The sequence below is a fragment of the Bradyrhizobium sp. CCBAU 53421 genome (assembly GCF_015291625.1).
Lineage (GTDB): Bacteria > Pseudomonadota > Alphaproteobacteria > Rhizobiales > Xanthobacteraceae > Bradyrhizobium.
Map to the genome: position 1 here is coordinate 2836077 of NZ_CP030047.1, position 114593 is coordinate 2950669.

Sequence of the window (114593 nt, forward strand, 5' to 3'; positions counted from 1 at the left end):
CGTCGCGGGCCGGATCGAAGTTGAAGGCGACCTTGCCCTGCTCGAGCTTCTCCTCTTCGACGATCGCCGCGAACAGCCCGGCCTTGTCGGGGAAATACACGTACAGGGTGCCCTTCGATACCCCGGCCGCGCGGGCGATCTCGCCCATGCTGGCGCCGTCAAAGCCGAGGTCCATGAATACCTTGCGGGCGCCGTCCAGGATCTGGCGGCGCTTCGAGGATTCCTCGTCGCTGGCGACGAGGTGAAGGGGCTTTGGGGGCGCTGCAACCATTGATTTAGCTTCTCGGGAAAGAACTCAACCCAGAATCAGTACGGGAAGAATCGAAGCCTTATAACTCTCTGGGCGGGAATATAGATTGACCGAACCGTTCGGTCAATGGTATTGGTGGGAGTGACGATGCGCCGCACGGCCCTTTTTCCGCCATTGCGGGCATTGAGATTTTTTCTGGGGAGCCTTGGTTATGGCCGCAGCACGGGATCAGGCTGCACGCATTGTTCGTTCCGAGCCTGAGATGGCCGAGGACGCGATGGCGCGCGAGGCATCCGCCGATCTCGGCGAGCACGGCCGTGGCGATGAAGCCAAAGGTCCTGGTGACAAGCGTCCCGCCGAGGCGCCGCCCGCTTCTGCGCCGGAGCAGCCGGCAGCGTCGCCCGCCGCGGCTGCGCCGAAATCCGGCAAGCGCAGGTTCGTGTTGATGGGCATCGTCAGCCTGCTCGCGCTCGCCGCCGCGAGCTATGCCGCCTATTACCTGATGGTCGGCCGCTTCTACGTCTCGACCGATGACGCCTATGTCCGTGCCAACAACACCATGCTCGGCGCGCGCGTCGCGGGCCATATCGCGGCGATCCTGCCCGGCGACAACGCGCTGGTGCGCGCCGGCGATGTGATCTTCCGGATCGATGACGGCGACTATCGCATCGCAATCGACGCCGCCCGCACGCGGATCGGCACCCAGCAGGCAACGATCGAACGCATCGGCCGCCAGGTCGCGGCCGCCCAAAGCGCGGTCGAGCAGGCGCAGGCGCAGCTCGTCTCCGCCGAAGCCGGCCTGAAGCGCGCCGATCTCGATTTCGATCGCCAGCAGGCGCTGAGCACCAAGGGCTTTGCCTCGCGTGCCACCTTCGAAGTCTCCGAAGCCGGCCGCGATCAGGGCGCGGCCGCCGTGCGCTCGGCGCAGGCGGCCTACGACGCCGCAAAGAGCAACGTCGATGTCACCAAGGCGCAGCAGGCCGAGGCCCGCGCCCAGCTCGCCGAGTTGCAAACCCAGCTCGCCAGGGCCGAGCGCGATCTCGATTTCACCCAGGTGCGCGCGCCGGTCGACGGCACCTTCTCCAATCGCCTGGTCAACACCGGCGATTACATCAATGTCGGCCAGCGGCTCGGCAATGTGGTCCCGCTCGCCGGCGTCTTCATCGACGCCAATTACAAAGAGACCCAGCTCAAGCGCATTCGCACCGGTCAGCGGGTGACGATCAAGGTCGACGCCTACGGTTTCCGCAAGTTCACCGGCATCGTAGACAGCATTTCGCCGGCGGCAGGCTCGGTGTTCACGCTGCTGCCGCCCGACAACGCCACCGGCAACTTCACCAAGATCGTGCAGCGCCTGCCGGTCCGCATCCGCGTGCCTGATAGCGTCGCCAAGCAGGGCCTGCTGCGCGCCGGCATGTCGGTCTATACCACTGTCGACACAAGCGAGGGTGCGGCCGATGCCGACGCGGATACCGATCTCGACTCGCCGATGATGATCCATCCGCAGTGATGTCTTGATGCTTCGGACGCAGTCCGAAGCTCGGAGCCTGATGAGCCCATGGCCGACGCGACCACTGCTTCGCCCTCGATGATGACCGGCGCTTCGGAGTCCGAAACGCTCCAGCCCAAGCGGGTGGTCGCCTTCATCATCATGGTGTTCGGCATGTTCATGTCGATCCTGGACATCCAGATCGTGTCGGCTTCGCTCACCGAGATCCAGGCCGGCTTGTCGGCGTCGTCGACCGAAGTGTCGTGGGTGCAGACCGCCTATCTGATCGCCGAGGTGATTGCGATTCCCTTGTCGGGGTTCTTGTCGCGAGCGCTCGGCACCCGCCTGTTGTTTGCGATCTCGGCGTTCGGCTTCACGGCGTCCAGTCTGCTGTGCGGCTTCGCCTCCTCGATCGAGCAGATGATCGTGTGGCGCGCGCTCCAGGGCTTCCTCGGCGCCGGCATGATCCCGACGGTGTTCGCCTCGGCCTACACCATCTTCCCGCGCTCCAAGTTCCACATCGTGGCGCCGATCATCGGGCTGGTCGCGACGCTGGCGCCGACGGTCGGGCCCACGGTCGGCGGCTACATCACCGATCTGATGTCATGGCACTGGCTGTTCTTCATCAACATCGTGCCCGGAATCATCATCACCGTCGGCGTGCTGGCGCTGATCGATTTCGACCAGCCGAACTTCGCGCTGCTCGATCGCTTCGACTGGTGGGGCCTGATCTTCATGGGCGGCTTCCTCGGCTCGCTCGAATATGTGCTCGAGGAAGGTCCCCAATATGAATGGCTGCAGGACACTTCGGTGGCGATCTGCGCCGCGATCTGCTTCGTCTCGGCGATCGCCTTCTTCTGGCGGGTGCTGACCGCGGAGGAGCCGATCGTCGATCTCTATGCCTTTTCCAACCGCAACTTCGCGGTGGGCTGCGTGCTGCAGTTCTGCATCGGCATCGGGCTCTATGGCCTGACTTACGTCTACCCGCGCTATCTCGCCGAGATCCGCGGCTACAGCGCGCTGATGATCGGCGAGACCATGTTCATCTCCGGCATGACGATGTTCTTCATGGCGCCGGTGGTCGGCCGGCTGATGCAGAAGGTCGATCTGCGCTACATCATCGCCTTCGGCCTCGTCACTTTCGCGCTCGGCTCCTGGCAGATGACCTGGATCACGCGCGAGTACGATTTCTACGAGCTCCTGGTGCCGCAGATCCTGCGCGGCATCGGCATGATGTGCGCGATGGTGCCGACCAACAACATCGCACTGGCGACTCTGCCGCAGGACCGGGTCAAGAACGCCTCCGGCCTGTTCAACCTGATGCGCAATCTCGGCGGCGCGGTCGGGCTCGCCTTGATCAACGAGGCGCTCAACGACCGCACCGACCTGCACATCTCGCGGCTGCAGGATCGCATGACCTGGGGCAACGCGACTGCGGTCGAGACCCTCAACAATTTCGCCCAGCGCCTGCAGGGCATGGGCGATGCCACCACCATGGCGATGAAGCAGCTCTCCCAGATCGTGCACCGCCAGGCCCAGGTGATGAGCTACGGCGACGCCTTCTTCATGCTGTCGCTGTTCTATGTCGGCCTCAGCCTTCTCGTGCTGTTCGTCAACAAGCCGCCGTCGATGACCGCCGGCGGTGGCGACGCGCATTGAGCGCATCGGCTTCGCGTGCGCCGTGCGCCTGTTGGCGTGAATAGCTGGCATCATCGACACATTGCCGCACTCACGCGCTTGTCATCTTGCCAATCGCGCGTGATGCATTTATAAGCAGCGCATTGTTTGCTCGAACCGGGGAGATGCGCATGAAGACGTTTATTTCGCAGATCGCGCGCCCGCGTTCGATGGGGCTCGACGCAGTTTCGCGTTAGCTCCTGGCGCTGATCGGGCCTGATCCCCGATCACCCAAACTTCCCAACACCTTATCTACAATTTCCAGTGACAATGGCAGTCGAATTCCGTCTGCTTGTCGCTTCAGATGGAGCCGGCCTGCGCTGCAAGAGCGTGGCCGGAATGTGCCATGACCACTCAAACGACCAAACGACCGGCCGCGATCCGGATCGTGCTGCCCTTCGTGTTTCGCCACTGGCTGGAACAGCCGTTGCGTGCCTCCGTCGTGACGGCAGGCTTCCTCGGCGCAACCGCGGCCGACCTGTTCATGCCGGTGTTCTCCGGCCATCTGGTCGACGCGCTGACCGCGGGCGCCACCGATGCCGCCGCGCGCCACGCGGCGATGCTGGCATTCGGGGCCATCGTCGGCCTCGGTGCGCTGTCGCTGCTGCTGCGGCTGATCGGTATCGAGACCATCGTGCCGTTCACGCTGAAGATGATGTCCGATATCGGGCAGCAGGCCTTCATGCGCGTGCAGCGCTTCTCGACCGACTGGCACGCCAATTCGTTCGCCGGCTCCACCGTGCGCAAGATCACGCGCGGCATGTGGGCGCTCGACCTGTTGAACGACACCATCCTGATGGCGCTGTTGCCGTCGCTCGTCGTGCTGGTCGGCTCGATGATCCTGCTCGGGCTGCACTGGCCGCAGCTCGGCGCGGTGATCTTCATCGGCTCGGTGATCTATGTCGCGATGACCATGGTGTTCCAGGTGCGTTACGTCGCGCCTGCTGCGCGCGTCTCCAACGCGTGGGACACCAAGGTCGGCGGTACGCTGGCCGACGCCTTGACCTGCAACGCGGTGGTGAAGTCGTTCGGTGCCGAAACGCGCGAGGAGATGCGGCTGGACGGCGTCATCAGCCGTTGGGGCCGGCGGGTGCAGCGGACCTGGTTCCGCTACAACCGCACCTCGACGGCGCAACTGCTGGTGCTGCTGTGCTTCCGCGCTTCGGTGGTCGGCGGCGCGATCCTGCTGTGGGCGCAGGGCGCCGCCACGCCGGGCGACGTCACCTATGTGCTGACCAGCTACTATATCATCCACGCCTACCTGCGGGATGTCGGCATGCACATCAACAACCTGCAGCGCTCGGTGAACGACATGGAGGAGCTGGTGCAGATCCATGGCGAGCCGCTCGGCATTGTCGATGCGGTCGATGCCAAGCCGATTGACATCCAGGGCGGCCGCATCGTGTTCGACGATGTCACGTTCCACTATGGCGGTCATCGCCGGCCGCTCTATGACGGGTTGTCGGTCGACATCGATGCCGGTGAGCGCGTTGGCCTGGTCGGGCGCTCCGGCTCCGGCAAGACGACCTTCGTCAAGCTGGTGCAGCGGCTCTACGACGTCTCCGGCGGCAAAATCCTGATCGACGGTCAGGACATCGCCAAGGCGACGCAGCAATCGCTGCGCAGCCAGATCGCGATCGTGCAGCAGGAGCCGATCCTGTTTCACCGTACGCTGGCGGAGAACATCGCCTACGGCCGGCCGGGCGCCAGCATGGAGGCGATCGAGCAGGCGGCGCGGCTTGCCAATGCGCACGACTTCATCATGCGGCTGCCGAAGGATTACGGCACGCTGGTGGGCGAGCGCGGCGTCAAGCTGTCGGGCGGCGAGCGGCAGCGCGTGGCGCTGGCGCGCGCCTTCCTGGCTGATGCGCCGATCCTGATCCTGGACGAGGCGACCTCGAGCCTCGATTCGGAATCCGAGGCGCTGATCCAGCAGGCGATGGAACGGCTGATGAAGGGCCGCACCTCGATCGTGATCGCGCACCGGCTGTCGACCGTGCGCAGCATGGATCGCATCCTGGTGTTCGATCGCGGCGAGATCGTCGAGCAGGGCACGCATGAGGTGCTTGCCGTACGAGCGGGCGGTATCTACCGCGGCCTGTTCGAGCGTCAGGCGACCGAGTTCGGTCAGGCTGCGGCGGAGTAAGCGATGGCGCGTGGCTGATGGGCGTTCCCGTCAGCTACGCGCCGTCGACCTATTTCGGCGCCAGCCCGTTCCACACCAGCGCCACGCCGGACAGGAACAGCAGCACCAGCACGACGTCGGAAAAATTGCGGTCGCTCAGAGCATGATAAAGCCGCGCGCCGAGCCACGCGCCGAGCAGGGTTCCCGGAAACGCGCAGGCCACGAGCCAGATCAGCTCGGGTTTCACCAGGCCGCTTGCGATCTGGACCAGAAGCGCGGCCGCCAGAATCGTGAAGTTGAAGATCTGGAACACGCCGCGGCGCTGCTGCTTGCCCCAGCCGCGCACGCTCGCCCACAGGATCGGGAGCGGGCCGGACAATCCGGCAAGCCCGCCGAGGATGCCGCCGGCAAATCCGATCGCGCCGTCGGCCCATTTGCCGCCGAAGGCGATCGACATCGGCTTGCGTTGCAGGAACAGCAGGGTCGGAAACACCAGGAGGAAGACGCCGATCGTCAGCTTGAAGACCTCGGGGTCGGCCCGCGCGATCAGCAAGATGCCGATCGGCACGCCGGCGAGGCCGCAGATCACGAACGGCCAGACCAGGCGGAAATCGATCGTCTTCCAGATCGACGGCAGCGTCGAAACCTGCGCGATCACCGAGCACACCAGCACCAGCGGCACCGCAAGCGTCGGCGGTAGCACATAAAGCCAGATGCCGAGCGCCATCAGCGCTGTGCCGAAGCCGGCGAGGCCGGAGACGAAACCACCGGCAAGCGCGCCGAAGAACAGGATGGCGTAGCTCGCCGGGTTCAGTTGCTTTCTCCCTCGTCGTCATTCCGGGGCGGTGCGAAGCATCGAACCCGGAATCTCGAGATTCCGGGTCTGGTCCTTCGGACCATCCCGGAATGACGATCATGTTTTGCCGCGACGTTTACACGACGCAGGCGACGGGTACACTTCAAAATCACGGTTCATCAACGACAATCGGAATGGAAGCTTCCCCATGACTGCGAACTCGTCGAAAACCTTTCTGGTCTGTCACGGCGCCTGGTCGGCGGGCTGGGCGTGGAAGAAGATGCATCCCTTGATGCAGGCGGCCGGGCACCGGCTGATCACGCCGAGCTACACCGGGCTCGGCGAGCGCGCGCATCTTGCACATCAGGGGCTCGACCTGGAGGCGCACATCCACGACATGCTCAACGTCATCTCATATGAGGACCTGCGCGACATCGTGCTGATCGGCCATTCCTACGGCGGCATGGTCGCGACCGGCGTCGCCGACCGGGCGCGCGAGCGCATCGCGCAGATGATCTATATCGATGCGTTCGTGCCGCGCGACGGCCAGTCGCTGTTCGATCTCAACGAAGGGGCCATCGAGACCCTGCGCGAGCTCGCGTGCGACGGCGACGGCTGGCGCATCCCGCCGATGCCGACGCCGCCGGATACGTCTCCCGCAGATGTCGAATGGCTCACCGCGCGCCGCGTCGACATGCCGATCAAATGCTTCGAGCAGAAGCTGAAGCTGCAGCACGGCGAGACGAATTTGCCGCGCAGCTACGTCTACGCCACCCGCACCACCCAAGCCGACACGTTTGGCCAGTTCGCCAGGCGCATCAAGAATGAAGCCGGCTGGCGCTATTTCGAGATCGACGCCAGCCACTCGCCGAACGTCACCGCGCCGGAGGCGCTGATGGCGATGCTGCAGGGGATCGTTTCCTGACGAGCCGTCATTCCGGTGCGATGCGGAGCGTCGCACCAGATCAATTAGAGGCGTTGGTTTGCCCGGGGTTATTCACCGCGCGTCGCGTATGGCCTGAGCGACTTTCGTTGCCTGCGACACTCGTCCGATCTTCGCGCCAGCAATGATCTTTTTTCGGCGTTCGCTTGGCTTCGACGCCATGCCTTCGCCCGCGGTGGCTCCGGCCGACGGACGGGTCGTGAAGTTCGCGGCCCGGTGCAGCGCGAGGGCCTTTCGAGCTGCTTCGACATGTGCCGTCCGGGCTGCCAAATTGTGCTGACGGCTGAGCTCGGTATTCACCCGCTTCAGCGCCGCCGCGAACACCTGCTTTCGCTCTGAGGCATGCGTGGCGGTTCCCGGAAAGCTTGCCCCGCGAGCCTCGGCCTTGCCGCGGCTCTCTCGCTGCTTCTGTCGGCCGACCGATCTTTCCTTGTCGCGCATCTTGCGCAAGCGGGGGCGCATGGCCTCAAGCTCAGCCACCTCGACGTCATAGATGGCGGGATGATGCGTCAGGTGGATTGCTTCATATTCTTCGTGGCTGAGGATGCTGCGCTCGAACTTGCAGGCGACCGACATGACCCATTCCTCCGTTTGATTGCTTGAATCTCGGGCAGAAGGAGACGTTCAGCTCCGGCGGATCATAGCGCCGACGCCGCTGGATTGCCAATCCGCAACTGTGCAATCTCGGATGGTGCCTCGATCGCTTTGCCATAGCGGCAAAGCACAGTGGTGCCTACTTGTCTGCGTCGTCGTCCTTGAGGCGAATTCCCTCGGCCCGCAGAGCGGTAAAGAGCGCCGCGATATCTTCCGACTCCATGCTATTGGGACATAAGCCGCTGAGCTGTTCCGTCGTGATCGTGCCGGTGCTTTTGGCGATATCTCGCGCCTTCGCCATGATCTTCTGAAGGTCCATCTGCGATCCTCCGCAAGGGGCACTCTAGCAAATGGGATGGATTCGTGGCGTCGGATATGGCGAGGGGCCCGGCGTGTTGCGCCGAGCCCCTCATACTCCAAGATATCAGCCGGCCTGTAAGCCGGGTTCTGTAGGGCACCATTCTTGCGAATGGTACGCGACGGCCATTCCTCTGGGACAAGGTTCGCACCTTGCCTCGAGCAACCTACCCGGACAGCGGGCCTGACATCGCCCTGCGGTGTTATCGCGCATGCGCGAACTAACCGCGTTGCCGTCCCTATTCGGTTTTGCTCCCGGTGTGGTTTGCCATGCCGTCTCCGTTGCCGGAAACGCGGTGCGCTCTTACCGCACCTTTTCACCCTTGCTTCCTCCGAGGAGGGAGCGGTTCGTTCTCTGTGGCACTTTCCCTGGGGTCACCCCCGCCGGATGTTATCCGGCACCGCATGTCGATGGAGCCCGGACTTTCCTCTCCCGCGGCCTTTCGGCACCAGCGGGAGCGGCCGTCCGGCCGACTGACGGCCTGTGCATGCGGGCTTTGCCCGCCCGCGTCAAGCGGTTGCGATGGTTAACCGGCCGCAGGCCCTCGATTTTGACATCCGCGAAGCAGGAGCCTTTGATATCGATTTAGTCGAACCAAGGTTGAGGCCACCATGGACACCGAACTGGCCCGGACGTTCCTGATGGTGGTGAGCACCGGCAACTTCATCACCGCGGCGGAACGGCTTCACGTCAGCCAGTCGACGGTCAGCACCCGCATTCACACCCTCGAGCAGCAACTCGGCTGCGTGCTGTTCGTGCGCAACAAGGCCGGCACCACGTTGACGCCGGCCGGGAAGCAGTTTCAGCGCCACGCCTCGGTGCTGGTCCGCACCGTCGAGCAGGCGCGCCACGATGTCGGGATCCCCAAGGGGTTTTCCGCGGCGCTGGTGGTCGGCGGACGCATCGGGCTTTGGGAAGAGTATCTGCTGCGCTGGTTGCCGCTGATGACGCGGGCGCATCCCGATATCTCGATCCGCGCCGAGAGCGCGCTCGAGCCCGAACTAATGCAGGGCCTGGTCGAGGGACGCATCGATATCGGCGTGATGTACACGCCGCAGAGCCGCCCCGGCCTCAAGGTCGAGCAGCTGTTCGAGGAGCAGCTCATCCTGGTGTCGACCGATCCGAAGAGCGCACCGGAGCCGGGGCAGGGCTATGTCTATGTCGATTGGGGACCGGAATTCTATGCGCGTCACGCGACGCTGTTTCCGAACTTCTCAGGCCCTGCGCTGACGGTGAACATCGGCTGGCTCGGATTGCAGCATATGTTGGAGAATGGCGGCTCCGGCTTCTTCGCGCGCCGGATCGTCGAGCCGCTGCTGAAGGCGCGGCGGCTGCACGCCGTCGCCGGCGCTCCCGCCTTTGCGATGCCGGCCTATGTCGCCTATCCGGCCGATCGCCAGGACGACCATCTGGCGCAGGCGATCGCGATCATGCATCGCCTCGCCGCAAACCAGATCCACGCCGCGACCGAGATCCCGCCGGCCAGGTCCGGCACGCGGCGTCGGCGCTGAACGCGGGTTGATATCGGCATCGCCGATCGGTTGCATCGGCATTCTTCGCTTGTCAGCGCGGACATCAGAGTCCAGAGCAGGATCGGGATCAGCAGGAGATCAGTCGATGGACATTGCGGCAGCCGTGGGAGATGCATTGCTCAACGGCGCGTCCGACGCGATCGTTGCGACCGACGCCGAAGGCCGCATTACCCTGTGGAATCCCGGCGCGGTGAGGGTGTTCGGTTTCACGTCCGAGGAAGCCGTCGGGCAATCGCTCGACCTGATCATTCCGGAAGCCTTGCGCGCGCGTCACTGGGCCGGGTTCCGGCACACGATGGCGACCGGGACCAGCCGTTACGGTCGGGGGAATTTGTTGTCGGTGCCCGCGCTGACAAGGAATGGCACGCGCATCTCCGTCGAATTCACCATCGTGATGCTGCATGACGCCGAGCATAAGGTCGCCGGCACCGTGGCGGTGATGCGCGACGTGACCAAGCGTTTCGAGGAGCTCAAGGACTTGCGGCGCCGCGCCGCGCAGCAGGGCGGAGCGTCCTCGTAAGGCTGCTCGTGGCAACGCCAGCTATTTTCCCGATCGCAGGCGGGTTTCCGCCAGTGCCGTCGCAAGACCGATGATCAGCATCGAGGCCACGATGTCGGCTTCCGCACCGAAGCCAAACGCTATTCCAGTCGCCGAGGCGACCGCCGCCAGTATCGCGAGGGTCAGCCCTTCATCGGCGATCAGCTGACGCAGCGCCTTCATGGCCAGTCCTCCTGATGTCCGATGTAAGCCTACGCGCTGCCATGAATTTAACAAACGAATAACATTGGCCGTTGATATCGAATTATCAGATATGAGCACCTGGCGGCTCCGCCCGCCTCCGGGCTGGAGATGCACTCACGCCGGCCAAAAATAATTTATCCTGACCCTGTCGTCCTGCATGCCGCCCGTTCGACTGGGTGTCGGCGATCCAGCCGATCAATAGGAGAGACGAGATGCAATATTTGCTGCTGATCTACCGGAGCGACGCACAATACGCCCACATGACCGCTGACGAGCGCAAGGCAGTGACGGCGGAGTACGGCGCCTACACCCAGTCGATCATCCAGAGCGGGCACTTCAAGGCCGGCGACGGGCTGCAGCCGGTGTCGACCGCAACCACGGTGCGGGTCCGTGACGGCAAGACGCTGACGACCGATGGACCGTTCGCGGAGACCCGCGAACAGCTCGGCGGCTATTATCTGGTCGAGGCCAAGGATCTCGACACCGCGCTCGGCCTCGCGGCGCGGATTCCCGGCGCCAAGACCGGCTCGATCGAAGTCAGGCCGGTGATGATCTACGACAACCCGTGATGACGCCATTGTCGCATCATGAATGCAGCGGCCGCGTCCTCTGGCGCGGCCGCTGAGCAACGATCGATGGCCATGACCCCGAGCCAGATCGAAAAAGTGTTTCGCGACGAGGCGGGCCGGGCGCTCGCCACGCTGATCCGGCTCGTCGGCGATTTCGATCTGGCCGAGGATGGGCTTCAGGATGCCTTTGCGGTCGCGCTGCAGCGCTGGCCGATCGGCGAGTTCCCCGCCAATCCGCGCGCCTGGCTGGTCAATGTCGGCCGCAACAAGGCGATCGACCGCGTCCGCCGCGCGGTTTCGTTTCGCGGCAAGCAGCAGGAATTGACGCATCAATTATTGTTGGACGCGGAGCCATCGCCCGAGCCGGCCGATGCGACGCTCGACGACGACATGCTGCGGCTGATCTTCACGTGCTGCCATCCGTCGTTTGCCGCCGAGGTCCAGGTTGCGCTGACCCTGCGCACGGTGTGCGGGCTGACGACGGCGCAGGTCGCGCGCGCGTTCCTGGCGACCGAGGACGCGATGGCGCAGCGCCTGTTGCGCGCCAAGCAGAAGATAAAGCTCGCCGGCATTCCCTATGAGGTGCCGGAGCGCGAGGCGCTGGAGCCACGCCTCACCGGCGTGCTCGCGGTGATCTATCTCGTCTTCACCGAAGGCTATGCCGCGACCGCCGGCGAGGATCTGATGCGGCCCGATCTTGCCCGCGAGGCGATCCGGCTGGCGCGGCTGCTCGATGGATTGATTCCGGCGCGCGGCGAGATCAAGGGCCTGCTGGCATTGATGCTGCTGCACGACGCGCGCCGTGCCGGCCGCCAGACCGCAGGCGGCGACATCGTGCTGCTCGAGGAGCAGGACCGTTCGCTGTGGGATATCAAGCAGATCGCCGAAGGCGTGAGGCTGGTCGAAGAGGCGCTGCAGATGCCCGGCCGGCCACAATCCTACGCGGTGCAGGCCGCGATCGCCGCGTTGCACGCCCGGGCGCCGAGCTACAAGGATACCGACTGGCCGCAGATCGCCGGTCTCTATGAAGTGCTGCTCCGCATCAGCCCGTCGCCGGTGATCGAACTCAATCACGCCGCCGCGGTATCGATGGTCGACGGCCCAGCGCGCGCGCTCGATCTGATCGACGCGCTGGACGCGCGCGGCAGCCTCAAGGGATACGACCAGCTGCCCGCGGTGCGGGCCGACCTGCTGCGCCGCCTCGGCCGCAAGGACGAAGCGCGTCAGGCCTACCTAGCCGCCACCGCCGCGACCCAACTCGAGCCGCTGCGGCGGCTTTACGCGCGCCGCATCGCCGAGATGGGGTGACATCACCTCATCTCGTGCGTGGCTCGTGAAGGCACGCCGTTGATATCAACGCTTGTCAGCGTGCCCTGCGGCGCCGAACGCGCTCAGTATCCCGTCTTGGCCTTGGCGCCGGTCGATTGCCCGGTCGTTGTTCCGCTCGACATGCCGGTCGTCGTGCCGGGCGCCATCGTCTTCTTCTGCGCGTGATGGACCTTGTGGGTCTTGTGGTGCGTCGACATGGACTTGTCTTGGGTCGACATCGCACCTGCGGCTACGGGAGCTGCGACGAGGCCAATGGCGACAGCTCCGGAGATGAGTGCTTTGAACATGGACGAATCTCCACTCAGACCGCCCCAAGTAAAAAGGCGGCTCACGACGAAAAGTTCCATTTTGCGCGCGCGCATTTGGCGCGCAATGACGGTGGAAAGACGGAGCCTTATTTCGCTTTCGCAGCGACTTGCGCTGCGGCGTCCGGCGGCAGGCTCTCGAGCAGCGCATGCAGCGTCGCCATGGTGGAGCGATCGGCGATCCCGTCGACGCGTTCGGGGCGGAAGTGACGCTGGAAAGCGGTGACGACCTCCATGGTCGGGCCGTCGAACTTGCCGTTGGTCGGGATGTTGTAGCCGTAGCGCCGGAACGCGGCCTGCATGCTGGAGACGGCATCGCTGATCGCACCGAGCTGCAGCGCGTCGCCGCGCACGATCGGCGCCGGCTGCACCCAGTGCCCGACGCCGGAATTGGCCAGCGAGTGCCAGGGGAATTTCTCGCCGGGATCCTTCTTGCGCCCCGGCGCCACGTCGGAATGGCCGAGCACGCGATGCGAGACCACCCTGCGGCGAAGCATGATGCCGCGGCACAGCGCGATGACCGCCGCGATCTGGCGCAGCGGGAAGTCGGGATAGCCCCAATCGTGGCCGCGATTGACGATCTCGACGCCGATCGAGCAGGAATTGATGTCGTCCTCGCCGGCCCAGGCGGAGACGCCGGCGTGCCAGGCGCGCTTGCTCTCGGGCACGCATTGCACGATGCGGCCGTCCTCGAGCACGATGTAATGCGCCGAGACTTCGGTGCCGGCGGTGCAGAGCTGGGTGATCGCGCCCTCGACATCGGGCATGCCGGTGTAGTGCAGCACGATCATGTCGGGCTGCCGGTTGCTGGCGCGGTCGCCGAAATTCATCGACGGGATCACGTCGGAGGCGATCGAGGAATCCGGCGTAAACGTCTTCACGTCGGCCACGCCCTTCGGAACAGGAAGGACGCGCTGACGCTTCGAATCAGCGTTGCCGGACGAGGACGAACCAGAAGCCATACGAATCACTCAATCCCAACCAGGAGAACGCATTTTGACATATGGATAAACAAATAGGCGTTTACTATTCCTTTACCGTGAGGGTCGCGCAATCGGCCTGCGGGTTCCATGATCTGCGCTTCGAGCCATGCAACGATATCCGGCGCGGGGGCCGAGGGTATCACTCGAATGCGGATCAAAGTCGCGCGATTCCGCTAACCGATCATCAACGTTTTCTTAACGTTAAGTGCCGTTACTGAGAGGTGAAGTGCCGAACCGGTTTCGGGGGACGGCCCAAGGACGCTGAGCCCCGCTGTTTGCGCGAAATCCCATGGAAACCCTCCCAATTCCGGTCGGATATCAGGATTTGCGGCCGAGGACGGGAGTTGGCGCTGGCATCACGCAGCGGCGTTGTCACCGGAATGGCCAGGCGAAGCGCGAGGATTCGAGACGCAATGGGTCGGCGCGCAGCCAGCTTGCATGCCAGTTACGCGACCCCTTCCGGGGGCGGCGCATGAGCGAGCGTGCCCCCCGTCACATTTCCGTGCTGGGCCGTGAGGCGGTCGCGTATCTCGATCCGCGCGCCGGCGGCATCTATGTCGACGCGACCTTCGGCGCCGGCGGCTACAGCCGCATGATTCTCGATGTCGCCGGTACGCGCGTCATCGGCATCGACCGCGACCGCACCGCGATCACAGGCGGCTTCGATCTGGTCGATGGCGCCGGCGGCCGGCTGACGCTGGTCGAGAGCCGCTTCTCCGATCTTGCCGAGGTCTGCGCATCGCAGGGCGTCGACAAGGTCGACGGCGTCGTGATGGATGTCGGCGTCTCCTCGATGCAGCTCGACCAGGCCGAGCGCGGCTTCTCGTTCCGCCTCGGTGGTCCGCTCGACATGCGGATGGCCCAGAGCGGCCCGACTGCGGCCGATGTGGTCGCAACGGCGTCCGAGAAGCAACTCGCCGACATCATCTATATCTTCGGCGAGGAGCGCCATTCGCGCGGCGTCGCCCGCGCCATCGTGGCCGCGCGCAAGGAGGCGCCGATCACGACGACCGAGGCGCTCGCCGACATCGTCGGCAAGGTCGTGCGCGCCAAGCCGAACGAGATCCATCCGGCGACCCGGACCTTTCAGGCACTGCGCATCTTCGTCAATGAAGAGCTCGATGAGCTGCATCGCGCGCTCGCGGCGGCCGAGCGCGTGCTGAAGCCGGGCGGCCGGCTCGCCGTGGTCTCGTTCCATTCGCTGGAAGACCGCATCGTCAAGAATTTCCTGAGCGAGCGCGGCAAGGTTTCCGGCGGCTCGCGGCATCTGCCTGAAGTTGCGCAATCCGCACCGAGTTTTCAGATCCTGACCAAGCGCCCGGTGACACCTGGCGAGGCCGAGATATCGGCGAATCCGCGCGCGCGGTCAGCCAAGCTGCGCGCGGCCGAACGCACTGCGGCGCCGGCGCATGCGGACGACGACCTGCCGTCCTGGCCGCGGCTCGCCGACCTGAAGCGGGGAGGCTGACGATGCGCCTCCTCCATCTCCTCGTCATCGGCATGCTGATCTTCGCTGCATCCTATGTCTACCGCATCAAGATGGAATCGACCGCGCGTGTCGAGCGCGTGTTGCAGCTCAACGCCGAGATCCGCGAGCAGCGCAATGCGATCGCCGCCTTGCGCGCCGAATGGGCCAAGCTCGATGCGCCGCTGCGGCTGCAGGGGCTTGCCGAACGTCATCTGCCGCTGAAGCCGATCAATGCCAACCAGTACGATGCCCTGAAGAACCTGCCGGAGCGGCCGCCGAGCTTCACGCGGCCCGGTTCGCGCGATCCGATCGGCGCGATGATCGACACCATCGAGGCTGCCGCCGCGCCCGACAGTACGACCGGATCGATTGACAAGCCGGCGACCGACCAGCCGGCCACCGACCAGCCCGCGCCCGAACCGTCCGAGCAGGGCGGGGGAGATCAGCAATGACGGGACCCGCCATGACCGATCCGGCACCCGCCAGCAAGCCGGCCGCGAAATCCGCCGAACCCTGGCGCACGCGCCTGATCCGCACGCTGCTGTACGGCAGCAATGTCGACCGTGCCGCGAAGGCGCGCGCGCGCGTCGGTCTTGCGATCCTCGCCTTCGCCGCGGTCTACTGCGTGCTGGCCGGACGCCTCGTGCTGTTCGCGGTCGGCGCCGACAGCCATGGCGCGCGGCGCACCGCCTCGCAGGACGCGATCGCAACCGCCAGGCCCGACATCACCGACCGTAACGGCGAGATTCTCGCGACCGACGTTAAGGCGCCGAGCCTGTTCGCCGAGCCGCGCCGGCTGATCGACAAGGACGAGGCGATCGAGCTTCTGACCGGGGCCTTGCCCGATCTCGACACCAGCGAGGTGCGTGACCGCCTGTCGTCGCGCAAGGGCTTCGTCTGGCTGAAGCGCGAGATCTCGCCGAAGCAGCAGAACGACATCCATCGCCTCGGCCTTCCCGGCGTCGGCTTCCTGCGCGAGAACAAGCGCGTCTATCCGACCGGCAACGAGGTCGCTCACCTGATCGGTCTCGTCAACATCGACAACCAGGGCATCGCCGGCATGGAGAAGTGGCTGGACAATAACGGTCTGGCCGATCTGCATCGCGCGGGCTTCGCCACCGACCGGCTGCAGAAGCCGGTGGAGCTGTCGATCGACCTGCGCGTCGAGCACGCGCTGCGCGACGAACTGATCAAGGCGAAGGAGAAGTTCAAGGCGAAGGCCGCCTCCGGCCTCGTGTCGAACGTGCGCACCGGCGAGATCGTGGCGATGGTGTCGCTGCCGGATTTCGACCCGAACAATCCGAAGGAGGCGCACGATCCCGATCGCATCAACCGCCTGACCACCGGCGTCTACGAGATGGGCTCGACCTTCAAGGCGTTCACGCTGGCGATGGCGCTGGACAGCGGCCGGTTCGATCTCAACTCGATGTGGGATGCGCGCGGCCCGCTGCACTACGGCAAGTTCGCGATCCATGACGATCACAACATGGGCCGCATGATCAACATGAAGGAGGTGTTCTACTATTCCTCCAACATCGGCGCCGGGCGCATTGCGCTCGCAATGGGTGTGGACGCGCACAAGGCCTTCCTGCGCAAGATGGGCCAGCTCGAGCGGCTGCGTACCGAACTGCCGGAGAGCGCCTCGCCGATCGTGCCGAAGAAGTGGGGCGAATTGAACACCGTCACCATCTCGTTCGGTCACGGCATCGCGGTGGCGCCGCTGCAGGCGGTGATGGGCATCGACGCGCTGGTCAATGGCGGCTACCTGATCCCGCCGACCTTCCTCAAGCGCACCGAGCAGGAAGCGATGGCGCTGGCCAAGCGCGTTATCAAGCCCGAGACCTCGGACAAGATGCGCTATCTGATGCGGCTCAACGCCGAGATCGGCACCGCCAAGAAGGCCGACGTCAAGGGCTATTATATCGGCGGCAAGACCGGCACCGCGGAGAAGGTGATCAACGGCCGCTACGCCAAGAAGCGCGTGCTGAACGCCTTCACCGCGATCCTGCCCGCCGACAATCCGAAATATCAGCTCTTGATCATGCTCGACGAGCCGCAGCCCCTGAAGGAGACCTATGGTTTCATCACCTCGGGCTGGAATGCGGTGCCGACCGGCGGCAACGTGATCGCCCGAATTGCGCCGCTTTTGGGCGTCGAGCCGCGATTCGACCTGCCGCCGTCCGACCGCCTTATTCTTGCGGCATCCAGAACAACCCAGTAAGGCGTATATTCACAGCATGATCCGGAAAGGTGTGAAGCGGCTTTCCGGCTAGATCATGCTCAAGCGAAGGCGCCAGAACGGCGCCGGCCAGACTGGAAGATCATGAGACTTCGCGACCTCTTCAGCGCCGATGCCACGATCGATCCAAGGATCGATCCGAGTGCCGATGAGATCGTCGTCGGCGGGCTTGCGGTCGACAGCCGCGCGGTGAAGCCGGGCGACCTGTTCTTTGCGCTGGCCGGCAGCAGGACCGACGGCGCGCGCTTCGTCGATGCGGCGATTGCCGCGGGCGCGGTGGCGGTCGCCAGCGACCATCTGCCGCAAGGTCACGCCCGCGTACCGTTCGTCATCACGCCGAATCCGCGCCGCGCGCTGGCGCTCGCCGCGGCTAAATTCTATCCGCGCCAGCCCGCAACGATCGCGGCGGTGACCGGCACCAGCGGCAAGACCTCGGTCGCGGCGTTCGCGCGCCAGATCTGGCAGCGGCTCGGTCACTCCTCGGCGAGCATCGGCACCATCGGTCTCGTCTCGGACAAGCGCACCGTCTACGGCTCGCTGACCACGCCCGATCCGATCGCGCTGCATCGCCAGCTCGACGAGATCGCGCGCGACGGCGTCACGCATCTGGCGTTCGAGGCGTCGTCGCATGGCCTCGACCAGTATCGGCTCGACGGCGTGCGCATCGAAGCCGGCGGCTTCACCAATCTGTCGCGCGACCACATGGATTATCATCCCGATGTCGCGCACTACCTCAATGCAAAACTCCGGCTGTTCCGCGATCTCATAGCAAACGGCGGCGCTGCCGTGATCTCGGCCGATCACGACTGCTCGACTGAAGTGATCGCCGCGGCGCGGGCGAAGGGCCTGCGCATCATCGCGGTTGGCCGCAACGCCGACGCTAGCGAGGGCATCAAGCTCTTGAACGCTGCGATCGAAGGTTTTGCCCAGAAGCTCATGATCGAACACCGCGGGCGCAAGCACGCGATCCGGCTGCCGCTGGTCGGCGAATTCCAGATCGAGAACGCGCTGGTCGCGGCGGGCCTTGCGATCGGCACCGGCAGCGCGGCCGATGACGTGTTCGGCACGCTCGAACATCTCGAGGGTGCCAAGGGCCGGCTCGAATTCGTCGGCGAGCACAATGGCGCGCCGATCTTCGTCGACTACGCCCACAAGCCCGATGCGCTCGCCAAGGCGCTGCAGGCGCTGCGGCCCTATGCGAAGCGCAGGCTGGTCGTGATCTTCGGCGCCGGCGGCGACCGCGACGCCGGCAAGCGTCCGATCATGGGCGCGATCGCCGCCGAGAATGCCGATCAAATCATCGTCACCGACGACAATCCGCGCAGCGAGAAGCCCGAGGCGATCCGCGCCGCGATCATGGCGACCGCAAAGGGCGCGCGCGAGATCGGCGACCGCGCCGCGGCGATCCGCGCCGGAATTGCCGGCCTCGAGCCGGGCGATGCGCTGGTCGTGGCCGGCAAGGGCCACGAGGTCGGGCAGATCGTCGGCGGCACGACGCTACCGTTCAGCGATCATGAAGCGGTCGCGAATGCATTGGCCGAGGAGGGCGCATGAGCACGGTGTTGTGGACCTCGGATGCGATGGCGACGGCAATGCGCGCCGCCACGCAAGGCGCATTGCCGAACGGGATCACTGGTCTCTCGATCGACAGCCGCACCATCGCGCCAGGCGATGCGTATTTTGCGATCAAGGGCGACGTCCATGACGGCCACGCCTTCGTCGAGGCGGCGCTGAAAGCCGGCGCCGGGCTCGCCGTGGTCGAGACAGCGCAGCGCGAAAAGTTTCCCGCCGATGCACCGCTGCTCGTGGTCGACGACGTGCTCGCCGGCCTCGTCGAGCTCGCGCATGCCTCGCGCGCGCGGCTTAACGCGCAGATCATCGCGGTGACGGGTTCGGTCGGCAAGACCTCGACCAAAGAGGCGCTGCGCCGCGTGCTGTCGGCGCAGGGCGAGACCCACGCCTCGGTCGCCTCGTTCAACAATCACTGGGGCGTGCCGCTCTCGCTGGCGCGCTGCCCGGCGAGCGCGCGCTTTGCGGTGTTCGAGATCGGCATGAACCATGCCGGCGAGATCACGCCGCTGGTCAAGATGGTGCGGCCGCACGTCGCAATCGTCACCACGATCGAGCCGGTGCATCTGGAATTCTTTGCTGGGCTCCAGGCGATCGCCGACGCCAAGGCGGAGATCTTTTCAGGCGTCGAGCCCGGCGGCGCGGTCGTGCTCAACCGCGACAACGGGCAATTCGCGCGGCTGCAAAAGCAGGCGAAGAAGGCCGGCATCTCGCGCATCGTCTCGTTCGGCATCGACAAGCGCGCCGAGGCGCGGCTGATCGACCTCTCGCTGCACGCGACCTGCTCGGCGGTGCATGCCGATATTCTCGACCACGACATCACCTACAAGATCGGCATGCCGGGCCAGCACATGGCGATGAACTCGCTCGCGGTGCTCGCGGGCGCCTCGCTGCTCGGCGCCGATATCGCGCGCGCGGCGCTGTCGCTGTCGCAGCTCGAGGCGCCGACCGGCCGCGGTCTTCGCCGCACGCTCGAGGTCGGCCATGGCGAGGCGACGCTGATCGACGAGAGCTACAACGCCAACCCGGCTTCGATGGGTGCCGCGCTCAACGTGCTCGGCCAGGCCCAGACCGGCCCGCATGGCCGCCGCATTGCGGTGCTCGGCGACATGCTCGAACTCGGGCCGACCGGGCCCGATCTGCACCGCGGCCTCAACGAGGCCGTGACCGCCAACCGCATCGACCTCGTATATTGTTGTGGTCCGCTGATGCGGAATCTGTGGGACGCCCTTTCCACCGGCAAGCGGGGAGGCTATGCCGAGAGCTCGGCGGCGCTCGAAGCGCAGGCGGTCGCCGTGGTCCGTGCCGGTGACGTGATCATGGTGAAGGGCTCGCTGGGATCGAAGATGAAGCTCATTGTCAGCGCGCTGGAAAAACGCTTCCCCGACAAGGCCGCGCACGAAGAAGCGGTATAGGACCCTTTGAATGTTCTACTGGTTGATCGAACTGTCCAACACCGTTCCGGGGTTTGGGGCATTCCGCAGCGCCCTGAACGTGTTCCGCTACATCACCTTCCGCACCGGCGGCGCGATGGTGACCGGCGCGCTGTTCGTGTTCCTGTTCGGGCCCTGGATCATCGATCACTTGAGGCTGCGGCAGGGCAAGGGCCAGCCGATCCGCGCCGATGGTCCGCAGTCGCATCTGATCTCCAAGAAGGGCACGCCCACCATGGGCGGGTTGATGATCCTGTCCGGACTCGTGGTGTCGACGCTGCTCTGGGCCAACCCGCTCAATCCCTATGTCTGGATCGTGCTGGCGGTGACGCTCGGCTTCGGCTTCGTCGGCTTCTATGACGATTATTTGAAGGTGACGAAGCAGTCGCACAGCGGCTTCGCCGGCAAGCTGCGGCTGCTGATCGAGGCGGTGATCGGGCTTGCCGCCTGCTACGCGCTGGTCCGGCTCGGGCGCGACGTATCCTCGACCTCGCTCGTGATTCCGTTCTTCAAGGACCTCGTGATCAACTTCGGCTGGTTCTTCGTGATCTTCGGCGCCTTCGTGATGGTCGGCGCCGGCAACGCGGTCAACCTGACCGACGGCCTCGACGGTCTTGCCATCGTGCCGGTGATGATCGCCGCCGCGAGCTTCGGCATGATCTCGTATCTGACCGGCAACGCGGTGTTCTCGGATTATCTGCAGATCAATTACGTCGCCGGCACCGGCGAACTGGCGGTGCTGTGCGGCGCGGTGCTTGGCGCGGGCCTGGGCTTTCTCTGGTTCAACGCGCCGCCTGCCTCGATCTTCATGGGTGATACCGGCTCGCTCGCGCTCGGCGGCATGCTCGGGGCCACCGCGGTTGCGGTGAAGCACGAGATCGTGCTGGCCGTGATCGGCGGCCTGTTCGTGCTGGAGGCGGTCTCGGTCATCGTCCAGGTCACCTCGTTCAAGCTCACCGGCAAGCGCGTGTTCCGGATGGCGCCGCTGCACCATCATTTCGAGCAGAAAGGCTGGACCGAGCCGCAGATCGTGATCCGGTTCTGGATCATCTCGGTGATGCTGGCGCTCGCCGGCCTCTCCACCCTCAAGCTGCGCTGAGCGCCGCCATGATCCCGGTCACCTCCTTCTCGGGCAAGACGGTCGCAGTGTTCGGGCTCGGCGGCTCCGGGCTCGCGAGCTGCCATGCGCTGAAAGCCGGCGGTGCGGAGGTGATCGCGGCCGACGACAACGCCGACAACGTCGCCAAGGCGGCGCAGGCGGGCTTCACCACTGCTGATCTCCGCACCGTGTCGTGGGCGAATTTCGCCGCACTGATCCTGACCCCCGGCGCGCCGCTGACCCATCCGGCGCCGCACTGGAGCGTGCTGAAGGCGCGCGAGGCGGGCTGCGAGGTGATCGGCGACGTCGAATTGTTCTGTCGCGAGCGGCGCCGTCACGCGCCGAACGCGCCATTCGTCGCCATCACCGGCACCAACGGCAAGTCGACCACCACGGCGCTGATCGCGCATCTGATGAAGGTTGCCGGTTACGACACCCAGATGGGCGGCAATATCGGCACCGCGATCCTGTCGCTCGAGCCGCCGCGCATGGGTCGTGTCCATGTGATCGAGATGTCGTCCTACCAGATCGACCTCGCACCGTCGCTCGATCCGTCGGTCGGCATCCTGATCAACATCAGCGAGGACCACATCGATCGCCACGGCACGCTGGCGCATTACGCTGCGGTCAAGGAGCGGCTGGTCGCCGGCGTCCAGGCCGGCGGCACCGCGATCGTGGGTGTCGATGACGGCTGGTGCCGCGACATCGCCGACCGGCTGGATCGCGCCGGCAAGCGCGTGGTGCGCATCTCCGTGAAGAACCCGCTGCCCGACGGCCTCTATGTCGAGCACGAGACCATCGTGCGCGCCCAGGGCGCGGCGCGCAGCGAGGTCGCGCGTCTCGGCGGCATCGGCTCGCTGCGCGGCCTGCACAATGCGCAGAACGCCGCCTGCGCCTCGGCCTGTACGCTCGCGATGGGGATCGCGACCGACGTGCTGCAGAACGGGCTGCGCAGCTTCCCGGGTCTGGCGCATCGCATGGAGCAGGTCGGCCGCCGCGGCAATGTGCTGTTCGTCAACGACTCCAAGGGCACCAACGCCGATGCCGCCGCGCATGCGCTGTCGTCGTTCGCCGACATCTACTGGATCGCCGGCGGCAAGCCGAAGGCCGGCGGCATCACCAGCCTGACTGGCTATTTCCCGCGCATCCGCAAGGCCTATCTGATCGGCGAGGCGGCGGCCGAGTTCTCCGGCACGCTCGGCGACCGCGTTCCGCACGAGACGTCCGGCACGCTCGACGTCGCGATCGCCAGCGCCGCGCGCGATGCGGAGGCGTCGGGTTTGGCCGAGGCCGTCGTGCTGCTGTCGCCGGCCTGCGCCTCGTTCGACCAGTACCGCAATTTCGAAATCCGCGGCACCGCCTTCCGCGACATCGTCCAGGCACTGCCCGGCGTCAAGCCGGTGGTGTGAGGTCTGTAGGGCGGATTAGCGTGAGCGTAATCCGCCATTGGTGCCGCAAGCTGAGTGGCGGATTACGCCTTCGGCTAATCCGCCCTACGAACTGCCGCGGCGCTCCGAATTGCCGTATGCCGCGCCGGGACGTAAGTTGCGGGTCATGAATGACATCCCGCAGCACCAGATTCGTGCCGTCTACGACGAGCACACGATCCGTATCTATCAGGCTTACAACAATGAGATCGCCGACGCTGCCTTGGCCGCCGGCGCGTTCGTCTCGCCGCCCTTCAGCATGACGCGAATGACATGGATCAAGCCGTCATTTCTATGGATGATGTATCGCGCCGGATGGGGCTTCAAGGACGCCGGGCAAAACCGGATTCTTGCGATCGACATCACGCGCGAGGGCTTTGAGTGGGCGTTGGCGCATAGCTGTCCAAGTCATCCCGATCCAGCGATGAGCAAGGATGATTGGGAAAAGCTAAAGGCCAATTCGCCTGTGCGAATTCAATGGGACCCGGAACGCGATCTGCATCTTCAGCCGCTGCCGCATCGTGCTATCCAGATTGGGATCGGCGGCGAAGCGGTGCAGCGCTATGTCGGCCAGTGGATTCGAAAGATTACAGACGTGACCGAACTCGCGCACACAATTCACGACCTGGTCGAGCGCGGCCGGCTCGATCAGGCACAGGCCGCGCTGCCCATCGAGCATGCCTACGTTAAGTAGGACGGGTTAGCGCACACCGAACAAGCTGTTTGACAGCTTGAATCGAGAATCATCGTCATCGTCGTCCCGGCGAAGGCCGAGACCCATAGCCACCGCTGCAAATGGTTGCGTGACGCTGGAACGACGAGTCCCGTTCACAACGTCCGCCGCGGCGTATGGGTCCCAACCTTCGCCGGGACGACTTGGGGATACAGGCTGCGCCGCGCAATCGGTGTCGTCCTGGCGAAGGTCGGGACCCATTACCCCGAATCTCAATTGTTGTGCCACGCTGGGGTCGCGATCCCGTTCACAACCAAAGGCGGTGGTTATGGGCCCTGGCTTTCGCCAGGACGACGGTTGTGTGTGACGACACCGAACGTGTCGCGAGCCATCAAATGACCTCCCTCAAAAGTTACCCATCCCGTTAACCCCTTGGAAACCATCCTGCGCCACGAATGGACGTTATCTCTGCCATCTGGGGACGCCCATGCTCGCCCGTGACCAACGCACCCCGTTCTCGGACTGGTGGTGGACCGTCGACAAGTTACTGCTTGTCGCGATCGCCGCGTTGATGCTGGCCGGCGTTATCCTGTCGCTGGCGGCGAGCCCGCCGGTCGCGACCCGGATCGGGCTCGACCCGTTCCACTTCTTCAACCGCCACGTCATGTTCCTGGTGCCGTCGCTGATCGTGCTGATCGGGGTGTCTTTCATGACGCCGCGGCAGATCCGGCGCACCGCGCTGATCGTGTTCGCGGTGGCGATCGCGCTGATCGTGCTCACGCTCTTGATCGGGCCCGAGGTCAAGGGCTCGCGGCGCTGGATCACGCTGCTCGGCGTCAACATCCAGGCTTCCGAGGCCGCCAAGCCCGCCTTCGTGATCGTCGCGGCCTGGCTGTTTGCGGAATCGACCAAGCGGCCGGAGATGCCGGCGACCTCGATGGCGCTGGTGCTGCTGATGACGTTGGTCACGCTGCTGGTGATGGAGCCCGACTTCGGCCAGACCATGCTGATCCTCACCGTGTGGGGCGCGCTGTTCTTCATCGCCGGCATGCGGATGATCTGGGTGTTCGGGCTGGCCGGCGCGGCGGGCGCGGGCCTGTTCGGCGCCTATCTGCTGGTGCCGCACGTCGCCGGCCGCATCAAGCGCTTCATGAACCCGGCCTCCGGCGACACCTTCCAGGTCGACACCGCGATGGAGGCGTTCTGGAACGGCGGCTGGTTCGGTCTCGGACCCGGTGAGGGAATTGCAAAACGCAGCCTGCCGGACAGCCACACCGATTTCGTGTTCGCAGTCGCCGCGGAAGAATTCGGCATCATCCTCTGCCTGATGCTGGTCGCGCTGTTCGGCTTCATCGTGATCCGCACGCTGACGCGAGCCTATGCCACCGAGGACATGTTCTCGCGCTTTGCTGCCTCGGGGCTTGCGATCCTGTTCGGCGTGCAGGCGACCATCAACATGGCGGTCAATCTGCAACTGATCCCGGCCAAGGGCATGACGCTGCCGTTCATCTCCTATGGCGGCTCCTCGTTCGTGTCACTCGCTTATGGCGTCGGCATGATGCTGGCGCTGACGCGGCAGCGGCCGCGTACCGAGATCGAATCGATGGAAGGCGCCAGCGCTCAGCGCGCCTACGCGTAGGTGACTGTAAAGGCCGTGTCGGTTATCTGAAAGTCATGGACAACGCGCCCCTGATTCTGCTGGCGGCCGGTGGCACCGGCGGCCATCTTTTCCCGGCCGAAGCGCTTGCCGTGGAACTGATCAGGCGTGGCCTGCGGGTACGGCTTGCGACCGACGGCCGCGCGCTGCGCTACTCCGGCCTGTTCGGCCGGGAGAGCATCGAGCTCGTGCCGAGCGCGACCGTGCGTAGTCGCAACCCGATCTCGCTGGCACGCACCGTGCTGATGCTCGGCTATGGCACGCTGGTCGCCGCCAATGTGGTGCGCCGGCTGAAGCCGTCGGCGGTCGTCGGCTTCGGCGGTTACCCGACCTTGCCGCCGCTGATGGCGGCGCGGATGCTCGGCGTCCCCGGCATCATCCACGACGCCAATGCGGTGCTCGGCCGCGCCAACCGCTTCCTCTCCAGCCGCGTCAACGCGATCGCGACCTCGCTGCCCGGGGTGCTCGATCGCGATCCCGCGCTCGCCGGCAAGGCAACCACCGTCGGCACGCCGATGCGCCCGGCCATCCTTGCGGCCGCCGCGGTGAAATACACGCCGCCCGAGGTGGACGGGCCGCTCCGACTGCTTGTCGTCGGTGGCAGCCAGGGCGCGCGGGTGATGAGCGACATCGTGCCGCCGGCGATCGAAAAGCTCGCGCCCGAGCTGTGGAGCCGGCTGATCGTCACCCAGCAGGTGCGCGAAGAGGACATGAATCGGGTGCGTGCGGTCTATGACCGGCTCAAGATCAATGCCGAACTCGCGCCGTTCTTTGCCGACCTGCCGGCGCGCCTGGCCTCGAGCCAGCTCGTGATCTCGCGCTCCGGCGCCGGCACGGTGGCCGAGCTCGCCGCGATCGGCCGGCCCTCGATCCTGGTGCCGCTGCCGGGCGCGATCGACCAGGACCAGTTCGCCAATGCCGGCGTGCTGTCGCAGGCGAACGGCGCGCTGCGCATCACGCAGAGCGATTTCACGCCGGAACGGCTCGCCGCCGAAATCTCGGCCTTCGCCGCCGAGCCCTCGAGGTTGACCGCGATGGCTGCGGCCGCGCGCAGTGTCGGCCGGCTCGATGCCGCCGAGCGGCTGGCCGATCTGGTGGCAAAAGTGGCAGGAATTTAGGCGTTCGCGAGGAATTTTCGGCCATGGGGCGTTATGGCCGGGCTTGTCTCGGCTACCCGCGTCTTTCATAAGTCGATCGGACACAATGAGGCTAGCACCATCATGAGACTGCCGCGCGAGATCGGACCCATTCACTTCGTCGGGATCGGCGGCATCGGCATGAGCGGCATCGCCGAGGTGTTGATCAATCTCGGTTACACCGTGCAGGGCTCCGACGCGTCCGACAATTACAACCTCGACCGGCTGCGCAAGAAGGGCGCCAAGATCTCGGTCGGCCACACCGCCGAGAATGTCGATGGCGCCGATGTCGTCGTGGTCTCGACCGCGATCAAGCGCGACAATCCCGAGCTGATGGCGGCGCGCGCACGGCGCATTCCCGTGGTGCGGCGCGCCGAGATGCTGGCGGAATTGATGCGGCTGAAAAGCTGCGTCGCGATCGCCGGCACCCATGGCAAGACCACCACGACCACGATGGTGGCGACCTTGCTCGACGCCGGCGGGCTCGATCCGACCGTGATCAACGGCGGCATCATCAATGCCTATGGCTCCAACGCGCGGCTCGGGGCCGGCGACTGGATGGTGGTCGAGGCCGACGAGAGCGACGGCACCTTCCTGAAGCTGCCGTCCGATGTCGTCATCGTCACCAATATCGACCCTGAACATCTCGATCACTTCAAGACCTTCGAGGCGATCCAGGACGCGTTCCGCAATTTCGTCGAGAACGTGCCGTTCTACGGCTTTGCCGTGATGTGCACCGATCATCCTGTGGTGCAAAGCCTGGTCGGCAAGATCGAGGATCGCCGCATCACCACGTACGGCCAGAACCCGCAGGCCGATGCGCAGCTGCTGAATCTGACGCCGATGGGCGGCGGCTCGAAATTCACCGTCGCGATCCGCGATCGCAAGACCGGTACGACGCACGAGATCGCTGACATCACGCTGCCGATGCCGGGGCGCCACAACGCATCCAATGCGACGGCGGCGATCGCAGTTGCGCATCAGCTCGGCGTGTCCGACGACGTGATCCGCCAGGCCATGGCCGGCTTCGGCGGCGTGAAGCGGCGTTTCACCAAGACCGGCGAGACCAACGGCATCACCGTGATCGACGATTACGGTCATCACCCGGTCGAGATCGCGGCGGTGCTGAAGGCGGCGCGGGAATCGACCAACGGCAAGATCATCGCCGTGGTGCAGCCGCATCGCTACACGCGCTTGCAATCCTTGTTCGAGGAATTCTGCACCTGCTTCAACGATGCCGACGCGGTCGTGGTTGCCGAAGTGTATCCGGCCGGCGAGACGCCGATCGCAGGCATCGACCGCGACCATTTCGCCGCCGGCCTGCGCGCCCACGGCCATCGCAACGTCGTCCCGCTGCCGAACGCGGGCGAGCTCGCCAAGATCGTTCACGGCCTTGCCAAGTCCGGCGACCTCGTCGTCTGCCTCGGTGCCGGCAACATCACGCAATGGGCGTACGCGCTGCCCGGTGAATTGAAGGCGCTGGGGTGATGATGTTCGTTGCTCGTCACGAATACCGCCCGTGCGGCTCACCCCTCTCCCTAACCCTCCCCCGCAAGGGGGGAGGGAACCCGTCCGCCCGTGCCTCCCTGACTTCTGCGATGAGGCAGAACGCGATTGTGACGCGCTGTGAGGTGAGCACGCTCGTCAGGCTCCCTCCCCCCTTGCGGGGGAGGGTTGGGGAGAGGGGTAAGCCCCGGGCGCTGACGACAGCTGCAACGCGGCATCATCTCAATCCAGCTCGTGAGTCGATTGCCGCAGCATGACCTTCCCCGACATCACGCCCGACCTGAAAGCCGCGATGCCGGAGCTGCGCGGGCGGCTGCTGGCGAACCAGCGGCTTGCCGAGCTGACCTGGTTTCGCGTCGGCGGTCCGGCGCAGGTGCTGTTCACGCCGGCCGATGAGGATGATCTCGCCTACTTCCTGAAGCGCCTGCCGCAAGAGCTGCCGGTCTATGTCGTTGGCGTCGGCTCCAACCTGATCGTGCGCGACGGCGGCATGCCTGGCGTGGTGATCCGGCTCGCGCCGCGTGCGTTCGGCGAGACCAGCGCGGTCGGTGATGTCGTCACCGCCGGCGCCGCGGCGCTCGACAAGCGCGTCGCCGAGACGGCGGCGGCGGCTGATATCGGCGGCATGGAATTTTTCTTCGGCATTCCCGGCACCGTCGGCGGCGCGCTGCGCATGAACGCCGGCGCCAATGGCGGCGAGACCAAGGACGTGCTGATCGAGGCGACCGGCATCGGCCGCGACGGCACAAAACACACGTTCGGCAATGCCGACATGAAGTTCGTCTATCGCAACAGCGGTATCGATCCGTCCATCGTATTCACCTCGGCGCGCTTCCGCGGCAGGATCACCAATGCGGATGCGATCCGCGCTCGCATGAACGAGGTGCAGACCCATCGCGAGACCGCGCAGCCGATCCGCGAAAAGACCGGGGGTTCGACCTTCAAGAATCCACCCGGCAACAGCGCCTGGAAATTGATCGACGCAGCCGGCTGCCGCGGCCTCAAGGTCGGCGGCGCGCAGGTCTCGGAGATGCACTGCAATTTCCTGATCAACACTGGCAACGCCACCGGGCATGACATCGAAACCCTCGGCGAGACGGTGCGTGAACGGGTCAGGCAGACCAGCGGAATTGAGCTGCACTGGGAAATCAAGCGGATCGGGAAAAGCTGATGCAGGTGACCATTCTGTTCGGCGGCACCAACAAGGAGCGGCTGGTCTCGGTGGCGAGCGCGCAGGCGCTGCACCGTGCGCTGCCCGACGCGGAGCTGTGGTTCTGGGACGTCGACGACACCGTGCATCCGGTAACGTCTGAACAGCTGCTCGGCCACACGCGGCCCTTCGAGGTTGATTTCAAGCCCGATGGTCGCGGCGTCGCGCTCGATCAGGCACTCGACAAAGCAGGCTCCGAGCAGCGCGTGCTGGTGCTCGGCCTGCACGGTGGCCGCGCCGAGAACGGTGAGTTGCAGGCGATGTGCGAGATGCGCGGCGTCGCGTTCACCGGCTCCGGTTCGGCGTCGTCGCATCTGGCGTTCGACAAGCCGTCGGCGAAGCGCTTCGCCGCGATCGCAGGCCTCAACGCGCCGCAGGGCATCACCGTCGACGAGATCGACGATGCGTTCGCGAAACACGGCAGGCTGATCGCAAAGCCTGCCAAGGATGGATCGAGCTACGGGCTGATCTTCGTCAACGCCAAGCAGGACCTCGTCGCGGTCCGCAATGCCGCCAGGCACGAAGACTATCTGATCGAGCCGTTCGTATCCGGCGTGGAGGCGACCTGCGGCGTGCTCGAGCAATCCGACGGCAAGGTGTTCGCGCTGCCGCCGATCGAGATCGTGCCGGCGGAGGGGGGCTTCGACTACACAGCCAAATACCTTTTGAAGTCGACCCAGGAGATTTGCCCCGGCCGCTTTGTGCCCGAGGTCAGCGCCGCGATCATGGATCATGCGTTGCGGGCGCACCGCGCATTGTCCTGCGCCGGCTACTCGCGCAGCGATTTCATCGTCTCGCCGAACGGGCCGGTCTACCTCGAGACCAACACGCTGCCCGGCCTCACCGCGGCATCACTTTACCCTAAGGCCTTGAAAGCACAGGGTATCGGCTTTGCCGACTTCCTCAACGACCAGATCGAGCTCGGCCGCCGCCGCGTCAGGAGTTAAGGCCGAACGGGTGGGGAACCCGCGCGACTCGGCCGGATGGAACCCGGCGCTGTTGCTAAAATGCTAACGGGTTCGCGGCAAAGTACTCAAAGCGTTGATCAAAATACACTCCAGGCCGAACTCATTTACCGTTTGTTTACCAGGAAGCCCGAAGGTTAACGCTGGCGGCGCATGTAGCGCTTGGCTGCCGGGGCGTGAGCTGTCGCGGATTACCGCTTCGAGGATCGCAACCAGGGAACAGGGGGCCACTCTAATCCCACCGGTCTTGCCGAGACGTGACTTGTGCCGGGACCCGCGGGGTTTGCGGGCACAACATGTGACGAGCTCGTGCAATGGATGGTGCAGGACGCCTCACCCGATCGCTGCGATCGCTGGGGCCTCAAGCTGACCTGAGAGCAGCCGCTATTGGAGCGGCGGTGCTGCTGCGCGAGTATATCGGCGCCCATATCGCTCGCCGCCGGCAGCGTCCCGCCAGGCGCCCGCAAGTCATCATCGATCGCGAGCCGCCGAACCGCTACATCCTGATGGTCGAACGCTATCTGCCGCGCCGCATCGGCCTGGTCGCGACGCTCGCGATCCTGTTCGGCAGCCTGGGCTTCGGCATCGTCAGGGGCGGCCATCTCGAGGAATTCACCACCGCGCTCAGCGACACCCGCAACGCGCTGGCCAATTCCGCGGGCTTCCGCATCACCACCGTCGGCATCAACGGCCGCAAGCAGCTGAGCCAGGACGAGGTGCTTGCGATCGGCGGCGTCAATGGCCGCTCCTCGCTGCTGTTCCTCGACGCCGACACCGTGCGCGCCAAGCTGAAGGCCAATCCCTGGATTGCCGACGCCACGATCCTGAAACTCTATCCGGGCCGGCTGCAGATCGACATCGTCGAGCGCACCGCCTTCGCGCTGTGGCAGCAGAACGGCCGCCTGTCGGTGATCGCCTCCGACGGCGCCGTGCTCGAGCCCTATGTCACGCGCCGCTTCCTCAATCTGCCGCTGGTGGTGGGCAAGGGTGCCGACACCCGCGCGCAGGACTTCCTGGCGCTGCTCGACCGTTATCCGCAGGTGCGTTCGGTGACCAAGGCCGCGATCTTCGTCGGCGAGCGGCGCTGGAACCTGCGCCTCAAGGACGGCCTCGACGTCCGCCTGCCGGAGAACGACGTCGGCAACGCGCTGGCCGCGCTCTCCAGGCTCGACAAGGACGAGAAGCTGTTCTCGCGCGACATCGTCGCCGTCGACATGCGCCTGCCCGATCGGCTGATCGTGCAACTGTCCGAGGAAGCCGGCAAGGCGCGCGACGAATTGTTCAAGGACAAGAAGTCCAAGAAGAAGCCGGGTGACTCCGCATGACCGGCCTCGATCGCAATCTGACCCCGAAGACCCGCCCGATGCAGAAGCGCACCGCGATGGTGGCTTCGCTCGACGTCGGCTCCAGCAAGATCGCCTGCATGATCGCGCGGCTCAAGCCGTCGCCGCCGAACGAGGCGCTGCGCGGCCGTACCCATGCGGTTGAATTGATCGGCTACAGCCAGATCCAGTCGCGCGGCGTCAAGGCCGGCTCCGTGGTCGATCTCGCCGAATGCGAGAAGGCGGTGCGCCATGCCGTGGCGTTGGCCGAGCGCATGGCCAAGGTCCGCGTCGAGTCCGTGCTGCTGTCGGTCTCCGGCGGCAGGCTGCATGGCCAGCTGGTCGAAGCCGCGGCCGATATCCGCGGCGGCTCGGTGACCTCGGATGATATCAGCCGCGTCACCTCGGCCGGCATGCGCCACGCCGCCGGCGCCGGCCGCACCGTGCTGCACGCGCTGCCGGTCGGCTACGCGCTCGACGGCGTCAAGGGCATCCGCGATCCCAGAGGCATGGTGGCGCGCCAGTTCGGCGTCGACATGAACGTGGTGACGTCGGACGCGACGGTCGCCAAGAACCTGATGCTGGTGGTCGAGCGCTGCCATCTCAACGTCGAAGCCATGGCGTCGAGCCCCTATGTCGCGGGCCTGTCGGTGCTGACCGATGACGAAGCCGATCTCGGCGCTGCCGTCGTCGAGATGGGCGCGGGCTCGACCACGATCGCGACCTACTCCGGCGGCCGCCTCGTGCACGCATCCGGATTTGCGCTCGGCGGGCAACACATCACGATGGATCTTGCGCGCGGCATCGGCGCGTGCATTGCGGATGCCGAGCGAATCAAGACTTTATACGGCACGGTGCTGACCGGCGGTTCGGACTCGCGCGAGCTGATGTCCGTTCCCACTGCAGGCGATGATCGGGAGACTCCGCAAATCGTGTCCCGCGCCACGATCGCGAACATTGTCCGGCATCGCGCCGAGGAGATTTTCGAAATGGTCCGTGACCGGCTCGCGGATTCCCCCTTTGCGGCAGAGCCGAGGGCGCGCGTCGTATTGAGCGGCGGCGCGTCGCAGCTCACCGGCACCGTCGAGCTCGCCACCCGCATCCTGAACCGCCAGGTCCGGATCGGCCGCCCGCTCGGCTTCGGCCGGCTGCCGAACGAGGCGAAGGGCGCCTCGTTCTCGGTGCCGACGGGGCTCTTGGTCTATCCGCAATACGCACATCTTGAACATGTCGAACCGCGGCGCACGCGGCAGCTCAGGACAGGGACAGACGGTTACTTCGGAAAGGTCGGACGATGGCTTCGCGAGGGCTTCTGATGACCGCACCCCGGCTCATTGCATTTTCACCAGCTCCTGCGGCCAGCGGCCGGGGCGAACCAACGCGCGCATAATCGAGAGAGGCAACCATGGCACTCAATCTGACACCCCCTGACATCAGCGAGCTGAAACCGCGGATCACCGTCTTCGGCGTCGGCGGCGCGGGTGGTAATGCCGTCAACAACATGATCACCGCCGGGTTGCAGGGCGTCGATTTCGTCGTCGCCAACACCGACGCGCAGGCGCTGACCATGTCGAAGGCGCAGCGCATCATCCAGATGGGCACCCAGGTCACCCAGGGCCTCGGCGCCGGTTCGCAGCCCGATGTCGGCGCTGCGGCCGCGCAGGAAGTCATGGACGAGCTGCGCGATCACCTCACCGGCGCCAACATGGTGTTCGTCACCGCCGGCATGGGCGGCGGCACCGGCACGGGGGCTGCGCCCGTGATCGCCAAGGCTGCCCGCGAGATGGGAATCCTCACCGTCGGCGTGGTGACCAAGCCGTTCCACTTCGAAGGCCAGCGCCGGATGCGCACCGCCGAGCACGGCATCTCCGAGCTCCACAAGGTGGTCGACACGCTGCTGATCATTCCGAACCAGAACCTGTTCCGGGTCGCCAACGAGAAGACGACCTTCGCCGACGCGTTCGCGATGGCCGACCAGGTGCTCTACTCGGGCGTCGCCTGCATCACCGATCTGATGGTCAAGGAAGGCCTGATCAACCTCGACTTCGCCGACGTCCGCGCCGTGATGCGGGAAATGGGCAAGGCGATGATGGGCACCGGCGAGGCCACCGGCGAGAAGCGCGCGCTGACCGCCGCGGAAGCTGCGATCGCCAACCCGCTGATCGACGACAGCTCGATGAAGGGCGCCCGCGGCTTGCTGATCTCGATCACGGGCGGCAAGGACCTCACGCTGTTCGAGGTCGACGAAGCCGCAACCCGCATCCGCGAAGAAGTCGATGCCGACGCCAACATCATCGTCGGCGCCACCTTCGACGAATCGCTCGACGGCGTCATTCGCGTCTCGGTGGTCGCAACCGGTATCGAGCAGGCCGCGATCGCTTCCCGTGCCCAGGCTCCCGCCCAGCAGTCGGGGGGCTCGCCCGAGAGCCGGCTGGCCGATCTGACCGCCCGCCTGCGTGCCGACAACCAGCGCATGGCCGAGCGCGCCCAGAAGGTGGAACCGCCGACCGGCGTGACGGTTGCGCCGATTGCAGCTCCCGCAGCCCAGCAGCGTCCGGCCGTCGAGCGTGCCGCGCTCGCGGCAATCGCTGCCGCGGTTGCTCCGGACAGCGGACAGGGTCAGGCGCCGATGCAGCCGGCCTCTTACGGTGACGTCACCGTGCGCCCGATCGCCCAGAAGCCCTCGTTGTTCCCGGACCATGAGGCGGCCAAGGCCGAGCAGCACGAGCCGATGCCGCCCGAGACCTTCATCCCGCAGGCGGCCGAGCGGTCGCCGGTCCGTGCCCCGCGGATGCCGAAGTTCGAGGACCTGCCGATGCCGGCACAGGCGGAAATCCGCCAGGCCAGCGGTGATGGCGAGGCGGAACACCCGCAGAAGACCCGGCTGTCGCTGTTGCAGCGGTTGGCCAATGTCGGCCTCGGCCGCCGTGACGAGGAGACCGAGCCGCCGATCGCGGCCCGTGCTTCGGGTCCTGCGATGCCGACGATGCCGCCGCTGCCCGAGCGCAAGCCGGCCCGCAGCGTCGCCCAGCAGATTTCGGCGAACGAATCGCCGGTATCCGAATATGCGAAGCGTCCGGCCCCGCAGGGATTGGACGCCCACGGCCGCCAGGCCCCTGTTGCCCCGGCGCCACAGGGTGACGACCATCTTGATATCCCGGCCTTCCTGCGCCGGCAGGCAAACTGAAGTTTGTTACAACATTGGCGACGAACGAGGCCTCGGCGGGGAACCGCCGGGGCCTTTTCCTTTTCGCCGGCGGGTGATTGCCCCTCGCAAACAAGCAACTGATTTTAAATGATTAATTATTCTTTCGGTGGTCAGATAGCCGCTCGCCGAGGGCCGTTTTCGCTGCCGCAATTTGGTTAACCTTGGGCGTGAATGCGGCGGAGATGGGGTAACAATCGGTAAAGAAGCGTGAGTTGGCGCGGTTTAGGAAATCACTATGGTCTGCCGTGACTTGGGGAGCTCAAGCGAGTCGGCCTTGGGGAAGTTTGGCCACTTGATATTGAGCGAAGTCGGGTAGTGGGCATTATCGAATGAAGTTCAGCCGTCAGACAACGCTTCGGTCGCAAGCCACCGTGACTGGCGTAGGCGTTCATTCCGGTCTTCCTGTCAGTCTCACGCTGGGACCTGCACCTGTCGATGCGGGTTTTATTTTTGTCCGCACCGGTCTCGACGGTGCCGACCGCGAGGTCACCGCCACCGCCGACGCCGTGATCGCGACCGAGTTCGCGACGGTGCTGGGTGACCTCGAAGGGCCGCTGGTTTCGACCGCGGAACATGTTCTCGCCGCGCTGCGCGGCATGGGTGTCGACAACGCCACCATCGAAGTCGATGGGGCGGAAGTTCCGATCATGGACGGCAGCGCCGCGGCGTTCGTCGCAGCCATCGATCAGGCCGGCATCGTGACCCAGCCCGCCGTCCGCCGCTTCATCCAGGTGCTGAAGCCGGTGCAGGTCAAGATCGGCGATGCAATGGGCGAGCTGCGCCCGTTCGCCGGCGGCTTCCGCACCGAAGTCGAGATCGATTTCGCCAACCAGGTGATCGGCCGCCAGACCTTCTCCTTCGATCTGTCGCCGGAAGGCTTCCGCCGCGAGGTCGCGCGCGCCCGCACCTTCGGCTGCATGAGCGACGTGGCCCGGCTGTGGGGCGCAGGCTTCGCGCTCGGCGCCTCCTTCGACAACACCGTGGTGTTCGACGAGGCCCGCCTGCTCAACGTCGAGGGCCTGCGCTACGCCGACGAATGCGCCCGCCACAAGGTGCTCGACGTGATCGGCGATCTCGCGTTGGCCGGCCTGCCGCTGCTCGGCAGCTATCGTTCGGTCCGGGGCGGCCACAAGCTCAACAATGCGGTGCTGAAGGCGCTGCTCGCCGACCGCAGCGCCTGGCGCGTGGTCGAATCGGAAACCGCCCGGCGGCCGGTCCGCGGCCATGTCGAAGCCGGTGCAGGCACCGTTGGCGGCCTCGTCGCCCCGGCCTACGGCCCGGACGTGTCCTGATCGCCCAAATCTCCTGATTGCCAAGTCCTGATCGTCTAGGCGGTCGGGCCCAATTTCCGTAATAACCACAGCAGGCTGTGAGCTTCGCCGGGTCGCCTTATTCCCGGCGGATTGGCTCCCTATTCGGTTGGTCCACGGTCATTTTTCGGTTAAACAGGCCTGCGGCTGCCTGATACGGCGCCAACGGCACGAGATGTATTACATCCATGATCGCGGTTCATGGGTGGAGTGGGGTCGCCGTTAACCGCATCAAAGGCGTCAGGTTTTACAATTCATGTCGGCAATGCGTATGGCGCTCGAACCACGCTTCTCTTCTGACGTCTCCGGCCTGACCAAGGCCGTGCGCACGCTGCGTTTCGCGGCGGGCCTGATCGTGCTGGCGTTGCCGCTCTCAGGCTGCGGCACCGGCGCGCTGTGGGACAAGTTCATGGCCAAGGACGACACGTTCGTCGATGAGCCCGCGGACAAGCTCTACAATGAGGGCTTGTACATGATGAACGAGAAGAAGGATCTGAAGGCCGCCTCGAAGAAGTTCGAGGAAGTCGACCGTCAGCATCCCTATTCGGACTGGGCCCGCAAGTCGCTCCTGATGTCGGCCTATTCGTATTACCAGGCGGGCGACTACGACAGCTGCATCGGCTCCGCCACCCGCTACGTCACGCTGCATCCCGGCAGCCCGGATGCGTCCTACGCCCAGTACCTGATCGCGGCGTCGCATTTCGACCAGATCCCGGACATCTCGCGCGACCAGGGCCGCACCGAGAAGGCGATCGCCGCGCTCGAAGAAGTGGTGCGCAAATATCCGACCTCGGAATACGCCACCCAGGCCAAGAACAAGATCCAGGCCGCGCGCGACCAGCTCGCCGGCAAGGAGATGGCGGTCGGGCGCTATTATATCGAGAAGCGCGACTTCACCGCCGCAATCAACCGCTTCAAGACCGTGGTCACCCAGTACCAGACCACCCGCCACGTCGAAGAGGCGCTCTACCGGCTCACCGAGGCCTATATGGCGATCGGCATTGTCGGCGAGGCGCAGACCGCGGCTGCGGTGCTCGGCCACAATTTTCCGGACAGCCGCTGGTACAAGGACGCGTATAATCTAGTAAAGTCCGGCGGTCTCGAGCCGAGCGAGAATCAGGGATCCTGGATCAGCAGGACCTTCAAGAAGATAGGTCTCGGCTAGGAATTGTCCTCGCATGCTGGCCCGTCTGTCGATCCGTGACATCGTCCTGATCGAACGGCTCGATATCGAATTTTCCCGTGGCCTGGCGGTGCTGACCGGCGAAACCGGCGCCGGCAAATCCATCCTGCTCGATGCGTTTGCGCTGGCGCTCGGCGGCCGCGGCGATGCCGGACTGGTGCGCCATGGCGCCGAGCAGGGCCAGGTCACCGCCATGTTCGATGTCCCGAAAGGGCATCCGGCCGCAAGAATCCTCGCCGAGAACGGGCTCGACGACACCGGTGAGATGATCCTGCGCCGTGTGCAGCTCGCCGACGGCCGCACCCGCGCCTTCATCAACGACCAGGCGATCAGCGTGCAGACCCTGAAGGCGGTCGGCGCCGTTCTGGTCGAGATCCACGGCCAGCACGACGAGCGCGCCTTGGTCGACGCCTCCACCCATCGCCAGCTGCTCGATGCCTTCGCCGGACACGAGAAGGACGTCGCCGCGCTGGAAGCGCTGTGGGATATCCGGCGGACCGCCAACGCCGACCTCGAAGAGCACCGCGTGGGCATGGAGCGCGCGGCGCGCGAGGCCGACTATCTGCGCCATGCCTCCCAGGAGCTGAAGGCGCTGGCGCCGAAGGAGGGCGAGGAGACCGAGCTCGCCAACCGCCGCACCACCATGATGCAGGGCGAGAAGGTCGCGACCGATCTGCGCGAGGCGCAGGAGGCGATCGGCGGCTCGCACTCGCCGGTGTCCGCCTTGTCCGCCGCCGTGCGGCGGCTGGAGCGGCGCGCCGCCAACGCGCCCGCGCTGATCGAGCCGGCGGTCAAGGCGATCGACATCGCGATCAACGCGCTTGAAGAAGCCGACCAGCACCTCCACGCCGCGCTGGCGGCGACCGATTTCGATCCGGCCGAGCTCGAGCGGATCGAGGAGCGGCTGTTCGCGCTGCGCGCCGCTTCGCGCAAATATTCGACACCGGTGGATCTGCTGGCCGCGCTGGCCGCGCAATACGCTGGTGACGTCGCGCTGATCGATGCCGGCGCCGACCAGTTGAAGAAGCTGGAGGCGGCCGCCGCTGAGGCCGACAAGCGCTACGGCGCCGCCGCCGCGAAACTGTCGGCGGCGCGCATCAAGGCGGCCGAGAAGCTCAACAAGGCCGTCAATGCCGAGCTCGCGCCGCTCAAGCTTGAGCGCGCGAAATTCATGACCCAGGTCGAGGCCAATGCCGCCGCGCCGGGACCGCAGGGCATCGACCGCGTCGAGTTCTGGGTCCAGACCAATCCGGGCACCAAGCCGGGGCCGATGATGAAGGTCGCGTCCGGCGGCGAGCTGTCGCGTTTCCTGCTGGCGCTGAAGGTCGTGTTGGCCGATCGCGGCTCGGCGCCGACTTTGGTGTTCGACGAAATCGACACCGGTGTCGGCGGCGCGGTGGCGGATGCGATCGGCTCGCGGCTGGCGCGTCTTGCCGGCAAGGTGCAGGTGATGGCGGTGACGCATGCGCCGCAGGTCGCGGCCCGCGCCAGCCAGCATCTTCTGATCTCCAAGGATGCGCTCGACAAGGGTAAGCGCGTCGCCACCCGCGTCAACGCGCTCGCCGCCGACCACCGCCGCGAGGAGATCGCACGCATGCTGGCCGGCGCCGAGATCACCGCGGAGGCCCGCGCCGCTGCGGAACGGCTGCTCAGGGCGGCGAGTTAACTCGCCTATGGCCACCAAGGCGAAGAAAGCACTGGTCGACGTCGACAAGCTCACCAAGGCCCAGGCCAAGGTCGAGTTGATGCGCCTTGCGCTCGAGCTCGAAGGTCACGACAAGCGCTACTATCAGGACGACGCGCCCAGCGTCAGCGATGCCGAATACGACGCGCTGCGGCAGCGCTACAACGCGATCGAGAAGCGCTTCCCCGAATTCGTCACCGCGGAATCGCCGTCGCAGAAGGTCGGGGCCGCGCCGTCAGGGCGCTTCAAGAAGGTCCGCCATTCCGTCCCGATGCTGTCGCTCGACAACGCATTCGCGGAAGCCGACGTGGTCGACTTCGTCGGACGCATCGCGCGCTTCCTCAAGCTGCCGGACGACAAGATCGATTTCTCGGCCGAGCCGAAGATCGATGGCCTCTCGATGTCGCTGCGCTACGAGGGCGGCGAGCTCGTCACAGCTGCGACGCGCGGCGACGGCGCCGAAGGCGAGGACGTCACCGCCAACATCCGCACGCTGGAGGACGTGCCGCAGAAGCTGAAGGGCCGCAACGTGCCCGAGATCTGCGAGGTGCGCGGCGAGGTCTACATGACCAAGAAGGCGTTCCTGGCACTGAACGAACGGCAGAAGGCCGCCGGCGATACCATCTTCGCCAATCCGCGCAATTCGGCGGCCGGCTCGCTGCGCCAGAAGGATCCTGGCATCACTGCCTCCCGGCCGCTCGGCTTCTTCGCCTATGCCTGGGGCGAGATGAGCGCGATGCCGGAAGATACCCAGACCGGCATGATCCACTGGTTCGAGCGCTGCGGCTTCAAGACCAATCCGTTGACCAAATTGTGCCACTCGGTCGAGGAGCTGATCGCGTTCCATCGCAAGATCGAGGAGCAGCGCGCCGAGCTCGACTACGACATCGACGGCGTCGTCTACAAGGTCGACCGCATCGACTGGCAGGAGCGGCTCGGCTTCGTGTCGCGCACGCCGCGCTGGGCGATCGCGCACAAATTCCCGGCCGAGCGCGCCATGACCGTGCTGCGCGACATCGAGATCCAGGTCGGGCGCACCGGCTCGTTCACGCCGGTCGGCAAGCTCGAGCCGGTCGGCGTCGGCGGCGTGATCGTGCAGAACGTCACGCTGCACAATGAGGACTACATCAAGGGCATCGGCAACAAGGGCGAGGTGTTGCGCGAGGGGCGCGACATCAGGATCGGCGACACCGTGGTGATCCAGCGCGCCGGCGACGTGATCCCGCAGGTCGTTGACGTCGTGATCGACAAGCGGCCGAAAAGCGCCAAGGAATTCCATTTCCCGAAGAAGTGCCCGTGCCCGCTGCATACCGACGTGGTGCGCGAGGAGACCGCGACCGGCGAGGAGGGTTCGCGGCTGCGCTGCAGCGGCGAGTTCGCCTGTCCGTTCCAGAAGATCGAGCACCTCATCCTGTTCGTGTCGCGCCGCGCGTTCGACATCGACGGCCTCGGCGTCAAGCAGCTGCAATATTTCTTCGACGAGGGTTGGGTCAAGGAACCCGCCGACATCTTCACGCTGCCGAAGCGCAACACCAAGCTGAAGCTCGAGGCCATCGAGGGCTACGGCGAAACCTCGGTGCGCAATCTGTTCGCCGCGATCGACAGCCGGCGCCGGATCGGGCTGGAGCGCTTCATCTACGCGCTCGGCATGCGCCATGTCGGCGAGACCACGGCGCTGGCGCTGGCGCGCGGCTACGGCTCGTGGGACGCGTTCCACGACGCCTGCCTCAAGGTCGCCAAGGGCGACGAGGAAGCGATCGCCGAGATGGATGCGCTCGACCAGATCGGCGACACCGTGATCAAGAGCATCGCGGACTATTTCGGCGAGAGCCACAATCGCGGTATCGTCGAGCGGCTGACCGGGGAACTCGACGAGATCGTTGACGCCGAGAAGCCGAAGAGCAATTCGGCGGTGGCCGGCAAGACCGTGGTGTTCACCGGCTCGCTCGAAAAGATGACGCGCGACGAGGCCAAGGCGACCGCCGAGCGGTTGGGCGCCAAGGCGGCGGGTTCGGTGTCGAAGAAGACCGACTATGTCGTCGCGGGGCCGGGTGCCGGCTCGAAGCTCGCCGAAGCGCAGAAGCACGGCGTCCAGGTGCTGACCGAAGACGAGTGGCTGAAGCTGATCGGGGAGTAGGGGCGCAGCTGTGCCGCGTGCTCCACTGTCGTCCTCCGCGAAAGCGGGGTACCCAGTATTCCAGAGACAGTCATTGTTGAGCCGATAGGCCGCGGCGTACTGGATCCCCGCATGCGCGGGAATGACGAGTTGAGGTGTGGCGCGAGCGCCGCTCTCACATCATCCCCTGCTCATCCTCCTCGGCCTGCGCGATCAGCTCTTCGCTCACCACCACGTTCCGCCGCGGCACCACGAAGATCATGGTGCAGGCGCAGGCGAGCGAGATCGCGAAAAGCGCCGATGTCAGCGGCAGCGTGGTGGTGGAGTGGCCGCCGAGATAGGCTCCGAACTGCGAGATCAGCGAGCCGATGCCCTGCTGCAGGAAGCCCATGGCGCCCGAGGCGGTCCCGGCGGCCTCTGGGCGGATGCTGATGGCGCCGGCGGCGGAATTGGCCATTACGAAGGCATTGGCGACCATCACGATCATCTGGGTGCCGAACAGCCAAAGCGGCGCCTGGTTCAGCCCGGCGAAACTCCAGATCAGGTTCAAGAGACTGCCGCCGACCTGCAGCGCAAGACCGAACCAGATCAGTTTCTCCAGCGAGTGCCGCGGCGCGAACCGCACGCACAAGAGATTGCCGATGAAGTAGCCGAACCCCGTCATCGCGAACCACGCGCCGTATTCGGCGCTGCTGCGGCCCATCTGGGTCACCACGATGTAGGGGCCGCCGCCGGCGAAGGCGAAGATGATCTGTGAGGCCAGCACCTGGCACAGCAGATAGCCGACGAAGGCGCGGCTGCGCATCAGTCTGCCGAGGTCGCCGCGAAAGCTCGAGCTGTCGGCGCGGTCGCGGCGGGTTTCCGGCAGCGCCAACGCGATGAAGATCGTGACGCTCAGCGACGCCGCGGTGATGAGATAGAGGATCGCACGCCAGCCGAATGTGGTCTCCAACAGGCCGCCGGTCAGCGGGCTCACCATCTGCGCGATCATCAGCGCGGCGACGACGAGGCTGATCATGGCGCCGACCCGCTCGCGCGGATAGAGGTCGCGGATGATGGCGCGGCTGATCACCATGCCGCTGGCACCGCCAAGCGCCTGGAAGAAGCGCGCCGCGATCAGCTGCGGCAGCGTTTCGGCGAACACTGAGCCGATGCCCGCCAGCACCATCAGGCCGAGGCCCGACAGCAGCACCGGGCGACGGCCGAACTTGTCGGACAGCGGCCCCATGATCAGCTGCGACAGCGCGATGCCGACCATGTAGAGCGACACGGTCATCTGCGCGATTCCGATGTCGCGGCCGAACGTGGTCGCCAGCACCGGCAGCGCAGGAACCAGCATGTAGAGCGAGATCGGCGCGACGCCCGTCATCACGACGAGCATCAGCAGCATGACCTTCGATGTCGCGATGTTGTTGTCTCTAGTGTTGTCTTGGGCCGCGCCGGGCGGCTTGCCCATCACGCCGTGCATTCAGGTCCGATCCAGCATTGTGCAACGACTGTAGCGTGCCCGTTCGCGCGGAATACGCGTGTTTCGGCATACGCCCATGCGATTTCGGGAGATGCAGCGGTGATGTTTCGTCTCGCGCAACAAGTCCACCGGTGTCACCAGCGCATTCCGCTGTCGTCCTCCGCGAAAGCGGGGGACCCAGTATTCCAGAGGCAGGTGTATTTGAATTGATAGGCCGCGGCGTACTGGATCCCCCGCTTTCGCGGGGGATGACAGCGAGTACGAGGAGAGAATGACGGTAAACTCGGCGCCGCTACGTCAGCGCCGCCGTTGCCTCATCTAGCCACAGCTTCGTCGCGTCGTCGTCGAGGTGCGGCCGCACCACCCGCGCGACGCGGGCGTGGTAGTCGTTGAGCCAGCGCAGCTCGTCTTCGCTCAGCATGCTCACCTCGATCAGTCGGCGATCGATCGGCGCCAGGGTCAGCGTCTCGAATGCGTTGACCGGCTTCTCGGCGCCGGCAATGTCGGTGCCGATCACGAGTTCGAGGTTCTCGATCCTGATGCCGTAGGCGTCGGTCTTGTAGTAGCCGGGCTCGTTGGACAGGATCATGCCGCGCTTCAGCGGCGTGGTGCCGAGCTTGGAAATCCGCGCGGGCCCTTCATGGACGCTGAGATAGCTGCCGACGCCGTGGCCGGTGCCGTGCTCGAAATCGATCCCGGCCTGCCAGAGATATTGCCGCGCAAAACTGTCGAGCTGCGCGCCGGTGGTGCCGTCGGGGAAGATCGCCCGGGCGATCGCGATATGGCCGCGCAGCACGCGGGTGAAGCGGTCGCGCATCTCGTCGGTCGGCTTGCCGATCGCGATGGTGCGGGTGACGTCGGTGGTGCCGTCCTCATATTGCGCGCCGGAATCGATCAGCAGGAGATCGCCGGGCTCGATGCGGCGGTTGCTCTTGCGCGTCACGCGGTAATGCACGATGGCGCCGTTCGGCCCGGTGCCGGCGATGGTCGGGAACGAGACGTCCTTCAGTGCGCCGGTCTGGCGCCTGAAGGTTTCCAGCGCCTCGACCGTATCGATTTCGGTGAGGCGGCCCGAGGGCGCCTCGCGGTCGATCCAGGCGAGGAAGCGCGTCAGTGCCACCGCGTCGCGCTGATGCGCCGTCCGCGTGCCCTCGATCTCGGTGAGGTTCTTGACCGCCTTCAGCAGGCTGACCGGATCGCTGCCGCGCACCGGCTTGCCGCCGGCGCCCGCAATCAGGCGGCTCAACGCGTCTGCCGCGGTCGCGCTGTCGAGTGCGATCGAGGCGCCGCGCCTGGCGAGCTCCGTGAGCTTCGGTGTCAGCGCCGCCGGCTCCTCGACATCGGCGGACTGCTCGAGATGGTCGCGGGCCGCGTTGGACAGCTTGCGGTGATCGATGAAAACCTGCGGCCGGCCTTCCTTCGGCACCAGCGCGTAGGACAGCGGCAGCGGCGTATGCGAGACGTCGGCGCCGCGGATGTTGAAGGTCCAGGCCACCGCGTGGCTGTCGGAGAGCACCAGCGCATCGACGCCGAGCTTGTTGATCTCGAGCCGGATGCGCTTCAGCTTCTCGGCCTCGATCTCGCCGGAAAACTGCGCGCCGTGGATCGCGACCGGGCCGAGCGGCGGAGCCGGCCGTTCGTGCCAGACCGTATCGATCGGGTTGCTGTCGACGGCGACCAGCTCGGCGCCGGCCTTGGCGCACGCGGCTGCCAGCCGTTCGGCTGCCGCAGAAGTGTGCAGCCAGGGGTCAAATCCTAGGCGATCGCCGGCTGCCAGATGCCGGGTCAGCCAGTGCTCCGGCGGCGGCTCGACCAGCGGCTCGACCTGCCAGGCCTTGCGGTCGACCTGCTTGCCGGCCTGCAGCGTGTAGCGTCCGTCGACGAACAGGGCGGCTTCCTGGCTCAGCACGATCGCGAGCCCGGCCGATCCGGTGAAGCCGGTCAGCCAGGCGAGCCGCTCCTCGGACGCCGCAACATACTCATTCTGCTGCTGGTCGGCGCGCGGAACCACAAAGCCGGTCAGCTTGCGCCGCGCCAGTTCCTCGCGCAGCGCGCTCAAGCGCGCGGTCAGGGCCACGCCGCCTTCGGGCTCTTCGAACGTCTGGAAATGGGCTTCGAACATCGCCTTCGCACTTTCTTCGGATCCAGCATGGTCTTCGCGCCGACGCGCTGAGGCATGACCACATTTTTGGCATAACTTATGCTTGAATCATGGCATAGTGGAAGAGACCGAACGATGTCCACCATCGCCGGTCAAGCGTACGGGGAGTGTCCAGGAGTGTCTCAACTCAACGGTGAGGAGATGCACGATGCCTGCATTCACGTTTGAGAAGATCTCGCCGCCGGTTCGCCGCGGGCCGGTCGCGCCGGTCGAACAGAAGCAACGTGGCGTCATCGTGCAGATGCTCGACCGTCTGGTCGAGGCGCGGGCGAGGCGTGCAGCCCGTCAGGACAAGGTCGAGACCGCCGGCCACGATTCCGCAGCACCCGAATAGCCAATCCGCGGACCGCGCTTACGGTGCGAGGTCGGTCGCCTTTACCACGGTCACATTGACGACCCGGGTGCCCTCGAGCTCGCGCACGATCCGCTCATCGGGGCCGACGATACCCAGATCGAAGTCGCGCTCCGCCGTCACCAGCGTCACGCGCCGACCAACGATGACGACGACGGTCATGTCGAGCGTCTCGCCGGAGACCGCCCATTCCCTGAGCTCGTTGCGGAACGGCTCCCTGCGCCAAGCGTCGGGGAAGCCCGGGTCGCATCTGACCTCGAGGCCGTCGTCCGACGTGGTCAGGACGAGCTTTGATCTCGAGGGCTTCCAGTGCTCTTCCAGCAGGTCATTGACCAGCCAGACGCAGCTGAACGCGCGGCACTCCGCCGGCCGACCCGGATAGATCCGGCAGCCGCGCCCCGGCTTGCAATGCGGGCACCATGCGTTGGCCGGCTTCGCCAGCTCCTCGATCGCCATCACCTTGCAGCAGAGCGTGCAGTCACCGCACTGTCTGCCGGTGGCGGTCATCTCACCTGACCGACCGCAGCAGCAGGCTGCTCCAGCCCTCGATCCTCAGATGCCGCAGCGGCACCAGCCCGCGGGCGCGATAGGCGGCGATGACCGCCGGCGCCTGGTGTGTCAGCAGGCCGGACAGAATGACCTGCGCCGACGAAGCGAGGTGCCGTGTCATCGGCCCCGCCAATTGGCGCAGCGGGTTGGCGAGGATGTTGGCGAGCACCAGGTCAAACGGCCCGTCCTCGGCAAAGCGCGGCGCGGCAAAGCCGGTGGCGCGGATCACGTCCACCAGATGTCCGGCGCCGTTGAGCCAAGCGTTCTCCTCGGCGACCCTGACCGACGGCGGGTCGATGTCGCTCGCCAGCACCTTGCCGTGCAGCGCCTTGGCGGCGGCGATCCCCAGCACGCCGGTCCCGGTGCCGAGGTCGAGCACCCGGCGGGGCTGGTAGGCCTTCAGCACGTGGTCGAGCAGCAGCAGGCAGCCGCGCGTGGTGCCGTGATGGCCGGTGCCGAAGGCGAGCGCCGCCTCGATCTCGATCCCGAGCTTGTTGGGCGGTATCTTGTGCCGGTCATGCTGGCCGTGGACGATGAAGCGGCCGGCCGCAACCGGGACCAAATCTTCCAGGCTGGCCTTGACCCAGTCCTTCGCCTCGACGGTGTCAAATACCAAAGTCGATGCGACATCCTGTCGCATGATTACCTGCCCGATCAGCTCGGTCAGCAAGGTCTGGTCCGGCGCCTCGGCAAAGTGGACGGTGACGTCCCAGCGGCCGTCGGGCCGCTCGAAGGCTGCAAAAGCCGCCTGATCCTCGAAATACATTTCGGACAGCGCGTCGACCACGCGTTTTGCGGTCGATTCGTCTGGAAGGGTGATGCTGGCGCGGTGCGTGGACGGGGTCATCGGAGGCCGGTAGCGCGGTTTTTGTTAAAATTTCAAGCCGGATTCAATCGAATATCGCGAGAATTGATAGGTTCCCGATTCAGACAACCTTAGATGTCGCCGTACTACTACGGTGGCGGAACTCGGGAATACCCTGCGTTCCAGGGCATCACAACCAAGGGCAGGGCTGCAATGAAGGCTATTTTCGTTAGATTTTTGAAGAATGAATCCGGCGCGACCGCCATCGAATACGGACTGATTGCGACCGGCATTGCGATTGCGATTATCGCTGCGGTGAATGGCGTCGGCACGAACCTGAGCGGGACGTTCAGCACGATCGCCGGCTCGCTCAAGTAATTTCGCAGGCGGCGTTCTCGAGCAAGCACCGGGCAATGAGGCCCGGTGTTTTCTTTTGACGGGTTGTCCACAGAGCCTCACGCAGCCTGTCAACAAGACGTCCAGCGCGTTGTCCCTGGGTTGTCGGCCACCGTTGCACAGGCCGTGCACCGGGATACGCACCGATTGTCCCGCCAGGGGAAACCAGGTCTGACCACGGTCGGCCCACAGCTTTCTCAACACACCTGTCCACAGCTTGGTCCGGCCATGACCGCGTCCGCTCTATGCGAACAGCGCGCGATGGTCGGCGAGCACGGCCCGCGCGGCGTTGTGGCCGGGGGCGCCGGTGACCCCGCCGCCGGGATGGGCGCCGGAGCCGCAATGGTAGAGACCCCGGAGCGGTCCGCGGTAGTCGGCATGGCCGAGCATCGGACGCGCCGAGAACAGCTGGTTCAGCGTCAGCGCGCCGTGAAAGATGTCGCCGCCGAGCAGGCCGAATTGCCGCTCGAGGTCGAGCGGCGACAGGATCTGGCGGCCGATCACACTGCCCGCGAAGCCGGGGGCGTAGTTGTCGACGGTTGCGATCATCAGGTCGGCGACCTCCTCGCGATGGTCGTCCCATGATTTGCCGCCGGGCAATTGCGGCGCCACGTGCTGGCAGAACAGGCTCGCGACGTGCTGGTCCGGCGGGCTCAAACTGTCGTCGAGCGTCGAGGGGATCAGCACCTCGACGACGGGCGCGCGGCTCCAGCCGAACTCGCGCGCATCGCGCCAGGCGCGATCCATGTAGCCGAGATCCGGCGCGATGATGATTCCAGCGGTGAGGTGATCGCCCGGGCCGGGCAGTGCGGTGAACGAGGGCAGGGCGCTCAGCGCGACGTTCATCCTGAACGTGCCCGAGCCGTTCTGCCATCGCGCGATGCGCGTGCGGAATTCCGCCGCGAGTGCGCCCTCCGGCACCAGACGCGTGTAGAGCAGCTTCGGGTTGACGTTCGAGACGACATACTTGGCGCGAACGCTCCCGCCATCGTCGAGGACGACGCCGGTGGCGCGATCCTTCTCGACGATCACCTCGCGGACGCCTGTGTCGGTTTCGATCTCGACGCCATGGCTGCACGCGGCGCGCGCCATCGCCTGGGTAATCGCACCCATGCCGCCGATCGCGTGGCCCCAGACACCCTTCTTGCCGTTCACCTCGCCGAACGCATGATGCAGCATCACGTAGGCCGAGCCGGCCGCGTAGGGACTGGCGTAATTGCCGACGATGGCGTCGAAGCCGAACAGCGCCTTGACGAGGTCGTTCTCGAAACGCTCGTCGAGCATCTCGCCGGCCGAGCGGGTGAACAGGTCGAGCAGATTGCGCTGCTGCTCGAGCGACAGCCGCCGCAGGATATTGGCGGTGCCTAGCGCGTTGAAAGCTTCACTCATCGCACTGATGCCAAAGCCCTCGACGAGGTTCGGCGGCGCACGCAGCACGAATTGGCGCAGCACATCGGCGATGGCTTCGAGTTCCGCCGAGAACGCGCCGATTGTTGCCGCGTCCCGCAGGCTGAGTTTCTCGACCGACTGCCGGGTGCGGCCTTCGCCGGTCAGCAAGTAACTGCCGTCGGGCGCGGGCAGAAAGTTCTGCGTGCGGCGCTCGACGATCTTGAGGCCGTGCTCGGCAAGTTTCAGGTCGGAGATGATCTGTGGATTGAGCAGGCTCACCGTGTAAGCGGCGACCGAATTGCGGAAACCCGGGCAGAACTCTTCGGTGACGGCGGCGCCGCCGACCACCTTGCGGCGTTCCACGACCTTCACACGCAATCCCGCCATCGCAAGATAGGCTGCGCAGGTGAGGCCGTTGTGCCCAGCACCGATGATGACGACGTCATATTCGTGATCTGACATCATGCTCCTATAGGCCGAATGAGTTCCATCCACCACCTGCAATGCGTTCGCGCGCCGCAGCTTACAAGGCCGCATCGATCCGGGTACGGTGGTTCAACCGGGAGTACCCGGGCCGGGAATCTGATCGCGGCAGGCGCACCCGTTCATTTCAATCCGACCGAGCAGTGGAGGCCCCATGCCGTTTGTCTTCGATCAAACTCAAGTCGAATGGCCGGACGACGATTCCGATCTGCCGGCGCCGCGGGCCGACCAGTTCGTGTATTTGCCGCCGCCGGATTTCGGCGGGGCGCGCGAGCCGGTGCATTTCTCGCTGGACGTTCCACCCGAGCCGCCGGCGCCGGCACCGATCACGCCGGTTATGAAGCCGTTGAGCCTGTGGGATCGGCTGCGGGGCCGGCGGCATCCAACCGCGCAGATTACGCCGGCGGTTCGGGCCGCCGCGACGGCGTGCGCCGCCCGCGAGGAGTTTACCCGCCAGCGCCTGATCGCGGTCGCGGTGCCGGCGCTCCGCGAGCTCGGCGTGCAACGGCTGTACTGCCGCTATGACGGCGGCAATGACGAAGGATTCGCCTGGCTCGACAGCGCGGCGCTCCGCGACGGCACGCGCATCGACGCGGATGCGCTGGCGCAGCGCCTCACGGAGCAGAGATTTCTCGATCGACTGGTCGATCACGGCGTGATGAAGCGGGTCGATCGCACCAGTGAGCGCGACCAGGTTGCCTCGTTCGTCCGCGACTGGCTGTGCACCGAGTTCGCGACCTTGCTGCTTGGCCGCGGCTTCGGCACCGGCGAGTACGTCATGTACGGCGCCTTCGCGGTCGATCTCGACAGCTGCACTGTGATGGACGATCCCAAGGCCGATCCGGTCACAAGCAACATCGAGATCGCGAGGTAGCTGCGATGGCGCATCCCTATCATCATGCCGTGCGTTCGGCGCGCCTGTTCGGCGGTGTTCCCGAGGACTACCTGGCGATCCACGACTGGTTCGACGAAAGCAAGGCGCACCTCGCCGACGTGCGGCACCGCGCGCTTCGCCATCACAGCGAAGGCATCTTCCTCTGCGAGAAGATCTTCGGTGTCACTCTGACCAACAGCGCCGGCAAGCAGGTGCCGGTGCGCACGATCGGCGAACAGCACGTCAAGGACGATCTCGGCTGGATCCCCTCGGTCAAGGATTGGCTGCAACATCTGGAAATGCAGCCCTGGATGGGACGAACGCCGTTCCGTCCGCAGATGGACGAAACCGTGCCGCGCACCGGCGCGGCAATTTCAACCGATGATGTCCTGACCGGCTGAACCGCTCAAGCGATTGGCATCGGTGGCCGTGTTGCCCGCTGCGTGGCGCTATGATTCAATGCAATGCATGTGCCCGGTGTTGATCTGCCGGATCGTGACCGGGAGTATTCATGTCGTCTGAGCCGTCCGCCTCGCGAAACCGGCTGGTGCTGGTTGTCTACACCGCGGCGATCTTCGTCAGCGCCCTGTTGCTGTTCTCGGTGCAGCCGCTGTTCACCAAGATGGTGCTGCCGCGGCTCGGCGGCTCGCCGGCGGTGTGGTCGGTGGCGATGGTGTTCTTCCAGTCGCTGCTGCTCGGCGGCTATGCCTATGCGCATCTCCTGATGAAGCTGAACAGCCGTGTCGTGCCGATCGCGGTGCATCTGGTGCTGCTGGTCGTCGCGCTCGCGACATTGCCGCTCTCGATCAGGAGCGGCTGGGGTGAGCCGCCGACCTCGGGCTACGCGGTTTGGCTGCTCGGCCTGTTCGCGGTCTCGATCGGCCTGCCGTTCTTCGCGCTCGCCGCCAACAATCCGCTGCTGCAGGCCTGGTTCGTGCGCACCGGCCACCCCAACGGCCCCGACCCGTATTTCCTCTACGCATCCTCGAACATCGGCAGCTTCCTGGCGCTGCTGTCCTATCCGGTGCTGCTCGAGCCGATGTTCACATTGCGCACCCAGAACCTGATCTGGACCGGTGGCTATGGACTGCTGATCGTCCTGATCGCAGGCTGCGGCGTGCTGCTGTTGCGCTCGCCGGCCGGTGCCGGCGCACTCAACATGCAGGTTGACGATGCCGATGCGCCGGCGCCGTCGTGGTCGCGGCGGACGCGCTGGATTTTCCTCGCCGCGGTGCCGTCCGGCCTCCTGATCGCGGTGACGGCGCACATCTCGACCGACGTCGCGGCCGCGCCCTTGCTCTGGGTGCTGCCGCTGTCGCTGTATCTGTTGACCTGGGTGCTGGTGTTCCAGTCGCGGCCGCTGCTGCCGCACAAATGGATGCTGCTGGCACAGCCGCTGGCGATTGCCGGCGTCGTGATCCTGCTCGCGGTCGGCGGCGAGCAGAACCTGCTGCTCACGCTCGGCGGCCATCAGCTCTGCTTCTTCATCATCGCGATGGCATGCCATGGCGAGCTCGCGCGCACCCGCCCCGCGGCGAAATACCTCACCGGCTTCTACGTCGCGCTGTCGTTCGGCGGCATGGTCGGCGGCCTGTTCGCGGGGCTGATCGCGCCGTTCACCTTCTCATGGATCGCCGAGTATCCGATCCTGCTGGCGCTCGCGGCGCTGTGCCGCCCGCCCGGCGGTGCGGAACGGCTGCCGCGCTGGAGCGCCTGGTACTGGCCGTTCCTTGCGGTGCTGGCCGTGGCGCTGATCGCTCCGAGCTATTCGGCCGGCGATATCTTCAACTGGTTCGACGACCACCGGGTGTGGGTGATCGGCGCCGTCGGCGCGCTCTCGGCGCTGCTCGCGCTCGCACTGAATGCCAATCGCTGGAAGATCTTCGCCACCGTCGTCGTCGCGCTGGTGGTGCTGCGCGCCTATCCATCCGACGATGGCCGCGTCGAAACCGTGCGCAGCTTCTTCGGTGTGCACAAGATCGTGGTGACGCCGAACGGGCAGTATCACGTGCTGATGCACGGCACCACGATCCACGGCGCCGAGAAGTTCAAGAACGACGACGGCACGCCGGTGACCGGAAGGCCGGAGCCGATCAGCTACTATCACAAGGATGGCGGCATCGGGCAGGCGATCACGGCGATGCGCGAGCGCAAGGGCGCGCCGCTAAAGGTTGCGGTGATCGGGCTCGGTTCGGGGACGCTGACCTGTGCCTCGGCGCCCGGCGAGGACTGGCGATTCTTCGAGATCGACCAGTCGATGGTCGATACCGCGCGCGATCCGAGATACTTCACCTACATCCAGAGCTGCGAGCCGAACCTCAAGCCCGTGATCGGCGACGCGCGGCTGACCTTCGCCAAGGAGCCGGACGGCGTCTACGACCTCATCATTGTCGACGCCTATTCGTCGGACGCGATCCCGATCCATCTCGCGACCGAGGAGGCGATGGCGATCTACAAGGAGAAGCTGGCGCCGCAGGGCGCGGTCGTGATGCACGTCTCCAACCGGCATCTCGAACTCGCCAGCGTCGTGGTCGGCATTGCGGACGCCAACGACATGAAGAGCTGGGTCTACAGCGAGGATTCCGGCCGCGACAACGAGTACATCTTCTCGACCTCGGTGGTGGTCTCCGCGCGCGAGGAGGAAGATGTCGGCAAGCTCGCATCGTCTGACGTGTGGACCGAGACCGATGCCAACGAGAAGCAGCGGGTCTGGACCGACGATTATTCGAACGTGCTGGGCGCGGTCTACCGTCGCCTGCGCGACGGCGAACAGTAGGTTCGATCGGCGGCCCGAACGATTCCCTAGCGGTCCGCTACCAGCAGCTTCGCGATCTGCGGCTTGACGATTGCGGCAAACAGTCCGGGATCGTCGAAAGCGCGCGCAGAGAGCATCGCGCCATGGACCGATGCCATCAGCATCTGGGCCTCCTCGTTCGGCCGCCTGCCCAACCGGAACAGGTGCTGATCTGCGCCAGCCTTGAGCACCGACGTAAGCCATCCCGCAAGAGTCTCGAAATGGGCGCGGACGCGCGCGGCGACCTCGTCCGGTAACATCGGCATCTCGCCGGCTAGCATCGCGCAGACGCAGAACGGCAGCGAGGCGTCCTGAATGCAGCCCTGCCAGAAGTTCACATAGGACTGCAATTGGTCGGCAGGATCGGCGGACCGCTCCTGAAGCGACTTCAGGCCCAGTTCCGTCGCCTGCCGGTAGCGATCCACCAGCGCCGAAACCAGCTCGGCCTTGGTCGGGAAGTGGTGGTGGATGCTTGCCTTCCTGATACCGATCGCATCCGAGATGTCGGCATAGCTGAACCCGTTATAGCCGCCCGCCACGACGAGGGATTGGGCGACATCGAGAATCCGGTCCGAGGTCGAAATCACTGGGTTCATGGCTGCGCCTACCTTCCGGTAGGTAAGTTGTCAAGGCGGCGCCGCGCTCCTGTTCGACACAAGAAGGTGTTCCAGCGCCTGGTTGACCCGCAGTGTCGATCTACCTACTAGTAGGAAGATCGACATAGGAGTTACTCAATGCAAAGCCGACTTTCCGGCCAATCCAGCTGGCTGCAATCCTACTATTTCGGGCGCGCGATCTTCTCGATCGCCTGGGTTGCCGCCGCCGTTCTTTTCAGCGCGCAAGCCGGCCCCGCCGCATTCCTGCTGGTGATCTACCCGGCATGGGACGCCATCGCCAATCTGGCCGACGCCCGGGTCAATGGCGGGCTGAAGGCCAACCCATCCCAGGCACTGAATGTCGTAGTCAGCACCATCACGGCGATCGCCGTGATGGTGGCGATCGGCGTCAATACCTATGCCGTTCTGGCGGTGTTCGGGGTTTGGGCGATCCTTGCCGGCGTGCTGCAATTGTCGACCGGCGTCAGGCGCTGGCGTCATGTTGGCGCGCAGTGGGCGATGATCCTGAGTGGTGCGCAGTCGGCACTCGCCGGCGGCTACATGATCAGCCGATCGATCGGAACCGTGGCGCCGACAATTCTCGACGTCGCTCCCTATGCGGGCTTCGGCGCATTCTATTTCCTGCTTTCGGCAATCTGGCTCGTTGCCAAAGCCCATCGCAGCGTACGTGCGTGAGCGCTTTCTGGCGCATCGGGGAACGCCAGCTCGGCTTCAATGCGACAGCTATTTCGTCTCCGGCGGTGCCGTGGTCGCGGAGGCGGGCGTCGAGGCCGCAAGCAACGGCATCGTCGGCGTGCTCGCGCCGGCGTCCTCGTCGAGGAACTGCTCCACGCCTGCCTGGATCGACGATTTCGCGCTGTCCGGGCCGCGGTCGCTGAGGTCGTTGTGCTGGAATTCGGTTTTGACCACCTTGATGCCGAGCCTCGCGCAGGTCTCCTCGTCGGGCACGACGCCGGGATCGGCCTTGAACACCGGATCCTTGGAGCGGAACGACAGGATCTTGATCTTGCTGTCGGTGATGAAGGGAACGCGCAGATTATCCAGTGTCACGACTTTCTTGACCAGGTCGGGATGCTGCTTGGCGAAGAACATCGAGATGTCGCCGCCGTTGGAGTGACCGATCAGCGTCAGCGCGCGATAGTTTGCGTTCGGGTAGAGTTTCTTGAGCTCGTCGATCGCATACATGATGTTGAAGGTGCCGCGATTATATTGCATGCGGCGGCCGACATATTCCTCGCCGACCTTGGTCACCATCGGCGCATCGGTGTCGAGGTCATGCTGGATGCTGACCACGAGGTAGCCGCGTGACGCGAAGACGTTGGTGAGGAACGAATACTCGGTGTTCCTGACCGTGTTGCCGTGGCTCAGGATCGCGACCGGCAGCTCGATCATCTCGGCCATCGCCTGTATTTGCCGATCGCGCCGGACCGCGACCTCGACGGTGACGTTGCGGTCGTCGCGCAGGACGTCGTGGAACGTCAGTGTCGTGTGGCTGATGGCCCATCTGTCCGTCGTGAGATAGCCGGCCATCGCGACGATGCACAGGCAAAGGACAATGATGCCCCGTTTCATGTCGACCTCTGATATTGCCTACGCGACCCGCGCTTCTCGCCCCGGTTTCATGGGGGCATTCCGCGTGAATCGGCCTCCAGGGGCCATGGCGGGCGCTCTTGCCGCCGAATATCGGGCTAATTTTACAATCGGATGACACCGCGACAACGGACCACGGCGCACGGCGTCGCGGGCGCTTTGCGGCAGTCACAAGCGGGTGAGGGGGCTGTGAACTGACGGCGCACCGGGCGCCGTCAGCGAATCAGGAGCGCATCTCAGTCCTGATAAGTGTTGCCGTAGAAGTCGCGCCGCTGCTGGTAGTACGGCCGCGGCTGATAGTAGCCTTGCGGCGCCGCCGCGTAGCCCTGGTTGCCGTAGTATTGCTGCTGGCCATAGGCCTGCGCGTCGTAGGCGCGGCGGCTTGACGGCGGCGCCGGATAGCGCCGGTCGGTCGAGCTGCCGTCGGCCGGATAGATGTAGCCGTCGTCGGCGCGGGCCTGCGCCGCCGGATATTCGCGCGGCTGCGGCGTCAGCACGACAGGGTCGCCGGCGGCGGCGGTGCCGTACTGCTCGTCTTGCTGCGGCGCCCGGCGGGCGAGGGCGGTGCCGTTGCGCCCGCGCGGATTGCGCGCCAGCGCGACCTGGGACGAACCGGTCAGCGTCACGGTGGTGTTGAGCACGCCTTCCTTCTGCACCAGCGCGTAGAGCGTCGTTGCATTGTCGCGCGACAGCCGCACGCAGCCATGCGAGGCCGGTGTGCCGAGGCGGTTCACCGAGTCGGTGCCGTGGATTGCGTGCCCGATCTTGGTGAAGAAGATCGAGTGCGGCATCGGCGCGTCGTCGAATTCCTTGGAGTAGTGATCCTCTTCCATGCGGAAGGCGCGGAAGCTGCCGTTCGGGGTTTCGCGCGACGGGATTCCGGTCGAGACCGCCCAATGATACCGCGCGACGCCGTCGACCGCGACGGTCATCTGCTGGTTGTCCTTGTCGATGGTGATATCGACCTTGGCCTGCGCGGCGCCGGCCGTGAACAGCATCACGGAAGTGAACGCAATGAGGAACGAACGCATTTACCTTTGGCCTCCAGGCCCGATCGCAGTAGCAGCTCTCCGTCCCCGCAACCAATATGCACGGAATCCGAATTTGGTTCCAGTCGCGGACCCGGCGCATCGTTAATCCCGCACGCGGCGCAAACAAGGCCGAAGCCGGGTTGGCCCGTCACGGCAGACTGACATTTTCGCGAGCGGGGCGCGACCAAGGTCCGATTGGTGGCCGCCACGCAACCATTTGGCCGCATGGACGTTTCACAATCCCGCCCAGTGGTGCATTCGCGCCGCGCATCAAGGAATCCAGATGAACAATACCAAGGTTAAGACCGCGGCCGTCGTCCCAGCCGGCCTATCCGCGCGGCTTCTGCTTGCGGCCGCAGCTCTTTCTTTGGCGCTGGTGACGGTCCCCCATGCCGGCCATGCCCAGGGCATCGTCCGCGGCGCGCATGAAGGCGCCTATGAGGGCAACCGGATCGGCGGTCCGGTGGGTGGCGTGGTTGGCGGTGCCGTTGGTGCCGGCGTCGGCGGCGCGATGGGCGCGGTCAAGGGCGTCTTCGGCATCCCGGATCGCGGCTACCGTCGTGGCCACCGCTGCCGCGGCTATTATCGCCACGGCCATTTCCATTGTTACTGATTGTTGAAGAACCTGTAGCCCGGATGAAGCGCAGCGAAATCCGGGGCCGGTCTTGCCAATTCGCCAGGCTGTCCCGGATTACGCTGCGCTTCATCCGGGCTGCGTGACCGGCGTCAGTTCTTCAGCCGGTAGCCGGTCCTGAAGATCCAGGCCACGATCACCATGCAGGCGATCAGGAAGCCCGCGGTCATGCCGAGGCTGAGTCCGACGCTGACATCGGCGATCTCGTAGAAGCTCCAGCGGAAGCCGGAGATCAGATAGACCACCGGGTTGAACAGCGTAAGGGTGCGCCAGCCCGACGGCAGCATGTTCACCGAGTAGAAGCTGCCGCCTAGGAAGGTGAGCGGCGTCACCACCAGCATCGGGATCATCTGCAGCTTCTCGAAGCCGTCGGCCCAGATGCCGATGATGAAGCCGAACAGGCTGAAGGTGACCGCCGTCAGCACCAGGAAGGTCAGCATCCACACCGGATGTTGAATATGCAGAGGCACGAAAAGTCCGGCGGTCGCCAGGATGATCAGGCCGAGGATGATCGACTTGGTGGCGGCCGCGCCGACATAACCGATCACGATCTCGAAATAGGAGATCGGCGCCGACAGGATCTCGTAGATCGTGCCGGCGAATTTCGGGAAGTAGATGCCGAACGAGGCGTTCGAGATGCTCTGGGTCAGCACCGACAGCATCACGAGCCCGGGCACGATGAAGGTGCCGTAGCTGACGCCCTCGACCTCGGTGATGCGCGAGCCGATCGCGGCGCCGAACACCACGAAATACAGCGAGGTCGACACCACGGGCGAGACGATGCTCTGCAGCAGCGTGCGCCAGGTGCGCGCCATTTCGAACAGATAGATCGCCCGGATTGCGCGGTAGTTCATGGCGCCCTCACGAGGCTGACGAAGATGTCTTCGAGGGAGCTTTGCTTCGTGTCGAGATCGGAGATCCGGATGCCGGCGTTGCGGAGATCATTGAGCAGGCTGGTGATCCCGGTGCGGTCGCCCTTGGTGTCGTAATCGTAGGTCACCGCGTGGCCGTCGTCGGACAGTTCGAGATTGTAGGCGGCAAGCGCAGGCGGAATGGCATCGAGCTTGTTCTGCAATTGCAGCGTCAGCTCCTTCTTGCCGAGCTTCTGCATCAAGGTCGCCTTATCCTCGATCAGGATGATCTCGCCATTGTTGATGACGCCGATGCGGTCGGCCATCTCCTCGGCTTCCTCGATGTAATGCGTGGTCAGGATGATGGTGACGCCGGAAGCCTGCAGCGTGCGGACCACCTCCCACATGCCCTTGCGCAATTCGACGTCGACGCCGGCGGTCGGCTCGTCGAGGAACAGGATCTGCGGCTCGTGCGACAGCGCTTTCGCGATCATCACGCGGCGCTTCATGCCGCCGGACAGCGTGATGATCTTGTTGTCCTTCTTGTCCCACAGCGACAGGTCCTTGAGCACCTTCTCGATATGGTCGGGGTTCTTCGGCTTGCCGAACAGGCCGCGGCTGAAACTGACGGTCGCCCACACCGACTCGAAGGCGTCGGTGTGCAATTCCTGCGGAACCAGCCCGATCATCGACCGCGCCGCGCGATAATCCCTGATGATGTCGTGTCCGCCGATCGAGATGCGGCCCTCGCTCGGATTGGCGATGCCGCAGATGATGCTGATCAGCGTGGTCTTGCCGGCGCCGTTCGGTCCGAGCAGCGCGAAGATCTCGCCTTTGACGATATCAAGATTGATGCCCTTCAGCGCCTTGAAACCGGAGCCATAGGTCTTTGAGAGATTGGATACGGAAATGATCGGCGACATGGAGGATCGGAAGCGTGAGGGAAGAGCGCGCGCGGATTGGGGCCCGGGCGGGCGCGTGATGCGGGTTCAGCCCAGATAAGAACGCATATTCCGTTCTGCAATCACCCGCCGGGGCAGAAAATTCGTTCTGCGGTGTGGCGGAAAAGCCGCTCTAATGCCGCTTCGCCGGTTTCGCCGGCTTCTTGGCGGCTGCCGCCGGGGCGGGGTGCGCGGGCGGCGCGGTATCGGCGACCTTGGCGACCAGCATGATCTGCACCTGGTTGTTGACCGGCGCGTTGGGTTTGGCCAGGTCGAGCAACTGCTCTTCGCCGAGCCCGACCGACTGCAGGCGCTTGGGCGCGATCTTGAAGGTGTTGACCAGGATGTCGCGGATCGCGTCGGCGCGCCGTTGGCTCAGCAGCACGTTGTTCTCGCGCCGTCCGGTCGATTCGATGTGACCGACGATCAGGAAAGTGTAGGGCAGCAGCGAGGAATGCGTCAGTGCATCGGCGATGCGCCCGACGGTCTGGTAGGAGTCGGGCAGCACGATCGGCGTGTCGACGTCGAACTGGATGTCGGCATTGAATGTCGGCAGGTTGGTCAGGTCGGGGGCGATCGGCGGCCGCTTTTGCGGCGGCGGCTCGTTCTTCGATCGCGAGCGCGATCGCTCGAGCACTTGCTGGCGCAATGCGGGGACGTCGATCGTTGCGTCCGTCTCGTAATGATTCAGCTTGGCGATGACGTCGTCGCGCGTGGTCGCGGTCTGTGCCTGTGCTGGGGCAATCGGCGTCGCCAGCAAGACCAGCGTGCCGAGCAGGCCCAAAAGGTCAAGACTGCGCAGGCCTCGCGTCGAAAGGCGCATCATTGATACCCCGCGTCATTGACCGCCTGGGCGCAATTGCGGCTGACGCCCTTGGCGCTGACAAGGCAGGGCACCGATTTGCTGGTCTCCTTGGTCGAGCCGCCGCAGACCTTGACGATTTCGCGGGTACATACGTTGGCGACAGTCACGCGCGCCGCGATCCGCTTCTGGATCGCATCGAGGGTGGAGAAGTAGCTCTCCTTGCACTGCGGCGAGATCACGTCGCGGTTGCGCGACAGGCACTCCTTGAGTCGGTTGGAGTCGAGGTTGACGCCGCGGCAATTGGCGGTGATATCGGCGCCGCACGCCTTGGCGAGCTGCGCTGCAGAATCGCCAAAGCTCAACGTCTCCGCGACCGCCAGCGACGGCGCAGTGAGCGCGATGACAAAAAGGAAAAACCCACCCCGGACCATGGGTCCATCTCAACCCATGAATTCAACTGGGGTCAAGAGCTACGAACAGAGAAGGCCGCCAAGGAGGGCCACCAAGGAAAGCCACTCTGTCACGCCCGTTCCACAAAGCTGTCGACCACCTTCTTCTCGCCGGCCTTTTCGAAGGCGATGGTCAGCTTGTTGCCGTCGATCTTCACCACATGGCCGTAGCCGAATTTCTGGTGAAACACCCGGTCGTCCAGCGAAAATTCCGACGTCGTGCCCGTCGACTTCGCCACCAGCTCGCCCTCGATGACCATCGGGCCGCGCTTGGTGCGAGTGAAGCTATCGGATGAAAAGGAGGATTGCCGCTCCTCGAAGCCGCTGCCGCTGCGCCCGCCGCCACCGCGGCCGCGGTTGGCCTGGGCGCGCTGCCAGCCGGGGGTCGAATAGCTCGAGCCGAATGATTCGAGGTTGTCGAAGCGCGAGGCGCCATAGCCGCCGCTGCCGCCCCAGCCCGATCCGCCCTTGGATTCGGTGATCTCGACATTGTGCGCCGGCAGCTCGTCGAGGAAGCGCGAGGGGATCGTGGTCGACCAGGTGCCATGGATGCGGCGGTTGGTCGCGAAATAAATCTTGGCGCGGCGGCGGGCGCGGGTCAGCCCGACATGGGCGAGGCGGCGCTCCTCCTCGAGCCCGGCACGGCCCTGTTCGTCGAGCGTGCGCTGGCTCGGGAACAGGCCTTCCTCCCAGCCCGGCAGGAACACGTTGTCGAATTCGAGGCCTTTGGCCGAATGCAGCGTCATCAGCGACACCGCTTCATCGCCGGCCTCGCCGTCGCGGTCCATCACCAGCGAGATATGTTCGAGAAACCCTTGCAGGTTCTCGAATTCCTCCATCGACCGCACCAGCTCCTTGAGGTTGTCGAGCCGGCCCGCGGCATCGGCCGAGCGGTCCTTCTGCCACATCTCCGTATAGCCGCTCTCGTCGAGCACGATTTCGGCGAGCTCGGTATGCGAGGTGACTTCGCGCTGGGCGCGCCAACGGTCGAATTGCATGACGAGATCGCGCAACGACCCGCGCGCCTTCGGCTTCAGCTCATCGGTCTCGACCACGGCGCGCGCCGCCTCGAACAGCGGAATGCGGCGCTTGCGGGCGTGGTCGTGCAGCAGCTGCACGGTGGCATCGCCGAGGCCACGTTTCGGCACGTTGACGATGCGCTCGAAGGCGAGATCGTCGGCCGGCGAATTGATGGTGCGCAAGTACGCCAGCGCATCGCGGATCTCGGCGCGCTCGTAGAATCGGGGACCGCCGATCACGCGATAGGGCAGGCCGAGCGTGACGAAGCGGTCCTCGAACTCGCGCATCTGGAACGAGGCGCGGACCAGGATGGCGACGTCGTTGAGGTTTTCGCCCGAGCGCTGCAGCTCCTCGAGCTCCTCGCCGATCGCGCGCGCTTCCTCCTCCGAATCCCAGGAGCCGGTGACGGTGACCTTCTCGCCGTCGACATCCTCTGTGCGCAGCGTCTTGCCGAGCCGGCCCTCATTGTGCGCGATCAGATGCGAGGCCGCGGCGAGGATGTGGCCGGTGGAGCGGTAATTGCGCTCGAGGCGGATCACCTTGGCACCGGGGAAATCGTGCTCGAAGCGCAGGATGTTGTCGACCTCGGCGCCGCGCCAGCCATAGATCGACTGGTCGTCGTCGCCGACGCAGCAGATGTTTCGGGGCGGCGCGGACGGCGGAGCCAGCGCCGGCTGGGCGGTGGCGTCTTCCTTCGCCGGTTCAGCGTCGGTCGCTCCGGGAATGATTGCCGAGATCGGAAGACCCGGCCGCGACGGTGCCTGCGACAGCAGCCGCAGCCATAGATACTGCGCGACGTTGGTGTCCTGATATTCGTCGACCAGGATGAACCTGAAGCGGTTCTGGTACTGCCGCAGCACGTCCGGATTCTCGCGGAACAGCCTGATGTTCTCGAGCAAGAGGTCGCCGAAGTCGGCGGCGTTGAGGATCTTCAACCGCTCCTGATAGGTCGCGTAGATCTTGCCGCCCTTGCCGTTGCCGAACGAGGCGGCCTCGCCCGCCGGCACCTGCGACGGCGACAGCCCGCGGTTCTTCCAGCTGTCGATCAGGCCGGCCAGCATCCGCGCCGGCCAGCGCTTGTCGTCGATGTTCTCGGCCTGCAGCAATTGCTTCAAGAGCCGCACCTGGTCGTCGACGTCGAGCACCGTGAAGTTGGATTTCAGCTGCACCAGCTCGGCATGGATGCGCAGGATGCGGCCGCCGATCGAGTGGAAGGTGCCGAGCCACGGCATGCCCTCGACCGCCTGGCCCAGCATCTGGCCGAGCCGCAGCTTCATCTCGCGCGCCGCCTTGTTGGTGAAGGTCACCGACAGGATTTCCTGCGGCCGCGCGCGGCCCTGGCTCAGGATATGGGCGATGCGCGTGGTCAGCACGCGCGTCTTGCCGGTGCCGGCACCGGCCAGCACCAGCACGGGTCCGTCGAGCGTCTCGACCGCCTCGCGCTGCTCCGGATTGAGGCCGTTGAGATATTGCGGAACGCCCGCCGCCGCCCGCGCACGCGCGGCGATGCCGCCAGCCACCGGCTGGTGCTCGGGAACGCCGCGAGGGGGCAATTTGCTTGGCTCGGTCATACGCGAATCGTCTCGGCCCCACGATGGCACCGCGGGACGGTGAAGGGGAGCCTTCTTAACAGGGATTGAGGGCCATATAGGACCTGATCGGCCGTTTTGACAGGTTTTATCGCGGCCACCTGGAACGGTTTTGGCAGCAGTGCACAACCAGCCCGGTTCCCGAAATCGGCGAAAATTTCGCGATTTCGCGGTCAGGAACCAGCGTTTCTCCGCAGAATTGTTTCAACGAATGCGGCGCCGGGCAAACGCCCGCGCCAGGAAACGAGCAAGGAAACGAAGCGGAGATTGGATCATGTTGAGCTGGGTCGTCACATTCCTGGTCATCGCCCTGATCGCGGGCATTCTGGGCTTCGGCGGCATCGCCGGCGCCTCGATCGAAATCGCCAAGGCGATCTTCTTCATCGCCATCATCCTGTTCCTGGTGTCGGCGGTGATCGGATTGGCGCGCGGCCGCACGAGGGTCTAGCGAGGCGGGTTTTTTCTGACGCGTTTTCTTTACGCGAACCGGCGGCCACTTCGCTTGAAAACGCTATGCTATTTCTTCGAGGGCATCGCCACGTTGCGGCCGATGCCCTCGGGACGCTGTACGCCCGTGTAGCAATCCACGATCGCTTGCGCCCGGGCGCGGATGTCGGGCGGAAACGGTGCAACCTTGCGCGCCTCCATGTCGATGTGCAGCGTGAGGTTTTCCGAGGTCGCGGACAGCCAGCCCTCGGTGGCGTGGCGCAGCTCCTCGAACGTGTGCAGCCGCTTCTCGTCGGCACCGAGCAGGAAAACCGAGACCTGCACGGGATCGCCGAGGTGAACTTCCCGCAAGTACCGGACGTGACACTCGGCGGTGAAGGTCGAGCAGTGCCGCGCCTTCATGTAGGCCGGCCCGATGCCGAGCTGCAGCCACATCTCGTCGATGGCGCGGTCGAACATCACATTGTAGTAGGCCATGTTGAGATGGCCGTTATAATCGATCCATTGCGGCTCGATCTGCATTACCGATGATTTGAACGGGGCTGATGGAAGCGGCATCTCGCTGGCGGCAGTCACTGAGGTCATTTCCCATTCCCCGTTCGTTGGCGTTCGAGCATGAACTTTTCTGTGACTCCGGTGTCTACTTTTTCAAGTCAGGCTCTCTTGACCCCTTATACAAGCTTTGCCACGGTCGGCTAAAGCCGGGAGGAAATTCGACGTGGCGACAATGATTTCGAGCAATGTGACGCGACCCGAGCCGCAGGCCCTGAAGCGCGCGATCGACGCGCTGGCGGCGCGGTTCGGCAATCGGCTCGTGACGTCGCAGGCGGTGCGCGAACAGCACGCCCATACCACCACCTGGCTGCCGACCCAGCCGCCGGACGCCGTGGTGATGGCGCAGGAGACGGCCGACATCCAGGACGTGGTGCGGATCTGCTCGGCAAACCGCGTGCCCGTCATCGCGTTCGGTACCGGAACCTCGCTCGAGGGCCAGGTCAACGCGCCCGCAGGCGGCGTCTGCATCGATCTGCGCGACATGAACAAGGTGCTCGAAGTGCATGCCGAGGACCTCGACTGCGTGATCCAGCCCGGCGTGACGCGGAAGGCGCTGAACGAGCATCTGCGCGACCAAGGCCTGTTCTTCCCGATCGATCCCGGCGCCGATGCCTCGCTCGGCGGCATGACCTCGACCCGCGCCTCCGGCACCAATGCCGTGCGCTACGGCACCATGCGCGAGAACGTGCTGGCGCTGAAGGTGGTGCGCGGCGATGGCGAGATCATCACGACCGGCACGCGCGCCAAGAAGTCGTCGGCCGGCTATGACCTGACGCATCTGTTCGTCGGCGCCGAAGGCACGCTCGGCATCATCTCCGAGCTGACCATCCGCCTGCGCGGCATCCCCGACACGATCGCGGCTGCCGCCTGTTCGTTCGAGACCGTGCGTGGCGCCTGCCAGGCCACCATCCTCGCGATCCAGACCGGCATTCCGGTTGCCCGGATCGAGCTGCTCAATGCCGCGCAGGTCAAGGCCTGCAACAATTATTCGAAGCTGTCGCTGCCGGAGACGCCGCTGCTGCTGCTTGAATTCCACGGCAGCGAGGTCGAGGTCGCCGAGCAGTCGAAGAATTTCCGCGACATCGCCGCCGAGTGCGGCGGCGGTGACTTCACCTGGACCACCAAGCCGGAGGACCGCACCAAGCTGTGGCAAGCCCGGCACGATGCCTACTGGTCGGTGAAGGCGATCCGTCCCGGCGATAGCATCGGCGTCGTCGCAACCGACGTCTGCGTGCCGATCTCGCGGCTTGCCGACTGCGTCACCGAGACCGAGGATGATCTGAAGCGGCTCAACCTGCTATCGCCGATCGTCGGCCATGTCGGCGACGGCAATTTCCACTGCTCACTGGTCTGCGACGTCAACGACAAGGGCGAGATGGCGCGCGGCGAGGAGTTCATGCACCGCCTGGTCGAACGCGCCCAGGCGATGGACGGCACCTGCACCGGCGAGCACGGCATCGGCCAGGGCAAGCAGAAATATCTGAAGGCCGAGCTCGGGGTGGAGGCGCTCGACGCGATGCGGGCGCTGAAGCAGGCGCTCGATCCGCAGAACATCTTCAATCCCGGCAAGATCGTTCCTGCCGTATAACCAACCGGATCTTCCGTCCACGGGACGTTGCGATGTGGTTGTTCAACAAGGCCAAGCGGAAGGACATCTGGGACGATCCCGCGGTGCAGCCGCTCGGCGATATCGAGGCGGCGCAGCGGATTCGTGCGATCTGCCGCGACGCCGCCGGCTGCGCTGAGGCGGTCGGCTCGCCCGACAAGCGCCCGCCGAAGAAGCAGCAGATCGAGCGCGACCGCTACGAGCGCGCCGCCAAGGTCGCGATGGAGACCGCGATGAAGATCTCCGACGAGCTGGTGCGGGATTCCGCGGTGCGCGAGATCGTCGGTCTCTGCATGAAGGCCAACAACATCAAGACGGGGCGGGCGCTGTTCCGCGCCATCCACGCGGGCTCGATCAAGGCGGAGGTGCTCAAGGAGCATCCGACGCTGGAGGGGGAGCAGGCGTGAGCTGTTTCGACCGAAGTAAATCCTGTAGCCCGGATGGAGCGAAGCGAAATCCGGGACGGTTCATCGGCGTACGAGAGATCCCGGATTGCGCTTCGCTCCATCCGGGCTACGGACTAGCCGGGGAGGCGCATTGCCAAAAAAATCGAAAACAACCCCATGCAAAGTAGCCGGCGGTGGCCTGCGTTCGACAAGGCTGCTTGACACGTCGGGCAACTCACGGGTATTTTTCCAATATTCCGAAATCGCGCAGACGCACGCTCGCCCCAAGGTGCCTATGGCATTTGCGTGGTTCTGTGACCGACGTTTCCGCGTCGTCACGGCCGATAGCGATATGCGGTAGCCCCGTAGCCCGGATGAAGCGTAAGCGAAATCCGGGGCTGCTCATCGACGCGCGAGAGGATCCCGGATTGCGCTGCGCTTCATCCGGGCTACGGACCTGATCTAGCTCTTTCCGCCCAGCGCCCGCACCGCTTCGTCGACGCTGTGGAAGACATGGTCCCGCTGCAGCACCTCGTAGAGATCGAAGCGCTCGAATGCGTCCTGGGCGCGGGCGGATTCGAGCCGCGCCACCGCCGCCGTCACGCCGTCATCGCGGCATTCGCGAAACAAATCGCGCAGCGCCTGCGCCGCCGTGAAATCGATCTCGACCATGCCGCTGGCCTCGATCACCAGCAGCCGCGGCTTGGGCGTTGCGTGGCCGATGGTCTTGAGCACGCCGCTATGAAAACCTTCCGCGTTGAGGAACGACAACGGCGCCTGCAGGCCGACCACGGCAATGCCGGGCTTGCGCTCATCGGTGACGTGCGGGCCCGCCGGCCACCAGATCGTGGTGCCGGGCACGTGGACGAATTCCACCAGCTGGCCGCGCGTCGTGGTCCAGATGCCGTGCAGCAGCGACAGCGCGATGCCGACCGCGACGCCTTGCTCGATCGGCAGCACGATGATCGCAGCCGCCGTCGCCACCACCAGCAGGAATTCGTAGAACGACTGGCGGTAGATCGCGACGATCTGCTTCACGCGGATGATGCGCAGCGCCACGAACAGCAGCACGCCGCCGAGTGCCGCATCGGGCACGTGCTGCAGCAGCGTCGCGCCGAACGCCAGCAGCGCGAGCACGATGGCCGCGGCGAACAGCCCGGCGAGTTGCGTGCGGCCGCCGGTCTCCGACACGATGCCGGTGCGCGGCGGGCTGGCATTGACGGGGAAGGCGCCGAACAGGCCGGCGAGCAGGCTGCCGGCACCGGCGCCGAGGAAGTCGCGATCGACGTCGGCCGGCTTGTCCGGATCCGAGAGAAACGAGCGCGTCGTCGCCGCGGTCTGCACCATGACGACGATGGCGATCAGGATCGCCAGCGACAGCAATTTGATCCATCGCTCCGGCGCAATGTCCGGAAGCGACGGCTTCGGCAGCGACCCGGGCACGATGCCGACCACCTTGACGCCCTTGCTTTCGAGATGGCCGGCGATCACGGCGATGGTGGCGACGACGAGGCCGATCAGCGCGCCCGGAATCCGCGCGCTGATCTTCTCCGATCCGGCGACCAGCGCCAGCACGCCGAGGCCGATCGCCAGGGTGTAGATATTGGTCTGGCCGATCTTCTCGGTGAGAACGCCGAGCTTGTAGAGCGTCGGCCCGTCCGGCGTGGTCAGGCCGAGCACGCCGGGCAGCTGCGAGACCAGGATGTGGACGGAAATGCCGGCGAGGAAGCCGACCGTCACCGGCGTCGACAGCAGATTGGCGATCCAGCCGAGCTTGAACAGGCCGCCGGCGATCATGATCGCGCCGACCATCAGCGCCAACGCCATCGCCAGCGACTGATAGTCGGGTGTACCGGCGGTCGCCATCAGCGCCAGGCCGGCCGCGAAGATCGGCGTGATCGTGGAATCGGCGCCGCAGGACAGGAAGCGGTTGGCGCCGAGCATCGCAAAGCCGAGCGAGCCGGCCATGAAGGCGAAGAAGCCGATCTGCGGCGAGAAGCCGCCGAGCCGGGCGGTCGCCATCTGCTCGGGGATCGCGATCGCGGCGAGCGTCAGCCCGGCGATCAGGTCGCCCGGCAAGTCGCTCGGCCGGAACGCCCTGAGCGAACGGAAGATCGGCCAGTTGGCGCGTGGCGCAGCGGTTTGGGCCATCGGTCTCCGACTCATCTGGCGGCGAAGGGACGGCAATAGTCCGCTATCGCGTGGCCAAAAGCCAGCGGACAGCGGACTGTGCAGGCGCGAAGGGTTAGCCGATGTTTTGCAGCGCCGGGAAGGTCTCCAGCAACCAGACGCTGACACCGGACACCGCGCCGGTCAGGAAGCCGATGCCGGTGATCACCATCAGCACGCCCATCACGCGCTCGACGGTGTCGAGATGGCGCTTCATCCGCGCGAACACCGAGGAGAACTGCTTGACCATGAAGGCCGCGAGCAGGAAGGGGATGCCGAGCCCGGCGGAATACACCGCGAGCAGGCCGGCGCCCTTTGTCACCGTCGCCTCCGCGGCCGCAATCGAGAGGATCGCGGCCAGGATCGGGCCGATGCAGGGCGTCCAGCCGAACGCGAACGCCAGCCCCATGACATAGGCGCCCCACAGCCCGACCGGCTTGGGCGCGGTCAGCCGTCCCTCGCGCATCAGCAGGCCGATCCGGGTCACGCCGAGGAAGTGCAGGCCCATGATGATGATGACGATGCCGGCCAGGATCGAGAGCTCGGCCGACCAGGCGCGCACCAGGCCGCCGACGATGGACGCGCTGGCACCGAGCGCGACGAACACGGTCGAGAAGCCGAGCACGAACATCAGCGCCGCCGTCATCACCGCGCGCTTGGAGGCCGCCGTGGCGCCGTCCTGGTTGACCTGCTCGATAGTCGCGCCGGTCAAATAGATCAGATAGGGCGGCACTAGCGGCAGCACGCAGGGCGACAGGAAGCTGACTAGACCGGCGATCAAGGCGGCCGGGATCGTGACGTCGTGCATCAATGAAACCTTCGCAGAATAGTGCCCCTGTCTTGGCGTCTACGCCGCCAACAATCCAGAAGTTTCGTCAGCCCGGCCTTCAACTATGGTCACAGGGTCGTGTGCGGGGGCAGGCAGACCAAGGCGGGCACCATGCGGCTCCTTCGGCTTACAGTTCCGTCATTCCCCGGTGCGCAATTTCAGCGGCCGCGCGACATATTCGGTGTCGTCCCTGCTTTCGTGTTTGATCCCTGCTGATTGGTTGGATGGAATCGGTGTAGAACGAGGCGTGGCCTTTGTCAGGGAGCGCCTCGTGTCATGGAATTGAACCTGCACGCGAACGCCACGACGACGCCGAAGACGCGTGCCTACATCCAGCGCAGCAAGAAGTCGGTCGCCGAATTGGCGGCCGAACTCGGGGTCAGCGAGACCACGATCTATCGCTGGCGCGGCCGCACCACGGTCGAGGACCGCTCGCACCGGCCGCACAACCTCGTGACCAGCCTGTCGGCCGTCGAAGAGCGGGCGGTGTGCGAGCTGCGGACGTCGCTGCAATTGCCGCTCGACGACATCGTCGAGGTGATGCGGCGCTGCATCAATGCCAAGCTGTCCCGCAGCGCCATTCACCGCTGCCTGCAGCGCAATGGCATCAGCCGGCTTGCCAAGCCTGACAGGCCCAAGGCCGGCGTCTTCGAGAATGCCGGTATCGGCTTCATCCATATCGACGTGAAGTATCTGCCGGCCCTGCAGCGCCGCACCAGCTACGCCTTTGTCGCCATCGACCGCGCCACCCGCTACGTCTTTGTCGAGATCCATGCCCGGCGGGACGGCGCCACCGCGACCGGTTTCCTTAAGCGCTTCCTGGCCGACTTCCCGCACGACGTTCACACCATCCTGACCGACAACGGCGCCGAGTTCACCGACCGCTTCGCCGTCGACAAGAAGAACAAGCCGGCCGGGCGACCGTCCGGCGACCACCCCTTTGATCAGCTCTGCAAGCAGCGCGGCATCGAGCATCGCCTGACCAAGCCCTACCACCCGCAGACCAACGGCCTCGTCGAACGCTTCAACCGGCGCATCGCCGAAGCCATAGGTCGCGAAGAAAAGCGCGGCAGCGCCCGCCGCACCTTCGTCGACCACGCCGATCGGGACGCCTTCCTCAGCAAGTTCGTCCACGACTACAACCGAACCCGCCTCAAATGCCTCGGCTACAAGGCGCCAATCCAGGCCCTTGCCAATCAAACGGGACCAAACACTTTCGCAGGGACGATGATGGGGAAAGAGTTGCGGGCTCATCACCGCTTGCGCGCGGGCCTGCCTGGCGGCGTCTCGAACTCCCGGCCGCGAATGCGCACCAGATCGTCGGCGGAATGCGTCAGTAGCACCACCGTCGCCTCGCGCGCAGCCTCGGCATCTCCGGCGACGATTGCGTCCAGCACCGCGCGGTGCTCGATCAGCGCGCGCGGGCGGTGCGAGCCGGGGGCGGCGATGGTGAAACTCTGACGCAAGGTGATCTCGAACATCTGCGCGATCGGCCAGAAGAACTCGTTGCGGGTCGCGAAATAGATCGCCTGATGGAACATGATGTCGGCGGCGACGAAGTCCTCGTTGGTCCGTGCCGCGTCCATGCCGTCGCAGCCGGCGCGGATGCGGGCGATGTCGTCCTCCCCGGCATGGATCGCCGCCAGCGCCGCGGCTGCGGGCTCGACCGCAGATCGCAACTGGAACAGCTTGGCCAGATAGCGATCGATCTCCGCGGTCTCGAGATGCCAGCGCAGCACGTCAGGGTCGAGCTGATTCCATTGCTCGGGCGGCCGCACCCGCGTGCCGCTCTTCGGTCGCGACTCGATCAGGCCCTTGCCGGTCAACGTGCGGATCGCCTCGCGCACCACGGTGCGGCTGACATCCATCATCTCGCAGATCTGCATTTCCGGCGGCAGCGTCTCGCCGACGCCGATCTCGCCGCGCACGATGCTGCCGCCGACCCGGTCGGTGACCTGGCTGTGCACGCTCCGGCGCAACGCGTTGGATGTCTGGAACATCGGAAGCCTCGCCTCGATTGGTTGCCAGCGCCGCCGGCGCGGCGCTCTTGCGTAACCGAATTCATTTTGTCATACATTATGACAAAACGGCTGCCAAGCTCACGCCAACAAGGCGGGCGGCCGAGACAACAAGATCCGTTCCTGGGGAGGAGCATCATCATGATCTCGAAGCATGTGAACCGCCGCATCGTGTTGCGGTCGTCGGCCGCTGCTGCCGCGTGGCTCGCCGCCGCGCCCGCCATCATCGGCCGCGCAGAGGCTGCGACCGTGAAGATGCGCTGCTCGTCGTCGCTCCCGAACGATCCCAAATATGCCAACGGCCGCGTCTACTACGACAATTTGGTCAAGAGCTTGAAGGCGAACGGCCTCGGCGAGCAGATCGAGGTCACCTTCTTTCCCGACAACCAGCTCGGCCAGGAGATCGACGTCATCAACTCGGTGAAACTCGGGGTGATCGACCTGATGATTTCGGGCTCGTCGATCTCGGCGAACCTGGTGCCGCTGGTCGGGACGTTCGATCTCGGCTACCTCTTCACCAGCTTCCAGCAGCAGACCAAGGCGTTCGATGCCGGCGCGGCGAAGCCGATCGAGGATGCGCTGCTCAAGGGCGGCAGCATCCGCATCATCGCCTGGGCCTATAATTTCGGCGCCCGCAGTGTGCTGGCCAAGAAACCGGTGAAGACGCCGGAAGATCTCGCCGGATTGAAGATCCGCACGCTGCCCAACCCGATCATCACCGAATGTCTGCGGCTGATGGGCGCCGCGGCCACGCCGCTGGCGTTCGGCGAGATCTACACGGCGCTGCAGGCCGGCGTGCTCGATGGCCTCGAGCACGATCCGCCGACCATCCTGGCGAGCAAGTTCTACGAGACGGCGAAGCACTACGCGCTGACCCAGCATATCTTCTCGCCGCTCGCGGTCTATTTCAGCGACACCACGTTCAACCGCATGGCCCCGAAGTTGCGCGAAGGTTTTCTTGACGCGGCGAAGCAGGCCGCGACCGACACCCGCGCGCACGGCCTTGCGGTGGAGAAGGAGGCGCTGGCGACCCTGGTGGAGAAGGGCGTCACGGTGGTCGAATGCGACAAGGAGGCGTTCCGCAAGCGCGTGTTGCCGCAGACCGACAATTTCATCAAGGCGCGGCCCGAGGCGAAGGCCGTCGTCGACCTGATCCGCGCCACCCAGGCCTGAGGCCAGCGCATGTCAGTCGCCGCAGTCGCGACGAGAAGCAGCACTGATCGGATCACGGCGCCGCTGCTCGCCATCAGTGACGCGATCGCCGCGATCCTGCTCGCCGCCGATCTCGTGGTGGTCTGCGTTTCGGTGCTGGCCCGCTTCCTGTTCAACGCGCCGGTCGAGTGGTCCGATGACGTTGCTCGCGGCCTGATGGTCGGGTCGAGCTTCTTCGGCGCGGCGAGCGCGCTCGCGCGCAGCGAGAACCTCGGCGTCGCCTTCTTCGTCGACATGCTGCCGCCGGGCGTGCGGCGCGTCGTCGACGCGGTCGGCGCGCTGCTCGTCACCATCATTGCGGGCTATGTCGCCTTCAACGCCGTCAAGATGGGCTGGCTGACCACCGGCCAGACCTCCGGCTCCGGCCTGCCGCTGGAATGGACGTTCTATCCGATGGGCGTCGGCGCTGCGTTCATGACGATCTTCGCGTTCGAGACGCTCTGCGGCCGGCCGCTGCGCGACATGGCGGCAGGCGTCGTCGCGACCGCAATCATCGTCGGTCTCTATCTGGCCTGGGATGCGCTCGCACCATCGTCCGTGCCGTCCTCGCAGACGTTCATGCTGATCGGCTTCTTCCTCACGCTGTTCGGCGGATTGCCGATCGGCTTTGCGCTGGCGCTGGCGGCGCTGATCTTCATCTGGGTCGAGGGCACGCTGCCCGGCGTGATCTTCGCCCAGCAGATGGCGCGCGGCATCGACAATTTCGTGCTGCTGGCGATCCCGTTCTTCATCCTGGTCGGCTATCTGATGGAAGCCAACGGCATGTCGGTGCGGCTGATCGAGCTGTTGCAGCGCGCGGTCGGGCGGATGCGCGGCGGCCTCAACGTCGTGATGGTGATGTCGATGGTGCTGTTCTCCGGCATCTCCGGCTCCAAGATGGCCGACGTCGCCGCGGTCGGCTCGGTGCTGATCCCGGCGGCGCGCCGCTCGCGGCAGAACCCGGGCGGTGCGGTCGCGCTGCTCGCGGCCTCCGCGGTGATGGCGGAAACCATTCCGCCCTGCATCAACCTGATCATCCTCGGCTTCGTCGCCAATCTGTCGATCGGCGGACTGTTCGTCGCCGGCATGCTGCCCGCCGCGCTGATGGCGCTGGCGCTGATCGCGGTGTCGATCATCTTCGGCAAGCGTCCGGCCACGAATGTGGAAGCCGAGCCGCGCGCCGCGGTTTCGGGCCTGTGGACCGGCGCGATCGCCTCGTTCGGGCTGATCTTCATGATCTTCTTCGGCTTCAAGAGCGGCTTTGCCACCGCGACCGAGATCTCCGCCTTTGCCGCGGTCTACGCCATTGCCGTCGGCAGCTTCTTGTTCCGCGAGCTCGGCGTGAGGAGCCTCGCGCACTGCTTCGTGCAATCGGCGGTTCGTTCGGGGCTGGTGCTGTTCATCGTTGCTGCCGCGCAGTCGCTGGCCTTCATCCTGACCCTGCAGCAGGTGCCGCACGCGGTCGGCGAGCTCATGCTGGCGATCTCGGGCAGCCATGGCGTCTGGCTGTTCATGCTGCTGTCGATCCTGGTGCTGGTGGTGATGGGCTCGGTGCTGGAAGGCGCCGCGGCGCTGATCATCTTCGGCCCGCTGCTGCTGCCGGTCGCGGTCAAGCTCGGCATCGATCCCCTGCATTTCGGCGTCGTGCTCGTGATCGCGATGGGACTCGGGCTGTTTGCGCCACCCCTTGGCCTTGGCCTCTATGGCGCCTGCCTGATCGGCAATGTGCCGATCGAGCAGACCATCAAGCCGATCTCAGGCTATCTCGGCCTGCTGTTGCTGTGCCTGCTGGTGATTGCCTTCGTGCCCGCCATCAGCACGGCCTTGCCGCATGCGCTCGGCTATTAGGGGAGTCGAAAGGTGAAGGTCCTGCTCGCCCATACACCGCAGATGCGCCGCGACTATTACGGCGAGCGCAGCCTGAGCGGTCTGCGCGCGGTCGCCGACGTCAGGCTGCACGAAGGTGACGAGGCGCTTGACGCGGCTGCGCTGGTCGCAGCCGCGGCCGATGTCGATATCATCGTCGCCGATCGCATGACGCAGGGGCCTGGGGAGATCTTTCCGCTGTTGCCAAAGCTGCGCGCCTTCGTGCGCTGCGCGGTCGATATCCGCAACATCGACGTCGCGGCGGCATCGTCGGCGGGCGTGCTGGTGACGCAGGCGAGCGCCGGCTTCGTCCAGTCGGTCGCCGAGCTCGCGCTCGGCTTCATGGTCGACCTGTCGCGCGGCGTCTCGCGCGCCACCGCCGACTATCATGCGGGCAGGGCGCCCGAGGTCGTGATGGGCCGGCAGCTTGCGGGCAGCACGATCGGCATCATCGGCTATGGCAGCATCGGGCGCTATCTTGCCGGTATCGCGAAGGCGCTCGGCATGCGCGTGCTGGTCGCCGATCCCTTCGTCACGCCAGATGACGCCGCGATCGCGCATCTGCCGCTCGACGATCTCTTGGCGCGCGCCGACTATGTCGTCTGTCTCGCGATCGCCAATGCAGAGACCGAGAATTTGATCGGGCAGGCCGCGCTGGCGCGCATGCAGCCGCACGCGTTCTTCATCAACCTTTCGCGCGGCAACCTCGTCGACGAGGCGGCGCTGACAATTGCGTTACGCGACGGCCGCATCGCCGGCGCGGCGATGGATGTCGGCCGCGCGCCGGACCAGATGCCGACGCCGGAACTCGCGACGCTGCTCAATGTCATTGCAACGCCGCATGTCGGCGGTCTGACGCCGCAAGCCATCGAGCATCAGTCATCGGAGACCGTGCGCCAGGTCACGAAGATAGTCGCCGGCGAGATCCCGGTCGGCGCTGTCAATGCCGAGCACTGGACGCGGCGACCGCGGCCATGAAAGTTCGGCTGGTCGCAATGCCGGCCGAGGGGCTGGACAAGGGCTTCGCATCCAGCCCAAACTTGAGCCCGTCAAACCGCGGCCCCTGAGCGCGCGGACAATCAATCAACGGACGTCCCGCAACGAACGACGGGCGCCGAGAGGGAAACAGGGAGAGCATCACATGGCCATTTCACGCCGTGACGTTTTATTGGGCAGCGCCGGCGCACTCGGCGCCGCATCCTTCTCCTTCCCGGCGCCGGCCATCGCACAATCGGAACCGATCAAGATCGGCTGTCTCGCGGCGATCACCGGGCCGAGCTCGGCGCCGACCATCGGGTTCAATCGCGGCGTCAACTTCGCAGTCGATGCCATCAACGGCGCCGGCGGGGTGAAGGGCCGCAAGATCGAGCTTGTCATGCGCGACACCCAGGGCGATCCGACCAAGGCCGTGAACGCCACGCAGGAATTGATCAGCCAGGCCAAGGTTCACGCGATCTGGGGGCCGCTGAATTCGGGCGAAGCGCTGGCGACGACGCCGATCATGGCGCGCGCCAAGATGCCCGACCTGCATCCTTGCGTGGTCGAGACCCTGATCGATCCGGTCAAGTTCCCCAATGCGTTCCGCATCGCGCCGTCCAACAATCAGTGGGACGATGCCGTGCGCAATTATTGCCTGAAGATCCTCAAGGTGAAGAAGGTCGCGGTGATCGGCGACACCACCGGCTATGGCGTCACCGCGGTCGGCGCCTCCGTCGCTGCGTTCAAGAAGGACGGTGCCGAAGTGGTCTACCAGGCCAATATCGACGCCACGCAGCCCGACATGACGCCGGACATGCTGCGCGCCAAGAACGCCGGCGCCGAGGCGATCGTGGTGTGGAGCGTCTCGACCGGCATGGAGGCGCGCATGTTCAACACCCGCGCCGCGATGAACTGGGACGTTCCCTTCGTCGGGCATCCCTCGATGGCGTCCGGCGAGCTCGCGAGCCTCGTTGCAAAGCCGGAGAACTGGAAGAAGGTCTATGCGATCGGCTACAAGAGCTGCAGCTATGACAGCGCCGGCAAGCTGCCGCCGAAGAGCGAGGACCTGGTCGCGCGGCTGACCAAGGCCAATATCGCGCTGAACGATACGCTGCTGTGGTGGGTCGCGGGCGGCATCGATTGCATCGAGCTGATCGCCAAAGCCGTTGCGGAAAGCGGTTCGACCGACAGCGCCGGCATCATCAAATACTGGAATTCGCTGTCGACCTATCCCGGCTATTTCGGCAATTACCGCTTCTCGCCGACCGAGCATAACGGCTATTTGACCGAAGAGATCGTGATGTCGGAATCCTCGACCGCCAAGAACGGCACCTTCGCGCTGGCGCCGGGATACACATAAGCGGGCGAGGGCGCAGCGATGCTGGCCTCGATCCTTGCATCCGGTCTCGCGGCGGGCGCGATCTACGCGCTGGTCGGCGTCACCTACAACACTATGTTCTCGACCTCGCGGGTGATGAGCTTCACCGCCGGCCAGCTTGCAATGCTGGGCGGGGTGTTCGGCTCGATGTTCACGCTGAAGCTCGGCCTGCCGATCGCGGCCGGATTCGTGCTGACCTTGCTGTGCTGCGCGGTGATCGGGATCATCACCGAATTCGTCGCGGTGCGGCCGGTGCTCAAGAGCCTCGACCAGCACCTCTACGTGCTCTCTACGTTGGCCGTCGCGCTGATGATCCAGCAGGTCACCGCGATCAAATGGGGTACCGAGCCGCAGCCGTTCCCGCGCATCGCAGGCTTCGGCGAGGGCGTTTGGGACGAGAAATTCTGGCTGCCGGTCGTCGCCTGCGCCGTCACCATCATCAGCCTCGAATATCTCTACCGCCGCACGCTGGTCGGCCGCGCATTCCTGGCCATCGCGGAAGACAATTTCGCGGCCCGCGCGCTTGGCCTGCCCGAGCGCAATCTGCGCGTTGCGAGCTACGCGCTGGCCGGCGTGGTCGGCGGCATCGCCGGATTTTCCGGCGGGCAGTTGCTGCTCGCCTTCTTCGCCAATGGCGCGCTGCTGAATTTCTACGGCTTCGTGCCGGTGGCGCTGGGCGGGCTCGGCAACAACAGAGGTGCAATCATCGGCGGGCTGGCGCTCGGCCTGTTCCAGCAGGCGGCGAACTTCCTGGTCGGCGGCATCTTCTCCTCGGTCGCGGTGTTCACGCTGTTCATCGTGGTGCTGCTCGCCGCGCCGCAAGGGCTGTTCGGCGCCTCCACCGCGCGGAGGGTGTGATGACCTCGGTCGCAGCCGCTCCGCCCCGAACCGGCAGCGGCGCATGGCGCGCCGCGTTGCCGCACATCCTGCCGTTCCTCGGCATTCTGGCGGCAGCGGTGCTGCTGCCGTTCGTCAGCAATGATTACTGGGTGCTGATCGGCACCCGCGCGGCGATCTACTGGGTGCTGGTGTCCGGTCTCAATCTGGTGGTCGGCTTCGCCGGTCACCTTGCGATCGGCTATGTCGCGCTGCTGACGCTCGGCGCCTACACGACAAGCGTGCTGGTCGCCGGCAATGTGCTGCCGGCCGTTCCGGTGTTCGCCGCCCTGCCGATCGCGGGCCTGATCGGCGCGGTCTTCGGCGTCATCGTCGGCCTGCCGGCCTTGCGGCTGCGCACCTTCTATTTCGCGATGTCGACCTTGGGCTTTGCGACCATCGTGACCCAGATCGCGCTGGCCTGGCAGAGCGTGACCGGTGGCGGCATCGGCATTGCCGGCCCGGAATTCCCGGCGCCGCTCAATACGCCATGGGGCTTCTATGGCCTCTGCATCGCGTTCGCTGCATTCACGACCTGGATGAGCGCCAATGTTGCGCGCAGCCGCTTCGGCCGCGCGCTGATCGCGGTGCGCGACGCCGAGGTCGCCGCCGAAGCCAGCGGCATCTCGAAGCCGAAGATGCTGATCGCGATCTTCCTGTTCGCCGGCGCGCTGGCGGCGATCGCCGGCGGGTTGTTCGCGACCTTGCAGACCTACATCACGCCCGATGCCTTCACCTTCGACCTCTCGGTGCTGTTCTTCATCGCGATCCTGATCGGCGGCCGGGGCTCGATCCTCGGGCCGATGCTCGGCACCATCATCCTGACCATCCTGCCGGAGATCGCTGCGCCGCTGGCGGCGTGGTCGACGTTTCTCTACGCGGTGCTGCTGCTGCTGATCGTGCTGGTGATGCCGGGCGGCATCGCGGCGCTGCTCGATTTCCGCAACCGTCGGCCGCTTGCCAGCAACCGCGCCATCGTGCCGCGCCCGGCCGCGCTTGCCGACATCGTGCGCCGGCGCGACGGCGGCAAGCCGCTGCAACTCCGCGGCATCGCGCTGAGCTTCGGCAATGTGAAGGCGATCGACGGCCTCGACCTCGATGTCGCGCCTGGCCAGATCCATGGGCTGATCGGCCCGAACGGCAGCGGCAAGACCACTACGCTGAACGTGATCTCGGGCTATTACGCCGCGAAGGCGGGCGCCATGACGCTCGGCGACGCGCCGTTGCCGGCGGGCCAGCCGGTCGAGCGCGCCGCTCGCGGCATCGCGCGCACCTTCCAGACGCCGCGCGTGATCGGTGAGGCCTCGGTGCTGGAGAACGTCATGATCGGCGGCTCGATCGAGGGCAGGGCAAACTTCGTCGAGGCGATGCTGGCACTGCCGCGCAACGGCGCGGACGAACGCATGCTCGCTGCGAAGGCTCGGGCGCTGCTCGGCGTCGTCGGCCTCGAGGCGCTCGCCGACGTGCGCGCCGATCGCCTGCAGCACAGCGAGCTGCGCTTCATCGAGATCGCACGCGCCCTGATGCTCGATCCCGACTTCCTGCTGCTCGACGAGCCCGCGGCAGGCCTGTCCAATGACGAGATCGAGCGGCTCGCTACCCTGATCAAGGCGGTCTGCGCCCGCGGCACCGGCGTGCTGCTGGTCGAGCATCATGCCGACCTGATCTTCGACATCTGCCATCAGGTCACCGTGCTCAATCTCGGCCGCACGCTGGCGGCTGGAACGCCGGCGGAGATTCGCGTCCACAAGGAGGTCGTCAGTGCTTACCTCGGCGGCTGAACCTCTGCTTGACGTGCGCGCGCTGGAATCCGGCTACGGCAAGATCCGCGTGCTGCACGGCATCGACATGACGATCGCCGCCGGCGAGGTCGTGGCGCTGCTCGGTCCGAACGGCGCGGGCAAGACCACGCTGCTGCGCGCGATCTCGGGTCTGTTGCCGGTCAACGCCGGGCAGGTCCGGTTCGGCGGACGCGACATGACCAACGCCACGCCGCGCGATGCCGCGCGGGCCGGGCTCGTGCATGTGATCGAAGGCCATCGCGTATTCACGCAGATCTCGGTCACCGACAATCTGCTTCTCGCCGGTTACGATCTGCCGCGCGCGGAACGCGCCGTGCGGGTCGAGGAGGCGCTGTCATTCTTTCCCGAGATCGCCGAGAAGCGCCACGAGCGCGGCGGCGCGCTGTCGGGCGGGCAGCAGCAGATGTTGACGGTGGCGCAAGGTCTCGTCCGCCGGCCGCGGCTGCTGATGCTCGACGAGCCCTCCGCCGGACTGTCGCCGGTGCTGGTCGATCGCGTCCTCGATGTCATCGGCCGGTTGCGCGGGCAGGGCACCTCCGTGCTGCTGGTCGAGCAATTGCTCGAGAAGGCGCTGGCGTGTGCCGATCGGGTCTATGCGCTGGTGCAGGGGACGATCGCGCTCGAGGCTGTGACCGGCGAGAGCGACCTCGCGCATCGGCTCGAGCGCGCCTATTTCGGCCATGAAAGCCACGCCCTGGCGTAGGGCGCCGTTCCAACTTCATCAGTGCCGAGTCTCGCAGCCGGAGCGCTGTCTAACGCGCGCCAAAGCGCGATGAGACTAGGTTGAATCGTCATCGCGCTTTATCTCCTTGTTTGAGCATGATCTCTTCGGAAAACCGCTTCGCACTTTTCCGGATCATGCTTTAGCGGAAGTAGGTCAGGAACTCCGTCGAACCGATCGGCCTCGCGATGGAGGGCTTCTCGATCCTCTTCGCGTTCTCCTTCACGACGTACATGTCGATGAGCTTCGCGCCTGAGAGATTGCGCTCGACCACCGCTGCGGTATCCATGTTGATTGCCGACGCGCCGCAATCGTGGAAGACCACGGTGCCGTAGTCCGGGAGCTGCAGCGGGGTTGGATTTCTCGGGAGGGCCGAGCGCTCCATCACCCATTCCGCCGTTGCGCCGGGAATCTTGAAGGGTTGCCCCAGCTGCGTCAGGGGGGCGGTTTGAAAGAACTGCACGGAACGACTGGTCGTGAGGTTGGTGATCACGAACGACACTCCGGTGCGATCCGGCGCCACCTGCATGAGGCACATGATCAGATCGCCGGCATGAATCTTCGGCGACACGAGCGTGATGGGATGCGCCTGGGCCGGGTCGCCCCTGACCCACCATTGCCACCACGCGAAGAACGAGGTCGTCGGGCTGCCAGCGCCTGCGGCAGGGTCGATGTTCTGCGCGGTGCCGATCTGCGGCAGCGTCGATCTGTAGTATCGACGTTGTCCATCAAAGCCGATCCAGGTCGAACTGTGATAGATCTCGCTGGCCCGGCCGCTCGCCGGCTGGGTTGGCGTCGGCACCTGAAACTTCCCCCAGACCGACGAGAATACGGTGCCATCCCTCGGCGTGATGTAGGCGCCGGACCAGTTGAGGCTGCTCTCGCGCCGCGGCGATTGGTCGAACGATCGGCGCAGGCCCGCCGTGACGGGGGGAAGCACTGCGATATCGAAGGCCTCGAACGCCACCGTCGGACCAAACATCTTCAGCCAGAATGCATACTCGGCCGGCTGCAGCACCGGGTCTGGTCGTCTTGGAAAGCCGAGCGCCTTCAGCTCGTCCTGCGAGGCGACCATCGTGCGAAATCCGGTGGGAGGAAGCACGCTGGTCGTCGAATCCCTGATGACCTTCTTCAGGCCTTCGGTGTCGTATGTGGGGCTCCGCCCGTCCCGGGTGCTCATTGCCATTCGCCTGCGGCAGCCGCGATTGCGGCGTCAAACATCGGCACGACGTTTGGTGTCAGAATGGCGGTGTCCAGCAGATCGGCAATTCTGGCGCCGCCTTCCGAATCCTTCGGATAATGCACGCCGGCAATCTCGCGGTTTCGGGCGATCGAATCCGCCAGGATCGACAGGTCGGATTTCCAGACGGCCTGGTCAGCCGCAGACACCGCCGCCGTGGCGAACACCCGCAGCATGCAGTTCTTCATGAAATGTGCCTGGGTGGAATGCCCGCTCGGCCAGGATGAGTGGCCGGGGACCTGGATCGGCGGCAGCAATGCGGGACAAATCTGCGACGGCCGGGGCAAATCGTACTTGTCCTTGAAATACAGTGCTGCAAAGGACCCAATCAAACTCGCGATATTCAACAGGCGCCAGGTTTGCGTATGCGAGCCGGGCCTCGCGGTCAGCACAGCCAGAAAATCCGTGAAGAATTCGGCGTCCTGCGAGAGGATCAGGCCCATGGCATCGGGCCGTTCGTCCCGGGCGGCGAGCACGAGGTTGTCGATCTGGGCGGAATAGTTGGCGACCAGGTCGGCCCGAATCTGCGTGAGGGTGGCGTCGGCGTCGACGGTCGCTGCCCAGCCGGGAGCATTGGCGATGAACTGATGCAGGACACGCCACGCATACCAGTTTGCCGACCATTGCCGGCTGCCGAAATGCGCCGGCGGCGTCCGCCGCAGAGTGCCAAGCTCGTCCGTGCCGGAGGGATCGAGCCGTGTCACGAACGGCAGGTCGACGCGGTCCGAGATAAACCAACCACCCCCTCCGACGTTGCCGGTGTTTCCGGTATTACCGGTATTGCCGGTGTTTCCGGTATTGCCCGTGTTACCTGTGTTGCCTGTCATTGACGTCTCTCCCTCTGTCGGCAGTTGTCGTCAGCAATACCAGTCAATCAGGAAGCCCCGCCGATCGCAGGTGGCCGAGCCAGGTGTCCAATGCCTCGCCACGAAACGGGCAGCGCGGCGCGTAGGACGAAATGCGGAATCCGGGTTGAATTTCCAAATAGCGGCGCGCCGCCTCCGCCGCTTCTTCACGACGGCCCAGCGCACCAAGCGTGGCGATGAGCAGGCGATGATTGAAGCGAATAAGTCCGTTGCGGTTCAGTGCGCCACGCACCCACTCCAATGCCTGCTCATAATCGCCATTGACGTAGTGAGCCTGGCCGAACAATCCCTCGTGCCAGAACGAGCGCGCGTCGAGCGGCGAGAGCCGGACGCCCTGCTCACCCTGGTGCAGGGCGGCAGGGCCATCGCCAAGAAAGCCGGATGTTGCGCTTGCCATGGTCCAGGCCATGGCTGAACTCGGGCCAGCGGCAATGGCGCGGTCCAAGGCTATCCTTGCGCCTTGAAAGTCGTGCAGCAGGAATGACTGGACGTGACCGTACACCGCCAGCGCAAATGCATCGTCGCCGCCTCGATCGATCGCCTCCTTGGCGTATCGGGCGCCGGCGATGGCATCCCCCTCGGGATCCGGAGATCCGATTTCCCCGATCCGGAACACGTACCACAGCGCGACGTAGGAATAGGCCAGCGAAAAATTGGGGTCGTATGAAATGGCTTGCTCGAGCAGGCCGCGCGCCTTGGAAAAGGAATCGTAGTCCATCCGGTACAGCAGATCGAGCGCCTGCAACACGAGGTCGTAGGCGGTCAGGTTCTGCGGATGCTTGCGCATCGATCGCATCAGCTCGCGCTCGCGAACCTGCGGCGCGATCTGTCTTACGACATTGACGGCAATCCGATCCTGGAGCGCAAACAGCTCGCGAAGGTCGCCTTCGTGCAAATCCGAACGAATGACCTCGCCCGACTCGGCGTCGCTGAGCTCGGTCACGATGCGGACCGAAGTCATCGTCCTCTGAATCCCGCCATAGAGGACATAGCGAACCCCGAGCCGACGTCCGATCTCGCGCACATCGACGTTGCGGCCGCTGAAGCCGAGGCTGGACCCGCGCGATACGACGAAAAGCTCCTTGAGCCCGGCAAGGCCGCGAATGATGTCGTCGACGACACCATCGGCGAAATAACCCTCTTCCGGCGTGGCCAGGTTCATGCGGAACGGCAGCACGGCAATCGAGGGGCGGGGTTCTGAGCCCACCGGGGCTTCGCCGACCAGCTTCGCGGGCTGCATGGGTCGGTGCAGCGCATACACGCGGACAGGCCGGCCCATGTTGCGAAGATGCAGGTCGCCAAGGTCAATCACGCTGACGTCCAGGTCCTGGCCGATCTGCTCCGCAACGGCTCCCGACACCACGACGCCGCCCGCTTGCGCATAGTTCTGCAGGCGCGCCGCGATGTTCACGCCCTCGCCGTAGACGTCATCCTCTTCGACGATGATGTCTGCGGCATTCAGCCCGATGCGAAAGCTGATGCGCTCGTCGGCGGGCATCGCGGCCGTGTTCACGGCCAGGGCTTCTTGCAGCGACAGAGCGCACCGCGTTGCATCGCGCGCGGTATCGAATGTCGCGAGGAAGCCGTCGCCGGTATTCTTGACGATCCTTCCGTTCTGCGCCGTGACGCCCGGGTCGAGGATTTCCGAGCGCAATTGCATCAGCCGGGTGTGGGTGTTTTCCTCGTGCGCCTCCATCAAGCGCGTATACCCGACCACGTCCGCCGCAAGGATTGCCGCAAGACGTCGGCGAACTTCCGGGACTGATGGGGTCATCATCATATTATTGATACTTCTGCAAAATTTTACTGATACGCGACTAAAATCCGGCACAAGGAAAAGGACATCAACGTGAAAAGAATATCTGCATCAAGGTTATAAAGGAAGGCTTCATCCGGCAGGGTGTGCCGACCGACCGGGCTGGTACAGTATACTGTTTGCAACCTTTGAGGAGGCGTTCGTGCCTTGCGCATGCAACGCAACTGCGCCCCTTGACTGCATGGCTGGATCATCGTTGCGGCGAAACGCGTCACCATTGATCTGCGTCAATGCAGGAAATGGAATTGTCCGTTCTGGCCGCCGATCGTGGGCGAGTTCGGCCGGGAGCGCGGCGTTACCGCGGGAGCAATCGTCATCATTGTATCCGGTGCCGCCCGCCGCCCGGTCGAGCGTGCTCGGAATTTCCGCAGGCAACGGAAGATCAGCTGGCATGGCCGAGGGCTTCGACATCGTGCGCGAGTTTGCCGCGCCGGACCTAACTGTCTATGAATTGCTTCACACAATTCGGGCTGTTGATCGAGCGAATTGACGCGGGCTGGTGGAATACCGGCCTGTGAAGCCAACCTTGTCGGTCCATGGGACTTGACCGTCAGCGGACGCGGGCTGAAACAGGTATCGTCCTCTGACCCTGGCAACCAAGACCCCTCATGCGACTTCCCTTCTTCTACGGCTGGATCATCGTCGCGGTGACGTTCGTCACCATGGCGATCGGCGTCAATGCGCGAACGGCGTTCTCGCTGTTCTATCCGCCGATCATCTCCGAATTCGGCTGGGAGCGCGGCGTTACCGCGGGCGCATTCTCGTTCGGCTTCGTTGCCTCGGCGATCGCGAGCCCGCTGATCGGCCGGCTTATGGACCGCGGCGGGCCGCGCGCGGTGATGGAGCTTGGTGTCCTGTTGATGGGCTCAGGCCTGCTGCTGGCCCCGCTGACCACGCAGCCCTGGCACCTCTATCTCACCATCGGCGTGCTGGTCGGCGCCGGCAGCGTCTGCCTCGGCTATTCCGGGCAATCGCTGTTCGTGCCGAACTGGTTCCTCCGCCGCCGCGGGCTGGCGATCGGGCTCGCCTTCGCCGGTGTCGGCATCGGCTCGGTGACGCTGCTGCCATGGGTGCAGCATATGATCGAGCATACCGGCTGGCGCACCGCCTGCACCGCAATGGGGATCGTGGTGCTGGTCGTGCTCGCGCCGATCAATCTGCTGCTGCACAAGCGGCCGGAGGACATCGGCCTGCAGCCGGACGGCGATGCTGCGCCGACGGCGACGTCGACGAGGCCCGCGTCGAATATCGTCGATCCGGTGTGGGCCGGCACCGACTGGACACTGTCGCTGGCGCTGCGCACCGCGCGGTTCTGGTGGATCGCGATCGGCTATTTCTGCGGCCTGTACATCTGGTACGCGGTGCAGGTGCACCAGACCAAATTCCTGCTCGACATCGGCTTCAGCTCCAATGTCGGCGTCTGGGCGCTCGGCGTCGTCAGCCTGCTCGGCATTCCCGGCCAGATCTGGCTCGGGCACCTCTCCGATCGCATCGGCCGCGAATGGGTGTGGGCGATCTCCTGCTTCGGCTTCGTGATCTGCTTTGCCGCGCTCGCCGCCCTGAAATACTGGCCGAGCATGGCGCTGATCTATCTCATGGTCTTCACCCAGGGCGCGCTCGGCTATGGCCTGACATCGGTGATGGGACCGGTGGTGCTCGAGATCTTCCAGGGCAAGCATTACGGCAGCATCTTCGGCACCGTGATGCTGGCCGCGCTCGCCGGTGGAGCCCTCGGCCCCTGGGTCACGGGACAACTCTATGATCTCTCGGGCAGCTATACGAGCGCGTTCCTGCTCGGCATTGCGGTCAGCCTGCTGTCGGCGTTCGCGATCTGGCAGGCTTCACCACGCAAGGTCCGCGCCGTCGCCGGACAGATGCACAAGGTCGCCAGCGGGGCCTGACGGATCAGGCGGTTGAAACGCCGATCGCCCGCTGCAGGTCGGTGATCGCGCGCAGGCAACTGTCGGCGGGCGTGGTCTCCGGATCGATCAGGCGGTGCAGGCGGAAACCATCTTCCAGCGCCAGCACGATCGCGCCGGTCCAGTCCGGATTGAGTCTGGCGTTCCTGCCGCTGTTCTTCTGCGCGGTCTCGACGATATCGGCGATCAGCTTGCGCCGCGCGCGCAGGCGCTTGGCGAGCTCGGGCCGCCGCTTCTCGGCGCGCGCCACGAACAGGATCATCTCCATGTGCAGGAGAGGGGAGCGGCCGAGCGGATCCTGCCGGCTGCGGTCCACTGTGCGCAGCGCCTCGAGGAAGTCGGCGAGGTCCTTGTGCTTGGCGAGCAGATCGAGATTGCGCCGGATCGATTGCTCGACGTGATCTTCGAGCATCGCGAAGATCAGCTCGTCCTTGCTCTTGAAGTTCGAATAGAACGCGCCGCGGGTGAAGCCCGCCGCGGCCGCGATCGCCTCGATGCTGGCGCCGCCGATGCCCTGTTCCTCGAACACCCGCGCCGCCGCCTCGAACAGCTTCTCGCAGGTGTCGTCCCGTGTCGGTCTGGTTCGAACCCTTGACATCCGCGTAGTTTAGGGCACAATGCAACTCGATACAAGAGTGTATCGAGTTGCAGTTGCCAAGACTTGAGTTGCTAAAATCAGAATGGCCGTACCCGTGTTGGTGCGGTCTTGAGGATGACACCAAGGCGCGCCAGAGTGCAGGCACCGGCGTAGCGCACGAACGAGGTCACCATGAACGAGCAAGTTCAGCCGGCCAGCGGCGAGCCGCTTTTCAACCCACTGGCGCCCGAATTCATTCGCAATCCCTATCCGTATTATGAGCGGCTGCGCCGTCTCGATCCGATGCATGTCAATGCACACGGCGCCTTCGTCGCCAGCCGGCATGCGGAGGCGAGCCTCGTGCTGCGCGACAAGCGGTTCGGCAAGGATTATGTCGAGCGCTCGATCCGCCGCTACGGTCCGAAGATCATGGACGAGCCGGTCATCCGCAGCATGAGCCACTGGATGCTGCAGCAGGACCCGCCCGACCACACCCGTTTGCGCGGCCTCGTGGTCAAGGCGTTCACCGCGCGCCGGGTCGAGGACATGCGCCCGCGCATCCAGCACGTCGTCGACGAGACGCTCGACCGCATCATTCCGCAAGGGAAGATGGACCTGATCGAGGATTTCGCGTTCCGTCTGCCGGTGACGATCATCTGCGACATGCTCGGCATCCCCGAGGAGCATCGCGAAGCCTTCTACAATGGTTCGCGCGACGGCGGCCGCCTGCTCGAGCCGGTGCCGCTGTCGGCGGAGGAGATCAAGCAGGGCAACGCCGGCAACGCGATGGCGGCGATGTACTTCCACCAGTTGTTCGAGCTGCGCCGCAAGCAGCCCGGCGACGACCTCACCACCCAGCTGGTGCAGGCCGAGGAGAACGGCCAGAAGCTGACCAACGAGGAACTGACCGCCAACATCATCCTGCTGTTCGGCGCCGGCCACGAGACCACCGTCAACCTGATCGGCAACGGCCTGCTCGCGCTGTTCCGCAACCCGGACCAGCTCGCGCTGCTGAAGGCCAATCCCGGCCTGATCACCAATGCGATCGAGGAGTTCCTGCGCTACGATTCCTCGGTGCAGCTGACCGGCCGCGTCGCGCTGGAAGACATCGAAGATCTCGGCGGCAAGCGCATCCCGAAGGGGGAGAGCGTGCTGTGCCTGCTGGGTTCGGCCAACCACGACGAGGCTGTCTATCCCGACCATCCCGAGAAGCTCGACATCCAGCGGCCAAACGTGAAGCCGCTGTCGTTCGGCGGCGGCATCCATTTCTGCCTCGGCGCCCAGCTGGCGCGGATCGAGGCCGAGATCGCGATCACGACGCTGCTGCGCCGGATCCCCGATCTGCGGCTCGATGACGCGGAAAATCCGGAGTGGCGGCCGACCTTCGTGCTGCGCGGGCTGAAGCGGCTCCCTGCGAGCTGGTGACATCCGGGATGTGGTGACATCCGGGATGTGGTCACATCCGGGATGCGCGGCAGGGCAGCAATCCCGCCGCGCCGGCCGGCGTGCACGCACGCTTGAACGGAAATCCCCCTTCCACCTGACGTCGCAGCGGTAAAGCCGCTGTGACTTCGCCATACTTGTCTCTATATTTGGGTTGCTCCGGCCAAGGGTTGGCAAAGGGTTCAGCATAAGGAGGCTGCCGCGGAGCGGGCTCAAAGGGAGACACCGTGCAGACGACGCTGCTCGGCCTGGCAATCGCCTTCATTCTTGCGCTGGTCGCCGCGCTGGTCGGTCCGTATTTCGTTGACTGGAACCAGTTCAGGCCGCAGTTCGAGACGGAGGCGTCCAAGATCATCGGCATGCCGGTTCGTGTCGCCGGCAATCTCGACGCGCGTCTGCTGCCTGCGCCCTCGCTGCGGTTGAAAAACGTCAGCGTCGGCGGCGCCAACGACCTCGGCAAGGTCCGCGCCGCCAATCTCGATGTCGAGCTCAGCCTGAGCTCGCTGATGCGCGGCGAATGGCGCGCGAACGAACTCACCATCAACGGCGTGTCGCTCGACCTCGGGCTCGATCCAAAGGGGCGGATCGACTGGTCGCCGTCGAGCGGCAGCTTCAACCTGGCTTCGCTGGCGATCGACCGTCTCAATCTGACCGGCCGCGTCGCGCTGCACGATGCCGCGAGCCGCAGCACGCTCGAGCTGAACGACATTGCCTTCAGCGGTGATGTCCGCTCGCTTGCCGGCGCGGTCCGCGGCGACGGCAATTTCATGTTCGACGGCAACCGCTACCCGTTTCGGATCTCGTCGGGGCAAAGCGCCGACGGCAGCGGCACCCGCCTGCATTTCAACATCGATCCCGGCCAACGGCCGGTGTCGGCCGATCTCGACGGCATCCTGACCTTCGAGGCCCGCGCACCGCGGTTCGAGGGCAGCGTGACGCTGGCGGGCACGCCCGGCCAGCGCGGCGGCAGCGACATGCCGCCCTGGCGGATCGCCGCCAGGATCAAATCGGATTATTCGGCGGCCCGTCTCGACCAGGTCGAGGTGAGCTATGGCGGCGAGGACCGCGCACTGAAGCTCGCAGGAAACGGCGATCTCAAATTCGGTGCGTCGCCGCTGCTGCGCGCCTCGCTTGCCGCACGACAGCTCGATGGCGACAAGTTCGCCGCCAAGGACAGCGGCAAGGACAGCGGCAAGGATAGCGCCAAGGACGCCGGCAACGGCAATGTCGAGCCGGTGCGCGTGCTGCCGGCGATGCGCGCGGTGTTGTCGGGCCTTCCGCAAAGCCCGATACCGGCGCAGGTCGAGCTGACATCCGAGCAGATCATGCTCGGTGGCCGTCCGTTGCAGGACGTCTCGGCAGAGCTGCAATCGGATGCGAAATCATGGACCGTGCGCCGGCTGGAGTTTCGCGCGCCGGGATCCACGCGGGTCTCGATGAGCGGCGCCAGTGCGCAAGGCGGAGCGTCGAACAGCTTCAAGACCGCGCTCAACATCGAATCGTCCGACCCCGATACGCTGATGAGCTGGCTGCAGGGGCGGGGCGACATCGCCTACCGCAGCCAGAAGCCGCTGCGGTTGCGCGGCGACGTCACGGTGTCGCCGGCCGGCTTTTCGATCGATGCGATGAAGGCGGAGATCGAGAGCGGCACGATCGAGGGCCGCGTCGCGGTCGCGCACCGCGAGGCGACGAGCGGCTCGAAGGTCGAGGCGCAGTTGAAGGCGGAGCGGCTCGACCTCGATGCGACCGCGGCACTGATCCGCTCGCTGGCCGGTCCGCAGGCCGAGTGGCCCGACGAAGCGCAACTGACGCTCGACGTCGGGCGCGCAATCTCCTCGGGGCAGGAATTGCGGCCGTTACTGGCGAAGGTCACCTACAGCCCGAAGAGCATCGTGCTCGAGCGCGTGAAGATCGGTCAGCCCGACAATGTCACGCTTGAGGGCAGCGGCAATTTCGATCGCGCCAATTCGACCGGCAAGCTCGCGGTCGATGCGACCGCGGCGTCGCTTGGCCGGCTGACCGCTGTGGTCCAGCCATTCGCACCGGCGCTTGCCGCCAGGCTCGGCGTGCTGCGCGCGGATGCCGGTCCGGTCCGTGCCAGGCTTGCGCTCGACCTCGGCAAGGGCAAGGCCGCGGATCGCGTCAGCGCGCGCGCGACGGTCGATCTCGACACGCCGCAGCTCAAGGGCAATACGGTGATCTCGGCGACGCCGCCGGTGGCCGCGATCCGTGCGCTGGATTTCGACGCCCTTCGCAGCAGCGAGGTGGCGGGGGAGACGAAATTCTCCGCCGGCGAGGGCCGTGCGCTGCTGGCGCTGCTCGGGCTCGACCGAGCGGTCGCAGCCGGCGCGGGCGCAATGCAATTCGAGGGCACGGCGAGCGGCGCATGGCACGCGCCGTTGCGGCTCAAGGCACGGCTGTGGGGCGGCGGGCTTGACGCCGATGCGGAAGGCACCGCGGAGCCGTGGTCGAAGAATGAGGCCAGCGACGGCAAGTCGAGCGTCAGCCTCCGTGTCCGCAGCGCCGACATCAGTCCGCTGCTCAATCTGAAATCATCCGATCCGACGGCAAACATCCGCCTGTCGTCGAAGCTGACGCTGGCGGGTGACCGGCTGACCTTCGACGACCTCGACAGCATCGTCGCCGGTTCGCGGCTGCGCGGCCGGCTGGCGCTGACGCTCGCCGATCAGAAGAGCATCGACGGCGAAGTCGGCCTCGACCAGATCACGCTGGCGCCGATTTTCGCGGCGGCGATCGGCGCGGCCGGCCACGACACGACCGAGCCGCTCGGCCAGGGGCTGACGAGCGCCTGGCGCGGCAAGGTCACGTTCGAGGCGCTGCACGGTCTGCTGCCGGGCGGCGCCGAGCTGCAGCCGGTCAGCGGCACCATCAGGTCGGATGGACAGTCGCTGACCTTTGACGGCGTCAAGGGCAAGATCGGCGGCGGCGAGGCGACCGCGTCCATCGATGCGCGACAGGGCGTCAACGGGCTCGCCTTGAATGCGAATGTGCAGCTTTCGGGTGTCGACGGTTCGGCCCTGCGCTACCGCAGTCTCGCGATGCCCAAGGGACGCGCCTCGATGCAGATGACGCTGCTGACGCAGGGCCGCAGCGCCTCGGCGCTGATCGGTGCGCTGTCCGGCAGCGGCGCCGTGTCGCTGGAGGGGCTGAATCTTCCGGGCCTCGATCCGCGCGCGTTCGACGTTGCGATCCGCGCCAGCGATTCCGGGCAGGCGACCGACGACACGCGGCTGCGGCAGATCGTCGAACCGGCGCTCGCAGCAGGTACGCTGTCGGTCGCCTCTGCGCAAATTCCCTTCAACATCCGCGACGGCCGTGTCCGGTTCGGCACCACCACGCTCGCGGCGAGCGGTGCCAACGTCATCGTGTCCGGCGGCTACGACATTCCGGGCGACCAGGCCGACATCCGCGCCGCACTGGCATCGACCCAGGTCGGCAGCGGCAACAGCCGCCCGGAAATCCAGCTGCTCGCGGTGGGCACGCCCGACGGATTGTCGCGCAGCATCGATATCGCGGCGTTGTCGTCGTGGCTTGCGGTGCGCGCGATCGACCGGGAGACCAGGCGGCTCGATGCGATCGAGCGCGGCGAACCGGTGCCGCCGCCGACCCCGGCGGCCCTTCCGCCTCCCGCCGGGCCGGCGCCTGATGCGTCGAACTCAAATTCGGCGGCAGTGCCTTCCGTCAACTTGCCGGCGCCGGGCCCTGATCCGCGACGCGTGCCCGCGAAGCCGAAGATCGTCGCGCCGCGGCCGCCGGTCGCCACCGCGCCCGCCATTGTGCCGCCGGCGCCGGTTGCGAGCCAGCCGCAGCTGGCGCCGCTGCCGCCGCCGATCGAGGTCAAGCCGGTGCCCGGCGCGGCCAGGTCGAGGCCGCTGCGGCCGCCATTGTCCCTGACGCCGCAGGTCGCCAACCCGCCGCCGCGGCCGGCGATCCAGAACTAGGGTATTCCGGTTCTGACAGAATCAGAGCCTACGATTGGTGCTGGAGAATATTGATCAGCCGGCCCGTATTCGATCGCGATGCCGGCGGCCCGCATCCGCTGCAGCACCTCGTCGAGATCGTCGACCTCGATCGAGAGATCCGGCATCGCTGTGCCGGAGCCGCCTTCGGAAACGAAGCTGATTTGAACCTGCATCGTTTCGGATGAGCCGTAAGTCGCAACCCATCCGAAATCCATCAGCGGCTCGAGGCCGAGCACATCGCGATAGAACGACTTCGCTGCCGCAATGTCCGATGCGGCAGCGTTGGCGACGATGCGGTTGACCTTCATGCTGAAGTCCGCGCGGCGGAACGACCGTCTGCCGAAGCGACGGTCGGTGAGGCCATCAGGCCTGCTGGCGCGTGTCGACCTGTTGCGGCCTGACATCCGTCGGCACGGCCGGAGTGGCGCGCGAGCGGAAGTAGTCGAGCACGAAAAGACGGATCGCGGAGGACAGATTGCCCTGCTGCCGGTTGCTGTCGATCTCGCCGACCAACTCCGACAGCGTCATGTTCCGCAGACCGGAAATTTCCTTCATGCCGTTCCAGAAGGCTTCTTCGAGGCTGACGCTGGTCTTGTGACCGGCGACGACGATCGAACGCTTGACGACGGGAGACTTCATGATGCGTCTCCACTTTCGATACGCTGCTGGTTTAGGAGGTGCTGATCGAGCACACGCGCGCTGCGCTCGCCGAGAAATTCGTCACGCGCTCGTTCGGATTTGGTGCGACCGAATAGCGCACGATTGGCTTCGGCCTGCTTTGCTGCTTGTTCGCGCTCGCCGCGCTTCTTGAATCGTTTCAGGTTGACCACGTCGCCCATGCTCGTCGTCCTCATCGTCCCCACAGCGGACTTGGTGATGCATCGTGACGAAAGCAAGAGCGATCGCGCTAAGCGCCCGGCTCGATATCCATCCCGAATCTCCATCTGATGCTTGTGATAGCATCAAAGAATCCGTTTCGCTCTGCGAAAACTAGACGTCTGTACCACGCGCCGGCGCAGAGCTGATAGGTGAACAGCCTTAGCCTTTAGGTGTTATGACGCATAATTATATCACGCGCGCTGACCGTAATTATCCGGACATTGCGCGCGTCGCGTTAGCCGGGGTGTGTCATTTTGTCCGGCTGCACGAGGCGATCAAATTCGTCGGCAGTTACGAATCCGAGCCGCAAAGCCTCTTCCTTCAACGTCGTTCCGTGCGCGTGTGCCGACTTCGCGACCTTGGCCGCATTGTCGTAACCGATCTTCGGCGCGAGCGCCGTCACCAGCATCAGCGAGCGCTGCATCAGCTCGTTGATGCGCTTTTCGTCGGCGCGTATGCCGACAACGCAATGCTCAGTAAATGAGCGGACAACGTCAGACAGCAGCTGAATGGAATTTATCATACAATATGCCAACACGGGCTTGTACACGTTGAGCTCGAAATGGCCCTGGCTGCCGGCGACGGTGATCGTGGTCTGATTGCCGAACACCTGGCAGCAGACCATGGTCATGGCTTCGCACTGGGTCGGATTGACCTTGCCCGGCATGATCGACGAGCCCGGCTCGTTCTCCGGCAGGATCAATTCGCCGAGGCCCGAGCGCGGGCCCGAGCCGAGGAAGCGGATGTCGTTGGCGATCTTGAACAGGCCGGTCGCCACCGAATTGATCGCGCCGTGCACCAGCACATAGGCGTCGTTGGAGGCCAGCGCCTCGAACTTGTTCGCCGCGCTGGTGAACGGCAGCTTGGTGATCTCGGCGACATGCCTGGCGAAGGCGCTCGCGAATTCCGGCTTCGAGTTGAGCCCGGTGCCGACGGCGGTGCCGCCCTGCGCGAGCGGAAACAGCTCCTTCACCGCGGTGTGCAGCCGCGCGATGCCGCTCTCGACCTGCGCGGCGTAACCGGAGAATTCCTGGCCGAGCGTCAGCGGCGTTGCGTCCTGGGTATGGGTGCGTCCGATCTTCACGATCCTGGCGAACGCCTCCTGCTTCCGGTGCAACGCCTGATGCAGCTCGGTGAGGGCCGGGATCAGGTCGGCGATGATGCGGCCCGCCGCAGCGATATGCATCGCGGTCGGAAACGAGTCGTTCGACGACTGGCTCATGTTGACATGATCGTTCGGATGGATCGGCTGCTTGGCGCCGAGCTCGCCGCCGAGCATCTGGTTGGCGCGGTTGGCGATCACCTCGTTCACGTTCATGTTGGTCTGCGTGCCCGATCCGGTCTGCCAGACCACCAGCGGAAAATGATCGTCGAGGTTGCCCTCGATCACTTCCCTGGCGGCGCTGATGATGGCATCGGCGCGGCGCGCATCGAGCTGGCCGAGTTCGCGATTGGTCTCGGCTGCGGCAAGCTTGACGAGGGCGAGTGCATGGATGATCGCGATCGGCATCCGGTCGTGGCCGATCTTGAAGTTCTGCCGCGAGCGCTCGGTCTGCGCGCCCCAGTAGCGATCAGCGGCGACGTCGATCGGACCGAAGCTGTCGGTCTCGCTACGGGTGGCGGCGTTGGATGGTGTCGTCGATTGAGCCATGCATGCTCTCCGTTGCGTCATCAGAACGTGGTCCGGCGGTGTGCCGGCTTTCCGCCGCGACAACGCGAAAGCGTCCGCGCGGAAGCACGTTCATGCAGAAGATAGTCCGGGATGACGATCTGTCATCCCGACCCCTCGCAAGCATCCTACAAGGTCGAGGATCGATCGGTGTTTAGATTATTTCTTCCGGAAGCGGTCCAGCCGCACGACCTCGGCGCCTTCGCTGGGCTTTGTGGGCTCCGGCTCGGTCTCGGCCGTCTCGGTCTCGACCGCCGCCCGGGCGGCAGGTGCGGGAAGCGGAGCGGCAGGCGCCGTGGCGGGAGGGGCCTCCTCGGACAGCGCATCCGAGACGTCGAACCGCAGGTCGAAGGGGGCGGACGGATCGAGGAAGCGGGTCACCGCAGCGAACGGCACGTTCAGCCGCTCGGGAATCCCGCCGAACGACAGCCCGACCTCGAACCGGTCCTCGGTCACCACCAGATCCCAGAACTGGTGCTGCAGGATGATGGTCATCTCCTCCGGGTACTGCGCGAGCAGCCGAGGCGACAGCTTCACGCCGTCGCCGTGCGAGAGGAAGGTGATGTAGAAATGGTGCTCACCCGGCAGGCCATGTTCGGCCGCATCCGACAGGACCCGGCGCAGCACCCCGCGCAGCGCATCGCGCGCCAGCACGTCATATCGGATGTGATCGGTCGCCATGGTGATCCTGTCGCTTCGAAAAATGGCCGATGAGCGCCGCCGGACCGTCCGACTCGCCCTTTTGGCCATATGCTACCCCGCCGGGAGCCGGAAATCAGCAGGGCCGGCAGCTCATAATGCGGGCGGACGCCCGATTGGAAATAAGTGGAGGCTTCTGTTGCCAGGTGCCTCCGAACCCCGCCTAACGGAGCTTAACCCGTTAGGACTTTAAGATGGTCTTTCAAACTGCGTTACGCAGCCTGAGCAACCGGAGCAAAGTTGTCGTTGGCAACTATTGCATTGGCCCGATGTCGGCGGAACCATACCGAGAAAAAACACGCCCTTTACGCCCTCGTCGATCCTATTTCGCCCCCGCCAAAAGCCACCGGAGCCAAGGGCTCGGGATGGGTTTTGGTGGAGGCGCCGGGTACCGCCCCCGGGTCCGAATGGTTTATTGCGACGGTCATTTATTTCCATAGCCGGCGAACCGGCACCCCCAATATAGGCGGCACGAACGGAGAAAAATAGAGCCGATTCAGGCTTGTTCAGATGTGAAAACACGCCGATTTGGGTTGGCCGGCGTCCTGGCGCCGTTCTAGATTTTGGCCATGCCCCCGGAATCCCCGCCGGCTGGCGCCCCGGCGCCGGATGCCTTCGCACCGTCTCGGCCCCACCAGCCCGGCCTGCTCGAGCTGTTCCTGGCCTTTGCCAAGATGTCGCTGGCCGGCTTTGGCGGGGTCCTGGTCTGGGCCCGGCGGTCGATCGTCGAGCAGCACCGCTGGATGACCGCGGAGGAGTTCAACGAGACCTTCGCGCTGTGCCATTTCCTGCCAGGTCCGAACATCGTCAACCTTTCGGTCGTGTTCGGCTCGCGCTTCCGCGGCATCGCCGGCGGGCTTGCGGCCTTCGCCGGGCTGGTCGGGCCGCCGATGGTGATCGCGACCGTGCTTGCCGCACTCTACGCCCGCTACGGCGATATCGACGTGCTGCGCCGGACCCTCGCCGGCGTGGCCTGCGCCGCGGTCGGGCTGCTGTTCGCCGTCGTCCTCAAGATGATGATGCCGTTGTTGAAGCGGCGTGATGTCACGGGCCTCGTCATCCTGTCCGCGGTCTTCGTCGCGATCGGTCTGATCCGGTGGCCGCTCCAGATCGTGCTGCTGGTGGCGATCCCGCTCAGCATTGCGACGACGGTGCTGGCGCGACGCATGGTGAAGGCATGAGCTCGGAGCCCAGCCCGATCGCCGCGCTGGTCTGGACCTTCGGTCTGATGTCGCTGTTTGCGGTCGGCGGGGCCAATTCGGCGATCCCCGAAATGCACCGCGCCGCCGTCGACGTGCATCACTGGCTGACCGACAAGCAGTTCGCCGACGTGTTTGCGATCTCTCAGCTCTCGCCGGGACCGAACGTGCTGATCGTGACGCTGATAGGCTATTCCGTCGCAGGCGTCGCCGGGGCGTTGGCCGCGACGGTGGCGATGTGCGGACCGACCGCGCTGCTTGCCTATTATGTGAGCCGTTTCCTCGAGCGCTCGCGCGAGGCGCGCTGGCCGGCCATCATTCAGGCGGCATTGGTTCCGCTGTCGATCGGGCTGATGGCCGCGTCTGGCCTGATCGTGGCGCGGACATCAGACCAAAGTTGGATCGCGGTCCTGATCACCATTGTCGCAGCCGCGCTTGCCTTTGCGACGCGGATCAATCCCTTATGGATGTTGCTTGCCGGAGGTCTCTTGGGTTTCGCTGGCGTTGTCTGACGAAAATCGCTAGCAAGGCTTTCGGTCAACGCACCACAAGCCAAGCCATTCAATCACAACGGGCGGGACAGCCCTGACGGGGGGAAGCGAAGTCATGAGCGATATGCCGAGCGAGGCGCCGGTCAAATCGATCTTGCCGAAATGGGTGCGCGGTCCGCAGGACTTTGTCGGCGGGCTCGCCATGATGGCGGTTGCGCTGTTTGCCTTGTGGGCCTCCAGCGATCTGCAGGGCATGCACGGATTTTCGTTCGGCGCCGGAACTGCGCCGCGCATGTTCGCCGTGCTGCTGCTGTTGCTCGGCGGCGCCGTGGCGCTGATGGGAATTCTGCAGGATGGCCCGCATATCGCGGCCTATTCCTGGCGCGGCCCGCTGTTCGTGTCGGCGGCGATCGTGTTCTTCGCGGTCGCGATCCGTCCGCTCGGCCTCGTCGTCTCCGCCTTTGCCGCCTTCCTGATCGCAGCGCTCGGCTCGCATGAGACAAGATGGCTCGAGGCCATCATCGTCGGGGGCTGCCTGACGCTCGGCTGCGCGCTGCTGTTTCCTTATGTGCTGGGACTTCCGATGCCGATGTTCCCGCGTTTCCTGATCCAGTGAGGGCGTGATGGAACTGTTTGCCAATCTCGCCCACGGTTTCGTGGTCGCCTTCTCGCCGATCAACCTTCTGATGTGCCTGATCGGTGCGCTGGTCGGCACGCTGGTCGGCGTGCTGCCGGGCATCGGCACCATCGCCACCGTCGCGATGCTGCTGCCGATCACCTTCGGTCTGCCGCCGGTCGGCGCGCTGATCATGCTCGCCGGCATCTATTACGGTGCGCAATATGGCGGCTCGACCACCTCGATCCTGGTCAACATTCCGGGCGAGGCGACCTCCGTGGTCACCGCGCTCGACGGCCACCAGATGGCCAAGCAGGGCCGCGCCGGTCCGGCGCTCGCGATCGCCGCGATCGGCTCGTTCTTCGCCGGCTGCGTCGCGACCGTGCTGATCGCCGTGCTCGGCGCGCCGCTGACCAAGCTCGCGCTGGCGTTCGGCCCGGCCGAATATTTCTCGCTGATGGTGCTCGGCCTGATCTTCGCGGTGGTGCTCGCCAAGGGCTCGGTGCTGAAGGCGATCGCGATGATCGTGTTCGGCCTCTTGCTGTCGATGGTCGGCTCCGACATCGAGACCGGCGCCTCGCGCATGGCCTTCAACATCCCGGAGCTCGCCGACGGCCTCGGCTTCGCCACCGTCGCGATGGGCGTGTTCGGCTTCGCGGAGATCATTCGCAACCTCGACCATGGCGCGGAGATGGACCGCAACCTGGTGCAGCAGAAGATCACCGGTCTGATGCCGACCAGGAAGGATCTCGTGGACTCCACGCCCGCGATCCTGCGCGGCACCGTGCTCGGCTCGATCCTCGGCATCCTGCCGGGCGGCGGCGCCGTGATCGCCTCGTTCGCGGCCTATACGCTGGAGAAGAAGCTGGCGAAAAATCCGTCGCGGTTCGGCCGCGGCGCGATCGAAGGCGTGGCGGCGCCGGAGAGCGCCAACAACGCCGCGGCGCAGACCTCGTTCATCCCGCTGCTCACGCTCGGCATCCCGCCGAATGCGGTGATGGCGTTGATGGTCGGCGCGATGACCATTCATGGCATCGTGCCGGGTCCGCAGGTGATGCAGAAGCAGCCCGACCTTGTCTGGGGCATGATCGCCTCGATGTGGATCGGCAATTTGATGCTGATCATCATCAACCTGCCGCTGGTCGGCATCTGGGTCCGTCTGCTGCGCGTGCCGTACCGGCTGATGTTCCCCTCGATCGTGGTGTTCTGTGCGATCGGCATCTACTCGGTGAACAACGCGCCGGTCGACGTCGTGCTCGCAGGCGCGTTCGGTCTGGTCGGCTACTGGCTGATCAAGCACGATTTCGAGCCGGCGCCGCTGTTGCTCGGCATGGTGCTGGGCCCGCTGATGGAGGAGAACCTGCGCCGGGCACTCTTGATCTCGCGCGGCGACTGGAGCGTGTTCCTGTCGCGGCCGCTGTCGGCGGTGCTGCTGGCGATCGCCGCGGCTCTCCTGGTGCTCGCGGTGCTGCCGACCTTGCGTGCCAAGCGCGACGAAGTGTTCGTGGAGTCCGAGGGCTAGAGCATGATCCGGAAAAGTGTGAAGCGGTTTTCCGGATAGATCATGCTCAAGCAGGGAGCGCTGGCGCCTGCGTCGGCGCGCCGCAGGCGGAAGTCGAATCGACACTCGATGTCGTCTCATGAAATGAAAATGCCGGCCGATTTGGCCGGCATTTTCATTGGTCAAACGTTCCGGGAGGAATCGAGATGATGTCCATTCGCTCGCTTGCGGGCGCATGCCTTTCGGCATTTGCCGCGCTGAGTGCGTTCGCCGTGCCGGCGTCCGCGCAAAACTATCCGACGCGCACCATCACCATGATCGTGCCGTTCGCAGCCGGCGGTCCGACCGACGTCATCTCGCGCATCGTCACCGCGCACATGGCGCAGACGCTCGGACAGAGCATCGTCATCGAGAACGTGGTCGGCGCCGGCGGCACCACGGCGACGACGCGCGCCGCACGCGCCGCCAATGACGGCTACACGCTCGTCACCGGACATATGGGCACGCACGCGGCGTCCGTGCCGCTCTACCCGAAGCTCGCCTATCACCCGGAAAAGGATTTCGAACCCATCGCGCTGCTCGCTGGCACGCCGATCCTGATCCTTGCCCGCAAGGATTTCCCGCCAAAGGATCTGAAGGAGTTCGTCGCCTACGTGAAGGCCAATGCCGAGAAGGTCAACGCCGCGCATGCCGGCATCGGCTCGGTCTCGCATGCCTCCTGCGAGCTGTTGAACTCGATCCTCGACGTCAAGCCGGTCGGCGTGCCCTTCAACGGCACCGGCCCCGCCATGAACGCGCTGGTCGCCGGCCAGGTCGACTACATGTGCGACCAGATCGTCAACGCGGTGCCGCAGATCAACGCCGGCACCATCAAGGCCTATGCGGTCGCCACCCCCGAGCGCAATCCGTCGCTGCCCAATGTCCCGACCACGGCGGAGGCCGGCCTGCCGGCATTCCAGGCCCAGGCCTGGAACGCGATCTTTGCGCCGAAGGGAACTTCGCCCGCGATCATCGCCACGCTGAATGCCGCGGCGATCAAGGCGCTCGACGATGAGAACGTGCGCAAACGCCTGCTCGAGCTCGGCAGCGTGATCCCTCAGCCTGCCAACCGCACGCCGGAGGCGCTCGCGACCCTCGTCAAAAGCGAGATCGCGAAGTGGACCCCGGTGCTGAAGCCGGCGACTTAACTTAACGCGATCAAGCGGATAGGGCAGGGGCGGAACGCGAGTTCCGCCCCTTGTCGTTTGGCGCAAGGGTGCTCACTTTTCGGGGTATAATCGGTGTATCCAGCCGAATCGGCGTGTCGGTCGGCGGCCCCGGCCGCTAAATTCGCCGCCTCCGGTAGTTTTGACGCGTTTTCTTTACGCGAACCGGTATCCACTTCGCTCGAAAACGCTTTGAGAGCCCGAAACACACGCCATGAACCAGTATCACGACCTGCTCGAACGCATCCTCGCCGATGGTGCTGAGAAGCACGACCGCACCGGCACCGGCACGCTGTCGATTTTCGGCCACCAGATGCGCTTCAACCTCTCGGCCGGCTTCCCAATGCTAACGACCAAGCGGCTGCCGCTGAAGGCGATCGTGCACGAGCTGCTCTGGTTCCTCGCCGGCGACACCAACATCAAATATCTCAACGACAACGGCGTCACGATCTGGGACGAATGGGCTGACGCCAACGGCGATCTCGGTCCGGTCTACGGCTCGCAATGGCGCTCCTGGCCCGCGCCCGATGGCCGCAGCATCGACCAGATCACCAACGTGATCGAGATGATCAAGCGCAACCCGGACTCGCGGCGGCTGATCGTCAGCGCCTGGAATCCGGCCGAGGTCGACAAGATGGCGCTGCCGCCGTGCCACTGTCTGTTCCAGTTCTATGTCGCCAACGGCAAATTGTCCTGCCAGCTCTATCAGCGCTCCGGCGACGTCTTCCTCGGCGTGCCCTTCAACATCGCCTCCTACGCGCTGCTGACCATGATGGTGGCGCAGGTCACTGGCCTCAAGCCCGGCGATTTCGTGCACTCGCTCGGCGACGCGCATCTCTATTCGAACCACCTCGAGCAGGCGAGGCTGCAATTGACGCGGCCGACGCGGCCGCTGCCGACGATGGCGATCAATCCCGACGTGAAGGACATCTTCGCCTTCCGCTACGAGGACTTCAAACTCGAGGGTTACGATCCGCATCCGCACATCAAGGCTGAAGTCGCGGTCTGATGTCGCTGACCATCCGCCGCGCACGGCCCGATGAGGCCGGACTGGTGTTCTCGCTGGTCCGCGAGCTCGCCGACTATGAGAAGCTCCTGCACGAGGTTCATGCCAGCGAGGCCGATATCGCCGAGGCGCTGTTCGGCACCAACCCGCGGCTCTATTGCGACATCGCGGAATGGAACGGCGAGCCGGCCGGTTTCGCGGTCTGGTTCGTCAACTTCTCGACCTTCGCCGGCCGACACGGCATCTATCTCGAAGACCTCTTCGTGCGTCCGGCGCTGCGCGGCAAGGGCATCGGCAAGGCGCTGCTGGTGCATCTGGCCAAGCAATGCCGCGCCAATGGCTGGGCGCGCCTGCAATGGGCGGTGCTCGACTGGAACGCGCCGTCGATCGCGTTCTACAAGTCCATCGGCGCCGAGCTGATGGACGAATGGACGATTTGCCGCGTCTCCGGCGAGGCCTTGTCGGCGCTGGCGCTGGCGGAAGGAGCGCGCTGATGGAGATCGTGCTGGTCGTTGCGGTCGCCGAGAACGGCGTGATCGGGAGCGATAACGCGATCCCGTGGCGGCTGAAATCCGACCAGCAGCGCTTCAAGGCGATCACGCTGAACAAGCCCGTCGTGATGGGGCGCAAGACTTTCGAGTCTCTGCGCAGGCCGCTGCCAAATCGGACCAACATCGTGGTGACGCGCGATGCGAACTACCGCGCGCGCGGCGCCATCGTCACCACGTCGTTCGAGAACGCCCGCGCAATTGCGCTTGGTGACGCGCTGCGGCGTTTCGCCACTGAAATTGCAATCATCGGTGGCGCGGAAATCTACGCGCAATGGATGGGCATAGCCGATCGGCTCGAGATCACCGAGGTTCACGCCCGGCCGGACGGCGATACGCGGTTCGACCAAATCGATACGGAGCAGTGGGAAGAGGTCGCGCGTGTGCGAAATCCGGCAGGCGAGGGCGACAGCGCCGACTTCTCCTATGTGACATATCGTCGGCGCGCCCGGGGTTAACCAATGTTTGCATTGACAATTATGCCCCGGCGCATAGCTCGTCCGGCCAGGAAGCTTGCGTTGTAAGGGCCTGAGCGGTCCCCTATAACCGGGCCGGACATTCGAGGCCGGGCGTCCCGTCCGGACTTGCCGAGGAGATGTTTGATGCCGTGGAAAAATCAAGGCGGGGGGCCGTGGGGCTCGGGTCCGAAAGGGCCATGGGGCACAGGTCCGCAGTCGGCCGGGCCAAGGCCGCCGGATCTTGAGGATCTGCTGCGGCGCGGCCAGGACCGGCTGCAGCAGTGGCTGCCCGGCGGTCATTTCAGCGGCATGGGCATAGCGCTGGTGCTGGTCGCGGCGCTCGCGATCTGGTTCGCGACCGGGCTTTTCCGCGTCCAATCCGAAGAGCTCGGTGTCGTGCTGCGGTTCGGCAAATACGTCCGCGATGCCCAGCCGGGCCTGCGCTATCACCTGCCGTATCCGATCGAGACGGTGCTGCTGCCGAAGGCGCTGCGCGTCAACACGATCTCGATCGGCATGACGCTGATCGACGATCCCGCACGGCGCGGCCGCACCATGCGCGACGTGCCGGAAGAGAGCCTGATGCTGACCGGTGACGAGAACATCGTCGACGTCGACTTCACCGTGCTGTGGCGCATCAAGCCGGGTGGGGCCGGCGCCTATCTGTTCAACATCCAGAATCCGGAAGGCACCGTGAAGGCGGTTGCCGAAAGCGCGATGCGTGAGGTGATCGGCCGCTCGCAGATCCAGCCGATCCTGACCGGGGCGCGCAACGTCACCGAGCAGAACGTCCAGGAGCTGATGCAGAAGACGCTCGACAGCTACAATGCGGGCATCCAGATCACCCAGGTGCAGATGCAGAAGGTCGATCCGCCGGCGCAGGTGATCGACGCTTTCCGCGACGTCCAGGCGGCGCGCGCCGACCTCGAGCGCAAGCAGAACGAGGCACAGACCTACGCCAACCGGATCGTGCCGGAAGCGCGTGGTCGTTCCGCGCAGATCCTGCAGGCCGCCGAAGGCTACAAGGAGCAGGCGGTCGCCGAGGCCAAGGGCCAGAGCGCACGCTTCCTGAAAGTCTATGAAGAGTACAAGAAGGCACCCGACGTGACGCGCGAGCGCATCTATCTGGAGACCATGGAAAAAGTGCTCGGCAGCTCCGAGAAGCTGGTTTATGACGGCGGCCAGGGCCAGAACATCGTGCCCTATCTTCCGCTCGGCGAACTGACCACGCGGCGTCCGCCGTCGGCGCCGGCCACGACCGGCCAGCAGCAGGGAGCCACCCGATGAGGTCCCCTGTCACCGGCATCGTGTCCCTGGTCCTACTCTTCATCGTTCTCGCCGTCGGCTACAGCTCGGTGTTCACCGTGCAGCAGACCGAGCAGACCATCGTGCTGCGGTTCGGCGAGCCGGTCGACATCGTCACCGAGCCCGGCCTGCACTTCAAGGCGCCGTGGAATTCGGTGATCAATGTCGACAAGCGCATCCTCGATCTGGAGAATCCGTCGCAGGAAGTGATCGCCTCCGACCAGAAGCGGCTCGTGGTCGACGCCTTCGCGCGCTATCGCATCAAGAATGCGCTGCGCTACTACACCAGCGTCGGCTCGATCCAGGCCGCCAATCTGCAGCTGACCACGTTGCTGAACGCGTCGCTGCGCCGCGTGCTCGGCGAGGTCAACTTCATCACGGTGGTGCGTGACGAGCGCGAGAAGCTGATGGCGCGGATCCGCGAGCAGCTCGACAAGGAGGCCGACGGCTACGGCATCGAGGTCGTCGACGTCCGGATCCGCCGCGCCGACCTGCCGGAGCAGAACAGCCAGGCGGTGTACGACCGGATGAAGACCGAGCGTCAGCGCGAGGCGGCCGAGTTCCGTGCCCAGGGCGACCAGAAGGCGCAGGAGATCCGCTCCAAGGCCGACCGCGAAGCGACCGTGATCGTCGCCGAGGCGAACTCGGCCGCGGATCAGACCCGCGGTGCGGGCGATGCCGAACGCAACCGTCTGTTCGCCGAAGCCTACGGCAAGGACAAGGACTTCTTCGCGTTCTATCGCTCGATGACGGCCTATGAGAACGGCCTCAAGCCCAACGATACGCGTTTCCTGTTGCGGCCGGACTCGGAATTCTTCAGATACTTCGGCAGCGCCAGCGGCAAGCCGCTTGAGGCGGCCGCCGCGCCGAAACAGTAGCGTCGAGACCTGAACATCAAGACTTGAACATCACGATCCGGCGGCGATGCGGACCACGCGTCGCCGCCACCAAACAAACAACAATCATCGAGCGGGAGGTTGCCATCCGATGAGGTCAATAGCGTTCGGCGACTTCCTCATCGGGTTGGGAATCCTGTTCGTGCTCGAAGGCATCCTGTTCGCGGCAAGCCCCGCCTGGATGCGCCGGGCGATGAAGAGCGCGCTCGCCACCCCCGACAACATCCTGCGCATCGTCGGCATCGGCTCGGCGGTCGCGGGACTTGTCCTGATCTGGGCAGTGCGGCGCTGAGCATTGCCTGTTCCGTCCCGCAGATCGCGCCGGAATGAACATAATCGTGAGCCTCTCGCAGCCGGTTTTTCGCCGAAATGCCCGGCTGAGATGCTTGCGCCAAATGCCCCTTCGGGCGCACTCTGCAACCAGCTAGTTTGAACCCGTTTGCCTGGAGAAACTCCGACATGATCGCTGCCAGACCAGCCCTGAGCCGTCGCCTCCGCATGATGGGAGCTGCGATCTCGATCGGTGCTGCGAGCATGCTGAGCTCCGTGCCGGCGTTCGCACGCGGTCCCGAGGGCATCGCCGACATCGCCGAGAAGGTGATCGACGCCGTCGTCAACATCTCGACGTCGCAAACGATCGAGGCCAAGGACCGGACGATGCCGCAGTTGCCGCCGGGCTCGCCGTTCGAGGAATTCTTCGACGACTTCTTCAAGAACCGCCGCGGGCCGCCCGGCAAGGGCGGCGACAAGAGCGGTGAGTTCCAGCCGCGCAAGACCAACTCGCTCGGCTCGGGTTTCATCGTCGACACCGCGGGCATCGTCGTCACCAACAACCACGTCATCGCCGACGCCGACGAGATCAACGTGATCCTGAACGACGGCACCAAGATCAAGGCCGAGCTGGTCGGCGTCGACAAGAAGACCGATCTTGCGGTGTTGAAGTTCAAGCCGCCGAAGCCGCTCACCGCCGTCAAGTTCGGCGACAGCGACAAGATCCGCCTCGGCGACTGGGTGGTCGCGATCGGCAACCCGTTCAGCCTCGGCGGCACGGTGACCGCGGGCATCGTCTCGGCCAAGAACCGCGACATCAGCCAGGGCCCGTATGACAGCTACATCCAGACCGACGCCGCCATCAACCGCGGCAATTCGGGCGGTCCGCTGTTCAACCTCGACGGCGAGGTGATCGGCGTCAACACGCTGATCATCTCCCCGACCGGCGGCTCGATCGGCCTCGGTTTCGCCGTGCCGTCGAAGACGGTGGCGGGCGTCGTCGACCAGTTGCAGAAGTTCGGCGAGCTGCGTCGTGGCTGGCTCGGCGTGCGCATCCAGCAGGTCACCGACGAGATCGCCGACAGCCTCAATATCAAGCCGGCGCGCGGCGCGCTGGTTGCCGGCGTCGACGACAAGGGCCCGGCCAAGCCGGCCGGCATCGAGCCGGGCGACGTGGTCGTCAAGTTCGACGGCAAGGACGTCAAGGACCCGAAGGATCTGTCGCGCATCGTCGCCGACACCGCGGTCGGCAAGGAAGTCGACGTCGTCATCATCCGCAAGGGCAATGAGGAGACCCGCAAGGTCACGCTCGGCCGGCTCGAGGACAACGACAAGGTCCAGCAGGCCAACGCCAAGCCGAAGGACGACACCGCCGAGAAGCCGGTGACCCAGAAGGCGCTCGGTCTCGATCTCGCGGTGCTGAGCAAGGACCTGCGCACCAAGTACAAGATCAAGGACAGCGTGAAGGGCGTTGTCGTCACCGGCGTCGACAATGCTTCCGACGCCGCCGAGAAGCGGCTGTCGGCCGGCGACGTCATCGTCGAGGTGGCGCAGGAGGCGGTGTCCAGCGCCGCCGACATCAAGAAGCGCGTCGACCAGCTGAAGAAGGACGGCAAGAAGTCGGTGCTGCTGCTGGTCTCCAACGGTGACGGCGAACTGCGCTTCGTCGCGCTCGGCGTGCAGTAGAGGCGCTTGCGCCTCACCCCACTGTCATCCCCCGCGAAAGCGGGGGATCCAGTACGCCGCGGCCGTCGTTGTTGAGGAAGTGGGCAACGGCTTTTCTGAACAAGTGGCGTCGGGGGTTATGGGTTCCCGCTTTCGCGGGGACGACACCATAGACTATCCCCCCACGAACTCGTCCCGCCGAAAACCCTGCGCATACAGCAGCGCGGTGAGATCGCCGTGGTCGATCCGCGCTGCCGCCGCTGCCGCGACCGCCGGCTTGGCGTGATAGGCGACGCCGAGGCCGGCGGCCTGGATCATGCCGAGGTCGTTGGCGCCGTCGCCGACCACCAGCGTGTCGATGTCGTCGAGGTCGAAGGATTCGGTGAGCTCGATCAGGGTGGCGAGCTTGGTGGCGCGGCCGAGGATCGGCTCGACCACTTCGCCGGTCAGCTTGCCGTCAGCGACCTGCAGCTGGTTGGCGCGGTTCTCCTGGAAGCCGACCTTCTCCGCGACCACCTTGGTGAACAAAGTGAAGCCGCCCGAGATCAGGCAAGTATAGGCGCCGTGCGCGCGCATGGTCTTGACCAGCTCGCGGCCGCCCGGCGTCAGCGTGATGCGCTTGTCCAGCACCTCGTCGACGACGCCGACCGGCAGGCCCTTGAGCAGCGCCACCCGCTCGCGCAAGGCCTTCTCAAACTCGATCTCGCCGCGCATCGCGCGCTCAGTGATCGCGGCGACATGCGCCTTCAGCCCGGCGAAGTCGGCGAGTTCGTCGATGCACTCCTGGCCGATCATGGTCGAATCCATGTCGGCCAGAAAAAGCTTCTTGCGCCGGCCGATCCGAGGCTGCACGACAATGTCGATTGGCAGGTCGCCGCTGGCCTGGCGCAGGCGCTCCTCGACGGCCTTGATCTCGTCCTTGCCGGCATCTCCGCTGGAATCTTGGCTCTCAAAGGGAATGTCGACGGCGACTTCGTTGAACAGCCACTGCGCCGGTCCGGGTGAGGGCAGCACGGCCCGTGCTCCGTCGACGATGGTGGAGTCGAGCGCGGGGCTTGCGGGATTGCAGATCAGCGTGGCAACGAGGGACATGCAGGCGCATTCAGGATTGTTGGACAGGGCAGTGCTTATCGCAGGGCCGACAGCCAGCGGCAAGTCGGCCCTGGCGCTCGCGCTCGCGCAGCGGACCGGCGGGGTCGTGATCAACACCGACTCCATGCAGGTCTATGGCGACCTCCGGATCATCACCGCGCGGCCGACCGCTGCCGAGGAGGCGCAGGTTCCGCACCGGCTCTACGGCCATGTCGATGCCGGCGTGAATTTCTCCGCGGGCGCCTGGGTGACTGACGCGGCAAAGGTGCTCGGCGAGGCGCGTGCGCAGGGACGGCTGCCGATCTTCATCGGCGGTTCGGGGCTCTACTTCAAGGCGCTGACGCGCGGCCTGTCGGCGGTGCCGCCGATCCCTCCCGATGTGCGCGAGGAGGTGCGCGCAAGGCTGGAGCAGCGCGGCGTCGAGGCGCTGCATGCCGAGCTTGCGCTGCGCGATCCGGTGTCGGCCGAACGGCTGAAACCGCGCGACCGCACCCGCATCGCGCGGGCGCTCGAGGTCGTCGAGGCCACCGGCCGCCCGCTGCCGGACTGGCATCGCGATGGCCTGCCGCCGCTGCTGCCGCCGGGCCAATTCCATGCGCTGTTTCTCGCGCCGGAGCGCGAGCAGCTCTATGCGCGGATCGACGCGCGGTTCGGTGCGATGCTCGATGCCGGCGCGCTCGACGAGGTCGCGGCGCTGGCGGAGCGCGGGCTCGACCCGCTGCTGCCGGCCATGAAGGCCCATGGCGTCCCGGCGCTGATCCGGCACCTCAAGGGGGAGATCAGCCGGGAGCAAGCCGCCGAGACTGGCCGCGCCGACACCCGCCACTACGCCAAGCGCCAGTTCACCTGGTTTCGCCACCAGCTGCCGGAATTCGAATGGGTGGTGCCGGAGGCCGCGAAGGAGTGGCTGGAGAGCCGGATCTCGTAGCCGGGATGATGGCGCGGAGCGAAATCCGGGCTGCGCGCCCTAACCTCCCCTTGAAAAGGGGAGGTCGCTTTGCTCGCTAGAGCAAAGCGGGTGGGGATCAACTCTCTCCACGAGCAGCGTCACCTGCGGTTGACCCCCATCCTGACCTTCCCCCTTTCAGGGGGAAGGAAAAGATAGATGCGGGGGACTTCATCCCGGGAGACGCTGGTCCCGGATTTCGCTTCGCTGCATCCGGGCTACGGACTGCGCCGAGCCGCTGGCAGCGCACGCCCGTCTGCCATGCGCGTTGCGCCGCGCAAAAACACTCGCCGAACGGCTGGAACCCCGTTACACTTCAAAAATCGCGAAAATGCTTGCCTTGCCTTGACATTCGGGCTTTGGCCGCTATGTTCGCGCAACCTTTGGGAAGACTGGGTCGTCTCGTGCGCAACATTATTACCAAACTCCTTATCGCCGTCGTACCCAGGCACACCGCCGGGGATGGCTAGCGGCCATCCAAATTCGGGCGGTGTGCATGGGGCCTCTGGGGCCCCTTTTTATTGCCCGAAACCGAACTGACGAGAACTGACAAAAGCCGCGCAAAACCAAGCGCATCCGGAGCGAACCATGACCGACAAGAGCCACGATCCCAATCAGATGACCGGCGCCGCGATGATCGTGCGCGCGCTCATCGATCACGGCGTGCAGCATGTCTTCGGCTATCCCGGCGGTGCGGTGCTTCCGATCTACGACGAGATTTTCCAGCAGAGCGAGGTCGAGCACATCCTGGTCCGCCACGAGCAGGGCGCCGGCCATGCCGCCGAGGGCTATGCCCGCTCGACCGGCAAGCCCGGCGTGGTGCTGGTGACGTCCGGCCCCGGCGCCACCAACATGGTGACGCCGCTGACCGACGCGCTGATGGATTCGATTCCGCTGGTCTGCATCACCGGCCAGGTGCCGACCCATCTGATCGGCAATGACGCCTTCCAGGAATGCGACACCGTCGGCATCACGCGGCCCGCCACCAAGCACAACTGGCTGGTGCGCGACGTCAACGACCTCGCCAGGGTGCTGCATGAGGCCTTCTATGTCGCCACCACCGGCCGGCCCGGTCCGGTGCTGGTCGACGTGCCGAAGGACGTGCAGTTCGCGACCGGCACCTATCATCCGCCGCGCAAGTCGGATGTGCACATCTCCTACACGCCGCGCGTGAAGGGCGATGCGACCCAGATCCGCAAGGCGGTGGCAATGCTCGCCAATGCCAAACGTCCCGTGATCTATTCCGGCGGCGGCGTGATCAATTCGGGTCCGGAGGCCTCGAAGCTGCTGCGTCAGCTGGTGGAGGCGACCGGTTTCCCGATCACATCGACCCTGATGGGGCTCGGCGCCTATCCGGCCTCGGGGCCGAACTGGCTCGGCATGCTCGGCATGCACGGCACCTACGAGGCCAACATGACCATGCATGATTGCGACGTCATGCTGTGCGTCGGCGCGCGCTTCGACGACCGCATCACCGGCCGCGTCGATGCCTTCTCGCCGGGCTCGAAGAAGATCCACATCGACATCGACCCGTCCTCGATCAACAAGAACATCCGCGTCGACGTGCCGATCATCGGCGACGCCGGCAACGTGCTCGGCGATTTGCTGCAGGTCTTCAAGGCGGAAGCCAAGAAGCCGGACATCAAGGCGTGGTGGCAGCAGATCGCGCAATGGCGCGCGCGCAACTCGCTGTCCTACCGCAAGAACAACGATATCATCCTGCCGCAATACGCGATCCAGCGCCTGTTCGAGCTGACCCGCGGCAAGGATACCTACATCACGACCGAAGTCGGTCAGCACCAGATGTGGGCGGCGCAGTTCTTCGGCTTCGAGGAGCCGCACCGCTGGATGACCTCGGGCGGCCTCGGTACCATGGGCTACGGCCTGCCGGCCGCGGTCGGCGTGCAGGTGGCGCATCCGGACAGCCTGGTGATCGACATCGCCGGCGACGCCTCGGTGCAGATGACGATCCAGGAGATGTCGACGGCGGTTCAGTTCGAGCTGCCGATCAAGATCTTCATCCTGAACAACCAGTACATGGGCATGGTGCGGCAGTGGCAGCAGCTGCTGCACGGCAACCGGCTGTCGCATTCGTACTCCGAGGCACTGCCTGATTTCGTCAAGCTCGCCGATGCCTATGGCTGCGTCGGCCTGCAGGCGACCAAGCCGTCCGATCTCGACGGCGCGATCAAGGAGATGATCTCGATCAAGCGCCCGGTGCTGTTCGACTGCCGCGTCGCCGCGCTCGAGAACTGCTTCCCGATGATCCCGTCGGGCAAGGCGCACAACGAGATGCTGTTGCCGGAAGAGGCGACCGACGAGGCCACCGCGAAGGCCTTCTCCGGCGGTAAGGCGCTGGTGTGATGATGTCGAATCCGCGGCAGACACACTCTCTCTTCACCTCGCCCCGCTCGCGGGGAGAGGTCGGATTGCGCGTGAGCGCAATCCGGGTGAGGGGGAGTCTCCGCGATTCCAACTCTCACCGCGTCCGCGGAGAGTCCCCCTCACCCCAACCCTCTCCCCGCAAGCGGGGCGAGGGAGCAGACCGCAAGCGGGGCTTCAATGTTTGATCTCAACGAGCTCGAGCGCGCGCACAGGATCGTCGGCACCGCAGTGCCGGCGACGCCGGCGTATGCCTGGCCATTGCTCGCCGAGCGGCTCGGCACCGAGATCGTGGTCAAGCATGAGAACCACACCCCGATCGGCGCCTTCAAGGTGCGCGGCGGCCTGGTCTATCTCGAACGGCTGAAGCGCGAGCGGCCCGATGTGCCCGGCATCATCTCGGCGACGCGCGGCAATCACGGCCAGAGTCTGGCGTTTGCCGCGAGCCGCCATGGCGTGCCGGCGACAATCTACGTGCCGCGCGGCAACTCGGTCGAGAAGAACCGCGCCATGCACGCGTTCGGTGCCGAGCTCGTCGAGCACGGCGAGGACTTTCAGGCCGCGCGAGAAGAGGCCGAGCGCCGCGCCCAGTTCGCCGGCCTGCACATGGTGCCGTCGTTCCACCCGGACCTGGTGCTGGGCGTTGCGACCTATGCGCTCGAACTGTTTCGCTCCGCGCCCGGCCTCGACATTCTCTACGTGCCGATCGGGCAGGGCTCCGGCATCTGCGGCTGCATCATGGCGCGCGACCTGCTCGGCTTGAAGACCGAGATCGTCGGCGTGCAATCGACCGAGGCGCCGTCCTACGCGCTGTCGTTTGCGGCCGGACAGATCGTGACCACCGAGACCAGCAACACGCTTGCCGACGGCATGGCGACGCGGATTCCGGACGCGGATGCGTTCGCGCTGATCCGCAAGGGCGCCTCGCGCATCGTGCAGATCACCGACGACGAGGTCGGCCAGGCGATCCGTGCCTATTGGACCGACACCCACAATCTCGCCGAGGGCGCGGGCGCCGCGGCGCTCGCAGCCGCGCTGCAGGAAAAGAGCAAGCTCGCCGGCAAGCGGGTCGGCCTGGTCCTGAGCGGCGGCAATATCGATTTCGATCTGTTCCGGACCTGGATTGGGACGGATGCTGCGCCGGCCGCTCAGCGGGCGGTGGCGTGAAAGAACGTAAGGGGACGACCATGAACCAGCCCGCATCCGCCTACTTCCTCGAAGAGCGTCACGATCCGAACGAGACGCACACGCTGTCCGTCCTCGTGCAGAACGAACCCGGCGTGCTCGCGCGCGTGATCGGGCTGTTCTCCGGCCGCGGCTACAACATCGAGAGTCTCACGGTCTCGGAAACCGAGAGCCAGAAACACCTCTCGCGAATCACCATCGTCACCACGGGCACGCCGATGGTGATCCAGCAGATCAAGCATCAGCTCGACCGCATGATCCCGGTCTACCGCGTCGTCGACATGACGCTGACCGGCAGCTCGATCGAGCGCGAGCTTGCGATGGTCAAGGTGAGGGGCGGTGGCGATCACCGCGTCGAGGCGCTGCGGCTGGCGGATGCGTTCCGCGCCCGGGTGATCGATGCCACGACCGAGAGCTTCGTGTTCGAGATCACGGGCAACTCGTCCAAGATCAGTCAGTTCATCGACCTGATGCGCCCGCTGGGCCTGGTCGAGGTGTCGCGAACCGGAGTGGCCGCGATCACGCGTGGGCCGGAGGGGATGTGAATCATGTTGGCGCGCGACTGGTACTACACGCAACGGCGGCAGGTCGGTCTCGATACAGCGGTTGCCTCGATCTATGACGTCAGCGAGGACAGCGATGTCCGTTCCCGCCAGGCGCTGACCATGCTCGGCGTCAAGCCGGGCTGGCGGATCGCCGACATCGGCTGCGGCAACGGCGTGCTGGCGACCGAGGCGGCGCTGATGGGCGCCGAGGTCGACGCCATCGACATCTCGCCGGCGATGATCGGGCTTGCCGAAATCTATGCGCGCGACCGCAAGGCGAAGATCCGGACCCAGCCGGCCGGGCTGTTGTCCTTTGCCTACCAGCCGAACTCCTACGACCTCATCGTCAGCGAGTTCACGCTGCACCATCTGCCGGACTTCTGGAAGGCGGTGGCGTTGTCGCGGATCTTCAACGCGCTGAAGCCCGGCGCGAATTTCTATCTGCGCGACATGGTGTTCGTCAGCATGCCCGACGGCGTCGACCGCGATGTCGAGGGCTGGGCCGATTTCTCGATCAAGAACCACGATTTCGAGCGCGAAAGTGTGATGACCCATATGCGCGACGAGTACTCGACGTTCGGGTGGGTGATGGAGCGCATGCTGACCGAGACCGGATTCACGATGGTCGCGGCCGACTATCACGCGCCGCTGCACGGCACCTATCTGCTGCGCAAGCCGAAGCCGGACGAACAGATCTAGAGCTTGCATCGACAGAGCTGAACCGAACCAAAGAAGAAGAACAATGAAGCCGGCCGATGTTGGCATCGCCGTCATGGTCGCGGTGATCTGGGGGCTTGCGTTCGTCGCAAGCCGGATCGCGCTCGATGAGCTGCCGCCCGAATTGATGACGGCGCTGCGCTTCGGCATCGCGGCGCTGCCGTGCCTGTTCCTGCCGAGGCCGAGCCAGGTCTCGTGGCCGCTTCTGGTCGGAATCAGCCTCACTTTGTTCCTCGGCCAGTTCCTTGCGCAATCCATCGCCATCGCCCACGGCATGCCGGTCGGGTTGACCAGCGTGATCGTGCAGAGCCAGGCGCTGTTCACCATCGGCTTTGCCGCGCTGCTGTTCGGCGAGTTGCCGTCGCGGTTGCAGACCGTCGGGATCGCCATTGCCGCGATCGGCCTGCTGATGATCTGCGGCACCGTCGGATACGATTTCAGCGTCGGCGCCTTTGCCATCCTGATGATCTCGCCGATCTCGTTCGCGATCGGAAATCTGCTGCTGCGGCCGGCGCAGGGCGCGCGCATGTTCGACCTGTTCGCATGGCTGTGCCTGTGCGCGGCGATCCCGCTGTTCGGCCTGTCGCTGTTGACCTTGGGCGCGAAGCCGATGTGGCAGGCGCTGTCGCATCTGTCGCCGGCCGGGATTGTCTCGCTGCTGTTTGTCGGCACCGTATCCACCAGCATCGCCTATTGGCTATGGGGCCGGCTGCTCAGGGATCATCCGGCGGCACAGGTGGTGCCGTTCGCGCTCTTGGTGCCGTTCGTCGGCTCTGCCGCCTCCAGCATCGTGTTCGGCGAGAGGTTCGGGCCGCTGCGGCTCGCCGGCATGCTCACCGTGATCGCCGGCATCGCCGTGATGCTGCTGTCGAAGCGGCCAAAAGCTCTGCCGAAAGTCGCGTGAGGGCACCATGTCGAGTTCGCTGCTGTTCGCCTTTGTCGTGTTTGCCGTCGTGATGTTCTTCACGCCGGGCCCCAACAACATCATGCTGTTGTCGTCGGGGCTGACCTACGGCTTCCGCCGCACGGTGCCCCACATTGTCGGCATCACGGTCGGCTTCGCCTTCATGGTCGGCGCGGTCGGCGTCGGGCTCGGGGCCGTCTTCATCGCCTATCCGATCCTGCAGACCATCCTCAAATATGGCGGCGTCGCCTATCTGGTCTATCTCGCCGCCGTCATCGCCATGGCCGAGCCGCCCTCGGCGGACAAGGACGACAGGCCGGGCCGCGGCCCGATGACCTTCTGGGGCGCAGCCATGTTCCAGTGGATCAATGCCAAGGGCTGGGTGATGGTGATCGGCACCATCACGGCCTATGCGGCGATTGCCGTCTTCCCCTGGAACATCGCGATCCAGGTCGGCCTGAGCCTGGTCCTGGGGACGGTGTCCTGCATCGTCTGGGCGCTGTTCGGCACCGCGCTGCGGCCGGTCCTGACCTCGCCCCGGGCGATCCGTGCCTTCAACGTCGTCATGGCCATCCTGCTGCTGGCCTCGCTCTACCCGGTCTTCATGGACGCATGATGCCGCACCGCGCCATGCGAGATGAGGGTTTCCCCTGAGGGGGAAAATGCTCTAGACAACGCCGGAAATTCGCGGGCGTCCGGCGGTTCTGACCTTCCGAAAGCCTGATTCATCGGCCGATTTTGGCCCCCTTCAAACGAGGAAACCACGATGCGAGTTTACTACGATCGCGATGCCGACCTGAACCTGATCAAGGGCAAAAAGGTCGCCATCGTCGGCTACGGCAGCCAAGGCCACGCCCACGCGCTGAACCTGAAGGATTCGGGCGTCAAGGAAGTGGCGATCGCGCTGCGCAAGGGTTCGGCCTCGGCCAAGAAGGCCGAGAATGCCGGCTTCAAGGTGATGGAAGTCGCCGAGGCCGCCAAGTGGGCCGACCTCGTCATGATGCTGACCCCGGACGAGCTGCAGGGCGACATCTATCGCGAGCACCTGCACGACAACATGAAGAAGGGGGCGGCGCTGGTGTTCGCCCACGGCCTCAACGTGCACTTCAACCTGCTCGATCCGCGCGCCGACCTCGACGTGCTGATGATCGCGCCGAAGGGCCCCGGCCACACCGTGCGCTCGGAATATCAGCGCGGCGGCGGCGTGCCCTGCCTGATCGCGATCGCCAAGGATTCGTCGGGCAACGCCCACGACCTCGGCCTCAGCTACGCCTCGGCGATCGGCGGCGGCCGCGCCGGCATCATCGAGACCACCTTCAAGGAAGAGTGCGAGACCGACCTGTTCGGTGAGCAGGTGGTGCTCTGCGGCGGCCTGGTCGAGCTGATCAAGGGCGGCTACGAGACGCTGGTCGAGGCCGGCTACGCGCCCGAGATGGCCTATTTCGAGTGCCTGCACGAAGTGAAGCTGATCGTCGACCTGATCTATGAAGGCGGCATCGCCAACATGAACTACTCGATCTCCAACACTGCCGAATACGGCGAGTACGTCACCGGTCCGCGCATCGTGACCGCCGAGACCAAGGCGGAAATGAAGCGCGTGCTCGCCGACATCCAGGGCGGCAAGTTCGCCCGCGACTGGATGCTGGAGAACAAGGTCAACCAGACCTCGTTCAAGGCGACCCGCGCCAAGCTCGCCGCCCATCCGATCGAGGAAGTCGGCGCCAAGCTGCGCGACATGATGCCCTGGATCAAGAAGGGCGCGCTGGTCGACAAGAGCAAGAACTAAGGCTGAATTTGCAGGGCGAGCGCGCGTCGCTTGCCCTGCACGCCAAAGGCAAAAGGGTGGGCGCGTTGCCCACCCTTTTTCTTTGTCACGAAACGCGAGCGGTGCCTAACCGGCGGCCGCCGGCTGCTTCTCGATCCTGTTGTGCAGCTGCCAGAACCGCACGGTGCGCTGCGCGGTTTCCAGCGACAGCCGCCGGTAATCGCGGTGCGCGATCTCGAGCGTCGCGTGGTCGATCGGATGCGGCAGCGGCCGCTTGCGCAGGATGGTC

The 114593-nt window shown here is 65.3% G+C and carries 103 protein-coding genes, 2 other RNA genes and 2 pseudogenes (2 of these 107 cut by a window edge); 70 read left to right on the forward strand and 37 right to left on the reverse strand.

All coding sequences use genetic code 11. The features are described 5' to 3' along the window. Nucleotides 1–271, reverse strand: partial view of a TetR/AcrR family transcriptional regulator gene (locus XH92_RS13340; protein WP_194459618.1) — the start only. 374 nt of this gene lie to the left of the window's left edge; the window shows 271 of its 645 coding nt (coding positions 1–271); it begins with the start codon at nt 269–271; the stop codon falls past the left edge of the window. A gap of 190 nt (nt 272–461) precedes the next feature. Between XH92_RS13340 and XH92_RS13345 the strand changes: the two genes are divergently transcribed. From XH92_RS13345 to XH92_RS13355, 3 genes are all read left to right on the forward strand, one after another. Then, nucleotides 462–1760 (forward strand): HlyD family secretion protein, encoded by a 1299-nt coding sequence (locus XH92_RS13345; RefSeq protein WP_194459619.1) that lies wholly within the window; start codon nt 462–464, stop codon nt 1758–1760. 48 nt (nt 1761–1808) lie between these two features. Next, the gene (locus XH92_RS13350) at nt 1809–3398 is read left to right on the forward strand and encodes a DHA2 family efflux MFS transporter permease subunit (protein WP_194459620.1); all 1590 of its coding nucleotides are present in this window, start codon (nt 1809–1811) and stop codon (nt 3396–3398) included. Between the two features lie 364 nt (nt 3399–3762). Beyond that, nucleotides 3763–5562, forward strand: a complete 1800-nt coding sequence (locus tag XH92_RS13355; RefSeq protein WP_246788393.1) for an ABC transporter ATP-binding protein — start codon at nt 3763–3765, stop codon at nt 5560–5562. Nucleotides 5563–5611: 49 nt separating this feature from the next. On the opposite strand, the gene XH92_RS13360 is transcribed toward XH92_RS13355, so the two are convergent. After that, nucleotides 5612–6355, reverse strand: a complete 744-nt coding sequence (locus XH92_RS13360; protein WP_194461245.1) for a sulfite exporter TauE/SafE family protein — start codon at nt 6353–6355, stop codon at nt 5612–5614. A 190-nt stretch (nt 6356–6545) separates the two neighbouring features. Here XH92_RS13360 and XH92_RS13365 point away from each other — a divergent pair, with 190 nt between their 5' ends. Continuing rightward, on the forward strand, nt 6546–7262 hold the full coding sequence (locus tag XH92_RS13365; RefSeq protein WP_194459621.1) for an alpha/beta fold hydrolase: 717 nt from the start codon (nt 6546–6548) through the stop codon (nt 7260–7262). Between the two features lie 72 nt (nt 7263–7334). Here the strand turns inward: XH92_RS13365 and XH92_RS13370 are convergent, their stop codons facing one another. The 3 genes from XH92_RS13370 to rnpB all read right to left on the reverse strand — a co-directional run bounded on the left by XH92_RS13370 (nt 7335) and on the right by rnpB (nt 8709). After that, on the reverse strand, nt 7335–7856 hold the full coding sequence (locus XH92_RS13370) for a hypothetical protein (protein ID WP_194459622.1): 522 nt from the start codon (nt 7854–7856) through the stop codon (nt 7335–7337). Between the two features lie 157 nt (nt 7857–8013). Then, entirely contained in the window at nt 8014–8193 is a 180-nt protein-coding gene (locus XH92_RS13375; protein ID WP_194459623.1) for a hypothetical protein, read from the reverse strand. Between the two features lie 101 nt (nt 8194–8294). Next, an RNA gene (gene rnpB, locus XH92_RS13380) (RNase P RNA component class A) lies at nt 8295–8709 on the reverse strand. 134 nt (nt 8710–8843) lie between these two features. Here rnpB and XH92_RS13385 point away from each other — a divergent pair. Together XH92_RS13385 and XH92_RS13390 are read left to right on the forward strand one after the other, a co-directional pair. Further along, a complete protein-coding gene (locus tag XH92_RS13385; protein ID WP_194459624.1) occupies nt 8844–9743 on the forward strand; it encodes a LysR family transcriptional regulator in 900 nt (299 codons plus the stop codon). Between the two features lie 106 nt (nt 9744–9849). Further along, the gene (locus XH92_RS13390; protein WP_194459625.1) at nt 9850–10284 is read left to right on the forward strand and encodes a PAS domain-containing protein; all 435 of its coding nucleotides are present in this window, start codon (nt 9850–9852) and stop codon (nt 10282–10284) included. Nucleotides 10285–10305: 21 nt separating this feature from the next. Here XH92_RS13390 and XH92_RS13395 read toward each other — a convergent pair whose 3' ends face one another. Beyond that, nucleotides 10306–10485, reverse strand: a complete 180-nt coding sequence (locus XH92_RS13395) for a hypothetical protein (protein WP_194459626.1) — start codon at nt 10483–10485, stop codon at nt 10306–10308. A gap of 233 nt (nt 10486–10718) precedes the next feature. Between XH92_RS13395 and XH92_RS13400 the strand changes: the two genes are divergently transcribed. Together XH92_RS13400 and XH92_RS13405 are read left to right on the forward strand one after the other, a co-directional pair. Further along, the gene (locus XH92_RS13400; protein WP_194459627.1) at nt 10719–11075 is read left to right on the forward strand and encodes a YciI family protein; all 357 of its coding nucleotides are present in this window, start codon (nt 10719–10721) and stop codon (nt 11073–11075) included. A gap of 72 nt (nt 11076–11147) precedes the next feature. Further along, nucleotides 11148–12383, forward strand: a complete 1236-nt coding sequence (locus XH92_RS13405; protein WP_194461246.1) for an RNA polymerase sigma factor — start codon at nt 11148–11150, stop codon at nt 12381–12383. An 83-nt stretch (nt 12384–12466) separates the two neighbouring features. On the opposite strand, the gene XH92_RS13410 is transcribed toward XH92_RS13405, so the two are convergent. Both XH92_RS13410 and XH92_RS13415 read right to left on the reverse strand, forming a co-directional pair. After that, on the reverse strand, nt 12467–12691 hold the full coding sequence (locus XH92_RS13410) for a hypothetical protein (RefSeq protein ID WP_194459628.1): 225 nt from the start codon (nt 12689–12691) through the stop codon (nt 12467–12469). Between the two features lie 107 nt (nt 12692–12798). Then, entirely contained in the window at nt 12799–13671 is an 873-nt protein-coding gene (locus XH92_RS13415) for an N-acetylmuramoyl-L-alanine amidase (RefSeq protein WP_194459629.1), read from the reverse strand. Between the two features lie 493 nt (nt 13672–14164). Between XH92_RS13415 and rsmH the strand changes: the two genes are divergently transcribed. The 21 genes and pseudogenes from rsmH to ligA all read left to right on the forward strand — a co-directional run bounded on the left by rsmH (nt 14165) and on the right by ligA (nt 40918). Further along, nucleotides 14165–15160: a 16S rRNA (cytosine(1402)-N(4))-methyltransferase RsmH gene (gene rsmH / locus XH92_RS13420; RefSeq protein WP_194459630.1), complete on the forward strand. Its 996-nt coding sequence runs from the start codon at nt 14165–14167 to the stop codon at nt 15158–15160. Nucleotides 15161–15162: 2 nt separating this feature from the next. Then, nucleotides 15163–15612 carry a hypothetical protein gene (locus tag XH92_RS13425; RefSeq protein ID WP_194459631.1) on the forward strand — a complete coding sequence of 150 codons (450 nt, stop codon included), beginning with the start codon at nt 15163–15165 and terminating at the stop codon, nt 15610–15612. Beyond that, nucleotides 15609–17381, forward strand: a complete 1773-nt coding sequence (locus XH92_RS13430) for a peptidoglycan D,D-transpeptidase FtsI family protein (protein ID WP_371818007.1) — start codon at nt 15609–15611, stop codon at nt 17379–17381. Before XH92_RS13425 ends, XH92_RS13430 begins: the two co-directional genes overlap by 4 nt. A gap of 102 nt (nt 17382–17483) precedes the next feature. Beyond that, a complete protein-coding gene (locus XH92_RS13435; RefSeq protein ID WP_194459632.1) occupies nt 17484–18953 on the forward strand; it encodes a UDP-N-acetylmuramoyl-L-alanyl-D-glutamate--2,6-diaminopimelate ligase in 1470 nt (489 codons plus the stop codon). Continuing rightward, nucleotides 18950–20383: a UDP-N-acetylmuramoylalanyl-D-glutamyl-2,6-diaminopimelate--D-alanyl-D-alanine ligase gene (locus XH92_RS13440; RefSeq protein ID WP_194459633.1), complete on the forward strand. Its 1434-nt coding sequence runs from the start codon at nt 18950–18952 to the stop codon at nt 20381–20383. The genes XH92_RS13435 and XH92_RS13440 overlap by 4 nt, the downstream gene beginning before the upstream one ends. 10 nt (nt 20384–20393) lie before the next feature. Further along, a complete protein-coding gene (mraY, locus tag XH92_RS13445) occupies nt 20394–21500 on the forward strand; it encodes a phospho-N-acetylmuramoyl-pentapeptide-transferase (protein WP_194459634.1) in 1107 nt (368 codons plus the stop codon). 8 nt (nt 21501–21508) lie between these two features. Further along, nucleotides 21509–22909 carry a UDP-N-acetylmuramoyl-L-alanine--D-glutamate ligase gene (gene murD, locus XH92_RS13450; protein ID WP_194459635.1) on the forward strand — a complete coding sequence of 467 codons (1401 nt, stop codon included), beginning with the start codon at nt 21509–21511 and terminating at the stop codon, nt 22907–22909. Between the two features lie 145 nt (nt 22910–23054). Further along, complete coding sequence (locus XH92_RS13455) at nt 23055–23621, forward strand: DUF4291 domain-containing protein (protein WP_194459636.1); 567 nt, start codon at nt 23055–23057, stop codon at nt 23619–23621. Nucleotides 23622–24087: 466 nt separating this feature from the next. Further along, a complete protein-coding gene (ftsW, locus tag XH92_RS13460) occupies nt 24088–25239 on the forward strand; it encodes a putative lipid II flippase FtsW (protein WP_194459637.1) in 1152 nt (383 codons plus the stop codon). Between the two features lie 35 nt (nt 25240–25274). After that, nucleotides 25275–26375: an undecaprenyldiphospho-muramoylpentapeptide beta-N-acetylglucosaminyltransferase gene (gene murG, locus XH92_RS13465; RefSeq protein ID WP_194459638.1), complete on the forward strand. Its 1101-nt coding sequence runs from the start codon at nt 25275–25277 to the stop codon at nt 26373–26375. A gap of 102 nt (nt 26376–26477) precedes the next feature. Beyond that, entirely contained in the window at nt 26478–27881 is a 1404-nt protein-coding gene (gene murC, locus XH92_RS13470) for a UDP-N-acetylmuramate--L-alanine ligase (protein WP_194459639.1), read from the forward strand. A 271-nt stretch (nt 27882–28152) separates the two neighbouring features. Further along, a complete protein-coding gene (gene murB / locus XH92_RS13475) occupies nt 28153–29070 on the forward strand; it encodes a UDP-N-acetylmuramate dehydrogenase (protein WP_194459640.1) in 918 nt (305 codons plus the stop codon). Beyond that, nucleotides 29070–30056 (forward strand): D-alanine--D-alanine ligase, encoded by a 987-nt coding sequence (locus tag XH92_RS13480; protein WP_194459641.1) that lies wholly within the window; start codon nt 29070–29072, stop codon nt 30054–30056. Before murB ends, XH92_RS13480 begins: the two co-directional genes overlap by 1 nt. A gap of 71 nt (nt 30057–30127) precedes the next feature. After that, nucleotides 30128–30449, forward strand: a pseudogene (locus XH92_RS42960) (D-alanine--D-alanine ligase); the annotation flags it as partial. Continuing rightward, nucleotides 30389–31399, forward strand: a complete 1011-nt coding sequence (locus XH92_RS13485; protein ID WP_194459642.1) for a cell division protein FtsQ/DivIB — start codon at nt 30389–30391, stop codon at nt 31397–31399. The pseudogene XH92_RS42960 and the gene XH92_RS13485, both read left to right, overlap by 61 nt. Next, entirely contained in the window at nt 31396–32712 is a 1317-nt protein-coding gene (gene ftsA, locus XH92_RS13490) for a cell division protein FtsA (RefSeq protein ID WP_194459643.1), read from the forward strand. The genes XH92_RS13485 and ftsA overlap by 4 nt, the downstream gene beginning before the upstream one ends. 89 nt (nt 32713–32801) lie before the next feature. After that, nucleotides 32802–34583, forward strand: coding sequence for a cell division protein FtsZ (gene ftsZ / locus XH92_RS13495; RefSeq protein WP_194459644.1), 1782 nt, complete (start codon nt 32802–32804; stop codon nt 34581–34583). A gap of 350 nt (nt 34584–34933) precedes the next feature. Next, nucleotides 34934–35896, forward strand: coding sequence for a UDP-3-O-acyl-N-acetylglucosamine deacetylase (gene lpxC / locus XH92_RS13500; RefSeq protein WP_194459645.1), 963 nt, complete (start codon nt 34934–34936; stop codon nt 35894–35896). A 274-nt stretch (nt 35897–36170) separates the two neighbouring features. Beyond that, the gene (locus tag XH92_RS13505) at nt 36171–37079 is read left to right on the forward strand and encodes an outer membrane protein assembly factor BamD (protein WP_371818009.1); all 909 of its coding nucleotides are present in this window, start codon (nt 36171–36173) and stop codon (nt 37077–37079) included. Between the two features lie 13 nt (nt 37080–37092). Next, nucleotides 37093–38763, forward strand: coding sequence for a DNA repair protein RecN (gene recN, locus XH92_RS13510; protein ID WP_194459646.1), 1671 nt, complete (start codon nt 37093–37095; stop codon nt 38761–38763). A 7-nt stretch (nt 38764–38770) separates the two neighbouring features. Continuing rightward, nucleotides 38771–40918, forward strand: a complete 2148-nt coding sequence (ligA, locus tag XH92_RS13515; protein WP_194459647.1) for an NAD-dependent DNA ligase LigA — start codon at nt 38771–38773, stop codon at nt 40916–40918. A 154-nt stretch (nt 40919–41072) separates the two neighbouring features. Here the strand turns inward: ligA and XH92_RS13520 are convergent, their stop codons facing one another. Next, the gene (locus XH92_RS13520; protein WP_194459648.1) at nt 41073–42365 is read right to left on the reverse strand and encodes a multidrug effflux MFS transporter; all 1293 of its coding nucleotides are present in this window, start codon (nt 42363–42365) and stop codon (nt 41073–41075) included. 292 nt (nt 42366–42657) lie between these two features. Then, nucleotides 42658–44487 carry an aminopeptidase P family protein gene (locus XH92_RS13525; RefSeq protein ID WP_194459649.1) on the reverse strand — a complete coding sequence of 610 codons (1830 nt, stop codon included), beginning with the start codon at nt 44485–44487 and terminating at the stop codon, nt 42658–42660. A gap of 187 nt (nt 44488–44674) precedes the next feature. On the opposite strand from XH92_RS13525, the gene XH92_RS13530 reads away from it, so the two are divergent. Next, nucleotides 44675–44860 (forward strand): hypothetical protein, encoded by a 186-nt coding sequence (locus tag XH92_RS13530; protein WP_194459650.1) that lies wholly within the window; start codon nt 44675–44677, stop codon nt 44858–44860. An 18-nt stretch (nt 44861–44878) separates the two neighbouring features. Here XH92_RS13530 and XH92_RS13535 read toward each other — a convergent pair whose 3' ends face one another. Then, complete coding sequence (locus XH92_RS13535; protein ID WP_194459651.1) at nt 44879–45385, reverse strand: hypothetical protein; 507 nt, start codon at nt 45383–45385, stop codon at nt 44879–44881. Between the two features lies 1 nt (nt 45386). Beyond that, nucleotides 45387–46274, reverse strand: a complete 888-nt coding sequence (locus tag XH92_RS13540) for a 50S ribosomal protein L11 methyltransferase (RefSeq protein ID WP_194459652.1) — start codon at nt 46272–46274, stop codon at nt 45387–45389. Between the two features lie 171 nt (nt 46275–46445). Here XH92_RS13540 and XH92_RS13545 point away from each other — a divergent pair, with 171 nt between their 5' ends. Further along, nucleotides 46446–46610 carry a Flp family type IVb pilin gene (locus XH92_RS13545; RefSeq protein ID WP_074130264.1) on the forward strand — a complete coding sequence of 55 codons (165 nt, stop codon included), beginning with the start codon at nt 46446–46448 and terminating at the stop codon, nt 46608–46610. Between the two features lie 261 nt (nt 46611–46871). Here the strand turns inward: XH92_RS13545 and XH92_RS13550 are convergent, their stop codons facing one another. Continuing rightward, the gene (locus XH92_RS13550) at nt 46872–48479 is read right to left on the reverse strand and encodes an NAD(P)/FAD-dependent oxidoreductase (RefSeq protein ID WP_194459653.1); all 1608 of its coding nucleotides are present in this window, start codon (nt 48477–48479) and stop codon (nt 46872–46874) included. A gap of 175 nt (nt 48480–48654) precedes the next feature. Between XH92_RS13550 and XH92_RS13555 the strand changes: the two genes are divergently transcribed. The 3 genes from XH92_RS13555 to XH92_RS13565 all read left to right on the forward strand — a co-directional run bounded on the left by XH92_RS13555 (nt 48655) and on the right by XH92_RS13565 (nt 52150). Beyond that, a complete protein-coding gene (locus tag XH92_RS13555) occupies nt 48655–49374 on the forward strand; it encodes a hypothetical protein (RefSeq protein WP_194459654.1) in 720 nt (239 codons plus the stop codon). A 5-nt stretch (nt 49375–49379) separates the two neighbouring features. Continuing rightward, entirely contained in the window at nt 49380–49775 is a 396-nt protein-coding gene (locus XH92_RS13560; protein WP_194459655.1) for a hypothetical protein, read from the forward strand. A 110-nt stretch (nt 49776–49885) separates the two neighbouring features. Next, the gene (locus XH92_RS13565; RefSeq protein ID WP_194459656.1) at nt 49886–52150 is read left to right on the forward strand and encodes a spermidine synthase; all 2265 of its coding nucleotides are present in this window, start codon (nt 49886–49888) and stop codon (nt 52148–52150) included. Nucleotides 52151–52176: 26 nt separating this feature from the next. Here the strand turns inward: XH92_RS13565 and XH92_RS13570 are convergent, their stop codons facing one another. Continuing rightward, entirely contained in the window at nt 52177–52764 is a 588-nt protein-coding gene (locus XH92_RS13570; protein WP_194459657.1) for a TetR/AcrR family transcriptional regulator, read from the reverse strand. Nucleotides 52765–52902: 138 nt separating this feature from the next. Between XH92_RS13570 and XH92_RS13575 the strand changes: the two genes are divergently transcribed. Continuing rightward, nucleotides 52903–53460: a DUF308 domain-containing protein gene (locus XH92_RS13575; protein ID WP_194459658.1), complete on the forward strand. Its 558-nt coding sequence runs from the start codon at nt 52903–52905 to the stop codon at nt 53458–53460. 48 nt (nt 53461–53508) lie between these two features. On the opposite strand, the gene XH92_RS13580 is transcribed toward XH92_RS13575, so the two are convergent. Together XH92_RS13580 and XH92_RS13585 are read right to left on the reverse strand one after the other, a co-directional pair. After that, the gene (locus XH92_RS13580; RefSeq protein ID WP_246788394.1) at nt 53509–54357 is read right to left on the reverse strand and encodes an alpha/beta hydrolase; all 849 of its coding nucleotides are present in this window, start codon (nt 54355–54357) and stop codon (nt 53509–53511) included. Nucleotides 54358–54611: 254 nt separating this feature from the next. Beyond that, nucleotides 54612–55406: a L,D-transpeptidase gene (locus XH92_RS13585; RefSeq protein ID WP_194459659.1), complete on the reverse strand. Its 795-nt coding sequence runs from the start codon at nt 55404–55406 to the stop codon at nt 54612–54614. Nucleotides 55407–55689: 283 nt separating this feature from the next. Between XH92_RS13585 and XH92_RS13590 the strand changes: the two genes are divergently transcribed. Then, a complete protein-coding gene (locus XH92_RS13590; protein ID WP_194459660.1) occupies nt 55690–56019 on the forward strand; it encodes a hypothetical protein in 330 nt (109 codons plus the stop codon). Nucleotides 56020–56132: 113 nt separating this feature from the next. On the opposite strand, the gene XH92_RS13595 is transcribed toward XH92_RS13590, so the two are convergent. From XH92_RS13595 to XH92_RS13615, 5 genes are all read right to left on the reverse strand, one after another. Further along, nucleotides 56133–56894 (reverse strand): ABC transporter permease, encoded by a 762-nt coding sequence (locus XH92_RS13595; RefSeq protein ID WP_097674556.1) that lies wholly within the window; start codon nt 56892–56894, stop codon nt 56133–56135. Continuing rightward, nucleotides 56891–57814, reverse strand: a complete 924-nt coding sequence (locus tag XH92_RS13600) for an ABC transporter ATP-binding protein (protein ID WP_194459661.1) — start codon at nt 57812–57814, stop codon at nt 56891–56893. The genes XH92_RS13595 and XH92_RS13600 overlap by 4 nt, the downstream gene beginning before the upstream one ends. A 151-nt stretch (nt 57815–57965) precedes the next feature. Continuing rightward, nucleotides 57966–58658 carry an OmpA family protein gene (locus tag XH92_RS13605; RefSeq protein WP_194459662.1) on the reverse strand — a complete coding sequence of 231 codons (693 nt, stop codon included), beginning with the start codon at nt 58656–58658 and terminating at the stop codon, nt 57966–57968. Continuing rightward, the gene (locus tag XH92_RS13610; protein ID WP_194459663.1) at nt 58655–59068 is read right to left on the reverse strand and encodes a hypothetical protein; all 414 of its coding nucleotides are present in this window, start codon (nt 59066–59068) and stop codon (nt 58655–58657) included. The genes XH92_RS13605 and XH92_RS13610 overlap by 4 nt, the downstream gene beginning before the upstream one ends. Before the next feature lie 89 nt (nt 59069–59157). After that, nucleotides 59158–61677, reverse strand: coding sequence for an ATP-dependent helicase (locus XH92_RS13615; protein WP_194459664.1), 2520 nt, complete (start codon nt 61675–61677; stop codon nt 59158–59160). Nucleotides 61678–61969: 292 nt separating this feature from the next. Between XH92_RS13615 and XH92_RS13620 the strand changes: the two genes are divergently transcribed. Then, entirely contained in the window at nt 61970–62143 is a 174-nt protein-coding gene (locus XH92_RS13620) for a DUF1328 domain-containing protein (RefSeq protein WP_106320673.1), read from the forward strand. A gap of 68 nt (nt 62144–62211) precedes the next feature. On the opposite strand, the gene XH92_RS13625 is transcribed toward XH92_RS13620, so the two are convergent. Continuing rightward, on the reverse strand, nt 62212–62700 hold the full coding sequence (locus XH92_RS13625) for a thioesterase family protein (protein ID WP_194461250.1): 489 nt from the start codon (nt 62698–62700) through the stop codon (nt 62212–62214). A 169-nt stretch (nt 62701–62869) separates the two neighbouring features. Here XH92_RS13625 and XH92_RS13630 point away from each other — a divergent pair, with 169 nt between their 5' ends. After that, a complete protein-coding gene (locus XH92_RS13630; RefSeq protein WP_371818076.1) occupies nt 62870–64285 on the forward strand; it encodes an FAD-binding oxidoreductase in 1416 nt (471 codons plus the stop codon). 32 nt (nt 64286–64317) lie between these two features. Continuing rightward, complete coding sequence (locus tag XH92_RS13635; protein WP_194459666.1) at nt 64318–64710, forward strand: hypothetical protein; 393 nt, start codon at nt 64318–64320, stop codon at nt 64708–64710. Between the two features lie 441 nt (nt 64711–65151). Here XH92_RS13635 and XH92_RS13640 read toward each other — a convergent pair whose 3' ends face one another. Then, the gene (locus XH92_RS13640) at nt 65152–66840 is read right to left on the reverse strand and encodes a SulP family inorganic anion transporter (RefSeq protein WP_194459667.1); all 1689 of its coding nucleotides are present in this window, start codon (nt 66838–66840) and stop codon (nt 65152–65154) included. Between the two features lie 94 nt (nt 66841–66934). Further along, on the reverse strand, nt 66935–67666 hold the full coding sequence (locus XH92_RS13645) for a cytochrome c biogenesis CcdA family protein (RefSeq protein WP_194459668.1): 732 nt from the start codon (nt 67664–67666) through the stop codon (nt 66935–66937). A gap of 297 nt (nt 67667–67963) precedes the next feature. On the opposite strand from XH92_RS13645, the pseudogene XH92_RS43820 reads away from it, so the two are divergent. Continuing rightward, nucleotides 67964–68815 (forward strand): annotated as a pseudogene (locus XH92_RS43820) (DDE-type integrase/transposase/recombinase); the annotation flags it as partial. Between the two features lie 125 nt (nt 68816–68940). On the opposite strand, the gene XH92_RS13655 reads toward XH92_RS43820, so the two are convergent. Further along, on the reverse strand, nt 68941–69687 hold the full coding sequence (locus XH92_RS13655) for a FadR/GntR family transcriptional regulator (RefSeq protein ID WP_246788395.1): 747 nt from the start codon (nt 69685–69687) through the stop codon (nt 68941–68943). A gap of 159 nt (nt 69688–69846) precedes the next feature. On the opposite strand from XH92_RS13655, the gene XH92_RS13660 reads away from it, so the two are divergent. The 7 genes from XH92_RS13660 (at nt 69847) to XH92_RS13690 (ending at nt 78499) form a co-directional block, all read left to right on the forward strand. After that, nucleotides 69847–70878, forward strand: a complete 1032-nt coding sequence (locus XH92_RS13660) for a TRAP transporter substrate-binding protein (protein WP_194459669.1) — start codon at nt 69847–69849, stop codon at nt 70876–70878. Between the two features lie 9 nt (nt 70879–70887). After that, nucleotides 70888–72744: a TRAP transporter large permease subunit gene (locus tag XH92_RS13665; RefSeq protein ID WP_194459670.1), complete on the forward strand. Its 1857-nt coding sequence runs from the start codon at nt 70888–70890 to the stop codon at nt 72742–72744. Between the two features lie 12 nt (nt 72745–72756). Beyond that, entirely contained in the window at nt 72757–73740 is a 984-nt protein-coding gene (locus XH92_RS13670; protein WP_194459671.1) for an NAD(P)-dependent oxidoreductase, read from the forward strand. A gap of 163 nt (nt 73741–73903) precedes the next feature. Continuing rightward, nucleotides 73904–75100: an ABC transporter substrate-binding protein gene (locus XH92_RS13675; protein ID WP_194459672.1), complete on the forward strand. Its 1197-nt coding sequence runs from the start codon at nt 73904–73906 to the stop codon at nt 75098–75100. Nucleotides 75101–75118: 18 nt separating this feature from the next. After that, the gene (locus XH92_RS13680) at nt 75119–75976 is read left to right on the forward strand and encodes a branched-chain amino acid ABC transporter permease (RefSeq protein ID WP_194459673.1); all 858 of its coding nucleotides are present in this window, start codon (nt 75119–75121) and stop codon (nt 75974–75976) included. Continuing rightward, the gene (locus XH92_RS13685) at nt 75976–77775 is read left to right on the forward strand and encodes an ATP-binding cassette domain-containing protein (RefSeq protein WP_194459674.1); all 1800 of its coding nucleotides are present in this window, start codon (nt 75976–75978) and stop codon (nt 77773–77775) included. The genes XH92_RS13680 and XH92_RS13685 overlap by 1 nt, the downstream gene beginning before the upstream one ends. Then, on the forward strand, nt 77756–78499 hold the full coding sequence (locus XH92_RS13690) for an ABC transporter ATP-binding protein (RefSeq protein WP_194459675.1): 744 nt from the start codon (nt 77756–77758) through the stop codon (nt 78497–78499). Before XH92_RS13685 ends, XH92_RS13690 begins: the two co-directional genes overlap by 20 nt. A gap of 160 nt (nt 78500–78659) precedes the next feature. On the opposite strand, the gene XH92_RS13695 is transcribed toward XH92_RS13690, so the two are convergent. The 3 genes from XH92_RS13695 to XH92_RS13705 are packed head-to-tail and all read right to left on the reverse strand — an operon-like array spanning nt 78660 to nt 82397. Continuing rightward, nucleotides 78660–79697, reverse strand: coding sequence for an A4/G1 family peptidase (locus tag XH92_RS13695; RefSeq protein WP_194459676.1), 1038 nt, complete (start codon nt 79695–79697; stop codon nt 78660–78662). Next, nucleotides 79694–80584: a phosphatase PAP2 family protein gene (locus XH92_RS13700; protein WP_194459677.1), complete on the reverse strand. Its 891-nt coding sequence runs from the start codon at nt 80582–80584 to the stop codon at nt 79694–79696. Before XH92_RS13700 ends, XH92_RS13695 begins: the two co-directional genes overlap by 4 nt. Before the next feature lie 43 nt (nt 80585–80627). Then, a complete protein-coding gene (locus XH92_RS13705) occupies nt 80628–82397 on the reverse strand; it encodes an adenylate/guanylate cyclase domain-containing protein (protein ID WP_194459678.1) in 1770 nt (589 codons plus the stop codon). A 650-nt stretch (nt 82398–83047) separates the two neighbouring features. Here XH92_RS13705 and XH92_RS13710 point away from each other — a divergent pair. Beyond that, a complete protein-coding gene (locus XH92_RS13710) occupies nt 83048–84340 on the forward strand; it encodes an MFS transporter (protein ID WP_194459679.1) in 1293 nt (430 codons plus the stop codon). A 4-nt stretch (nt 84341–84344) separates the two neighbouring features. On the opposite strand, the gene XH92_RS13715 is transcribed toward XH92_RS13710, so the two are convergent. Then, nucleotides 84345–84956, reverse strand: coding sequence for a TetR/AcrR family transcriptional regulator (locus tag XH92_RS13715; protein WP_194459680.1), 612 nt, complete (start codon nt 84954–84956; stop codon nt 84345–84347). A 171-nt stretch (nt 84957–85127) separates the two neighbouring features. Between XH92_RS13715 and XH92_RS13720 the strand changes: the two genes are divergently transcribed. Further along, on the forward strand, nt 85128–86360 hold the full coding sequence (locus XH92_RS13720; protein WP_194459681.1) for a cytochrome P450: 1233 nt from the start codon (nt 85128–85130) through the stop codon (nt 86358–86360). 245 nt (nt 86361–86605) lie between these two features. Further along, complete coding sequence (locus tag XH92_RS13725; protein ID WP_194459682.1) at nt 86606–90340, forward strand: AsmA family protein; 3735 nt, start codon at nt 86606–86608, stop codon at nt 90338–90340. On the opposite strand, the gene XH92_RS13730 is transcribed toward XH92_RS13725, so the two are convergent. The 6 genes from XH92_RS13730 to ssrA form a co-directional block, all read right to left on the reverse strand. Next, nucleotides 90337–90669, reverse strand: a complete 333-nt coding sequence (locus XH92_RS13730; protein ID WP_194459683.1) for a VOC family protein — start codon at nt 90667–90669, stop codon at nt 90337–90339. The genes XH92_RS13725 and XH92_RS13730 overlap by 4 nt on opposite strands. Before the next feature lie 55 nt (nt 90670–90724). Then, nucleotides 90725–91000, reverse strand: a complete 276-nt coding sequence (locus tag XH92_RS13735; RefSeq protein WP_021077181.1) for a ribbon-helix-helix domain-containing protein — start codon at nt 90998–91000, stop codon at nt 90725–90727. Further along, complete coding sequence (locus XH92_RS13740) at nt 90997–91200, reverse strand: DUF4169 family protein (RefSeq protein WP_194459684.1); 204 nt, start codon at nt 91198–91200, stop codon at nt 90997–90999. Before XH92_RS13740 ends, XH92_RS13735 begins: the two co-directional genes overlap by 4 nt. 275 nt (nt 91201–91475) lie before the next feature. Next, the gene (gene fumC, locus XH92_RS13745; protein ID WP_246788396.1) at nt 91476–92891 is read right to left on the reverse strand and encodes a class II fumarate hydratase; all 1416 of its coding nucleotides are present in this window, start codon (nt 92889–92891) and stop codon (nt 91476–91478) included. Between the two features lie 177 nt (nt 92892–93068). Beyond that, nucleotides 93069–93590 carry an SspB family protein gene (locus XH92_RS13750; protein WP_194459686.1) on the reverse strand — a complete coding sequence of 174 codons (522 nt, stop codon included), beginning with the start codon at nt 93588–93590 and terminating at the stop codon, nt 93069–93071. A 143-nt stretch (nt 93591–93733) separates the two neighbouring features. After that, nucleotides 93734–94100, reverse strand: a transfer-messenger RNA (tmRNA) gene (ssrA, locus tag XH92_RS13755). A gap of 77 nt (nt 94101–94177) precedes the next feature. On the opposite strand from ssrA, the gene XH92_RS13760 reads away from it, so the two are divergent. The 12 genes from XH92_RS13760 (at nt 94178) to XH92_RS13815 (ending at nt 104789) form a co-directional block, all read left to right on the forward strand. Continuing rightward, nucleotides 94178–94789 carry a chromate transporter gene (locus tag XH92_RS13760; protein ID WP_194459687.1) on the forward strand — a complete coding sequence of 204 codons (612 nt, stop codon included), beginning with the start codon at nt 94178–94180 and terminating at the stop codon, nt 94787–94789. Continuing rightward, nucleotides 94786–95319 (forward strand): chromate transporter, encoded by a 534-nt coding sequence (locus tag XH92_RS13765; protein WP_194459688.1) that lies wholly within the window; start codon nt 94786–94788, stop codon nt 95317–95319. The genes XH92_RS13760 and XH92_RS13765 overlap by 4 nt, the downstream gene beginning before the upstream one ends. 94 nt (nt 95320–95413) lie before the next feature. Then, nucleotides 95414–95914, forward strand: coding sequence for a tripartite tricarboxylate transporter TctB family protein (locus XH92_RS13770; RefSeq protein ID WP_194459689.1), 501 nt, complete (start codon nt 95414–95416; stop codon nt 95912–95914). Between the two features lie 7 nt (nt 95915–95921). Further along, nucleotides 95922–97436 carry a tripartite tricarboxylate transporter permease gene (locus tag XH92_RS13775; protein ID WP_246788397.1) on the forward strand — a complete coding sequence of 505 codons (1515 nt, stop codon included), beginning with the start codon at nt 95922–95924 and terminating at the stop codon, nt 97434–97436. A 185-nt stretch (nt 97437–97621) separates the two neighbouring features. After that, nucleotides 97622–98602 (forward strand): tripartite tricarboxylate transporter substrate binding protein BugD, encoded by a 981-nt coding sequence (locus XH92_RS13780; protein WP_194459691.1) that lies wholly within the window; start codon nt 97622–97624, stop codon nt 98600–98602. Between the two features lie 232 nt (nt 98603–98834). Further along, nucleotides 98835–99629: a thymidylate synthase gene (locus tag XH92_RS13785; protein WP_050401897.1), complete on the forward strand. Its 795-nt coding sequence runs from the start codon at nt 98835–98837 to the stop codon at nt 99627–99629. Beyond that, nucleotides 99629–100120, forward strand: coding sequence for a GNAT family N-acetyltransferase (locus XH92_RS13790; protein ID WP_194459692.1), 492 nt, complete (start codon nt 99629–99631; stop codon nt 100118–100120). The genes XH92_RS13785 and XH92_RS13790 overlap by 1 nt, the downstream gene beginning before the upstream one ends. Further along, nucleotides 100120–100632, forward strand: coding sequence for a dihydrofolate reductase (locus XH92_RS13795; protein WP_194459693.1), 513 nt, complete (start codon nt 100120–100122; stop codon nt 100630–100632). The genes XH92_RS13790 and XH92_RS13795 overlap by 1 nt, the downstream gene beginning before the upstream one ends. A gap of 144 nt (nt 100633–100776) precedes the next feature. Then, nucleotides 100777–101919 (forward strand): FtsH protease activity modulator HflK, encoded by a 1143-nt coding sequence (hflK, locus tag XH92_RS13800; protein ID WP_194459694.1) that lies wholly within the window; start codon nt 100777–100779, stop codon nt 101917–101919. After that, the gene (hflC, locus tag XH92_RS13805) at nt 101916–102815 is read left to right on the forward strand and encodes a protease modulator HflC (protein WP_194459695.1); all 900 of its coding nucleotides are present in this window, start codon (nt 101916–101918) and stop codon (nt 102813–102815) included. The genes hflK and hflC overlap by 4 nt, the downstream gene beginning before the upstream one ends. Before the next feature lie 109 nt (nt 102816–102924). Beyond that, nucleotides 102925–103125: a DUF2065 domain-containing protein gene (locus XH92_RS13810; RefSeq protein WP_050421088.1), complete on the forward strand. Its 201-nt coding sequence runs from the start codon at nt 102925–102927 to the stop codon at nt 103123–103125. Nucleotides 103126–103292: 167 nt separating this feature from the next. Continuing rightward, nucleotides 103293–104789: a Do family serine endopeptidase gene (locus XH92_RS13815; protein WP_194459696.1), complete on the forward strand. Its 1497-nt coding sequence runs from the start codon at nt 103293–103295 to the stop codon at nt 104787–104789. Between the two features lie 153 nt (nt 104790–104942). On the opposite strand, the gene serB is transcribed toward XH92_RS13815, so the two are convergent. Beyond that, nucleotides 104943–105860: a phosphoserine phosphatase SerB gene (serB, locus tag XH92_RS13820; RefSeq protein WP_194459697.1), complete on the reverse strand. Its 918-nt coding sequence runs from the start codon at nt 105858–105860 to the stop codon at nt 104943–104945. On the opposite strand from serB, the gene miaA reads away from it, so the two are divergent. From miaA to ilvC, 8 genes are all read left to right on the forward strand, one after another. Next, entirely contained in the window at nt 105859–106788 is a 930-nt protein-coding gene (gene miaA / locus XH92_RS13825) for a tRNA (adenosine(37)-N6)-dimethylallyltransferase MiaA (RefSeq protein WP_194459698.1), read from the forward strand. The genes serB and miaA overlap by 2 nt on opposite strands. Before the next feature lie 606 nt (nt 106789–107394). Further along, nucleotides 107395–109170, forward strand: a complete 1776-nt coding sequence (locus XH92_RS13830; RefSeq protein WP_074128055.1) for an acetolactate synthase 3 large subunit — start codon at nt 107395–107397, stop codon at nt 109168–109170. A 198-nt stretch (nt 109171–109368) separates the two neighbouring features. Further along, entirely contained in the window at nt 109369–110355 is a 987-nt protein-coding gene (locus XH92_RS13835) for a threonine dehydratase (RefSeq protein ID WP_194459699.1), read from the forward strand. 20 nt (nt 110356–110375) lie between these two features. Beyond that, nucleotides 110376–110918, forward strand: a complete 543-nt coding sequence (gene ilvN, locus XH92_RS13840) for an acetolactate synthase small subunit (RefSeq protein WP_016841057.1) — start codon at nt 110376–110378, stop codon at nt 110916–110918. Between the two features lie 3 nt (nt 110919–110921). Then, nucleotides 110922–111617 carry a class I SAM-dependent methyltransferase gene (locus XH92_RS13845; RefSeq protein ID WP_194459700.1) on the forward strand — a complete coding sequence of 232 codons (696 nt, stop codon included), beginning with the start codon at nt 110922–110924 and terminating at the stop codon, nt 111615–111617. Between the two features lie 43 nt (nt 111618–111660). Beyond that, nucleotides 111661–112539 (forward strand): EamA family transporter, encoded by an 879-nt coding sequence (locus XH92_RS13850; protein WP_194459701.1) that lies wholly within the window; start codon nt 111661–111663, stop codon nt 112537–112539. 7 nt (nt 112540–112546) lie between these two features. Beyond that, entirely contained in the window at nt 112547–113155 is a 609-nt protein-coding gene (locus tag XH92_RS13855) for a LysE family translocator (RefSeq protein WP_194459702.1), read from the forward strand. 150 nt (nt 113156–113305) lie between these two features. Next, nucleotides 113306–114325: a ketol-acid reductoisomerase gene (gene ilvC / locus XH92_RS13860; protein WP_018272993.1), complete on the forward strand. Its 1020-nt coding sequence runs from the start codon at nt 113306–113308 to the stop codon at nt 114323–114325. Nucleotides 114326–114430: 105 nt separating this feature from the next. On the opposite strand, the gene XH92_RS13865 is transcribed toward ilvC, so the two are convergent. Continuing rightward, nucleotides 114431–114593, reverse strand: the 3' end of a protein-coding gene (locus tag XH92_RS13865) for a DUF2336 domain-containing protein (protein ID WP_194459703.1). 944 nt of this gene lie beyond the right edge of the window; only the last 163 of its 1107 coding nucleotides appear in the window; its start codon lies beyond the right edge, outside the window; it ends in the stop codon at nt 114431–114433.

Coding starts and splice junctions, on each gene's coding strand:
- XH92_RS13720 (WP_194459681.1), top strand. CDS start 85,128: ATGAACGAGCAAGTTCAGCCGGCCAGCGGCGAGCCGCTTTTCAACCCA.
- XH92_RS13435 (WP_194459632.1), top strand. CDS start 17,484: ATGAGACTTCGCGACCTCTTCAGCGCCGATGCCACGATCGATCCAAGG.
- XH92_RS13370 (WP_194459622.1), bottom strand. CDS start 7,856: ATGTCGGTCGCCTGCAAGTTCGAGCGCAGCATCCTCAGCCACGAAGAA.
- XH92_RS13365 (WP_194459621.1), top strand. CDS start 6,546: ATGACTGCGAACTCGTCGAAAACCTTTCTGGTCTGTCACGGCGCCTGG.
- recN (WP_194459646.1), top strand. CDS start 37,093: ATGCTGGCCCGTCTGTCGATCCGTGACATCGTCCTGATCGAACGGCTC.
- XH92_RS13715 (WP_194459680.1), bottom strand. CDS start 84,956: ATGTCAAGGGTTCGAACCAGACCGACACGGGACGACACCTGCGAGAAG.
- XH92_RS13345 (WP_194459619.1), top strand. CDS start 462: ATGGCCGCAGCACGGGATCAGGCTGCACGCATTGTTCGTTCCGAGCCT.
- XH92_RS13480 (WP_194459641.1), top strand. CDS start 29,070: ATGCAGGTGACCATTCTGTTCGGCGGCACCAACAAGGAGCGGCTGGTC.
- XH92_RS13410 (WP_194459628.1), bottom strand. CDS start 12,691: ATGTTCAAAGCACTCATCTCCGGAGCTGTCGCCATTGGCCTCGTCGCA.
- XH92_RS13610 (WP_194459663.1), bottom strand. CDS start 59,068: ATGGTCCGGGGTGGGTTTTTCCTTTTTGTCATCGCGCTCACTGCGCCG.
- XH92_RS13580 (WP_246788394.1), bottom strand. CDS start 54,357: ATGAAACGGGGCATCATTGTCCTTTGCCTGTGCATCGTCGCGATGGCC.
- XH92_RS13655 (WP_246788395.1), bottom strand. CDS start 69,687: ATGTTCCAGACATCCAACGCGTTGCGCCGGAGCGTGCACAGCCAGGTC.
- XH92_RS13790 (WP_194459692.1), top strand. CDS start 99,629: ATGTCGCTGACCATCCGCCGCGCACGGCCCGATGAGGCCGGACTGGTG.
- XH92_RS13785 (WP_050401897.1), top strand. CDS start 98,835: ATGAACCAGTATCACGACCTGCTCGAACGCATCCTCGCCGATGGTGCT.
- XH92_RS13355 (WP_246788393.1), top strand. CDS start 3,763: ATGACCACTCAAACGACCAAACGACCGGCCGCGATCCGGATCGTGCTG.
- XH92_RS13400 (WP_194459627.1), top strand. CDS start 10,719: ATGCAATATTTGCTGCTGATCTACCGGAGCGACGCACAATACGCCCAC.
- XH92_RS13700 (WP_194459677.1), bottom strand. CDS start 80,584: ATGACAGGCAACACAGGTAACACGGGCAATACCGGAAACACCGGCAAT.
- XH92_RS13390 (WP_194459625.1), top strand. CDS start 9,850: ATGGACATTGCGGCAGCCGTGGGAGATGCATTGCTCAACGGCGCGTCC.
- ligA (WP_194459647.1), top strand. CDS start 38,771: ATGGCCACCAAGGCGAAGAAAGCACTGGTCGACGTCGACAAGCTCACC.
- XH92_RS13740 (WP_194459684.1), bottom strand. CDS start 91,200: ATGGGCGACGTGGTCAACCTGAAACGATTCAAGAAGCGCGGCGAGCGC.
- XH92_RS13555 (WP_194459654.1), top strand. CDS start 48,655: ATGCCGTTTGTCTTCGATCAAACTCAAGTCGAATGGCCGGACGACGAT.
- XH92_RS13665 (WP_194459670.1), top strand. CDS start 70,888: ATGTCAGTCGCCGCAGTCGCGACGAGAAGCAGCACTGATCGGATCACG.
- XH92_RS13830 (WP_074128055.1), top strand. CDS start 107,395: ATGACCGACAAGAGCCACGATCCCAATCAGATGACCGGCGCCGCGATG.
- XH92_RS13540 (WP_194459652.1), bottom strand. CDS start 46,274: ATGACCCCGTCCACGCACCGCGCCAGCATCACCCTTCCAGACGAATCG.
- XH92_RS13705 (WP_194459678.1), bottom strand. CDS start 82,397: ATGACCCCATCAGTCCCGGAAGTTCGCCGACGTCTTGCGGCAATCCTT.
- XH92_RS13815 (WP_194459696.1), top strand. CDS start 103,293: ATGATCGCTGCCAGACCAGCCCTGAGCCGTCGCCTCCGCATGATGGGA.
- XH92_RS13675 (WP_194459672.1), top strand. CDS start 73,904: ATGGCCATTTCACGCCGTGACGTTTTATTGGGCAGCGCCGGCGCACTC.
- XH92_RS13780 (WP_194459691.1), top strand. CDS start 97,622: ATGATGTCCATTCGCTCGCTTGCGGGCGCATGCCTTTCGGCATTTGCC.
- hflC (WP_194459695.1), top strand. CDS start 101,916: ATGAGGTCCCCTGTCACCGGCATCGTGTCCCTGGTCCTACTCTTCATC.
- XH92_RS13775 (WP_246788397.1), top strand. CDS start 95,922: ATGGAACTGTTTGCCAATCTCGCCCACGGTTTCGTGGTCGCCTTCTCG.
- XH92_RS13770 (WP_194459689.1), top strand. CDS start 95,414: ATGAGCGATATGCCGAGCGAGGCGCCGGTCAAATCGATCTTGCCGAAA.
- XH92_RS13350 (WP_194459620.1), top strand. CDS start 1,809: ATGGCCGACGCGACCACTGCTTCGCCCTCGATGATGACCGGCGCTTCG.
- XH92_RS13565 (WP_194459656.1), top strand. CDS start 49,886: ATGTCGTCTGAGCCGTCCGCCTCGCGAAACCGGCTGGTGCTGGTTGTC.
- XH92_RS13430 (WP_371818007.1), top strand. CDS start 15,609: ATGACGGGACCCGCCATGACCGATCCGGCACCCGCCAGCAAGCCGGCC.
- XH92_RS13570 (WP_194459657.1), bottom strand. CDS start 52,764: ATGAACCCAGTGATTTCGACCTCGGACCGGATTCTCGATGTCGCCCAA.
- XH92_RS13750 (WP_194459686.1), bottom strand. CDS start 93,590: ATGGCGACCGATCACATCCGATATGACGTGCTGGCGCGCGATGCGCTG.
- XH92_RS13640 (WP_194459667.1), bottom strand. CDS start 66,840: ATGGCCCAAACCGCTGCGCCACGCGCCAACTGGCCGATCTTCCGTTCG.
- XH92_RS13765 (WP_194459688.1), top strand. CDS start 94,786: ATGAGCTCGGAGCCCAGCCCGATCGCCGCGCTGGTCTGGACCTTCGGT.
- XH92_RS13615 (WP_194459664.1), bottom strand. CDS start 61,677: ATGACCGAGCCAAGCAAATTGCCCCCTCGCGGCGTTCCCGAGCACCAG.
- XH92_RS13590 (WP_194459660.1), top strand. CDS start 55,690: ATGAACAATACCAAGGTTAAGACCGCGGCCGTCGTCCCAGCCGGCCTA.
- XH92_RS13525 (WP_194459649.1), bottom strand. CDS start 44,487: ATGTTCGAAGCCCATTTCCAGACGTTCGAAGAGCCCGAAGGCGGCGTG.
- ftsZ (WP_194459644.1), top strand. CDS start 32,802: ATGGCACTCAATCTGACACCCCCTGACATCAGCGAGCTGAAACCGCGG.
- XH92_RS13855 (WP_194459702.1), top strand. CDS start 112,547: ATGTCGAGTTCGCTGCTGTTCGCCTTTGTCGTGTTTGCCGTCGTGATG.
- murG (WP_194459638.1), top strand. CDS start 25,275: ATGGACAACGCGCCCCTGATTCTGCTGGCGGCCGGTGGCACCGGCGGC.
- XH92_RS13440 (WP_194459633.1), top strand. CDS start 18,950: ATGAGCACGGTGTTGTGGACCTCGGATGCGATGGCGACGGCAATGCGC.
- XH92_RS13730 (WP_194459683.1), bottom strand. CDS start 90,669: ATGAAGGTCAACCGCATCGTCGCCAACGCTGCCGCATCGGACATTGCG.
- XH92_RS13595 (WP_097674556.1), bottom strand. CDS start 56,894: ATGAACTACCGCGCAATCCGGGCGATCTATCTGTTCGAAATGGCGCGC.
- XH92_RS13415 (WP_194459629.1), bottom strand. CDS start 13,671: ATGGCTTCTGGTTCGTCCTCGTCCGGCAACGCTGATTCGAAGCGTCAG.
- XH92_RS13695 (WP_194459676.1), bottom strand. CDS start 79,697: ATGAGCACCCGGGACGGGCGGAGCCCCACATACGACACCGAAGGCCTG.
- ftsA (WP_194459643.1), top strand. CDS start 31,396: ATGACCGGCCTCGATCGCAATCTGACCCCGAAGACCCGCCCGATGCAG.
- XH92_RS13845 (WP_194459700.1), top strand. CDS start 110,922: ATGTTGGCGCGCGACTGGTACTACACGCAACGGCGGCAGGTCGGTCTC.
- XH92_RS13600 (WP_194459661.1), bottom strand. CDS start 57,814: ATGTCGCCGATCATTTCCGTATCCAATCTCTCAAAGACCTATGGCTCC.
- XH92_RS13425 (WP_194459631.1), top strand. CDS start 15,163: ATGCGCCTCCTCCATCTCCTCGTCATCGGCATGCTGATCTTCGCTGCA.
- XH92_RS13795 (WP_194459693.1), top strand. CDS start 100,120: ATGGAGATCGTGCTGGTCGTTGCGGTCGCCGAGAACGGCGTGATCGGG.
- XH92_RS13605 (WP_194459662.1), bottom strand. CDS start 58,658: ATGATGCGCCTTTCGACGCGAGGCCTGCGCAGTCTTGACCTTTTGGGC.
- XH92_RS13630 (WP_371818076.1), top strand. CDS start 62,870: ATGATTTCGAGCAATGTGACGCGACCCGAGCCGCAGGCCCTGAAGCGC.
- XH92_RS13635 (WP_194459666.1), top strand. CDS start 64,318: ATGTGGTTGTTCAACAAGGCCAAGCGGAAGGACATCTGGGACGATCCC.
- murD (WP_194459635.1), top strand. CDS start 21,509: ATGATCCCGGTCACCTCCTTCTCGGGCAAGACGGTCGCAGTGTTCGGG.
- mraY (WP_194459634.1), top strand. CDS start 20,394: ATGTTCTACTGGTTGATCGAACTGTCCAACACCGTTCCGGGGTTTGGG.
- murC (WP_194459639.1), top strand. CDS start 26,478: ATGAGACTGCCGCGCGAGATCGGACCCATTCACTTCGTCGGGATCGGC.
- XH92_RS13405 (WP_194461246.1), top strand. CDS start 11,148: ATGACCCCGAGCCAGATCGAAAAAGTGTTTCGCGACGAGGCGGGCCGG.
- XH92_RS13530 (WP_194459650.1), top strand. CDS start 44,675: ATGCCTGCATTCACGTTTGAGAAGATCTCGCCGCCGGTTCGCCGCGGG.
- XH92_RS13560 (WP_194459655.1), top strand. CDS start 49,380: ATGGCGCATCCCTATCATCATGCCGTGCGTTCGGCGCGCCTGTTCGGC.
- XH92_RS13660 (WP_194459669.1), top strand. CDS start 69,847: ATGATCTCGAAGCATGTGAACCGCCGCATCGTGTTGCGGTCGTCGGCC.
- XH92_RS13645 (WP_194459668.1), bottom strand. CDS start 67,666: ATGCACGACGTCACGATCCCGGCCGCCTTGATCGCCGGTCTAGTCAGC.
- XH92_RS13375 (WP_194459623.1), bottom strand. CDS start 8,193: ATGGACCTTCAGAAGATCATGGCGAAGGCGCGAGATATCGCCAAAAGC.
- XH92_RS13395 (WP_194459626.1), bottom strand. CDS start 10,485: ATGAAGGCGCTGCGTCAGCTGATCGCCGATGAAGGGCTGACCCTCGCG.
- XH92_RS13810 (WP_050421088.1), top strand. CDS start 102,925: ATGAGGTCAATAGCGTTCGGCGACTTCCTCATCGGGTTGGGAATCCTG.
- XH92_RS13835 (WP_194459699.1), top strand. CDS start 109,369: ATGTTTGATCTCAACGAGCTCGAGCGCGCGCACAGGATCGTCGGCACC.
- XH92_RS13455 (WP_194459636.1), top strand. CDS start 23,055: ATGAATGACATCCCGCAGCACCAGATTCGTGCCGTCTACGACGAGCAC.
- XH92_RS13685 (WP_194459674.1), top strand. CDS start 75,976: ATGACCTCGGTCGCAGCCGCTCCGCCCCGAACCGGCAGCGGCGCATGG.
- XH92_RS13505 (WP_371818009.1), top strand. CDS start 36,171: ATGTCGGCAATGCGTATGGCGCTCGAACCACGCTTCTCTTCTGACGTC.
- fumC (WP_246788396.1), bottom strand. CDS start 92,891: ATGGCTCAATCGACGACACCATCCAACGCCGCCACCCGTAGCGAGACC.
- lpxC (WP_194459645.1), top strand. CDS start 34,934: ATGAAGTTCAGCCGTCAGACAACGCTTCGGTCGCAAGCCACCGTGACT.
- XH92_RS13550 (WP_194459653.1), bottom strand. CDS start 48,479: ATGTCAGATCACGAATATGACGTCGTCATCATCGGTGCTGGGCACAAC.
- XH92_RS13535 (WP_194459651.1), bottom strand. CDS start 45,385: ATGACCGCCACCGGCAGACAGTGCGGTGACTGCACGCTCTGCTGCAAG.
- XH92_RS13545 (WP_074130264.1), top strand. CDS start 46,446: ATGAAGGCTATTTTCGTTAGATTTTTGAAGAATGAATCCGGCGCGACC.
- XH92_RS13850 (WP_194459701.1), top strand. CDS start 111,661: ATGAAGCCGGCCGATGTTGGCATCGCCGTCATGGTCGCGGTGATCTGG.
- XH92_RS13620 (WP_106320673.1), top strand. CDS start 61,970: ATGTTGAGCTGGGTCGTCACATTCCTGGTCATCGCCCTGATCGCGGGC.
- XH92_RS13735 (WP_021077181.1), bottom strand. CDS start 91,000: ATGAAGTCTCCCGTCGTCAAGCGTTCGATCGTCGTCGCCGGTCACAAG.
- XH92_RS13385 (WP_194459624.1), top strand. CDS start 8,844: ATGGACACCGAACTGGCCCGGACGTTCCTGATGGTGGTGAGCACCGGC.
- XH92_RS13520 (WP_194459648.1), bottom strand. CDS start 42,365: ATGCACGGCGTGATGGGCAAGCCGCCCGGCGCGGCCCAAGACAACACT.
- hflK (WP_194459694.1), top strand. CDS start 100,777: ATGCCGTGGAAAAATCAAGGCGGGGGGCCGTGGGGCTCGGGTCCGAAA.
- XH92_RS13710 (WP_194459679.1), top strand. CDS start 83,048: ATGCGACTTCCCTTCTTCTACGGCTGGATCATCGTCGCGGTGACGTTC.
- miaA (WP_194459698.1), top strand. CDS start 105,859: ATGCAGGCGCATTCAGGATTGTTGGACAGGGCAGTGCTTATCGCAGGG.
- ilvN (WP_016841057.1), top strand. CDS start 110,376: ATGAACCAGCCCGCATCCGCCTACTTCCTCGAAGAGCGTCACGATCCG.
- XH92_RS13625 (WP_194461250.1), bottom strand. CDS start 62,700: ATGCCGCTTCCATCAGCCCCGTTCAAATCATCGGTAATGCAGATCGAG.
- XH92_RS13485 (WP_194459642.1), top strand. CDS start 30,389: ATGGATGGTGCAGGACGCCTCACCCGATCGCTGCGATCGCTGGGGCCT.
- serB (WP_194459697.1), bottom strand. CDS start 105,860: ATGTCCCTCGTTGCCACGCTGATCTGCAATCCCGCAAGCCCCGCGCTC.
- ilvC (WP_018272993.1), top strand. CDS start 113,306: ATGCGAGTTTACTACGATCGCGATGCCGACCTGAACCTGATCAAGGGC.
- XH92_RS13760 (WP_194459687.1), top strand. CDS start 94,178: ATGCCCCCGGAATCCCCGCCGGCTGGCGCCCCGGCGCCGGATGCCTTC.
- XH92_RS13680 (WP_194459673.1), top strand. CDS start 75,119: ATGCTGGCCTCGATCCTTGCATCCGGTCTCGCGGCGGGCGCGATCTAC.
- XH92_RS13585 (WP_194459659.1), bottom strand. CDS start 55,406: ATGCGTTCGTTCCTCATTGCGTTCACTTCCGTGATGCTGTTCACGGCC.
- XH92_RS13575 (WP_194459658.1), top strand. CDS start 52,903: ATGCAAAGCCGACTTTCCGGCCAATCCAGCTGGCTGCAATCCTACTAT.
- ftsW (WP_194459637.1), top strand. CDS start 24,088: ATGCTCGCCCGTGACCAACGCACCCCGTTCTCGGACTGGTGGTGGACC.
- murB (WP_194459640.1), top strand. CDS start 28,153: ATGACCTTCCCCGACATCACGCCCGACCTGAAAGCCGCGATGCCGGAG.
- rsmH (WP_194459630.1), top strand. CDS start 14,165: ATGAGCGAGCGTGCCCCCCGTCACATTTCCGTGCTGGGCCGTGAGGCG.